At 72.7% G+C, this 115,343-nt stretch carries 91 protein-coding genes and 1 tRNA gene (2 of these 92 cut by a window edge); 43 read left to right on the top strand and 49 right to left on the bottom strand.

Going from position 1 to position 115,343, the window contains the following annotated elements:
* The 3 genes in view from uvrB to zapE are tightly spaced (at most 44 nt apart) and all read right to left on the bottom strand, a layout consistent with a single transcriptional unit that may run on beyond the window.
* Positions 1 to 383 carry the start of an excinuclease ABC subunit UvrB gene (uvrB, locus tag ACZ51D_RS16200; protein ID WP_360506108.1) on the bottom strand. 1,708 nt of this gene lie to the left of the window's left edge, so the window shows 383 of its 2,091 coding nt (coding positions 1-383); its start codon is at positions 381 to 383; the stop codon falls past the left edge of the window.
* Positions 384 to 427: 44 nt separating this feature from the next.
* Positions 428 to 904, bottom strand: a complete 477-nt coding sequence (locus ACZ51D_RS16195) for a hypothetical protein (protein WP_465620925.1) — start codon at positions 902 to 904, stop codon at positions 428 to 430.
* Positions 901 to 1,974, bottom strand: coding sequence for a cell division protein ZapE (zapE, locus tag ACZ51D_RS16190; RefSeq protein ID WP_360506225.1), 1,074 nt, complete (start codon positions 1,972 to 1,974; stop codon positions 901 to 903). Before zapE ends, ACZ51D_RS16195 begins: the two co-directional genes overlap by 4 nt.
* A 113-nt stretch (positions 1,975 to 2,087) precedes the next feature.
* On the opposite strand from zapE, the gene ACZ51D_RS16185 reads away from it, so the two are divergent.
* From ACZ51D_RS16185 to msrB, 4 genes are all read left to right on the top strand, one after another.
* Positions 2,088 to 2,858 (top strand): pyrimidine reductase family protein, encoded by a 771-nt coding sequence (locus tag ACZ51D_RS16185; protein WP_360506113.1) that lies wholly within the window; start codon positions 2,088 to 2,090, stop codon positions 2,856 to 2,858.
* Positions 2,859 to 2,931: 73 nt separating this feature from the next.
* A complete protein-coding gene (locus ACZ51D_RS16180; protein ID WP_360506116.1) occupies positions 2,932 to 3,393 on the top strand; it encodes an indole-3-glycerol phosphate synthase in 462 nt (153 codons plus the stop codon).
* 203 nt (positions 3,394 to 3,596) lie between these two features.
* Positions 3,597 to 4,985, top strand: coding sequence for a UDP-N-acetylmuramate--L-alanine ligase (gene murC, locus ACZ51D_RS16175; RefSeq protein WP_465621173.1), 1,389 nt, complete (start codon positions 3,597 to 3,599; stop codon positions 4,983 to 4,985).
* A gap of 28 nt (positions 4,986 to 5,013) precedes the next feature.
* Complete coding sequence (msrB, locus tag ACZ51D_RS16170) at positions 5,014 to 5,418, top strand: peptide-methionine (R)-S-oxide reductase MsrB (protein ID WP_465620923.1); 405 nt, start codon at positions 5,014 to 5,016, stop codon at positions 5,416 to 5,418.
* A gap of 108 nt (positions 5,419 to 5,526) precedes the next feature.
* Here the strand turns inward: msrB and ACZ51D_RS16165 are convergent, their stop codons facing one another.
* From ACZ51D_RS16165 to ACZ51D_RS16130, 8 genes are all read right to left on the bottom strand, one after another.
* On the bottom strand, positions 5,527 to 6,720 hold the full coding sequence (locus tag ACZ51D_RS16165) for a cytochrome P450 (protein ID WP_360506121.1): 1,194 nt from the start codon (positions 6,718 to 6,720) through the stop codon (positions 5,527 to 5,529).
* Positions 6,717 to 7,277, bottom strand: a complete 561-nt coding sequence (locus ACZ51D_RS16160) for a GTP-binding protein (protein WP_465621171.1) — start codon at positions 7,275 to 7,277, stop codon at positions 6,717 to 6,719. The genes ACZ51D_RS16165 and ACZ51D_RS16160 overlap by 4 nt, the downstream gene beginning before the upstream one ends.
* Before the next feature lie 115 nt (positions 7,278 to 7,392).
* Complete coding sequence (locus tag ACZ51D_RS16155) at positions 7,393 to 7,746, bottom strand: DUF742 domain-containing protein (protein WP_360506124.1); 354 nt, start codon at positions 7,744 to 7,746, stop codon at positions 7,393 to 7,395.
* Positions 7,743 to 8,174: a roadblock/LC7 domain-containing protein gene (locus tag ACZ51D_RS16150; protein WP_465620920.1), complete on the bottom strand. Its 432-nt coding sequence runs from the start codon at positions 8,172 to 8,174 to the stop codon at positions 7,743 to 7,745. Before ACZ51D_RS16150 ends, ACZ51D_RS16155 begins: the two co-directional genes overlap by 4 nt.
* A complete protein-coding gene (locus tag ACZ51D_RS16145; protein ID WP_465620918.1) occupies positions 8,171 to 10,138 on the bottom strand; it encodes an ATP-binding protein in 1,968 nt (655 codons plus the stop codon). The genes ACZ51D_RS16150 and ACZ51D_RS16145 overlap by 4 nt, the downstream gene beginning before the upstream one ends.
* A 139-nt stretch (positions 10,139 to 10,277) precedes the next feature.
* A complete protein-coding gene (locus tag ACZ51D_RS16140) occupies positions 10,278 to 11,291 on the bottom strand; it encodes an MBL fold metallo-hydrolase (RefSeq protein ID WP_360506132.1) in 1,014 nt (337 codons plus the stop codon).
* Between the two features lie 121 nt (positions 11,292 to 11,412).
* Complete coding sequence (locus ACZ51D_RS16135; RefSeq protein ID WP_360506135.1) at positions 11,413 to 12,216, bottom strand: hypothetical protein; 804 nt, start codon at positions 12,214 to 12,216, stop codon at positions 11,413 to 11,415.
* 115 nt (positions 12,217 to 12,331) lie between these two features.
* Complete coding sequence (locus ACZ51D_RS16130; RefSeq protein WP_465620915.1) at positions 12,332 to 13,270, bottom strand: GNAT family N-acetyltransferase; 939 nt, start codon at positions 13,268 to 13,270, stop codon at positions 12,332 to 12,334.
* Between the two features lie 269 nt (positions 13,271 to 13,539).
* On the opposite strand from ACZ51D_RS16130, the gene ACZ51D_RS16125 reads away from it, so the two are divergent.
* The 3 genes from ACZ51D_RS16125 (at position 13,540) to ACZ51D_RS16115 (ending at position 16,882) form a co-directional block, all read left to right on the top strand.
* The gene (locus tag ACZ51D_RS16125) at positions 13,540 to 14,880 is read left to right on the top strand and encodes an MbnB/TglH/ChrH family RiPP precursor modification enzyme (protein ID WP_465620913.1); all 1,341 of its coding nucleotides are present in this window, start codon (positions 13,540 to 13,542) and stop codon (positions 14,878 to 14,880) included.
* 30 nt (positions 14,881 to 14,910) lie between these two features.
* The gene (locus tag ACZ51D_RS16120; RefSeq protein WP_465620911.1) at positions 14,911 to 15,954 is read left to right on the top strand and encodes a TIGR04222 domain-containing membrane protein; all 1,044 of its coding nucleotides are present in this window, start codon (positions 14,911 to 14,913) and stop codon (positions 15,952 to 15,954) included.
* Between the two features lie 145 nt (positions 15,955 to 16,099).
* Entirely contained in the window at positions 16,100 to 16,882 is a 783-nt protein-coding gene (locus tag ACZ51D_RS16115; protein ID WP_360506145.1) for a TIGR04222 domain-containing membrane protein, read from the top strand.
* A 115-nt stretch (positions 16,883 to 16,997) separates the two neighbouring features.
* Here ACZ51D_RS16115 and hemQ read toward each other — a convergent pair whose 3' ends face one another.
* Genes hemQ through ACZ51D_RS16100 form a run of 3 tightly spaced genes read right to left on the bottom strand, consistent with a single transcriptional unit; the run spans position 16,998 to position 19,775 of the window.
* Positions 16,998 to 17,723, bottom strand: coding sequence for a hydrogen peroxide-dependent heme synthase (gene hemQ, locus ACZ51D_RS16110; RefSeq protein WP_465620909.1), 726 nt, complete (start codon positions 17,721 to 17,723; stop codon positions 16,998 to 17,000).
* On the bottom strand, positions 17,720 to 19,150 hold the full coding sequence (gene hemG / locus ACZ51D_RS16105; protein WP_465620908.1) for a protoporphyrinogen oxidase: 1,431 nt from the start codon (positions 19,148 to 19,150) through the stop codon (positions 17,720 to 17,722). The genes hemQ and hemG overlap by 4 nt, the downstream gene beginning before the upstream one ends.
* 34 nt (positions 19,151 to 19,184) lie before the next feature.
* On the bottom strand, positions 19,185 to 19,775 hold the full coding sequence (locus ACZ51D_RS16100) for a Uma2 family endonuclease (protein ID WP_465662605.1): 591 nt from the start codon (positions 19,773 to 19,775) through the stop codon (positions 19,185 to 19,187).
* Between the two features lie 55 nt (positions 19,776 to 19,830).
* Between ACZ51D_RS16100 and ACZ51D_RS16095 the strand changes: the two genes are divergently transcribed.
* Positions 19,831 to 20,271 (top strand): 2-thiouracil desulfurase family protein, encoded by a 441-nt coding sequence (locus ACZ51D_RS16095; protein WP_360506156.1) that lies wholly within the window; start codon positions 19,831 to 19,833, stop codon positions 20,269 to 20,271.
* Between the two features lie 39 nt (positions 20,272 to 20,310).
* On the opposite strand, the gene hemE is transcribed toward ACZ51D_RS16095, so the two are convergent.
* Entirely contained in the window at positions 20,311 to 21,324 is a 1,014-nt protein-coding gene (hemE, locus tag ACZ51D_RS16090) for a uroporphyrinogen decarboxylase (RefSeq protein ID WP_360506233.1), read from the bottom strand.
* Positions 21,325 to 21,560: 236 nt separating this feature from the next.
* On the opposite strand from hemE, the gene ACZ51D_RS16085 reads away from it, so the two are divergent.
* The 5 genes from ACZ51D_RS16085 (at position 21,561) to ACZ51D_RS16065 (ending at position 28,427) form a co-directional block, all read left to right on the top strand.
* Positions 21,561 to 22,223 (top strand): DUF3000 domain-containing protein, encoded by a 663-nt coding sequence (locus tag ACZ51D_RS16085; protein WP_465623108.1) that lies wholly within the window; start codon positions 21,561 to 21,563, stop codon positions 22,221 to 22,223.
* Between the two features lie 320 nt (positions 22,224 to 22,543).
* Positions 22,544 to 23,269 carry a response regulator transcription factor gene (locus ACZ51D_RS16080; protein WP_360506162.1) on the top strand — a complete coding sequence of 242 codons (726 nt, stop codon included), beginning with the start codon at positions 22,544 to 22,546 and terminating at the stop codon, positions 23,267 to 23,269.
* A 289-nt stretch (positions 23,270 to 23,558) separates the two neighbouring features.
* On the top strand, positions 23,559 to 24,821 hold the full coding sequence (locus tag ACZ51D_RS16075) for an HRDC domain-containing protein (protein ID WP_465662603.1): 1,263 nt from the start codon (positions 23,559 to 23,561) through the stop codon (positions 24,819 to 24,821).
* Positions 24,822 to 25,077: 256 nt separating this feature from the next.
* Positions 25,078 to 26,295, top strand: a complete 1,218-nt coding sequence (locus tag ACZ51D_RS16070) for a thiolase family protein (protein WP_360506168.1) — start codon at positions 25,078 to 25,080, stop codon at positions 26,293 to 26,295.
* 2 nt (positions 26,296 to 26,297) lie between these two features.
* The gene (locus ACZ51D_RS16065) at positions 26,298 to 28,427 is read left to right on the top strand and encodes a 3-hydroxyacyl-CoA dehydrogenase NAD-binding domain-containing protein (RefSeq protein ID WP_360506171.1); all 2,130 of its coding nucleotides are present in this window, start codon (positions 26,298 to 26,300) and stop codon (positions 28,425 to 28,427) included.
* 112 nt (positions 28,428 to 28,539) lie between these two features.
* Here ACZ51D_RS16065 and ACZ51D_RS16060 read toward each other — a convergent pair whose 3' ends face one another.
* The 3 genes from ACZ51D_RS16060 to ACZ51D_RS16050 all read right to left on the bottom strand — a co-directional run bounded on the left by ACZ51D_RS16060 (position 28,540) and on the right by ACZ51D_RS16050 (position 33,633).
* Positions 28,540 to 30,066, bottom strand: coding sequence for an ArnT family glycosyltransferase (locus tag ACZ51D_RS16060; protein ID WP_465662601.1), 1,527 nt, complete (start codon positions 30,064 to 30,066; stop codon positions 28,540 to 28,542).
* 170 nt (positions 30,067 to 30,236) lie between these two features.
* Positions 30,237 to 32,141 carry a 1-deoxy-D-xylulose-5-phosphate synthase gene (dxs, locus tag ACZ51D_RS16055; RefSeq protein ID WP_360506177.1) on the bottom strand — a complete coding sequence of 635 codons (1,905 nt, stop codon included), beginning with the start codon at positions 32,139 to 32,141 and terminating at the stop codon, positions 30,237 to 30,239.
* 313 nt (positions 32,142 to 32,454) lie between these two features.
* Positions 32,455 to 33,633, bottom strand: a complete 1,179-nt coding sequence (locus tag ACZ51D_RS16050; RefSeq protein ID WP_360506180.1) for an ROK family transcriptional regulator — start codon at positions 33,631 to 33,633, stop codon at positions 32,455 to 32,457.
* A gap of 586 nt (positions 33,634 to 34,219) precedes the next feature.
* Here ACZ51D_RS16050 and ACZ51D_RS16045 point away from each other — a divergent pair.
* Together ACZ51D_RS16045 and pepN are read left to right on the top strand one after the other, a co-directional pair.
* Positions 34,220 to 35,902 carry an outer membrane protein assembly factor BamB family protein gene (locus ACZ51D_RS16045; protein ID WP_465623103.1) on the top strand — a complete coding sequence of 561 codons (1,683 nt, stop codon included), beginning with the start codon at positions 34,220 to 34,222 and terminating at the stop codon, positions 35,900 to 35,902.
* Between the two features lie 226 nt (positions 35,903 to 36,128).
* A complete protein-coding gene (gene pepN, locus ACZ51D_RS16040; RefSeq protein WP_465662600.1) occupies positions 36,129 to 38,708 on the top strand; it encodes an aminopeptidase N in 2,580 nt (859 codons plus the stop codon).
* Positions 38,709 to 38,845: 137 nt separating this feature from the next.
* Here the strand turns inward: pepN and ACZ51D_RS16035 are convergent, their stop codons facing one another.
* From ACZ51D_RS16035 to ACZ51D_RS16020, 4 genes are all read right to left on the bottom strand, one after another.
* The gene (locus ACZ51D_RS16035) at positions 38,846 to 39,073 is read right to left on the bottom strand and encodes a hypothetical protein (protein ID WP_380653591.1); all 228 of its coding nucleotides are present in this window, start codon (positions 39,071 to 39,073) and stop codon (positions 38,846 to 38,848) included.
* 87 nt (positions 39,074 to 39,160) lie between these two features.
* Positions 39,161 to 41,248: a 4-alpha-glucanotransferase gene (gene malQ / locus ACZ51D_RS16030; RefSeq protein WP_465662685.1), complete on the bottom strand. Its 2,088-nt coding sequence runs from the start codon at positions 41,246 to 41,248 to the stop codon at positions 39,161 to 39,163.
* Positions 41,249 to 41,532: 284 nt separating this feature from the next.
* Complete coding sequence (locus ACZ51D_RS16025; protein ID WP_465623098.1) at positions 41,533 to 41,907, bottom strand: hypothetical protein; 375 nt, start codon at positions 41,905 to 41,907, stop codon at positions 41,533 to 41,535.
* Positions 41,907 to 48,815 carry a polymorphic toxin-type HINT domain-containing protein gene (locus ACZ51D_RS16020; RefSeq protein WP_465662599.1) on the bottom strand — a complete coding sequence of 2,303 codons (6,909 nt, stop codon included), beginning with the start codon at positions 48,813 to 48,815 and terminating at the stop codon, positions 41,907 to 41,909. The genes ACZ51D_RS16025 and ACZ51D_RS16020 overlap by 1 nt, the downstream gene beginning before the upstream one ends.
* Before the next feature lie 277 nt (positions 48,816 to 49,092).
* Between ACZ51D_RS16020 and ACZ51D_RS16015 the strand changes: the two genes are divergently transcribed.
* The 3 genes from ACZ51D_RS16015 (at position 49,093) to ACZ51D_RS16005 (ending at position 58,046) form a co-directional block, all read left to right on the top strand.
* A complete protein-coding gene (locus ACZ51D_RS16015; protein ID WP_465662598.1) occupies positions 49,093 to 49,284 on the top strand; it encodes a hypothetical protein in 192 nt (63 codons plus the stop codon).
* A 382-nt stretch (positions 49,285 to 49,666) separates the two neighbouring features.
* On the top strand, positions 49,667 to 53,914 hold the full coding sequence (locus ACZ51D_RS16010) for a ricin-type beta-trefoil lectin domain protein (protein ID WP_465662596.1): 4,248 nt from the start codon (positions 49,667 to 49,669) through the stop codon (positions 53,912 to 53,914).
* A 328-nt stretch (positions 53,915 to 54,242) separates the two neighbouring features.
* Positions 54,243 to 58,046, top strand: a complete 3,804-nt coding sequence (locus tag ACZ51D_RS16005; RefSeq protein ID WP_465662594.1) for a beta-N-acetylglucosaminidase domain-containing protein — start codon at positions 54,243 to 54,245, stop codon at positions 58,044 to 58,046.
* A gap of 145 nt (positions 58,047 to 58,191) precedes the next feature.
* Here the strand turns inward: ACZ51D_RS16005 and ACZ51D_RS16000 are convergent, their stop codons facing one another.
* Positions 58,192 to 58,836 (bottom strand): HNH endonuclease, encoded by a 645-nt coding sequence (locus ACZ51D_RS16000; protein WP_360506205.1) that lies wholly within the window; start codon positions 58,834 to 58,836, stop codon positions 58,192 to 58,194.
* A gap of 502 nt (positions 58,837 to 59,338) precedes the next feature.
* On the opposite strand from ACZ51D_RS16000, the gene ACZ51D_RS15995 reads away from it, so the two are divergent.
* Positions 59,339 to 60,523 (top strand): mechanosensitive ion channel family protein, encoded by a 1,185-nt coding sequence (locus ACZ51D_RS15995; protein ID WP_465623088.1) that lies wholly within the window; start codon positions 59,339 to 59,341, stop codon positions 60,521 to 60,523.
* A gap of 40 nt (positions 60,524 to 60,563) precedes the next feature.
* On the opposite strand, the gene ACZ51D_RS15990 is transcribed toward ACZ51D_RS15995, so the two are convergent.
* The 4 genes from ACZ51D_RS15990 to ACZ51D_RS15975 form a co-directional block, all read right to left on the bottom strand.
* Positions 60,564 to 61,808, bottom strand: coding sequence for a tetratricopeptide repeat protein (locus tag ACZ51D_RS15990; RefSeq protein ID WP_465623086.1), 1,245 nt, complete (start codon positions 61,806 to 61,808; stop codon positions 60,564 to 60,566).
* A gap of 39 nt (positions 61,809 to 61,847) precedes the next feature.
* Positions 61,848 to 62,588 (bottom strand): hypothetical protein, encoded by a 741-nt coding sequence (locus tag ACZ51D_RS15985; RefSeq protein ID WP_465623084.1) that lies wholly within the window; start codon positions 62,586 to 62,588, stop codon positions 61,848 to 61,850.
* A 442-nt stretch (positions 62,589 to 63,030) separates the two neighbouring features.
* On the bottom strand, positions 63,031 to 63,228 hold the full coding sequence (locus ACZ51D_RS15980; protein ID WP_465623082.1) for a DUF397 domain-containing protein: 198 nt from the start codon (positions 63,226 to 63,228) through the stop codon (positions 63,031 to 63,033).
* A gap of 13 nt (positions 63,229 to 63,241) precedes the next feature.
* Positions 63,242 to 64,093, bottom strand: a complete 852-nt coding sequence (locus tag ACZ51D_RS15975) for a helix-turn-helix domain-containing protein (RefSeq protein WP_465623080.1) — start codon at positions 64,091 to 64,093, stop codon at positions 63,242 to 63,244.
* Between the two features lie 188 nt (positions 64,094 to 64,281).
* Between ACZ51D_RS15975 and ACZ51D_RS15970 the strand changes: the two genes are divergently transcribed.
* The 8 genes from ACZ51D_RS15970 (at position 64,282) to ACZ51D_RS15935 (ending at position 74,119) form a co-directional block, all read left to right on the top strand.
* A complete protein-coding gene (locus ACZ51D_RS15970; protein WP_465623078.1) occupies positions 64,282 to 64,635 on the top strand; it encodes a hypothetical protein in 354 nt (117 codons plus the stop codon).
* A gap of 869 nt (positions 64,636 to 65,504) precedes the next feature.
* Positions 65,505 to 66,695 (top strand): ROK family transcriptional regulator, encoded by a 1,191-nt coding sequence (locus ACZ51D_RS15965; protein ID WP_360503355.1) that lies wholly within the window; start codon positions 65,505 to 65,507, stop codon positions 66,693 to 66,695.
* A 135-nt stretch (positions 66,696 to 66,830) separates the two neighbouring features.
* Positions 66,831 to 68,186, top strand: a complete 1,356-nt coding sequence (locus ACZ51D_RS15960) for an ABC transporter substrate-binding protein (RefSeq protein WP_465662591.1) — start codon at positions 66,831 to 66,833, stop codon at positions 68,184 to 68,186.
* 27 nt (positions 68,187 to 68,213) lie between these two features.
* The gene (locus ACZ51D_RS15955; protein WP_465662589.1) at positions 68,214 to 69,230 is read left to right on the top strand and encodes a carbohydrate ABC transporter permease; all 1,017 of its coding nucleotides are present in this window, start codon (positions 68,214 to 68,216) and stop codon (positions 69,228 to 69,230) included.
* Positions 69,231 to 69,251: 21 nt separating this feature from the next.
* Positions 69,252 to 70,169, top strand: coding sequence for a carbohydrate ABC transporter permease (locus tag ACZ51D_RS15950; RefSeq protein ID WP_465623071.1), 918 nt, complete (start codon positions 69,252 to 69,254; stop codon positions 70,167 to 70,169).
* The gene (locus tag ACZ51D_RS15945; protein ID WP_465623069.1) at positions 70,169 to 71,482 is read left to right on the top strand and encodes a 6-phospho-beta-glucosidase; all 1,314 of its coding nucleotides are present in this window, start codon (positions 70,169 to 70,171) and stop codon (positions 71,480 to 71,482) included. Before ACZ51D_RS15950 ends, ACZ51D_RS15945 begins: the two co-directional genes overlap by 1 nt.
* A gap of 98 nt (positions 71,483 to 71,580) precedes the next feature.
* Positions 71,581 to 72,600, top strand: coding sequence for an N-acetylglucosamine kinase (locus tag ACZ51D_RS15940; protein ID WP_465623067.1), 1,020 nt, complete (start codon positions 71,581 to 71,583; stop codon positions 72,598 to 72,600).
* 409 nt (positions 72,601 to 73,009) lie between these two features.
* A complete protein-coding gene (locus ACZ51D_RS15935; protein WP_360503369.1) occupies positions 73,010 to 74,119 on the top strand; it encodes a hypothetical protein in 1,110 nt (369 codons plus the stop codon).
* 102 nt (positions 74,120 to 74,221) lie between these two features.
* On the opposite strand, the gene ACZ51D_RS15930 is transcribed toward ACZ51D_RS15935, so the two are convergent.
* Both ACZ51D_RS15930 and ACZ51D_RS15925 read right to left on the bottom strand, forming a co-directional pair.
* Positions 74,222 to 74,884 (bottom strand): response regulator, encoded by a 663-nt coding sequence (locus ACZ51D_RS15930; RefSeq protein WP_465623064.1) that lies wholly within the window; start codon positions 74,882 to 74,884, stop codon positions 74,222 to 74,224.
* Complete coding sequence (locus ACZ51D_RS15925) at positions 74,881 to 76,059, bottom strand: sensor histidine kinase (protein WP_465662587.1); 1,179 nt, start codon at positions 76,057 to 76,059, stop codon at positions 74,881 to 74,883. Before ACZ51D_RS15925 ends, ACZ51D_RS15930 begins: the two co-directional genes overlap by 4 nt.
* Positions 76,060 to 76,193: 134 nt before the next feature.
* Here ACZ51D_RS15925 and ACZ51D_RS15920 point away from each other — a divergent pair, with 134 nt between their 5' ends.
* Together ACZ51D_RS15920 and ACZ51D_RS15915 are read left to right on the top strand one after the other, a co-directional pair.
* Complete coding sequence (locus ACZ51D_RS15920) at positions 76,194 to 77,105, top strand: ABC transporter ATP-binding protein (protein WP_465662585.1); 912 nt, start codon at positions 76,194 to 76,196, stop codon at positions 77,103 to 77,105.
* Positions 77,102 to 77,947 carry an ABC transporter permease gene (locus tag ACZ51D_RS15915; protein WP_465662583.1) on the top strand — a complete coding sequence of 282 codons (846 nt, stop codon included), beginning with the start codon at positions 77,102 to 77,104 and terminating at the stop codon, positions 77,945 to 77,947. The genes ACZ51D_RS15920 and ACZ51D_RS15915 overlap by 4 nt, the downstream gene beginning before the upstream one ends.
* A gap of 12 nt (positions 77,948 to 77,959) precedes the next feature.
* Here ACZ51D_RS15915 and ACZ51D_RS15910 read toward each other — a convergent pair whose 3' ends face one another.
* A complete protein-coding gene (locus ACZ51D_RS15910; protein ID WP_465623057.1) occupies positions 77,960 to 78,523 on the bottom strand; it encodes a DUF4291 domain-containing protein in 564 nt (187 codons plus the stop codon).
* 148 nt (positions 78,524 to 78,671) lie between these two features.
* Positions 78,672 to 79,433 carry a tyrosine-protein phosphatase gene (locus ACZ51D_RS15905; RefSeq protein WP_465623055.1) on the bottom strand — a complete coding sequence of 254 codons (762 nt, stop codon included), beginning with the start codon at positions 79,431 to 79,433 and terminating at the stop codon, positions 78,672 to 78,674.
* A 236-nt stretch (positions 79,434 to 79,669) separates the two neighbouring features.
* On the opposite strand from ACZ51D_RS15905, the gene ACZ51D_RS15900 reads away from it, so the two are divergent.
* The 9 genes from ACZ51D_RS15900 to ACZ51D_RS15860 all read left to right on the top strand — a co-directional run bounded on the left by ACZ51D_RS15900 (position 79,670) and on the right by ACZ51D_RS15860 (position 95,150).
* On the top strand, positions 79,670 to 80,500 hold the full coding sequence (locus ACZ51D_RS15900; protein WP_465662581.1) for a GntR family transcriptional regulator: 831 nt from the start codon (positions 79,670 to 79,672) through the stop codon (positions 80,498 to 80,500).
* A 123-nt stretch (positions 80,501 to 80,623) separates the two neighbouring features.
* On the top strand, positions 80,624 to 81,739 hold the full coding sequence (locus ACZ51D_RS15895) for a PucR family transcriptional regulator (RefSeq protein WP_465623051.1): 1,116 nt from the start codon (positions 80,624 to 80,626) through the stop codon (positions 81,737 to 81,739).
* 215 nt (positions 81,740 to 81,954) lie between these two features.
* Entirely contained in the window at positions 81,955 to 82,749 is a 795-nt protein-coding gene (locus ACZ51D_RS15890; protein WP_465662579.1) for a hypothetical protein, read from the top strand.
* Positions 82,750 to 82,846: 97 nt separating this feature from the next.
* Positions 82,847 to 84,865 (top strand): flotillin family protein, encoded by a 2,019-nt coding sequence (locus ACZ51D_RS15885; protein WP_360503397.1) that lies wholly within the window; start codon positions 82,847 to 82,849, stop codon positions 84,863 to 84,865.
* 99 nt (positions 84,866 to 84,964) lie between these two features.
* The gene (locus tag ACZ51D_RS15880; protein ID WP_465662577.1) at positions 84,965 to 89,701 is read left to right on the top strand and encodes a DNA repair ATPase; all 4,737 of its coding nucleotides are present in this window, start codon (positions 84,965 to 84,967) and stop codon (positions 89,699 to 89,701) included.
* Between the two features lie 90 nt (positions 89,702 to 89,791).
* The gene (locus ACZ51D_RS15875; RefSeq protein WP_465623046.1) at positions 89,792 to 90,547 is read left to right on the top strand and encodes an ABC transporter ATP-binding protein; all 756 of its coding nucleotides are present in this window, start codon (positions 89,792 to 89,794) and stop codon (positions 90,545 to 90,547) included.
* Positions 90,541 to 93,117: an FtsX-like permease family protein gene (locus ACZ51D_RS15870; RefSeq protein ID WP_465623045.1), complete on the top strand. Its 2,577-nt coding sequence runs from the start codon at positions 90,541 to 90,543 to the stop codon at positions 93,115 to 93,117. Before ACZ51D_RS15875 ends, ACZ51D_RS15870 begins: the two co-directional genes overlap by 7 nt.
* 210 nt (positions 93,118 to 93,327) lie before the next feature.
* Positions 93,328 to 94,182, top strand: coding sequence for a methyltransferase domain-containing protein (locus tag ACZ51D_RS15865; protein ID WP_465623043.1), 855 nt, complete (start codon positions 93,328 to 93,330; stop codon positions 94,180 to 94,182).
* Between the two features lie 8 nt (positions 94,183 to 94,190).
* Positions 94,191 to 95,150, top strand: a complete 960-nt coding sequence (locus ACZ51D_RS15860) for an aromatic ring-hydroxylating oxygenase subunit alpha (RefSeq protein ID WP_465623041.1) — start codon at positions 94,191 to 94,193, stop codon at positions 95,148 to 95,150.
* Between the two features lie 341 nt (positions 95,151 to 95,491).
* Here the strand turns inward: ACZ51D_RS15860 and ACZ51D_RS15855 are convergent, their stop codons facing one another.
* The 11 genes from ACZ51D_RS15855 to ACZ51D_RS15805 form a co-directional block, all read right to left on the bottom strand.
* Positions 95,492 to 97,189, bottom strand: coding sequence for an FAD-dependent oxidoreductase (locus ACZ51D_RS15855; RefSeq protein WP_465623040.1), 1,698 nt, complete (start codon positions 97,187 to 97,189; stop codon positions 95,492 to 95,494).
* Between the two features lie 63 nt (positions 97,190 to 97,252).
* Positions 97,253 to 98,164 (bottom strand): AurF N-oxygenase family protein, encoded by a 912-nt coding sequence (locus ACZ51D_RS15850; RefSeq protein WP_465662573.1) that lies wholly within the window; start codon positions 98,162 to 98,164, stop codon positions 97,253 to 97,255.
* Between the two features lie 215 nt (positions 98,165 to 98,379).
* Positions 98,380 to 99,435 (bottom strand): alpha/beta hydrolase, encoded by a 1,056-nt coding sequence (locus ACZ51D_RS15845; protein WP_465662572.1) that lies wholly within the window; start codon positions 99,433 to 99,435, stop codon positions 98,380 to 98,382.
* Positions 99,436 to 99,572: 137 nt separating this feature from the next.
* Positions 99,573 to 100,841 (bottom strand): RNA polymerase sigma factor, encoded by a 1,269-nt coding sequence (locus tag ACZ51D_RS15840; RefSeq protein ID WP_465662570.1) that lies wholly within the window; start codon positions 100,839 to 100,841, stop codon positions 99,573 to 99,575.
* Complete coding sequence (locus ACZ51D_RS15835; RefSeq protein WP_465662568.1) at positions 100,838 to 101,245, bottom strand: YciI family protein; 408 nt, start codon at positions 101,243 to 101,245, stop codon at positions 100,838 to 100,840. The genes ACZ51D_RS15840 and ACZ51D_RS15835 overlap by 4 nt, the downstream gene beginning before the upstream one ends.
* 205 nt (positions 101,246 to 101,450) lie before the next feature.
* Entirely contained in the window at positions 101,451 to 102,479 is a 1,029-nt protein-coding gene (locus tag ACZ51D_RS15830) for an RNA ligase family protein (RefSeq protein ID WP_465623032.1), read from the bottom strand.
* 67 nt (positions 102,480 to 102,546) lie between these two features.
* Positions 102,547 to 103,323 (bottom strand): MerR family transcriptional regulator, encoded by a 777-nt coding sequence (locus ACZ51D_RS15825; protein WP_465662566.1) that lies wholly within the window; start codon positions 103,321 to 103,323, stop codon positions 102,547 to 102,549.
* Between the two features lie 213 nt (positions 103,324 to 103,536).
* Positions 103,537 to 104,670, bottom strand: coding sequence for a serine hydrolase domain-containing protein (locus ACZ51D_RS15820; RefSeq protein WP_465662564.1), 1,134 nt, complete (start codon positions 104,668 to 104,670; stop codon positions 103,537 to 103,539).
* A 186-nt stretch (positions 104,671 to 104,856) separates the two neighbouring features.
* On the bottom strand, positions 104,857 to 106,104 hold the full coding sequence (aroA, locus tag ACZ51D_RS15815) for a 3-phosphoshikimate 1-carboxyvinyltransferase (RefSeq protein ID WP_465662562.1): 1,248 nt from the start codon (positions 106,102 to 106,104) through the stop codon (positions 104,857 to 104,859).
* A 223-nt stretch (positions 106,105 to 106,327) separates the two neighbouring features.
* On the bottom strand, positions 106,328 to 107,002 hold the full coding sequence (locus tag ACZ51D_RS15810; protein WP_465662560.1) for a response regulator transcription factor: 675 nt from the start codon (positions 107,000 to 107,002) through the stop codon (positions 106,328 to 106,330).
* The gene (locus ACZ51D_RS15805) at positions 106,999 to 108,258 is read right to left on the bottom strand and encodes a sensor histidine kinase (protein ID WP_465662558.1); all 1,260 of its coding nucleotides are present in this window, start codon (positions 108,256 to 108,258) and stop codon (positions 106,999 to 107,001) included. Before ACZ51D_RS15805 ends, ACZ51D_RS15810 begins: the two co-directional genes overlap by 4 nt.
* 178 nt (positions 108,259 to 108,436) lie before the next feature.
* Here ACZ51D_RS15805 and ACZ51D_RS15800 point away from each other — a divergent pair, with 178 nt between their 5' ends.
* A complete protein-coding gene (locus tag ACZ51D_RS15800) occupies positions 108,437 to 109,483 on the top strand; it encodes a DUF3048 domain-containing protein (protein ID WP_465662556.1) in 1,047 nt (348 codons plus the stop codon).
* Positions 109,484 to 109,601: 118 nt separating this feature from the next.
* Complete coding sequence (locus tag ACZ51D_RS15795; RefSeq protein WP_465662554.1) at positions 109,602 to 110,072, top strand: hypothetical protein; 471 nt, start codon at positions 109,602 to 109,604, stop codon at positions 110,070 to 110,072.
* 39 nt (positions 110,073 to 110,111) lie between these two features.
* Here the strand turns inward: ACZ51D_RS15795 and ACZ51D_RS15790 are convergent, their stop codons facing one another.
* Genes ACZ51D_RS15790 through ACZ51D_RS15780 form a run of 3 tightly spaced genes read right to left on the bottom strand, consistent with a single transcriptional unit; the run spans position 110,112 to position 112,595 of the window.
* On the bottom strand, positions 110,112 to 110,666 hold the full coding sequence (locus ACZ51D_RS15790) for a hypothetical protein (RefSeq protein WP_465623019.1): 555 nt from the start codon (positions 110,664 to 110,666) through the stop codon (positions 110,112 to 110,114).
* 2 nt (positions 110,667 to 110,668) lie between these two features.
* The gene (locus ACZ51D_RS15785) at positions 110,669 to 112,468 is read right to left on the bottom strand and encodes a DEAD/DEAH box helicase (RefSeq protein WP_465662552.1); all 1,800 of its coding nucleotides are present in this window, start codon (positions 112,466 to 112,468) and stop codon (positions 110,669 to 110,671) included.
* Positions 112,469 to 112,472: 4 nt separating this feature from the next.
* Positions 112,473 to 112,595: a hypothetical protein gene (locus tag ACZ51D_RS15780; RefSeq protein WP_465623016.1), complete on the bottom strand. Its 123-nt coding sequence runs from the start codon at positions 112,593 to 112,595 to the stop codon at positions 112,473 to 112,475.
* Between ACZ51D_RS15780 and ACZ51D_RS15775 the strand changes: the two genes are divergently transcribed.
* A complete protein-coding gene (locus ACZ51D_RS15775; RefSeq protein ID WP_465662550.1) occupies positions 112,588 to 112,872 on the top strand; it encodes a hypothetical protein in 285 nt (94 codons plus the stop codon). The genes ACZ51D_RS15780 and ACZ51D_RS15775 overlap by 8 nt on opposite strands.
* Positions 112,873 to 113,566: 694 nt before the next feature.
* Here the strand turns inward: ACZ51D_RS15775 and ACZ51D_RS15770 are convergent.
* The 4 genes from ACZ51D_RS15770 to ACZ51D_RS15755 all read right to left on the bottom strand — a co-directional run bounded on the left by ACZ51D_RS15770 (position 113,567) and on the right by ACZ51D_RS15755 (position 114,563).
* Positions 113,567 to 113,650 (bottom strand) — tRNA-Leu (locus ACZ51D_RS15770).
* A 142-nt stretch (positions 113,651 to 113,792) separates the two neighbouring features.
* The gene (locus ACZ51D_RS15765) at positions 113,793 to 113,987 is read right to left on the bottom strand and encodes a DUF397 domain-containing protein (RefSeq protein ID WP_465662548.1); all 195 of its coding nucleotides are present in this window, start codon (positions 113,985 to 113,987) and stop codon (positions 113,793 to 113,795) included.
* A gap of 20 nt (positions 113,988 to 114,007) precedes the next feature.
* The gene (locus ACZ51D_RS15760; RefSeq protein ID WP_465662683.1) at positions 114,008 to 114,145 is read right to left on the bottom strand and encodes a DUF397 domain-containing protein; all 138 of its coding nucleotides are present in this window, start codon (positions 114,143 to 114,145) and stop codon (positions 114,008 to 114,010) included.
* Positions 114,102 to 114,563: a DUF5753 domain-containing protein gene (locus ACZ51D_RS15755; protein ID WP_465662546.1), complete on the bottom strand. Its 462-nt coding sequence runs from the start codon at positions 114,561 to 114,563 to the stop codon at positions 114,102 to 114,104. The genes ACZ51D_RS15760 and ACZ51D_RS15755 overlap by 44 nt, the downstream gene beginning before the upstream one ends.
* Before the next feature lie 237 nt (positions 114,564 to 114,800).
* Between ACZ51D_RS15755 and ACZ51D_RS15750 the strand changes: the two genes are divergently transcribed.
* Both ACZ51D_RS15750 and ACZ51D_RS15745 read left to right on the top strand, forming a co-directional pair.
* The gene (locus tag ACZ51D_RS15750) at positions 114,801 to 115,229 is read left to right on the top strand and encodes an ATP-binding protein (protein WP_465623008.1); all 429 of its coding nucleotides are present in this window, start codon (positions 114,801 to 114,803) and stop codon (positions 115,227 to 115,229) included.
* 13 nt (positions 115,230 to 115,242) lie between these two features.
* Positions 115,243 to 115,343, top strand: partial view of a hypothetical protein gene (locus ACZ51D_RS15745; RefSeq protein ID WP_465623007.1) — the beginning only. The gene runs 466 nt beyond the window's last position; the window shows 101 of its 567 coding nt (coding positions 1-101); it begins with the start codon at positions 115,243 to 115,245; its stop codon lies off the right edge, out of view.

Here is a 115,343-nt window from a genome sequence, read left to right as displayed (position 1 = left end):
ACCTCCTCGTTGATCGAGGAGTCCTTCTCGATGTAGGTGTCCGTCTGCGGGACGTACGCCTCGGGCTGGTAGTAGTCGTAGTACGAGACGAAGTACTCGACCGCGTTGTTCGGCAGCAGCTCGCGGAACTCGTTCGCCAGCTGCGCGGCCAGCGTCTTGTTCGGCGCCATCACCAGGGTGGGCCGCTGCAGCTTCTCGATCATCCAGGCCGTGGTGGCCGACTTGCCGGTACCGGTGGCACCGAGCAGCACGACGTCCTTCTCCCCTCCCCTGATCCGCCGCTCCAGCTCGGCGATCGCCGCCGGCTGGTCGCCGTTCGGCTGGAAGGGGCTGACGACCTCGAAGGGCGCCACGGACCGCTCAATACTCGTGATGGGACGCACGAGTCCACCGTACGACCCGCCACTGACAAGCGGGACCGCTTCGCTCAGCCCCGGCCGCAGAACACGCAGGCCGGGTACCAGGCGAGCGGGGTGAGGACCCGGTGGCGGACGCAGCAGGCGGCGGTGACCTCGGCCGGGCCGGCCGCGGCTCCGGAGGCCGGCACGGCGGTGGGGCGGGTGTCCTCGACCATCCGGCGGAGGGTGCGCAGGTGGCCCTCGGTGTACGGGGGGTGGTAGCCGAGCTCGTCCCAGCGGTGCCGGGTGAGGGCCAGGTCGACGACGGCGAGGGCGAAGGCGCGGCCCTGTTCCGGGTCGGGGCCCCAGTCGAGGTCCTCCAGGCGCAGTCCCACCGTGCCGCGGCCCATCAGGTGCTGGTCCTGGCGGGCGAGCTCGGCGGCGAAGCCGTACTCCCAGCCCTGGCGGGCCAGGGCGGTGACCGCGAGCATCAGGACCTCGACCAGCACCTCGGTGGCGCCGTTGCGCAGGTCGAGCTCGTGGCCCCCGCCCTCGAAGAGGTTCACCCCCGGGTCAGCTGCTCGCTGTCGTTCAGCTTCTCGCTGTCGCGGGCGAGGGCGACCAGGCGGGAGACGGCGCGCAGGTACTTCTTGCGGTAGCCGCCGCGGAGCAGTTCCTCGGGGAAGACCTGGTCGAAGGGGATCCCGGAAGCGGTGATGGGCAGTTCGCGGTCGTACATGCGGTCGGCCAGGACGACCAGGCGCAGGGCGGTGGACTGGTCGTCGACCCGGTGCACGCCGCGCAGGCAGACGGCGGTGACGTCGTCCAGCAGCGCGCCGTAGCGGCTGGGGTGGACGGCGGAGAGGTGGGCGAGCAGGGCGTCGAAGCCGTCCAGGGAGGCGCCGGGGGTGCGGGCGGCGGTGGCCTCGACGGCCTCGTCGGAGTACGGCGGCGGGGCGTCGGGCAGGCCGCGGTGGCGGTAGTCCTGGCCGTCGATCCGCAGCGGGCGGAAGTGCGCGGACAGGCCCTGGATCTCGCGCAGGAAGTCGGCGGCGGCGAAGCGGCCCTCGCCGAGCTTCTCCGGCAGGGTGTTCGAGGTGGCGCACAGCTTGACGCCGTTGTCGACCAGGCGGCCGAGCAGGGTGGAGACCAGCACGGTGTCGCCCGGGTCGTCGAGCTCGAACTCGTCGATGCAGAGCAGCGTGTGCCCGGAGAGGGTCCGGACGGCCTGCTGGAAGCCGAGCGCGCCGACCAGGTTGGTCAGCTCGACGAAGGTGCCGAAGGCCTTGGGGCCGGGCGCGGCGTGCCACAGCGAGGCGAGCAGGTGGGTCTTGCCGACGCCGTAGCCGCCGTCGAGGTAGACCCCGGCCGGGCCGGTGGGCGCGGGGGCGGAGCGGCGGAACCAGCTGCGCTTGGGCGCGGAACCGTTTCCTCCCGCGAGGGTGGCCGCGAACTGCTCCAGGACCTGGACGGCCTCGTACTGGCTCGGCTGGCTCTGGTCCGGGATGTACGACCCGAAGCTCACGCCGGCGAACCGGGGCGGCGGAACCATCTCGGCGACCAGCCGCTCGGCGGGCACGACGGGGCGGCGGTCGGTGAGCGCGATCGGGGAGCCGGCCGCGCTCGCGGTGGCTATGGACTCGGTCGCGGTGTCGGGGCGGGAGGCTGCGGGCACGGTAGTAGAGGGTACGCCTGGTCCCGGCCGCCTCCGAACCGCCCGGGGACGGCCTGCGGTGGAACACTGAGGACATGCAACAGTTGATCAGCCCGCTGGGTCGGCCGGTCGCCGATCCGGCCGCTCTGGAGTCGCTCGCCGCCGTGTACGCGTACCCCGAACAGGTGAATCGGGGTCGCCCCTGGCTGCGCGCCAACATGGTGGCCGGCCTGGACGGCGGGGCACGGCTCGACGGCCTGTCCGAGGGGCTCTCCGGCGACGCCGACAAGCGGATCTTCGGGGTGCTGCGGGCGCTGTCGGACGTGGTGCTGGTGGGCGCGGAGACGGTCCGCGCCGAGGGCTACCGGCCGGCCCGGGCCCGCAAGGAGTTCGCGGCGGCCCGGACCGCGGCGGGGCAGGCGCCGGCCCCGGTGATCGCGGTCGTGACCCGCTCGCTGCAGCTGGACCTGACCGCGCCACTGTTCACGGAACCGCTGGTCAGAACGGTGGTGATCACCACCGAGGACGCCTCCGCGGAGCGTCGCCGGGCGGTCGCCGAGGTGGCCGACCTGGTGCTCGCCGGCACCGGTTCGGTGGACCTGCGGGCGGGCGTCGCGGCGCTGGCCGAGCGGGGCTGGACCCGGCTGCTGGCCGAGGGCGGCCCGCGCCTGCTGGGGCAGCTCGCGGCGGCGGACCTGGTGGACGAACTGTGCCTGTCGCTGGCCCCGCTGCTCACCGGCGGCGACGCGCCGCGCATCCTCCACGATGCGGAAATGCCTGACGTGCAGCGGATGCGGCTGGTCTCATTGATCGAGCAGAAAGGATTCCTCTTCACCCGTTACCTGCGTCACCTGGGTTCGGAATGACCCCGTGACCCCCCGATCGTGATCCCGTTATGCGATGCCGGGGCCCGGGGGCCGGCCACTGGAAGGGACTCACGTGTTCAAGACGGTACTGATGATCGAAAAGGCTCTCTCCGCCGCGGACGTGGAGCTCGTCACCACGCTCCACAGCGACGAGAAGGTCTCCTTCGTCGTCCTGATGCAGCCGCGCGGCAAGCAGGACGAACTGCTGCGGGCGCTGGACGACGTCGCCCTCGGCCACCTCGACAAGGTGGTGCGCGAGCACGACGAGTCCGAGAGCGGGCCCACCGTGGCCACCGAGTCGCTGGAGCACAGCCTGCGCCACCTGCGCTCGGCCGGAGCCGAGGCGGTGGGCGAGCTGGTCGAGGAGAAACCCCTGGAACGGCTGCGCGCGGTCGTCGAGGCGCACCGGGCGGACGAGGTGGTGGTGCTCACCTCCCCGCACTTCGTGGAGGAGTTCTTCCACCGCGACTGGGCCTCCCAGGCCCGGCACAAGGTGGGGGTGCCGGTGCTGAGGCTGTTCGCCAGCGACTCCTGACTCCGCGCGCCGGTGGTGCAGAATCGTCCTTGCGGTCCGCCCGCGAGGACGGTTCCGGCGCCTGTGACGTCCGCGACGTTTCCGACGTTTCCGATGTTTCCGACGTCGGTGACGTGGGTGACGTCGATACGCACCGACCCGTCCGCTTGACCTGTCTGCCCCCGCCCGTACGGAGCCACGCCTTGAACGACGCCGCGCACGACCTGCACGCCCCGCACTTCATCGGCATCGGCGGCGCCGGGATGTCCGGCCTGGCGAAGATCCTCGCAGTGCGCGGTGCCAGCGTCTCCGGCAGCGACTCCAAGGAGTCCGAGACCGTCCTCGCGCTGCGCGCCCTCGGTGCCACCGTGCACGTCGGCCACGCCGCCGAGCACGTGCCGGACGGCACCAGCAGCGTGGTCGTCTCCAGCGCGATCCGCACCGACAACCCGGAGCTGGCCGCCGCCCGCGAGCGCGGCATCCCGGTGGTGCACCGCTCCGACGCGCTGGCCGCGCTGATGGGCGGCCGCCGCGCGCTCGCGGTGGCCGGCACCCACGGCAAGACCACCACCACCAGCATGCTCGCCGTCGCCCTCGGCGAGCTGGGCGTCGACCCGTCCTACGCGATCGGCGGCGACCTCGACGCGCCCGGCTCCAACGCCCACCACGGCACCGGCGAGATCTTCGTCGCCGAGGCCGACGAGAGCGACCGCAGCTTCCACAAGTACGCGCCCGAGGTGGCGATCGTGCTCAACGTGGAGCTGGACCACCACGCCAACTACGCCTCGATCGACGAGATCTACGAGTCCTTCGAGACCTTCGTCGGCCGGATCGTCCCCGGCGGCACCCTGGTGGTCTCGGCCGACCACGACGGCGCCCGCGAGCTGACCTCCCGGGTGGCCGGCCGCGAGGGCCTGAACGTGGTCACCGTCGGCGCCGCCGAGGACGCCGACGTCCGGGTCCTCTCGGTGGTCGCCCACGGCATGACCAGCGAGGTCACCGTCGTCCTGGACGGCACCGAGCTGACCTTCACCGTCTCGGTGCCCGGCCGCCACTACGCCCACAACGCCGTCGCCGCGCTCGCCGCCGGCGTCGCGCTGGGCGTCCCGGCCGCCGACCTGGCCAAGGCGCTCGGCGCCTACACCGGCGTGCGCCGCCGCCTGCAGCTCAAGGGCGAGGCCGCCGGCGTCCAGGTGATCGACTCCTACGCCCACCACCCCACCGAGATGGCCGCCGACCTGGAGGCGATCCGCGAGGGCCTGGACGGCGCGGGCCGGGTGCTGGTGGTCTTCCAGCCGCACCTGTTCAGCCGCACCCAGCAGCTCGCCGAGGAGATGGGCCAGGCCCTGGCGCTGGCCGACGCCTCCGTGGTGCTGGACATCTACCCGGCCCGCGAGGACCCGATCCCGGGCGTGACCAGCGAGCTGATCATCGACGCGGCCCACCGGGCCGGCGCCGAGGTGACCGCCGAGCACTCCTTCGCCGCCGCCCCCGCCCTGCTGGCCGGCCTCGCCCGCCCCGGCGACCTGCTGCTCACCATGGGCGCGGGCGACGTCACCAACCTCGGGCCGGAAATTCTGGAGCAGCTCGCGAACGTTGCTTCCAACGTCTGACGTACGTCCACCGCGACCGGGAGCCGTGATGAGCTACGAGATCGAGAAGTCCGAGGCCGAGTGGCGCGCCCAGCTCAGCCCGGAGGAGTACCACGTGCTCCGCGAGGCGGGCACCGAGCGCCCGTTCGCCGGTGAGTACACCGACACCAAGACGGTCGGCGTGTACGGCTGCCGGGCCTGCGGCGCGGAGCTGTTCAGCTCCGAGACCAAGTTCGACAGCCACTGCGGCTGGCCGTCGTACTACGCGCCGCTGGCGGAGGACCGGGTCCAGTACATCGAGGACACCACGCTCGGCATGCGCCGGGTCGAGGTGCGGTGCGCGCGCTGCGGCGGGCACCTTGGGCACGTCTTCGACGGCGAGGGCTACGGCACGCCGACGGACCAGCGGTACTGCATCAACAGCATCTCGCTGACGCTCAGGCCCGCCGAGTAGGACGGGCGGCAGGAGGCCCGGACACCGCACGGTGTCCGGGCCTCCGTGCTGTCCGGGTCCGTGCCGTCCCGGCTTTCGTGCCGTCCCGGCTTTCGTGCCGTCCGGGCGCTACCCCGCCGTCGGCTCGAAGCGGACCGGGAGGTGCACCAGGGCGCGGTGGAACGGGCCCGGGCGCCAAAGCAACTCCTCGGCCGGGGTGGCCAGTTCGAGGTCGCTGAGGCGGCTGCCCAGCTGCTCGATCGCGGTGATCGCGATCAGCAGGGCCGGATCGCGGGCCGGGCAGGCGTGCGGGCCGGCCGCCCAGGCCAGGTGGGCGCTCTCACCGCTGCGCAGTTCGCCGCCGTCGGTGGGCGGCGCGGCCTGGGAGTTGGCGGCCGCGTAGGAGACCAGCAGGAGGGTGCCGGCCTTGATCTCGCGGCCGTGGAAGACGATGTCGTAGCGCGGGTAGTGGGCCGAGAGGTTGGCCAGCGGCGGTTCGTGCCAGAGCACCTCGTCGATCGCCTGGTAGGCGGTCATCGCGCCGCCGAACAGCGAGCCGGCGTAGCGGGCGTCGGTGAGCAGGCGCAGCAGGGCGTTGCCGATCAGGTTGGTGGTCGGCTCGTGCCCGGCGATCATGGTCAGGCTGATCTGCCGGATCGCCTCGTCGTCGTCCAGCCCGACCGGGTGGGTGACGAACCAGGAGGTGAGGTCGTGCCGGGGGCGTTCGCGGCGCTCGGCGACCATGGCGGTGACCACCGCGAGGAGCTTCCCGTACGCGGCGCCGGCCTGCGCGGTGGACTCGATCAGTCCGGTGATCGCGGCGACCACCTCGGCGTGCTGCTCCTCGGGCACCCCGAACCAGGTGGTGAGCACGAAGGCGGGCAGCTGGCGGGCGTACTCGGCGATCAGGTCGGCGCGGCCGACCGCGGCGAAGCGGTCGATCAGCCGGTGGGCGGTCTCGGCGACCTGGCGCTGCAGCCGGTGCGGTTCGAACAGCGCGAGGGCGTCGGTGATCGCCGCGCGGTAGCGCGCGTGCGTCTCGCCGTCGGTGAACAGGGCGGTCGGGCGGTAGCCGAGGACCGGCAGCAGCGGGGAGTCCGGCGGGACGGTCTGCTGCCAGGCGCGGGAGTCCTTGGAGAAGGTGTCGGAGTCGCGCAGCAGGTCCAGGGCGGCCTGGTAGTCGGTGACCAGCAGGGCCTCCACGCCGGGCGCGATCTCCACCGGGGCGACCGGGCCGTGCCGGCGCAGCCGCTCGTACACGAGTTGGGGGTCGGCGGCGAAGACCGGGCCGTGGATCGGGGTCGGGCGGGTCTCGACGGTCACGGGCGCTCCTGGGAGGCGGTGGAGGCGGCTGGCAGGGCCTCGAGCACGTGCTCGGCCAGCGCGATCAGCGCGTCCAGGCTGGCCTCGCGCTCGCGGGCGTCGCAGAGCAGCAGCGGGGTGGCGGGGTGCAGGTCCAGGTGGGCGCGGAGCACCGCGACCGGGTGGACCGGCGCGTCCGGGAAGCAGTTGACGGCGACGGCGTACGGCAGGCCCTGCTCCTCGACCATGTCCATGATCTCGAAGGAGTCGGACAGCCGACGGGTGTCGGCGAGCACCAGGGCGCCCAGGGCGCCGCGGGCGATGTCCTGCCAGAGCGGGAAGAAGCGGCGCTGGCCGGGGGTGCCGAACATGTAGAGCACGACGTTGCCGGGCAGGGTGAGCCGGCCGAAGTCCACGGCGACGGTGGTGGTGGTCTTCTCGGGCAGGCCGGCCAGGTCGTCCACCGGCCGTCCGGTCTCCGTCATCGCCTCCTCGGTGTGCAGGGTGGCGATCTCGGAGAGGGTGCGGATGAGGGTGGTCTTGCCGACCCCGAACGGGCCGGCGACCACCAGCTTCATCAGCGTCTGGTCCCGGTCGGGCAGGTAGCCCACCCCGGCCGGCCGACCGGCCGGCTGCCCGACCGGGTCACCGACGGCCCGGCCTACGGGGTCACCGGCCCAATCACCGGCCCGGTCACCGGAGCGCACGGAGTCCAACGAGGAGCCTCTCGACGATGGAGCGGTCGGTCTGCTGGGCGCGCGGGATCGGCGCGCGGGCGTGCAGACAGCCCGCCGCGACCAGATCGGCCGCGAGGAAGACGGTGGCGCTGACCGGCAGGCGCAGGTGCGCGGCGGCCTCCACCACGGTCAGCGCGCCGGGGCGCAGCAGTTCCCAGAGCCGGCGGTGTTCGGGTTCGAGCCCGGTCGGCGGGTCGGCACGGTCGGCGAACAGGACGGTGAGCCGCTCGAAGCCCTCGGTGCCGGGACGGCTGCGGCCGCCGGTGGCCAGGTAGGCGGGCACCATCCGCCTGCGGGGGGCGGCGGTCATGACCGGGCGGTGTCGTCCTGCCGCCGGGGCGGGCTCGCGAGCGCGCGGCCCAGGGCGGCGACCTGCACCTGCATCTGGTATGACACGTTGCCGAGTTGAGCGTCCGGGGCGGTGAACACGGCGAGCGAGGTGTTCTCCCCGGCCGGGACGACGATGGCGTAGCCGAGGTCGGACTCCACCACGGTCTGGGCCAGTCGCGGCCGCTCGGTGTCGGTGAACGCGGTGGTGAACGCGCGGGCGGCGGCGTGCACCGTGGCGGTCATCGCGGCGACCCGCTCGGCGGAGGCCCGCCCCAGGCCGCCCGAGGCGCCTTCGACCAGGCCGTCCCCGGTGGCGATGACCGCGTGCAGCACACCCGGCAGCTCCAGCAGCGGGGTCAGCACCCACGAGATCTCGTCGGTGGCGGTCGGGCTCGGCGAGCTGCTCACTGCTCGGCTCCTTCTAAGGTCGTCGGGCCGGTGGTGTGGTCACCGGTGGGGCGGGCGGCGACGGGGTCGCCGGGGGTGGCGGGGTTGCCGGCGGTGCTCGTGCTGTCCTCGGTCGGCGCGCTCTCGCGGGCGGCGCTCTCACGGGCGGCACGCTCCCCTGCGGCGCTCTCGCGGGCGGCCTGCGCCACGGCGGCGCGGCCGGAGTCGGTGCCCTGCTGCAGCGCCTGCCAGTGGGCGGCGGCCTGCTCGGGGGACCGGCCGGGGGCGGCGGTGGCGGTGGCGGTGGCGGTGGGCGTACCGGCCTCCTCGGCGGCCAGCGGACGGCGGCGGCGCCGGGTGGGCAGGCCGGTGCCGTCATCGGCCGGAGAGTCCGGAGAAGTCGGGAACTCCGGAGCGGCCGGAGAGTCCGGAGAAGTCGGGAACTCCGGAGCGGCCGGAGAGCCCTGGGAGGCCGGAGAGCCCTGGGAGGCCCCGGAGTCCGCAGCCGGCGCGTCCGCAGCCGGGCCGGCCACCGGGCCGTTCGCGCCCGGGTCGGGTACCACGTGGATGGCCGGTGCCGGGTGCGGCCCGGGCTGGTGGTGGCGGTCGGCGAGCTGCGGGCCGTCCTGCTCGTCGGCGGCGCGCATCGGCGGGACGGCGGCGACGGTGGGCGCGGGGGCGGGCCCGGCGCCGGCCCGCAGCGGCAGCGGGGTGAGCACCGACAGCGGCCGCCCGTCGTCGACGACGGTCACCAGCCCGGCCGGGATGCGCAGGATGGTCCGCATGCCGCCGTACGGCGAGGGCTCGATGTGGCAGGAGAAGCCGTACTGGCGGGCCAGTTTGCCGATCACCGCGAAGCCGGTCTTGGGCGGGTTGCCGAGTTCGGTGAGCAGGAGGTCCGGCGGGCCGGCGAGCAGTCGGCGGGCGCGGTGCAGCTGGTCCTCGTCCATGCCGATGCCGCTGTCGTCGATGATCACCAGCGCGCCGCGGCCGACCTGCTGGACGGTGACCGGGACGTCGGTCTCCGGGTGGGAGTAGGCGGTGGCGTTGGCGAGCAGTTCGGCGATGGTGACGGCGATCGGCTCGGCGGCCCGGGCGACCACCGCGAGCCGGTGCTCCCGCAGGTGGTTGGCGACCTTGATCCGGCCGTAGCCGGGCACCCGGGAGAGCGCGCCGACGACGACCTCGGCGAGCGGCGAGTCGGTGCGGGCCAGGCCCGGCCAGGCCTCGCAGAGCACGCCGACGGTCTGGATCCGGCGCAGCGCGATCTCGTTGCGGAAGTCGACCTCCAGCAGCCGGGGGTCGTCGTTGTCGTGCTGGAGGTGCTGGACCAGGCTCTGGATCTGGTAGAGCAGGGTCTGGATCCGGGAGGTGGCGCCGCGCATGGCGGCGCGGGCGGCGGCGTCCACCCGTTCGCGCTCGTCGGCGAGGGCGGCGGCGGTGGCGTCCAGGACGGACTGCAGGGCCCGGACGGCCTCCGGGCCGGCGGCCTGCGGGTCCAGCGGGCCGACCAGCGGGGCGTTGGCGTGGGTGAGCCGTACGGCGGTGGCGGCGACCCGTTCGCGGGCGAGGTGGCCGATCTCGGCGAGCAGCGCGGCGGCGCGGGCCTCGGCGGCGGCGCGGCGGTGGTCGGCCTCCTCGGCGCGGGTGGTCGCGGCGGCGCCCTGCTGGGCGGCGTCCCGGACGGCTTCCTGCGCTTCCCGGGCCGTGTCCTGCGCCTCGTGGACGGCGTCCTCGGCGGCGCGGGTGCGGCCCTCCGCCCGCCGGGCCTCCTCGGTGGCGCGCCGGGCGGTGTCCTGCGCCTCGCGCAGTTGCTGCTCGGCGCGGGCGAGCCGGCCCTCGGCGACGCGGGCGCGCTCCTCGGCCCGGGTGAGCGCGGTCTCGGCGGCCGCCGCGCGGGCGACGGCCCCCGCCCGGCCGCGGGCGAGCACGGCCGCGGCCACGGCGGCGACCAGCGCCAGGGCGATCAGCGCGATCTGCGTCATCGGAGTCCTCGGGGGTGCTTGCGGGTCGGGCCGGACGGGGCGGGGCGGGGCGGGCGGGTCAGGCCAGGAGGCCGGGGCGGGGCCGGTTTCCGAGCGGGGCCGGTTTCCGGGCGGGGCCGGACTTGGGCGGGCGGGGGGCTCAGCCCCGGTCGGAGCGCGGGCGCGAGATCCGGGCGACGGCGTCCTCGGCCAGCTCCCGGGCGACCAGGGCGACCTGTCCCATGGCGTCCAGCGCGCCCGGCGCCGCCGAGCCGTCCAGGTGCCGGTACTCGGCCGCGACGGTGAGCACCAGCCGCTCGGGCAGGCCGAGTTCGGGGTGGCGCTGCTCGGCGATCACCCGCCGGGCGGCGTCCAGCGCGGGTATGCCGGCGGCGTGCAGGGTGTGGGCGCGCTCGCGGACGTACGCGAGGTAGCCGATGTGCTCCCGGACGCCCTCGCGGTCGAGCACCGGGCCGTGGCCGGGGACGAAGATCTCCGCGCCGGTGGCCAGGGCCTGCTCGCAGGCGCCGACGATGTTCTCCAGTGGGCCGGCCCAGTGCGAGGGGTGGTCGCCGGGCTGCTCGGGCGTCGAGGCGAAGATCACGTCGCCGGTGAACACCGCGCGCTGGTGCGGGAGGTGGACCATCAGGTCGCCGCCGGTGTGGGCGGCGGGCAGGCTGGTGATCTGCACGGGGTAGCGGCCGACCCGCAGCTCCAGCTCGCCGGTGAAGACGGTGTCCGGGTGCACCGGGTCGGTGCCGGACCAGTCGAACCGCCCGAAGTGCTCCCTGAGGTAGCCGCCGAGCAGGGAGTCCGGGTCGCTGTTGGTGACGAGGGCGTGCTGCTGCTGCGGGGTGGGCTCCCAGTGGATGTGCTCCAGCGCCTCGCGGGTGGCGATCACCTCGGCGTCCGGTAGCACCCCGGCGCCCCACAGGTGGTCGCCGTTGGCGTGGGTGACGACCACCCGGTCGACCTCGACCCCGGCCGGCAGCAGCCGGCGGCTCGCGGCGAGGAACTCCCCGGCCATCGAGGGGTCGTAGGGGGTGTCGATCCAGAGCGCGGTCGTCTCGGAGGCCAGCAGGCCGCAGTTGGCCAGGCCCCAGCCCCGCTTCGGGGGGAGCCACACGTACAGGTCCTCGGCAATCGCGCTCACGTTCGCACGGTTGATCGTCATGTGCGCGATTATGCCCATGATGCGCCAGGAGTGGGGCAAAACCTGTACGTCCACCAGGAGTTCATGACCCGGTCTCGCCCGTGCTGTCCGGATTCGCACCACGTGGTCGAGACCAATTATCTCACTGTTCGGGACGACTGACGGGCACCTCGCCCCGGAAGCCCGACGGGACCTCCGACCGGGGCGCGGGCAGGACGCGGCAGACCTCGACCGTGACGTCCACGGTGTCCAGCCCGATCACCCGGCCCTCCACCGCGACGAATCCTTTCTCCCCCGAGCGGAAGAGCGCCGCCAGCGGGGAGGTCCGGCTCGCCGTGGTCAGCGCCTCCACCGCCATCGCCGAGCCGAACGCGAACACCCCGCAGAGCACCACGCAGGGCGCGTGCCGGGGCGTGCGGGTCACGAAGATGAAGCCGTGGTCGCGGATCAGCTCCCCGGTCGGGTTGAACAGCGCCTCGAAGGTCATTCCGCCCCACCGGGCGCGGGCCGCCTCCGGGTACTCGATCGCGAAGTCGGGGAACACCGCGTCCAGCACGCCGCCGGAGTAGGCGTTGACGCTCGGGCCACCGATCGAGAAGGTCGGCATCCGCGGGTCCTGCGCGCCCGCCACCACCAGCTCGATCGTCGCCTTCCGGTTGACCTTGCGCAGCAGGTCGGTGAGTTCCGCTATGGCCCTCGCCTCGGCCATCGGCATGAACAGCACGTTCTTAGGCCCGCGGCTGGTCAGCTGGCAGCCGTCCGTGGTGAAGGCGAACTCCGCGACCTCGATGCTCGGCGTGATGATCTGCACCCGGCTGTACGGCGCCAGCAGCGCCCGCAGGAAGCCGTAGCGCAGGAACAGTCTGGTCCGGGCGAGGGAGTGGGCCGCGAGGAAGCCGATCACGGCCGGAACCGATGCGACCAACACCTGGAGCAGAAGGTCCATATCATCCCCTCGGAGGAAGACTCGACCACGAACTGTGTGCCCTGGTTAAGTCCCCGCCCGTGGCCGAAATACCCCCTCGCGGCAATTCCGAGCGTCAGAATCACCGCACCGAGGGTCACTTCAGGCGCTTGATGCCCTTGCGCTCCCCCGCGCAGCGCTCGTACCCGAGCCATGCGTTGATCGCGAGCATCGGCGCGTTGGTCTCGTCGTTGGAGGTGTACGCGCGCCGGTAGCCCGCCGCGGCCGCCAGGCGCAGCGACTCCAGCTTGGCCAGCTTGACCAGGCCGCGCCCGCGGAAGGCCCGGCGGCTGGCGCTGAACGCGGACCAGTAGCGGTCCACGCCGTCGGTCTGCGCCATGGTGAACGCGGCCGGTTCGCCGTCCATCACGGCGACGACGGTCAGCGCCCGGTCCAGGTCCGGTCGGGCCCAGAAGCTGCGCAGCCAGTCCTCGTACTCCAGGGCGTCCATCGGCACCTCGCCGGGCTCGTCCCGGAGGGCGTCCGCATCGACCAGGAACAGCGGGCGCGGGTCGTCCGCCCAGTCGGTGGCCGGGCGCAGCTCGACGCCGGCCGGCCGTACGGGCGCCTGCGGCAGCGGCAGCGCCAGGTCCCGCCCGCCGAACTGGGCCGCGCGCCCGATCTCGTAGCCCCGGGCTGCGCCGAAGGCCAGCGAGGCGGGCTCGTCGTCCAGCCAGGTGTGCAGTTCGGTCACCCCGTGCTCGGCCAGGTGCCGTTCGGCCGCGGCCAGCAGCGCGGTGGCCGCGCCGCGCCGCCGGAACTCCGGCAGCACACTGCCGTTGGCGTACCCGACGCCGGCGGCCGTCGTCCCGAGCACCAGCGCGCAGCGCACCGCGCCGACCACCCGGCCGTCGCACTCGGCGACGAAGGTGCGGAAGTGCTCGTCGGGGTTGGGCTGGTCGTTCAGCCAGAGCAGGGCCTCGGCGGACATCACCAGGTGCTCGCGCCCGGCCCGGTGGGCGGCCGCCACCGCATCGGCGTCTTCGGGGCGGAATTCACGGATGGTCAGGGAAGTCGAAGAAGTCAAAGAAATCATGGGTTCCCACGCTAGCCGGGCACGCCCCCGCACCGCCTCCGATTTACCGCCGGAACGGCGCCTCACCTGCGGGGACGGCCTCGGCCGGGGATCGAAGTCCATTATCATCAGAACGGCAAGCTCAAATAATGCTCTGAGAAGACCGGGTGAGGCTTGGCAGCCACCCCGCTCGGGGACATCCTCAGCAACAACGGCCGCGTGGTCCTGCCGACGACGCCCGCACCACCCGACGGCCCTTCCCACCCCGGCCCTCAGAAGGGGGCGAACCGATGACTTCCCCTGCCCTGGCCCTGCCCGTACGGACCACCGGCGACCCCTCCGCCCCCACCCGCCTGGGCGTCGGCCTCGGCTGGCGCGGCGAGATCGACACCGTGGTCGAGCGCCAACCCGGCCTGGACTGGGTCGAGGTGGTCGCCGAGAACATCTGCGCCGACCACCTGCCCCACTCGCTGACGGTGCTGCGCGAACGCGGCGTCACCGTCGTCCCGCACGGCGTCGGCCTCGGCCTCGGCGGCGCCGACCTGCCCGATCCCGGCCGCCTCGCCCAACTCGCCGACACCGCCCTGGCACTCGGCTCCCCGCTGGTCACCGAGCACCTGGCCTTCGTCCGGGCCGGCGGCCTGGAGGCCGGCCACCTGCTGCCCGTACCCCGGACCCGGGACTCGCTGCGGGTGATCGCCGAGAACGTCCGGATCGCCCAGGACCAGCTCCCGGTGCCGCTCGCCCTGGAGAACATAGCCGCCCAGCTCGCCTGGCCGGACGACGAGTTCACCGAGGGTCAGTTCCTCGCCGAGCTGGTCGAGCGCACCGGCGTCCGGCTGCTGATCGACGTCGCCAACCTGCACACCAACCGGGTCAACCTCGGCGTCGACCCGGCCGCAGAACTCGACCGCCTGCCGCTGGAGGCGCTCGCCTACGTCCACGTCGCGGGCGGCACCCTGGTCGACGGGATCTGGCACGACACGCACGCCCACCCCGTCACCGAACCCGTGCTGGAGGTGCTGGCCGAGCTCTGCGCCCGGATCGCACCGCCCGGCGTCCTGCTGGAGCGGGACGCCAACTTCCCGCCGCCCAGCGAGCTGGCCGGTGAACTGGACGCCATCCGCCGGGTGCTGGAGGGGAGCACCCGGCGGATGGGCAACCTCACCACGGCCACCGGCCCCACCGGGGCGACCGATCCGACCACGACGGCCGGCCCGACCGCGCCCCGGGACGCCACCGCCGCCCGGGAGCGCCTGGCCCGGCGCCAGGAGGAGCTGCTGGCCGCCCTGGTGGCCGGCGGGCCCGTCCCGCCCGGCTTCGACCCGGCCCAGGTCGGCGCCCAGGCCACCGGCCTCGCCGCCAAGCGGCGCGACACCACCGCCAAGGTGGCCCCGGAGCTGCCCCGCCTGCTCGGGGAGCAGTACGGGCCGCTCTTCCTCCGCTACGCCCGCACCCACCCGCAGAACGGCGGCTACCGCGCCGACGCCCGGGCCTTCGCCCAGTGGGTGCTCACCGACGGCGGCCAGCCCGCCACCGACCACCGCCGGGCCCTGGAGCAGTGGCTCCACCCGGCACCCGTACGGCCGTCCGGCCCGCTCGCGCGTCTGCGCCGGGCCCTGCACGGCTAGCGACCCATCGTCATTCCGGGGGAACCGCCCATGTGGCACGACAGTTACTTCATCATCCCGGCCGCCCTGCTGGTGGCCGCCGCCCTGTACGCCGCCCACACCCGGCAGCGGATCGGCCACGTCCCGTACGCCAAGGGCCTGCCCGGCCGCGGTCTGCCGCTGCTCGACACCGCGTTCCTGTCCGGCGGACCGGGCCGGGTCTTCGACACCGCCCTCGTCCGGATGCACCTGGGCGAACAGGTCGTGATCAGCCGCTCCGGCCTGGTCACGCTCACCGGCGGCAAGCCGTACGACGCCGTCGACCAGGCGATCCAGGAGGCCGCCGGGCCCACCGGCAGCCGTGAACTCGCCCCGCTGCGCCGCATGGTGATGCGCTCCGCGGCCGTCCAGGAGATCGGCGACCGGCTCGCCGACCGCGGGTTGATGCGCCGCCCCGAACGGATGCACCGGGCCCGGACCGCCCGTCGGCTGCTCTGGCTCGCGATGCTCGTCGTCGTGGCCTTCGCCGTGGCCTCCGAGCTGATCGACGGCGTCTACGGGCCTGTCCACCCCAACCTCTGGATCCCGGGCTTCCTGCTGTTCGCGGGCGCCGTCTCGCTACTCGCCACGAGGCCGGTCAAGGGCCGGATCACCCCGGCCGGGACGCGCCAGCTGACCCTGATGGACGGCTCGCCGTGGACGCCCAGCTCCGGTGTGTCGCCCAAGCTGGTGGGCGGCGCGCTGCTGGGCGCGCTCGCGCTGGGCGGGCTGGCCGCCGCCGGGCTGGAGAACCAGGAGCTGGAGGCCGCGATGCTGGCCGCGACAGCCGAGGAGGAGGCGATGCGGCAGGCTTCCGCGAGCTCGTCCTGGTTCGCCTCGTCGTCCTCGTCCTCCTCCTCGTGTTCGTCGTCCTCCACCTCGTGCTCCTCGAGCTCCTGGTGTGGTTCCTCCGGCTCCGGGTCGTCCAGCTGCGGCTCGTCCAGCTGCAGCTCCGGCTCCAGCAGCTGCGGGTCGTCGTCCAGCTGCGGCTCCTCGTCCTCCAGCTGCGGATCCAGCTGCGGCTCGAGCTGCGGCGGCGGCTGCGGCGGCTCCTGACGCCCGCCCGGCCCGCGCCGAGGGGAAATCGCACGGTTTCGGCTCGTCGTACCGTCGCGGTTCGTCCCACGGCCGACGTCACAGTTCGGTATCGCGGACCGGGAAGGCGTTCCCCGCACCATCGGGCCAGGCATAGAACAAGGCCATGTGGTTGCTGTTCCTGATACCGGCCTGTGTCGCGGCGGTGCTCTCCTGCCTCCGGCTGGTCCGAATGACCGCCACCGCCGACGCCCTGGCCGAACAGGACGGGCTGCGCCCACCGGAAGCCGTCGGCATCGGGCTCTACGAGACCGCCTACCTGGCCGGCGGCCCGGACCGGGTGGTCGAACTGGCCCTCGTCCTGATGGCCGGCCGGGGCCGGCTGCACCTGGCGCACACCGGCTGGACCACCGTGGTCGACCCCAGGGGCCGCAGCCGCCTGGAACGGGCCGTCATCGCCACCGTCGGCCCCGAGGGCCAGTGCCGCACGGACGAGCTGCGCCGGGCGATGGCCGAGCACCCCACCGTGCTGGAGATCGGCGCCCGGCTCTCGCTGGCCGGCCTGGCCACCCCGGCCCTGGTGCAGCGCAACACCGTCGTGGTGGTCCGGCAGGTCCGGCACGCGCTGCTGCTGTCGCTGCTCCTGCTGGCCGTCTCGCTGGCCGTCAGCGGCTTCACCGGCGGTGACACCCTCGCCCCGCTCGCCTGGTTCTCGCTGCCGCTGGTGCTCACCTCGGGCACCCTGCTGATGGCCCGGGTCGACGTCTACCCCTACACCCGCTGGGCCTCCCCGATCGGCCAGGAGGTGCTGCGCGAGGTCCGCCCGGCCCGCCAGCGCGGCCTCGCCGACGACGAGGAGCGCGAACTGCTCACCGCCGTCGCCATGAACGGCCCGGCCGTCCTCCCCGACGCCCGCCTGCGCGCCGCCCTGCGCCCCCACCGCACCTGAGCCCGCCGCCCGGGCCCGCCCGGGCGTCACCACGGCGCGTCACAACGGGCGTCACAACGGCGGAGGCCGGTTCCCCGTACGTAGGGGAACCGGCCTCCGAAGGAACCGCGGTCGCTCAGACCAGGCCGTTCAGCAGCTCGCTGACCGGCTTGCGGCGGCCGGTGAAGAACGGCACCTCCTCGCGGACGTGCAGCCGGGCCCGGGACGGGCGCAGGTCGCGCATCAGGTCGACGATCCGGTGCAGCTCGTCCGCCTCGAAGGCGAGCAGCCACTCGTAGTCGCCGAGCGCGAACGAGGCGACCGTGTTGGCCCGCACGTCCGGGTAGCCGCGCGCCATCTTGCCGTGCTCGGCGAGCATCGCGCGCCGCTCCTCGTCCGGCAGCAGGTACCACTCGTAGGAGCGCACGAACGGGTACACGCAGACGTAGTCGCGCGCGCGCTCGTCGGCCAGGAAGGCCGGGATGTGCGACTTGTTGAACTCGGCCGGGCGGTGCAGCGCCATGTTCGACCAGACCGGCTCCAGGTGGCGGCCCAGGCCGGTGCGACGGAAGCGGTTGTACGCCTCCTGGAGGTCGTCCGAGTCCTCGGCGTGCCACCAGACCATGATGTCGGCGTCCGCGCGCAGAGCGGAGACGTCGTACGTGCCGCGCACGGTCACGTCCTTCGCGGCCAGCTGCTCGAACAGCTCGTCCACCTCGGCGGCCAGGGCGGCGCGGTCCTCGGGCAGGGCGCCCTTGAGCTTGAACACCGACCACATCGTGTAGCGGATGACCTGGTTCAGGTCGCGCGCCTTCTTCTTCTCGGGCCGCTGCTCCGGCTCCCGCTCAACGCTCTCAGTCATGCGCCCATTGTCCTCTCCGTGGAACCTTCCCCGGTCGCCGGGGTCAACAGTCTGTCGACGGCGGCCACCGCGGCGGCCGCCGATCCGATGCACGCCGGAATGCCCACCCCGTCGTACGCGGCGCCGCACAGCGCCAGCGCGCCCACCCGCTCGGCCGCCGCCCGGACCCTGGCCACCCGGTCCGGGTGACCCACCGGGTACTGCGGCAGGCCGGCCGTGAAGCGTGAGACGAAGGTGTCGTACGGCCGGGCGGTCAGCCCGATCGCCTCCCGCAGGTCCGCCAGCGAGCGGGCCACCAGCTCCTCGTCCGGCAGGCCCAGCGCCTCCTCCTCGCGGTGCCGGCCCAGCGAGGTGCGCAGCAGGAACGCGTCCGGCGCGGAGCGCTCCAGCCAGCCCCACTTGTTGGAGGAGAAGGTCGACGCCTTGATCCGCCGCCCGTCCACCGGCGGCACCAGGAACCCGCTGCCGCTGGGGAGTTCGGCCAGATCGGAACGCCGGAACGCCAGCGTCACCAGCGCCATGCCCGCGTACTCGACGGTGTCCAGCTCGACGGCGGCCGCCGGGGCGTCCGCGCGCAGCAGCCGGGCCGCGGCCGGGGCCGGGACCGCCAGCACCACGGCGTCCGCGTGCAGCACCTCGCCGCCGGTCACCACCCGCCAGCCGTCGGGGGTGCGGCGCAGCTCGTCCACCGGGGCGTCCGTGCGCAGGTCCACACCCGCCTTGACGCAGGCCGCGGCGACCGCCTCCGGCAGGGTGCCGAGGCCCCCGCGCAGACCGTTGAACACCGGGCTACCGACCACCTGCGGCCGGGACGCCAGCTCGTGCACCCCCTCGACCAGCGAACCACCGCCCCGGGCGATCGCCAGCAGCTGCGGTACGGCGGCGCGCAGCGAGATCTCGTCGGCGCGACCGGCGTAGACGCCGCCCAGCAGCGGCTCGACCAGCCGGTCCACCACCTCCCGGCCCAGCCGGTCGGCGACGTAGCGGCCGATCGCGACGTCCTCCCCCACCTCGGTCGGCTCCTCGTGCCGGGCCCGCTCCAGCCCCTCCGCGGTGAGCACCCCGGACGCCGCCAGCGCCTCCAGGTCGCCCGGCACCCCCATCACCTGCCCGCCCGGCAGCGGCCGCAGCGCCCCGCGCGTCCAGATCGCCGCCTTCGCGGTGGTCGGCGGCTCCAGCTCCTCCCCCAGCCCGACCGCCCGCGCCAGCTCCACCGCCTCCGGCCGCCGGGCCAGCACCGACTCGGCCCCGAGGTCCACCCGGACCCCGCCGACCTCCCCGCCCCACAGCTTCCCGCCGACCCGCCCCGACGCCTCCAGCACCGTCACCCGCGCCCGCGGCGCACCCCCGGCCGCTCCGCTCAGAAAAGCGGCCGCAGCCAGCCCCGCGATCCCACCACCGACGACGACGACCCGTGCATCCGACATGCCTCGCAGTCTCGCAGGTCCTTACACCGAACCCTCAATCCCCCGCTCGCTTCGACCGGGGCACAAGCCCAGCGAGATCGACGGCGACGGGGAACGGCACCGGCCGTTCCAGCGTGCCCCGGAAGATCCCGGCAGCCACGTACGTGGAGGTCGGGACGTCCAATTCATAGACGTGCACGACCGGCAAGCCGTCCTCCTCCTCGACGATCCAGTAGTGCGGGATACCCGCTTCGGCGTACTTGCGGACCTTTACAGTGCGGTCGCGATGGGCGGACTCAGGGGAGACGACCTCCACGACGAGCACCACGTCAGCGGGGGCGTACCAGGTCCGGTCCGGGTCGTACGCCGCGGTGGCTACCACCACGTCAGGCTCCGGCCGGTTGCGCGGGTCAAGCTTGATTGTCATCTCACGCTCGGCGACCGTTCCATCAGGAACCGAGTGCTCCAACACGGCGGTTAGCCGCGACACCACCTGACTGTGCCACGAGCGCTGCGGGGACATCATGAAGGCCAGGGCTCCATCGATCAGTTCGGTGTGCCGCGGCGCCTGCGGCAGGTGGTCGAGGTCGTCGGCGAACCAACCCTCGTCTCTGGGGGCGTACATCCAGTCCGGCAGCTCACTCATGACCCCAAGATAGCGAGTTCAAGGACACGAGGAACCGCCGCTTAGGGTGTGTGCTATGGAGCCGATCATGGTGAGTGCGTGTCTGGCCGGCGTGCCGTGCCGGTACGACGGGCGGGCGAAGACCTCCGAGGGTGCGCTGCGCCTGGTGGAGGAGGGGCGGGCCGTGGTGGTGTGCCCGGAGGGGGCGGGCGGGTTGCCGACGCCGCGGCCGCCGGCGGAGATCGTGGGCGGGGACGGCGCGGACGTGCTGGACGGGCGGGCGCGGGTGGTGGACGCGACCGGGGCGGACTGCACCGGGGAGTTCCTGGCCGGCGCCCGGGCGGCGCTCGCCGCCGCGGAGGCGGCGGGGGCGCGGCGGGCGGTGCTGATGGCGCGCAGCCCGTCGTGCGGCTGCGGGCAGGTGTACGACGGGACGTTCACCGGGGAGCTGCGCCCCGGAGACGGGGTGACGGCGGCGCTGCTGCGGCGCGCGGGGATCGAGGTCACCGCCGGGTAGCGGGCCCCCGGGATCCGGAGGCCCGCCACCGTGGAGGGGTCAGCGCGCGCTGGCCTCGTGGACGAAGGCAACGAGCCGGCTGAGCGCGTCCGGGTCCATGGACGGCATGACGCCGTGGCCGAGGTTGAAGATGTGGCCGCTGGTGCCGAGCGCCTCGGCGGCCTGCAGCACCTCGCGGGCCTTGGCCTCCACGACCTCGGTGGGCGCGAACAGCACCGCCGGGTCAAGGTTGCCCTGCAGGCCCTTGCCGGGGCCGACCCGCTCGGCGGCGACGTTCAGCGGCACCCGCCAGTCGACGCCGACGATGTCCGCGCCGGCCTGGCCCATCAGACCGAGCAGTTCGCCGGTGCCGACGCCGAAGTGGATGCGCGGCACGCCGTACCCGGCGACGGCGTCGAAGACCTTGGTGCTGGCCGGCATCACCGAGCGGCGGTAGTCCTCCGGCGCGAGCGAGCCGACCCAGGAGTCGAACAGCTGGACCGCCGAGGCGCCGGCCTCGATCTGCACCTTGAGGAAGGCCGAGGTGATGTCGGCGAGCCGGTCCACGAGGGCGGCCCACAGCTCGGGCTGCCCGTACATCATGGCCTTGGTGTTCTCGTGGTTCTTGGACGGGCCGCCCTCGACCAGGTAGCTGGCCAGCGTGTAGGGCGCGCCGGCGAAGCCGATCAGCGGGGTCTCGCCGAGTTCGTCCACCAGCAGGCCGATGGCCTCGGTGATGTAGGGGACGTCGTCCGGCTCGAGCGGGCGCAGCCGCTGGAGGTCGTCGAAGGTGCGGATCGGGTCGGCGATGACGGGGCCGATGCCGGGCTTGATGTCGACGTCGATGCCGACCGCCTTGAGCGGCACCACGATGTCGCTGAAGAAGATCGCGGCGTCCACCTTGTGCCGGCGCACCGGCTGCAGGGTGATCTCCTTGACCAGCTCGGGCCGCATGCAGGACTCCAGCATGGGGATGCCCTCGCGGACCTTCAGGTACTCGGGCAGCGAGCGGCCGGCCTGGCGCATGAACCAGACGGGCGTGTGCGGCACCGGCTCCTGCCGGCAGGCGCGCAGGAACGCGGAGTCGTACGCGGCGCCGCGGCGCGCGGGGGTGGTCCGGCCGTTGTTCGAGGCCGCCGTCGGGTCTGCCGTAGTCTCGCTCACGCGTCAAATCTTCGCACGCGTCCCGGGGACCCCTTCCCGGCCGGTCTCGTCGGTTCCTCCAAGATCTGCCCGGGTTTGCCGTTCCGGCACGCCGCTGGGAGAGAAGTTGCGGCGATAACCCGGGTTTTCGACCTAGTCTTCGGGTCATGGCAGCGGTCGGAGGGCACCCCGCACAGGGTGGCGGAGCAGGTGGCGGAACGGGTCGCGAGGGGGCGCCGAGCGAGTTCCGGGCTGCCGTGGCGGCCCTTGACGGGGCCCGGTTGCGGCCCGAGGTGCAGCTCTCCCCCGCGCCGGCGCCGCGTCGGCTGGCCCCGCACGCCTTCGCGGTGACCGCCGCGGTCGAGGTGGATGGCGAGGAGTTGGCGGACGGCCGTCTGGTGCTGCTGTACGACCCGGCCGGACAGGAGGCCTGGAACGGTGAGTTCCGGGTGGTCACGATGACCCGGGCCGAGCTGGAGCCGGAGATGGCCGGCGACCCGATGCTCTGCGAGGTCGGCTGGGCCTGGCTGCTGGACTCACTGCAGGCGCACGGCGCCGGGTACGCGGAGCCGTCCGGCACGGTGACCAGGTGCGCGTCCCAGTACTTCGGCGGTCTGGCGGACCGCCCGTCGTCGACCGAGATCGAGATCCGGGCGTCCTGGACCCCGGCCGACGGCCGTTTCGAGCGGCACCTGGCGGCCTGGGCGGACCTGCTCTGCATCAGCGCCGGCCTGCCGCCGGTCGCACCGGCGCCGCAGGGGCCCGCCGAGGTGCCGTCACTCGGTGGAGTGGTCCCGATGCCCGCCAGGCGACGCCCGCGGCCGCACTGACGGGTGGCGTCGGGGCTCGTCGACCGCGGGCGGCCGGACGCCACTCCCAGGACTGACGGAGTGTGACTTCGGACCCGCTCTGTGTCAATTAACCGGTCGATACCGACCGATCAGCATCGAATCTGATCGATTTTGTGCGAATACCAAGCATGTCGCATCAATCATTTGCGCGATTTGTCCGTATTGTTACTCACTAGATCGTGATCTTTTGCTAAAGCCGGGCACGGTTGCTGCCGAAGCAGACTGTGACCCTTTCCGAACGCGGAACACTCCGACCGCCCCCATCGGGGTTCCGTCCGCCACTCCCCGCAGGAGGCCTGGTGTCGGTCCTTCTTGAGCACCCCGCAAACGTGGTCGCCTACCGCCCGACCAAGCCCACCGCCATGGTGGTCATCGCCGATCCCCGCGTCCGAAACACCGTCACCCGTCACCTGTGGGCGCTCGGCGTCCGGGACGTGATCGAGGTGTCCTCGATCGCCGAGGCCCGCCCCCGGGTCTCCACCCCACGCGACATCTGCGTCGCCGACGTACACCTGCCCGACGGCTCCGGGCTGACCATCCTCGCCGAGACCCGCGCCGCGGGCTGGCCCAACGGCCTGGCACTGTCCGCCGCCGACGACATCGGCGCGGTCCGCAGCGCGCTGGCCGGCGGCGTCAAGGGCTACGTGGTCACCGGCACCCGGACGAACGTCGCGATGCCGGGCCGCCCGGGCATGCCGCTCGGCGCCGCCGGGCTGGCCGGCCGGATGCGCCGCCCCGGGATGCCGGGCATGCCGGGAGCCACCGGTGCACCGGGAGCCCCCGGAGCCCCCGGTGCGCCCGGTGCCCCGGGCCCCCAGCAGGCCGCCTACCGCGAACTGTCCGGCCGCGAGGTCGAGGTGCTGCGGCTGGTCGCCGAGGGGCAGTCGAACAAGGCGATCGGCGTGGCAATGGGCCTGTCGGCGCTCACGGTGAAGAGCCACCTCGCCCGGATCGCCCGCAAGCTGGGCACCGGCGACCGCGCCGGCATGGTCGCCGTCGCGCTGCGCACCGGGATCATCCACTGAGCCGAGCGCTCCGGACCGCCGCGGCGGCCGAGGAGGAACGTTTCCTCCTCGGCCGCCGCGCCGTTGCCTGGGCCCCCTCAGCAAGCGGGCGAGCACCCGACGCGAGCGGGTGAGTCCCCGCCCCGAGACACCCTTGAGGCGAGCGGGTGAGTCCCCGCCCCGAGACACCCTTGAGGCGAGCGGGTGAGTCACTGGGCGCCCCGGAGGCGAGCGGGCGACTAAGGGGTGAGTATCCGTCTGACCAGTCCGACAACACTCCCGGTCGCGAGGTCCGTCGTACCCTTGGGGGGTGACCGACGCCGTAGCAGCCATCCCAGAAGAAGCAGCCCCGGTCCCGCTCCTCGAGCCGAAGGAGGGGATCCCGCCCGTCGTGGCGGACGAGCAGGCGCTGGCCGCCACGATCGCGGCCTTCGCCGCGGGCACCGGGCCTGTCGCCGTCGACGCCGAGCGCGCCTCCGGCTACCGCTACGGGCAGCGCGCGTACCTCATCCAGCTGCGCCGCGCGGGCTCCGGCTCCGCCCTGATCGACCCGATCGCCTGCCCCGACCTCAGCGCGCTCAACGCCGCCCTCGAGGACGCCGAATGGGTGGTGCACGCCGCCACCCAGGACCTGCCCTGCCTGGCCGAGGTCGGCATGAGACCCCGGCGTCTCTTCGACACCGAGCTGGCCGGGCGGATCGCCGGCTTCGCCCGGGTCGGCCTCGGACCGATGACCGAGAACGTGCTCGGCCTGAGCCTGGCCAAGGAGCACTCGGCGGTCGACTGGTCCACCCGCCCGCTGCCCGAGCCGTGGCTTCGCTACGCCGCTCTGGACGTCGAGGTGCTGGTCGAGCTGCGCGACGCACTCGAACAGGAGCTGGACGCCCAGGGCAAGCTCGACTGGGCCCTGGAGGAGTTCGCGGCGATCGCCGCCGCGCCCCGCCCGGCCCCGCGCACCGACCCGTGGCGGCGCACCTCGCAGTTGCACAAGGTCCGGCGGCGCCGCCAGCTGGCCGTGGTGCGCGAGCTGTGGCTGGCGCGCGACCGGATGGCGCAGGAGCGCGACGTCTCCCCTGGCCGGGTGCTCTCGGACGCCGCGATCGTCAACGCCGCGCTGGCCATGCCGCTGAACATCGCCTCGCTGCAGGCTGTCCAGGGTTTCGGGCCGCGGGTGCACCGGCGCCAGCTGGAGCAGTGGCTGGCCGCCGTGCAGCGCGGCCGGGAGATCCCGGAGGGCCAGCTGCCGCCGGCCGCCGCGCCGCACGACGGACCGCCGCCGCCGCGCGCCTGGGCGGAGAAGGACCCGGTGGCCGCCGCCCGGCTCTCCGGTGCGCGCAGCGCGGTCAGCGAGCTGGCCGAGCGGCACCACCTGCCGGCCGAGAACCTGATCACCCCGGACCTGGTCCGGCGGGTCTCCTGGGAGCCGCCGGCCGACCGCGGCCCCGAGGGTGTGGCCGCCGCGCTGCGCCGGCTCGGTGCCCGGCAGTGGCAGGTGGACCTGGTGGCGCCCGCGATGGCCGCTGCGTTCGCCTCGGCCGCGACCCCGGCGGCGACCTCGGCGGCCGAGGCCTGACCCCGGCAGGACCCCGGAGGGGATGCCGTCCGTACGGGCGGCATCCCCTTCGTCGTCCCCGCTCGCGCGCCCGCTCGTTGTACCCGGGGCAGCGTTCCTGGTCGGACGTGTCGCGGGACACACGGTCAGAACCGTCCGAGGGGCCTGGGCAGGTTGGTTACCGACGGGTAGCATGACCGTGAAGCGGCGCCGCTCGGGTCTTTCGCCGGCGGCAGCCTGCCCACCTCAAATGTTGGTCCCTGGGAGGAGAGCCCCCGTGCCTCGTACCGCGAGGGACGTCGTCTTCGTCGATGGCGTCCGCACCCCGTTCGGCAAGGCCGGCCCGAAGGGCATCTACCACGAGACGCGCGCCGACGACCTCGTCGTCAAGTGCATCCGGGAGCTCGTGCGCCGTAACCCGAACCTGCCCGTCGAGCGCATCGACGAGGTCGCCGTGGCGGCCACCACGCAGATCGGCGACCAGGGTCTGACCATCGGGCGCACCGCCGCCCTGCTGGCCGGCCTGCCGAAGTCCGTCCCGGGCTACTCGATCGACCGCATGTGCGCCGGCGCGCTGACCGCGGTGACCGCCACGGCCGGCGGCATCGCCTTCGGCGCCTACGACGTGGTCGTGGCCGGCGGCGTCGAGCACATGGGCCGCCACCCGATGGGCGAGGGCGTCGACCCGAACCCGCGCTTCGTCTCCGAGAAGCTGGTCGACGAGTCCGCCCTGTTCATGGGCATGACCGCGGAGAACCTGCACGACCGCTTCCCGCACATCACCAAGGAGCGCTGCGACGCCTACGCCGTGCGCTCCCAGGAGAAGGCCGCCAAGGCGTACGCCAACGGCGACATCCAGCCGGACCTGGTGCCGATCTCGATCCGCAACACCAACCCCGAGGTCGGCGAGACCGGCTGGGGCCTGGCCACCGTGGACGAGCCGATGCGCCCGGGCACCACGATGGAGTCGCTGGCGAACCTCAAGACCCCGTTCCGCCCGCACGGCAACATCACCGCGGGCAACTCGGCCGGTCTGAACGACGGCGCCACCGCCTCGCTGCTGGCCGCCGAGGACGTCGCCGAGGAGCTCGGCCTCCCGGTCAAGATGCGCATGGTCTCCTACGCCTTCGCCGGCGTCGAGCCCGAGGTCATGGGCATCGGCCCGGTCCCGGCCACCGAGAAGGCCCTGGCCAAGGCCGGTCTGACCATCGACGACATCCAGGCCTTCGAGGTCAACGAGGCCTTCGCCGTCCAGGTGCTGTCCTTCCTCGACCACTACGGCATCGCGGACGACGACGAGCGGGTCAACCCGTTCGGCGGCGCGATCGCCTTCGGCCACCCCCTGGCCTCCTCCGGCGTGCGCCTGATGAACCAGCTGGCCCGCCGCTTCGAGCAGCGCCCGGACGTCCGCTACGGCCTCACCACGATGTGCATCGGGTTCGGCATGGGCGGCACCATCATCTGGGAGAACCCCCACTTCGAGGGTGGTAAGTGAGCATGAGCAACACCACTGAGCTGCTCCAGCACGGCGCCGAGCTGTTCCCGGGCGAGGTCGTCACGACCGCCCACGTGCGCCACCTGGACCTGCCGCTGCAGGCCGGCAAGCTGGCCCTGATCACCCTGGACAACGGCTTCGACCACACCAAGCCGACCACCTTCGGCCCGGGCTCGCTGCTCAAGCTGTCCGCCGCGCTGGACCAGGTCGAGGCCGAGGCCGCCGAGGGCAAGATCGTCGGCGCCGCGATCACCGGCAAGCCGTTCATCTTCGCGGTCGGCGCCGACCTCAAGGGCGTCGAGCTGCTCAAGGAGCACGCGGACGCGCTGGCCATCGGCAAGGGCGGCCACGAGGTCTTCAAGCGGATCGCCGCGCTGCCCGTCCCCACCTTCGCCTTCTACAACGGCGCGGCGATGGGCGGCGGCGTCGAGGTCGGCCTGCACGCCACCTACCGCACGGTCAGCGCGGGCGTCCCGGCGTTCTCGCTGCCGGAGGTCTTCCTGGGCCTCGTCCCGGGCTGGGGCGGCTGCAGCATCCTGCCGAACCTGATCGGCCCCTCGAAGGCGATCAAGGTCATCATCGAGAACTCGATGAACCAGAACAAGCAGCTCAAGGGCAAGGACGTGTTCGAGCTGGGGATCGCCGACGCGATCTTCGAGCCGGCCGACTTCCTGGAGCAGTCGCTGCTGTGGGCCGCCAAGGTCCTCAAGGGCGAGGTCGTCGTCGCCCGCGAGGAGATCGACCGCGGCAAGGCCTGGGACGACGCCGTCGCCTGGGGCCGTCTGGTCGCCGACGCCAAGGTGCACGGCGCCGCGCCGGCCGCCTACAAGGCGCTGGACATCATCGCCCAGGTCAAGGACGCCGACCTGCAGGCGGGCTTCGACGCCGAGGACGCGGCCCTGGCCGACCTCATCATGAGCGGCGAGCTGCGCAGCGGCATCTACGCCTTCAACCTGGTGCAGCGCCGGGCCAAGCGCCCGGTCGGCGCGCCGGACAAGTCGCTGGCCCGCCCGGTCTCCAAGGTGGGCGTCGTCGGCGCCGGCCTGATGGCCTCGCAGCTGGCGCTGCTGTTCGCCCGTCGTCTGGAGGTGCCGGTGGTCCTCACCGACATCGACCAGGAGCGCGTCGACAAGGGCGTCGGCTACGTCCACGCCGAGATCGACAAGCTGCTCTCCAAGGGCCGCATCGGCCAGGACAAGGCCAACCGTCTCAAGGGCCTGGTCTCCGGCTCGCTCGACAAGGCCGCCGCCTTCGGCGACGCGGACTTCGTCATCGAGGCCGTGTTCGAGGAGATGGGCGTCAAGCAGACCGTCTTCGCGGACCTGGAGAACGTGGTCTCGCCGACCTGCGTGCTGGCGACCAACACCTCCTCGCTGTCGGTCACCGAGATGGCCTCGAAGCTGAAGCACCCCGAGCGGGTCGTCGGCTTCCACTTCTTCAACCCGGTCGCGATCCTGCCGCTGCTGGAGATCGTCCGCGGCGACAACACCGACGACGCGTCGCTGGCCACCGCCTTCGCCGTGTCGAAGAAGCTGAAGAAGACCTCGGTGCTGTGCAAGGACGCCCCGGCGTTCGTGGTGAACCGGATCCTCACCCGCTTCATGGGCGAGATCCAGAGCATCATCGACGAGGGCACCCCGATCGCCGACGTCGAGAAGGCCGTCGAGCCGCTCGGCCTGCCGATGTCCCCGATCGTGCTGCTGGAGCTGGTCGGCCCGGCCATCGCCCTGCACGTCTCGGAGACCCTGCGCGGGGCCTTCCCGGAGCGGTTCACCGTCTCCGAGAACCTCGCCAAGGTCGTCAAGGCCGGCAAGCGCGGCTTCTACACCTGGACGGACGGCCAGCAGGTCCTCGACCCCGAGGTGCTGGAGCTGCTGACCTTCGGCGACTCGGTGCTCACCGAGGAGCAGGTCCGCGCCCGCGCCCTGGAGGCCGTGGCCCAGGAGATCGGCCTGATGCTGGAGGAGGGTGTCGTCGCCGAGGCGCAGGACATCGACCTCTGCATGATCACCGGTGCCGGCTGGCCCTTCCACCTGGGCGGGATCACCCCGTACCTGGACCGTGAGGGCATCTCGGAGCGCGTGAACGGCAAGCCGTTCCTGGCCCCCGGCGTGGCCTCGGTGCCCGCGTAAGGCCCGGCGATACGACGGAGCCCCGGTGACCTGGTGGTCACCGGGGCTCCGTCGTCGTGTGCGACTCCGTCGTCGCGTGCGGGCTCAGCCGTTGTGTGCGGGGGCTGCGGGCTCAGTGCTTGAGGCGGTAGACCACGGTGTCGGCGAAGACGCCGACCATCTCGTAGTGGGTGTCCAGCAGGTTCTCGATCCGCGGGACCATGACCGGCTGGTACGGGGCGACGCCGGAGTCGTCGACCACGACCTCGGGCAGGCCGTTGGCCAGCTCCTTGTCGAAGGTCTGCCAGGCGTTGGAGACGCTGAACTGCTCGCCGACGTTGGCGCTGCCGTCCTTGCCGCCGCTGTAGTTGGTGAGGAAGCCGGCCGTCAGGTAGCGGCTGGCGGGCTTGCGGTCGGCCAGCCAGTACAGCTCGGGGTGCATGCCCCAGACCAGCACGGTGTCCTTGGGGGTGGTCTGGGCGGCGACGGCGGTGGCGACCTCGGTGGTGCGGTTGAGCCGCTCCCCGGGCCAGGCCAGCGCGAGGCCCCAGAACACCGTGGCGGCGACCGTGGTGTACAGCAGGACGGGCTTCCAGCGGATCGCCGAGGTGGCGACCGCCCCGGTGCCCAGCAGCACCAGCGGCGGGATCAGCTGCAGGTAGTAGTGGCCGAAGAAGTGGAAGCCCACGCTGACCGCGACGACCGAGGAGACCAGCCAGACCCACAGGTCGGTGGTCGAGCCGTGCTCCTCGCCGGCCACCGGCAGCGGGCGGTGGCGGTACTTGAGCCAGAGCCGGCGCCCGACCGGGAGCAGGAAGCCCAGGCCGGCCACGGCCAGGATGGCCGAGTTGCCGAGCGCGCGGCCGGCCATCTGCAGCCAGGCGCCCCCGAAGGAGGCGTAGTCGCCGCTGCCGGTGACCACCCAGAAGAGGAAGCCCTTGGGCTTGGTGAGGATCACCGCGACCAGCGCTATCGGCAGGATGAAACCGAACCCGATCTTGAACAGCGCGGGCGGCCAGCGCACCCCGCGCCGACGGGTGTCCTGGAAGAGCATCCAGAGCACCGGCAGCAGCACCGCGCCGCCGGTCTGCTTGGTCAGCGAGCAGAGCGCCACCGCGATGCCCGCGGCCAGCCAGCGGCGCCGCTCGGCGTACCGGAAGGCGGCCACCATGGCCGGCAGCATGAAGACCTCGAAGGTCGCCGCCTGGGTGTCCTCCGGGGAGAGCCCGATGGAGACCAGCAGGTAGAGCAGGCCCGCGCCGGCGCCGGCCCGGTTGCCCCAGCGGCCGCGGGCGATCGAGGCCAGCAGGATCGCGGTGACCAGGTGGGCCACCACGGCCAGGGTGCGCTGCGGCCAGAGCGAGGCGGAGCCGAAGACCGCGAAGCAGGCCTGGTAGAGCCAGGGCAGCAGCGGGGGCTTGCGGTCCACCACGGTGTCGTACAGCACTCCGCCGTCCGCCAGCATCCGGGCCTGGGTGGCCAGGAAGCCCTCGTCCGGGCTCCAGACGGGCCGGGCGAAGGAGGGGATGTGGGTGACCAGCGCGACCAGCGCGAGAACCGGCACCAGCCTGGTCCAGTACCCGGTTCGGACGTGGGTACGGACGCGCTCGGGCAGGCGCTCGGCCAGTCCGGCGGGGCGGATGCGGGTGGGGGTCGGCACGGTTGACAACCTACCGGGCGGGATCGGCGCGGGCGGCGCCGGTCCCGCCTTTCAGTACGATTGTCAGCTTGTTCCGTGACGAACTGTTACAGAGTTAGGACGAACGGTCGTCGCCGGAACGGCCCATCACCTGTCGGAATCAGGCGGTCGTTCCTTGTGACGACCTCCGGTCAGGCGTCGACCGGCGCCGCGTCCAGGCTGGCGACCAGGGCCGTCACCTTGCGGGCGATGTCCGGGGCATTCAGGCCGATCTCGGCCAGGATCTCGTTCCGGCTCGCGTGGTCCAGGAACTCCTGCGGAATGCCGAAGTCGCGCACCGGCAGATCCACGTCCGCGTCCCGCAGCGCCTGCGACACGGCGGCGCCGACGCCGCCGACCCGGCCGTTGTCCTCGATTGTGACGACCACCCGGTGCTCGGCGGCCAGGCCCGGCAGGGCCCGGTCCACCGGCTTGACCCAGCGCGGGTCCACCACGGTGGCGGTGACGCCCTGGGCGGCCAGCAGGTCGGCGACCTCCAGGCTGGTGGGGGCCATCGCGCCGACCGAGACGATCAGCACGTCGGCGCGGTGGGTGCCCGAGGGCTCCTCGGCGGCGCGCAGCACGTCCATGCCGCCGATCCGGCCGACCGCGGCGACGGGCGCACCGACCGTGCCCTTGGAGTACCGGACGACCGTCGGGGCGTCCTTGACCTCGACGGCCTCGCGCAGCTGGGCGCGCAGCTGGTCGGCGTCGCGCGGGGCTGCCATCCGCAGGGTCGGGATGACCTGCAGGATCGACATGTCCCACATGCCGTTGTGCGAGGCGCCGTCGGTGCCGGTGACCCCGGCCCGGTCCAGCACGAAGGTGACGCCCAGCTTGTGCAGGGCGACGTCCATCAGGACCTGGTCGAAGGCCCGGTTCAGGAAGGTCGCGTAGACCGCGAAGACCGGGTGCAGCCCGTTGGTGGCCAGGCCGGCCGCGCTCGTCACGGCGTGCTGCTCGGCGATGCCGACGTCGAAGGTCCGGTCCGGGAAGGCCTCCGCGAACGGGGCCAGGCCCACCGGGTGCAGCATGGCGGCGGTGATGCCGACGATGTCCTCGCGCTCGTGGCCGAGCGCGACCATCTCCTCGCCGAAGACCGAGGTCCAGTCCTTGCCCGAGTTCTTGACCGGCAGGCCGGTGTCCGGGTGGATCACGCCGACGGCGTGGAAGCGGTCCTCGTCGTTGTTCTCGGCGGCGTGGTAGCCGCGGCCCTTCTCGGTGAGGCAGTGCACGATGACCGGGCCGCCGAAGCCGCGCGCCTTGGTCAGCGCGGACTCCAGGGCGGTCAGGTCGTGGCCGTCGATCGGGCCGATGTACTTGAGGCCGAGGTCCTCGAACATGCCCTGCGGGGCGATGAAGTCCTTGAGGCCCTTCTTGGCGCCGTGCAGCGTCTCGAAGAGCTGCTGGCCGACCACCGGGGTGCGCTGCAGGGCGTCCTTGCCCCAGGAGAGGAAGCGCTCGTAGCCCTGGGTGGTGCGCAGCGTGGCGAGGTGGTTGGCGAGGCCGCCGATGGTCGGCGAGTACGAGCGCTCGTTGTCGTTGACGACGATGACGACCGGCAGGTCCTTGGCGTCGGCGATGTTGTTGAGCGCCTCCCAGGCCATGCCGCCGGTGAGCGCGCCGTCACCGATGACGGCGACGACCGGGTCCGCCTTGCCCTGGATCTTGTTGGCCTTGGCCAGGCCGTCGGCGTACGAGAGGACCGTGGAGGCGTGCGAGTTCTCGATCACGTCGTGCTCGGACTCGGCGCGCGAGGGGTAGCCGGACAGGCCGCCGCTCATCTTCAGCCGGGAGAAGTCCTGGCGGCCGGTGAGCAGCTTGTGCACGTAGCTCTGGTGGCCGGTGTCGAAGAGGATGCGGTCGCGCGGCGAGTCGAAGACCCGGTGCAGCGCGATGGTGAGCTCCACCACGCCGAGGTTGGGCCCGAGGTGTCCGCCCGTCTTGGAGACCTCGGTCACCAGGAAGGTCCGGATCTCCTGGGCCAGTGCGGCCAGCTGTCCGGGCGTGAGCCGGTCGAGATCGCGCGGTCCCCGAATGCGGGTCAGCAGGGCCACCCGTTCCTCCTCGTTCAGTGTTCGCGGACCGCGGGCGGTCCGACGGGCGTCGCTGCCCGGTCCGGCGGCAGGCCGGCGGTCGCGGCCGGTACCGACCGGTCGAGTCTAATGTCCGCTTGCCGGACACCGAGCGGCGCGCCCGGTGCCACCGTTCGGTTATCGCCATTCCGGGAGGTCGGCCGGGGGGTGCGGGTCACGCCGCATTGACGGACAGGCGTTCGATCGCCTTTATGTCGGTCGCCTTCGGGTCGGTTTCGGGGCGGTCGCCTTCGGGTCCGCCTTCAGGTCGGTTTCGGGGCGGTGACCGGCAGCGCTAGGCGCGGCCCAGGGCTCCGGACTCGCCCATCTCGCTCATCACCAGCGCCAGCGCGCCAAGCACCTCGGCCCGGCCGCCGAGGGTGCCGGGGACCACCGACAGCTGCCGGGCGGCGCTGGGGATGGCGTAGCGGGCCACCGAGTCCCGGATCGGGGCGAGCACCAGCTCACCGGCCTCGGCGAGGTCGCCGCCGAGGATCACCCGGCGCGGGTTGAGCAGGTTGCACAGGGTCGCGACGCCGGTACCGATCTGCCGGCCGGCGTCGGCGATCACCCGGCGGCAGCCGAGGTCGCCCTGGTGGGCCAGCTCGACCACCCGGGGGAGCGAGAGGTCCGGGCCGAGGGTGGAGGCGAGCAGGGAGAGCAGGTAGCGGGAGCCGACGAAGGTCTCCAGGCAGCCCCGGTTGCCGCAGCGGCAGACCGGCCCGGCCTCGTCCAGGGTGATGTGCCCGATCTCACCCGCCGTACCGCCCGGGCCGCGGTAGATCTGGCCGTTCACCACCAGGCCGGCGCCGACACCGCTGGCGATCTTGATGTAGGCGAGGTCGCTCAGCCCGCGGCCGGCCCCCCAGACCAGCTCGCCGAGCGCACCGAGGTTGGCGTCGTTGTCCACGTGCACCGGCATGCCGAGCCGCTCGCCCAGCTCCCGGCCGGGGGCGATGCCCGTCCAGCCGGGCAGGATCGCGGTGGAGCCGAGCGCGCCGGTCTCCACGTCGATCGGGCCGGGCACGCCGAGGCCGACACCGATCACCTTGTCCGGACGGAACCCGGCCTGCGCCAGCAGCCGCTCGACCATCGCCTCGGCCCGGTCGAAGCCCTGCTGGGCGGAGACGTCCACGTCGATCGGGGCGCTCTCCTCGGCCAGCACCCGGTGCGCCAGGTTGCCGACCGCGACCCGCAGGTGGGTGTGGCCGAAGTCGATGCCGACCACGATGCCGGCGTCGCCGCTGAGCGAGACACTGCGGGCCCGGCGGCCGCCGGAGGAGGTGTCGGCGACCACGACGGTGCCGCTCGCCTTCAGTTCCCGCACGATGTTGGACACGGTGGCCGCGGAGAGGCCGGTGCTGCGGGCGATCTCGGCCTGGGTCAGCGAGCCGGCCATCCGCACCGCGCGCAGCACCCGCTCCAGGTTCGCCCGGTGCAGGGATGACTGCGAGCCCGGTGTGTCCGTCGACATGATCCACCCTCCCAGGGCGGGGAACCCTCCGCCGGGTGTCCCCTTCAACTCCTGAAGGGTACGGCCCAGGGGCGGGGGTGGGGGTGTCGACGGGGACGGTCGGGTGCGGGAAGTGACAGCCCGGGGAGCCGGGTGGGGGCGGGGTGGGGACGGACGTTCGGCCGGGTGGGGGCGGGGAGTGGGGTGGGGCGCCGGGCGTTCGGCCGGGTGGTGCCGGGGTGTGGGGGGGGCCGGGCCGTGGGGGGAGGGGCCCGGGGTCACGCCGCGGTGTCGGGGGTGGGGGCCGGGTGATCGGGGGGTGAAGGTGTTGCACGGCCGGGACCTGCGAGGACGGGGTTCGGCGGTCCTGGCGGCGGCCGAAAACCACACACCACTAGCATGGTGCCCAATTCTCACCCGTCCCACCGGAACCGGGAACGGTACCGGCGCGGGGACGCTTCCAGACATGACGGGGAATCAGATGGCAGGGGATCACCCTACGCCGGGGGCAGGCGAAACGCCCGGCAACGGTCCGCAGGACAACCGGGGCGTCTCGTTCGGACGGCCGCCAGGCGGTGGCGTCGATCCGGCCGCCGTCGCGGACCAGATGACTCAGCTCGACGGCTCGGCCATCCCGGGCCCGGCCGCGCCCGCCGGGCCGCCGCCCGCACAGCCGCCGGCACCGCCCGCGCAGCCGCCCGTCGGTGGCGCCGACTACGCGGCGTACGCGCCGACCGCGGCCGGCGGCTTCCCCGCGCAGGCCCCGCCGCCGGCCGGTGCGCCGGTCGGTCCGTACGACCCGCCGGTCGGTCCGTACGACCCGGTGGCCGGTGCCCCGTACGGCCAGGACGGCGGGCAGGGCTACACCACCGGCGGCTACGCCTTCCCGCAGCAGCAGCCCGGGTACACCTACCCCGGCGCTCCCGCCGCTCCCACCGCGCCCAAGCAGCGCAACCCCGTGATGCTGTGGGGCGGGATCATCGGCGGTGTGCTGGCGATCGCGATCGTGGCCGCCCTGGTCGTCCTGCTCAAGGACGACCCCACCCCCACGCCGGGCCCGAACCCGGGCCCCGTCGCCGACGGCGGCACCACCGACGGCGGCTCCGGTGGCACCAGCCCCGGTCCCGTCGTCAAGGGCGCCACCTTCAACGTCGCCTGGAGCGCCCCCAAGGGCGCCAACACGGACAGCTCGAACCAGATGCTCGGCGTCTGGGGCACCGACAAGCTCGCCATCCGCGTCGACAGCAGCGGCGTCAAGGCCTACAACCTGACGGACGGCAAGGAGGCCTGGACCATCCCCGTCCCGGCCGGCAGCAAGGAGATCTGCACCGCCTCGTACGGGGCCAACTCCAAGGGCATCGCCGCCATCGCCTTCAACACCGGTGACAGCGACTGCTCCACCATCGGCGCCGTCGACCTCAACCAGGGCAAGCTGCTCTGGAGCGTCAAGGCCTCGGCCGACCGGATGTCCTCGCCGACCCTGAGCGTCACCGACAACGTCGTCGCCATCGGCGGCAGCACGGTCGGCGCCCTGAACATCGCCAACGGCCTGGCGGCCTGGCAGTTCCAGCCGCGCGACAAGGACTGCAGCCTGCACGGCCGGGCGGCCGGCGCCCAGATCGCGGTCAGCGACCGCTGCTACGGCGGCAGCGGCCCGAAGTCCCAGCTCGTCATCGTGAACGCCGAGACGGGCAAGGCGGCCAGCACGCCGATCACCCTGACCGGCAGCATCGAAGAGGTCGACCAGGTCGTCCAGGACAAGCCGCTCGTCCTGCTGATGTCCAGCGGCCCGCAGGGCGACTACATCCTGCCGTTCGACAAGGACAACAAGCCGGGCAACCAGATGTCCGTCAAGGAGCCCGGCTCGGACAGCCTGCGCCTGTCCGGCCAGGGCGAGGCCCTCACCCGGAACGTGGTCAGCGGTTCCACGCTGTACGTCCAGGTCAGCGGAACCAAGCCGGGCATCAACGCCTACGACCTGAACACCGGCAAGCGCCTGTGGGCGGCCGCCGCCACCTCGGCCAGCAACGACATGCGCCTGGTCTCCGGCACCGACAAGGACGGCAAGGTCCGCGCCGTCGTCGAGCAGGGCTACGACAAGCCGGCCCGCCTGGTGACGCTCTCCCCGACCGACGGCTCGATGACCGACATCGGCACCATCGCGATGCCGAACGGCCTGGACATCGGCACCAGCACCTCCGAGTACCTCATCTCGGACGACGGCAGCGCGGTGTACGCCTTCCGTCGCTACAGCGCCACCGACGGTCCGCTGACCAAGTGGAAGAAGTGACGCCGGGGGCATGACCCCTCGTCGCGGCCCACGCGGGCGCGACGGACGCGGACGTGGCCGACGCGGGCGCGGCCGATGACGTAGTGACCGATGAGGCCGCGACCGCACACGGGCGGGGCGGGCACGGGCGAACAGCCCGGGCCCGTCCCGCCCGTGAATTTTCGGCGGTCCGATGCGTTGGACATGCGAGGATTCGGACCATCAGCCTGACAAAGGAGTGCAGCGAGTGCCCGGCACAAACCTGACCCGCGACGAGGCCCGCACCCGGGCCGATCTGCTCCGCGTGGACGCGTACGACATCGAGCTCGACCTGGGCTCGGCCCGCGACGGTGGCACCTTCCGGTCCACCACCGTGGTCCGGTTCACCGCCACCACGCCCGGCGCGGACACCTTCATCGACCTCGTCGCCCCGAGCGTCGAGGAGATCACCCTCAACGGCGTCTCGCTCGACCCGGCGAGCTTCGCCGACAGCCGCATCCCGCTGCCGAACCTGGCCGCCGAGAACGAGCTGCGGATCGTCGCCGACTGCGCGTACACCAACACCGGTGAGGGCCTGCACCGGTTCGTCGACCCGGTCGACGGCGAGACCTACCTGTACACCCAGTTCGAGGTGCCGGACGCCCGCCGGGTCTTCGCCACCTTCGAACAGCCCGACCTGAAGGCCACGTTCGCGTTCACCGTGACCGCTCCCAAGGGCTGGGTCGTGGTCTCCAACTCGCCGACCCCGACCCCGGTCGGCGACGGCGACACCCAGGTCTGGACGTTCGAGCCCACCGGCCGGATCTCCAGCTACATCACCGCACTGGTCGCCGGCCCGTACGTCGGCGTCTTCGACAGCTACGAGAACGGTGAGCAGAAGGTGCCGCTGGGCATCTACTGCCGGCCCTCGCTGCGCGAGTTCCTCGACCCGGAGGCCATCTTCGAGGTCACCAAGCAGGGCTTCGACTACTTCCAGGAGAAGTTCGACTTCCCGTACCCGTTCGCGAAGTACGACCAGCTGTTCGTCCCGGAGTTCAACGCCGGCGCGATGGAGAACGCGGGCGCCGTCACCCTCCGCGACCAGTACGTGTTCCGCTCCAAGGTCACCGACGCCGCGTACGAGTCCCGCGCCGCGACGATCCTGCACGAGCTCGCCCACATGTGGTTCGGCAACCTCGTCACCATGGAGTGGTGGAACGACCTCTGGCTGAACGAGTCCTTCGCCACCTTCGCCGAGGCCGTCTGCCAGGCCGAGGCCCCCGGCTCCAAGTGGCCGAACTCCTGGACCACCTTCGCCAACCAGATGAAGACCTGGGCCTACCGGCAGGACCAGCTGCCGTCCACCCACCCGATCATGGCCGACATCAACGACCTGGAGGACGTCCAGGTCAACTTCGACGGCATCACCTACGCCAAGGGCGCCTCGGTGCTCAAGCAGCTGGTGGCCTACGTCGGCCAGGACGCCTTCTTCCAGGGCGTGCAGGCCTACTTCAAGCGCCACGCCTGGGGCAACACCCGGCTCAGCGACCTGCTCGGCGCCCTCGAGGAGGCCAGCGGCCGCGACCTCAAGGCCTGGTCCAACTCCTGGCTGGAGACCGCCGGCATCAACGTGCTGCGCCCCGCCATCACGCTGAACACCGACGGCGAGATCGAGTCCTTCGCCGTGCTGCAGGAAGCCCCCGCGCTGCCCGCCGGCGCCAAGGGCGAGGCCGTGCTGCGGCCGCACCGCATCGCGGTCGGCCTGTACGAGCTGAACGGCGACGCGCTGGTGCGCACCGACCGGATCGAGCTGGACGTCGACGGCCCGCGCACCGAGGTGCCCGAGCTGGTCGGGCGTCACCGCCCGGCCGTCGTCCTGCTGAACGACGACGACCTCTCGTACGCCAAGATCCGGCTCGACGAGGACTCGCTGGCCGTCGTCACCGAGCACCTCGGCGGCTTCACCGACTCGCTCCCCCGCGCGCTGTGCTGGGCCTCCGCCTGGGACATGACCCGCGACGGCGAACTCGCCGCCCGCGACTACCTGGCGCTCGCGCTGTCCGGCATCGGCCGCGAGTCCGACATCGGCGTCGTGCAGTCCGTGCACCGCCAGGTCAAGCTCGCCCTCGACGGGTACACCGACCCGGACTGGCGCGAGGAAGGCCTCTCCCGCTGGGCCGCCGCCGCCGAGGAACACCTGCGCGCCGCCGAGCCCGGCAGCGACCACCAGCTGGCCTGGGCCCGCGCCCTCGCCTCGGTCGCCCGCACGGACGGTCAGCTCGAGCTGCTCGCCGGGCTGCTGGACGGCTCCGTCGAGATCAAGGGCCTCGCGGTCGACACCGAGCTGCGCTGGACGCTGCTCACCCGCCTCGCGGCCACCGGCCGCGCGGACGAGGCCCTCATCGCCGCCGAGCTGGAGCGCGACAACACCGCGGCCGGCCAGGAGCACGCGGCCACCTGCCGCGCCGCCCGGCCGACCGCCGAGGCCAAGGCGCAGGCCTGGGCGTCGGTGGTGGAGTCCGACACGCTGACCAACTACGTGCAGGAGGCCGTCATCGCCGGCTTCCAGCAGTCCGACCAGCGCGAACTGCTCGCGCCGTACGCGGAGAAGTACTTCGCGGCGGTGAAGGGCATCTGGGAGACCCGCAGCCACGAGATCTCGCAGCAGATCATCGTCGGGCTGTACCCGGCGCTGCAGGTCACGACCGCGACGCTGGAGACCACCGACGCCTGGCTGGCCTCGGCCGAGCCGGCGCCGGCGCTGCGACGCCAGGTCGTCGAGTCGCGGGCCGGGGTCGAGCGCGCGCTCAAGGCCCAGGCGGCGGACCGGGCGGCCGGGAGCCGCTGACCGGCTCTGCGCCTCTCGACTGAGGCTGGAACCGCCGAAGGGGCGCCGGACGGATCGTCCGGCGCCCCTTCGGGGTCGTGCGGGTCGTGCGGGTCGCGCGGGCCGTGCGGGTCCTGGTGGACCTTCGGGCGCGGTGGTTACTTCTTCTTGCCCTTGCCGTACGGCAGACCGGCCAGCGCCGCGATGACCACGAAGGCGACGATCGGGAGAAACACGTACAGGCCGAGGGTCTGGCCGACGCTCAGGCCGGAACCGGGGTCGTCACCGTCATCCCTGGTGAAGGCCATGGCGGGCGACGACAGCAGCATCATCAGCGTGACCGTTGCGGAGACCGCGCCGGCTCGCAAAGCGTTCCTCTTGTCCACGTTTCCAACTTACCCGCCGCTTATGGGAGGGCGCGCGTCGGGGTCGGCCTGGTGGGGTGGGGGCCGACCGGCGTCGGGCTCCGGCGGTCAACGGGACGGGTCGTGGGGCCTGGGCGGGGCGAGGAGGTGGGCGAGGAGGCGGGCCGTGGGGGTGGTGGCGAGGCGGTCGAGGGTGACCGGGTCGCCCGCGGCGTCCGCGACCGGGAGGCGCCAGTTCGGGTACTGGTCCCAGGTGCCCGGCAGGTTCTGCGGGCGCGGGTCCCCGACCAGGTCCGGCAGCCAGACGCCGACCAGCTCCGCCGGAGTCGCCCGCAGGAAGCGGTACAGCACGGGCATCGACAGCGGCTCGCCCGGGGTGATCAGCCCCAGCTCGGCCAGTTCCGCCCGCCAGTCCGCCAGCTCCCCGGCCGCCTCTTCCTGTTCCTCCCCCAGCGGGCGGGCCAGCAGGCCCAGCCGGTGACGCAGCTCGACGTGCTCACCGGAGAGCCGGGCCGCGGTACTCGGCAGGTCATGGGTGGTGAGAGTGGCCAGACAGCCCGGCCGCCAGCGCTCCGGGGCCAGGATGCCGCCGCCGGCCTGCCAGTCCCGCTCGAACCAGAGGACCGAGGTGCCGAGCACACCGCGCGCCGCCAGCTCCTCCCGTACACCCGGCTCGACCGTCCCCAGGTCCTCGCCGATCACCGCCGTCCCGGCCCGGTGCGCCTCCAGGGCCAGCACCCCGAGCATCGCCTCCGCGTCGTAGCGGACGTAGGCGCCCTCGGTGGGCGGGTGCCCGGCCGGTACCCACCAGAGGCGGAAGAAGCCCATGACGTGGTCGATGCGCAGCGCCCCGGCGTGCCGTGTCGTCGCTCGCAGCAGCTCCGCGTACGGGGCGTAGCCGGCCTCGGCGAGCGCGTCCGGGCGCCAGGGCGGCAGGCCCCAGTCCTGGCCGTGCGCGTTGAAGGCGTCCGGCGGGGCGCCCACCGAGATGCCCCCGGCGAGGACGTCCTGCAGCGCCCAGGCGTCCGCGCCGTCCGGGTGCACGCCGACCGCGAGGTCGTGGATCAGGCCGACCGGCATCCCGGCCTCGCGCGCGGCGCGCTGGGCGTCGGCGAGCTGCTGGTCGACCTGCCAGGCGAGCCATCCGTGGAACTCCACCCGCTCCTGGAGTTCCTTCTCCACCTGCTCGATCTGTGGGCCGTCCGGGTGACGCAGGCCCTTCGGCCAGTGGTGCCAGTCCGCGCCGTGCACCTCGGCCAGGGCACTCCACAGCGCGTGCCGGCGCAGCCACTCGTCCTCGCGACGCCGGAACGCCTCGTACGCGGCCTGCCGGCCGGGCCCACGCGGCACCTCGTGCAGCAGCTCCAGGGCCTCGCGCTTGAGCGCCCAGACGGCGTCGCGGTCGATCAGGCCGTCGTGCCCGAGGACCTCCTCACGCAGGCGGACGGCCCGGCGGGTCAGCTCCTCGGCCCTTTGTCGTTGCTCCGCAGTCAGGTACGCGTACTCGGGGACGGCCTCGATCCGCAGGTGCACCGGGTCGGCGAAGCGGCGGGAGGACGGGCGGTAGGGGGACGGATCGGACGGGGCGCCGGGAAGTCCCTGATGCAGCGGGTTGATCTGCACGAAGCCCGCACCGAGGTCCGCACCCGCCCACTGCGCCAACTCGGCGAGATCGCCGAGGTCACCCATGCCCCAGGAACGGTCGGACAGGACGGAGTACAGCTGGGCGAGGAAACCCCAGCTACGGCCCGGGAGTTGGGGGACCTGCTGCGGGGCGACGATCAGCCGTGCCTGGGCCTTTCCTTCACCAGTCTCCACCTTGAGCGTGTGCCGCCCGAGGGGCAGATCGGCGGGCAGCCAGTGCGAGTGCCCGCGCGGCAGCTCCCAACTCCCCCCGCCCTCCAGCTCCACCCGCAGCCGGGCGTCCGCCGGCACGTCCAGGGCGGTGCGCCGGCCCTGCCGGACCACCACGCATGGCGGCAGCAACCGCGCCTGCTGCTCCGCCCGGTGACGCTCCAGCGCCTTCCGCACCTCCCCCGGCGTCCCGGCCGCCACCCCCAACGCCGCGAGCACCGCCACCAGCGTCCGCGCCCCCACCCCCTGCCCGCCAGGCCCCGGATACCGGGCATCCACCCCGTACGCCTGCGCCAACGCCACCAGTTCGGCAGGCGGCGGCGGAGCATCCTGCGCCGGCACCTGCTCGGCTCCGTCACTGTCGTGGTAAGCGGCCACTCGCGGCTCCTGCGATGTCTCGGCAACGCCCGGTCAGGACTCCCCAAGTCCTACCCGGGTGACACCTCGATCACCCAGCGCGACACGAGGGCCAAGACCCCTGCGTCGAGCTGCGACCCTGTCGGCCGGGGATCGATCGAGAACTCCGGCCTCTCACCTCCGGAATTCGTCCGGAACAACGAACAGCAACAGCCTCATCCGCTGGGACGTGGGGTCCGGTACGCAGGGCTGAACTGGACCCCGCAGGCCTACGTCCGAGGGCCATCGAAACCGTAGAGTTGCACCGCGACACCCTGCTGACGGGCGAAATCCGCGATGCCCTCCACTGCCGCCGCCAGCGCAGTCACGAGCTTCTGGAGCTCCGAATTGCGCTGCTCCCTGCTGGACGCGGCCTCCACCGCCCGCCAGGTGGTCCGGTAGGCGTCTTCCAGTGGACCGATCATCTCGTCGTACTCGATGAGGCTGTCCAGCTCGCAACCAGGCCGACGGCCTTGTGCGGCCATGTCCAGCTGAGCGGTGACTGAAATGAGATCACCCACTAGCTTCACGTGCCTCGGACCGATCCTCCGACTCACCAGAATTCCAGCCAGCACGGCGTTCCAGTTCTCTTCCTCGTCCAGCATCAGTTCCCCATTTCCCTCAGCATCCGAGCGAGTCTCGCAGCTCCGGCCCTACCGGCAGGTATGTCGACCCCACCCGCTCTCAGAATGGCCACGCAGTAGGTAGCGCAACTGTTGGTTCCGTAGCTGTACGCGCCCAGGTCCGCGCCAACCGACTTGAGCTGCTTCCGGACCGCAGCCCCGACGTTGGGAACCCGGAACGTCAACTGCTGAGTGTTCGGTCCCAGCGGCTCGGTGGCTACCTGGGCCGACGTGGGGTAGCCGGTGAAATCCTCCGTACCCGGCGGGGCGTCGACCACCTGCTCCGTCTCAAGCGGGCGGCGGGCGCCATCCGGTTTCACCGAGATGGTCGCATGTCCTCGCGCCCCGATGTCAGGATCCCAGTTGACCGTCGCCGTTCCGTCCCCGTCGCCGCAGTTGTGAACGAGAACCGGGGAGGCTCCTGCCAGCACATAGTACGTGTGGAGCAGGTTGACGGTGAGGTTGTGGGTGGTGACGGCGTAGGGGTAATTGCGGACGGACTGGATGGTGAGGGTGGTGCCGTCGGGCTGGCGGAGGTGTTCGCCAGGGGTGAGTTCGCCGGCGTCTACCCACTGCTGGCGGGTCTCGCTCCAGTAGGGGTGGTGGTGGGTGGAGGTGATCTCCGCCTGGTCGGCGGTCGGCGGGCCGCGGGGGCTGGCGTCGTCGGTGAGGGTGAGGTCGGTGAAGTCCTTGTCGTCGGGGGTGGTGATGGTCGCGGTGACGGGTTCGGGGTGGGTCTCGCCGGTCTGGGGGTCGGTCGCCATGACGACATCGCCCTCGTGGATGTCCTCAATGGACTTGAGAGTGCCGTCCCCCATCAGCACCTTGGTACCGGTCGGGAAGCTGTTGCGGACGAGTGAGCAGCTGGAGCCGGCCGCGTCGTCGGCTTCCTGAGCCGCCGCCTTACTCTCTGTCCCTGCCGCGTCGGTTGCTGTTTCTTTTGCTGCCTTTTCTTCCGCTGCCTTGGCTGCTGCTGCTTCAGCTGCACGAGCCTCTGATGCGGCTGTCTTGGCGGTGATGTAGGCGGCGTCGGCTTCCTTGGCTACGCGTTCGCCGGCCCGGATTGCGTCGTAGGCCTTGTTGATCTCCTTGTAGATCTTGAGGGCCTGGATGCCGACCTTGATGGCCTTGAAGATCTTGCCCCAGGGCACCGCGTTGAGTGCGGTGTTGACGCATGCCATCACGTCGCCCTTGGTGAAGCAGTCGCGGGCGTCGTTGAAGCCAATCAGATCGCCGACGACGTCGATCACCTTGTGCACGAGCTCGTCGCGCTTGTGCTTCGCCTCGTTTACGACCTTGTCGGCAGCATCCTTACGGTTCCCTGCATCCTGCTCCTCCGGCGTCTTCTTCGGCACCGAAGCCAGGGTCGGGGAGTTCCCGCCCGCCGGGGTGATGTAGGAGTAGCCGTGACCGTTGTCCCTTTCAGTCGCGAGGCCATCGCACTCGGCCGTGGTGTCGCAGGTGGGCCTCAGGCCGTTGGCGTCGGACTTGTTGATCGGGCTGTTGTTGGCGTACGCATACGCGTTCCACTGCTGGGGGTCGCCGGGATCGGTGATGGGGTCGGGGCTGATGAAGCGGCCCGTTGTGGAGTCGTACTCGCGGGCGCCGAGGAGGGTGAAGCCGGTTGACTTCTCCTTGGTGCCGCCGACGAAGCCCTTGTCACCGGCCCAGACACCCGCCTCGGGCTGGGTGCCGCGCTCGTTGCCGAAGGGGTCGGTGGGGCGACGGACGTGAGTGAGCGTCGCGGCGTCGAACTGGACGCCGTTGGTGCCGTGCGGGTCCCCGCCCTGGTAGGCGAGCGTGGAGGTGCCGTTGGTGGTGGTGCGGGTGATGGAGAGGCCGGTGGACGCCGCGTAGGAGCGGACGTCGGTGACGGCCTTGGTGTTGGTGTCCAAGGTGATCTGGTCGGCACCCAGGTTGAGGGTGACCTTGCCGGGGTCACGGCGGATCAGCTGGTTGCCGGACAGGTCGTACAGGTAGCTGGTGGCGCCGCTCTGGCCGGTACCGGTGATCTGGTCGAGCTTGCCCTGGGCGTTCCAGGTCAGTGTCCTGGTGCCCGGGGTGTCGGTGATCGAGGTGGTGTTGCCCGTGGCGTCGTAGGTGTAGGAGGTCACCGCGGTGCCGGCCGGGCCGGTCTGGGTGGACTTCATCAGCGCGTGCGGACCGCCGGTGCCGCCGCCCGTCTTCGGGTCGGTGGACGGGGTGTTGGGGCCGGTGCCGAAGGTCTGGGTGGTGGTGACGTCCTTGGTGGTGTCGCCGTTGACGTCCTTCTGGACCAGCTTGGTGCGGTTGCCGACGAGGTCGTACTCGTACTGCTGCCAGTACGGGGCCGGTCCGCCGACGCTCGGCTTGTCGGCGTCCATCGACGGTCCGTCGGTGTTGGCGCAGGCACCGACGCCGGGGACGCTGGGCTGGGGCCTGGTGGTCTGGGTCCCGGTGTCGGTCCAGGCCTGCGTAAGGCGCCCGAGGTAGTCGTGGGTGAAGCACTGCAGGTCGGCGATCTCGCCGTCCTGCGCGTTGCGGGCCGACGTGACCTGGCCGAGGGGATTGTAGGTGTAGTCGACCGAGTCGACGTGGGCGGTCTCGGCGGTCTGCTTGTCCAGGATCGAGCGCGCGACCCGGCCGGTGGCGTTGTCGATGTCCAGCGTGGCGACCACCTGAGCGCCTGCGCCGCCCACGGTGGTGCGGTACGGCCGACCGTACGGGTCGTAGCGGACATCGGCCACGTAGGTCGTAGACGGGTCGTACCCGAAGACGCTGCCCAGGCCAACGAATTGGCCGCCTGAGTCGGTGGTGAAGCTGAGCCTCTCCCGACCCATGCCGGCCACGTCCGGCAGGGTCGAGGTCTCCAGACGGCCGCCCGCGTCATAGGTGTTGTCGGTCTGGTAGACGCCGGCGAGTCCGCCCTCGACGGCCGGGATGGTCGTCCTCGCGCCGGTCTCGCGGTACCCGATGTCGTAACCCGTGACCTCCGACTTGTACGCGTCCCCGCTCGCCCCGCCCACGTAGCGGGTCGAGGCGGTCGGCTTGCCCTTGGCGAGGGTGTCGAAGGTCCAGGCGGCGACCTGCTTGGCCGGGTCGACCGTCGTGCCCTCGTAGGCCGCGACGGTACGGCCGAGGAGGTCGGTGACGCTGGTCGCGCTCTTGCCGCGCGAATCCGTGGCTGTGACGAGGTTCTTGCTGTCGTCGTACGACGTCGTTCCGATGCCCGAATCCGGGTCGGTGGTCTTCACCGGGCGGCCGAGCAGGTCGTATTCGTACGTCCACTGGTTGCCCGCCGCGTCCTTGCGCCAGACCTCCTTGCCGTCCGGCGTGTAGCCGTAGGTGGTCTCGTCGTACGCACCGGTCGGGGTGTTGTCCTTGTACTGGCGCAGGGCGATGGTGTTTCCGCGGGCATCGGTGATGGTCGCGGAGGCGTAGCCACCGGCCGGCGGAGTGGTGCGGACCTCATCGGCACCGACGAAGTCGGTGTGGGTGCGCCACTGTTCGATGCCATAGGACTGGAAGATCGAGTCGACGACCCGGCCCATCCCGTCGAGCTTCTGAACGGTCTGGGAGGGGATCTTGCTGTCCGGCTCCACGCCGCCGTTGGGCAGGAAGAGCTGGCCGCTGGGCTGCGCCTCGTCGTTGTAGTAGGCGGCGCTGGTCTTGGTCTGCCAGCCGTGCGAGTCGAACAGCGCGTCGGTGACCATACGGCCGATGGCGCCCGAGGGCGTGCTGGCCTGGGTCTGCCGGACGCGGCCGAGGCCGTCGTAGATGGTGAAGCTGGAGGTGTACCTCAGGCCCCCCATCAACGCCTGGCTGAGCACCTGCGAGGGCGCGTTGGTGCCGTTGACCGAGTAGGAGATCTTGCGGTTCGGCCGGTTCGGGTTCTTGGCCCGGTCGTTGCCCGGACTCCAGCTGGCCAGCGCGCGCCCGAGGGCGTCGAAGTCCTGCTCGCTGATCCGGCCGTTCTCGTCCTTGATCTTGAGCGGTGAGCCGCGGCCGACGTCCAGGGTGCTGACGGTCTGCCAACCCACCGGGTTGGTGTGGGTGACCTCCGTAGGCAGCTGGCCGGCGGCCGGGGAGTACGCGGTCTTGGTCTCGGCGCCGGTCGGGTGGGTGGCGTCGGTGCGGGTCGGGTCGATGGTGCTGACGACTCGACCGTAAGCGTCGAAGCTCGCCCTGGCGGTGGCCCGGTAGACCGGCTTGCCGTTGGTGTCGTAGCGCTCCAGGACCTCGGTCGAGGTCTGCTCGGCCTTGGCGCCGGACTGGCCGAGAGGCAGGCCGTCGAAGTACGCCCGGGTGTCGGCGACCGTGTTGTCCTTGGTCGCGGTCTGGCCGCAGGCGCCCTTGAGGACCAGCGTGCGCGAGGCCAACTGCGTGGGTGCGCCACCGGGGCCGGCGGCGTACTCGAACGAGGTGCAGAGCAGTTGCTCCGGGTGGGTCGGGTCGCCGTTGTCGTAGACAGTCAGCGGACGGGCGAACGGCGTCGAGTCGTACGAGGTGGAACGCTCGCGGGTGCGCCAGCCGTTGGCCAGCTTGTCGTGGTTGGTCACCTTGAGGACGTTGACGGCTCGGGCCGTGATCGCCGGCATGCCGCCGGACTGGCCGCGAGTCGCCGTGACCGGGCCGATCCACGGGTCGGAGACCACGGTGGAGAGGAGCTCGCCGTTCTCGCCGTTGTAGTTGGCGGAGTCCCGGATGAAACCGACCAGGGCGTTCTCGTCCTTGATGGCGCCGCCGTGGACGTCGGTCACGGTCACCTGGCGGGTGGTTCCGTTGGCGAGGACGTCGCCGTCCATGCCGCGCAGGAACGTGGCGACCGACTTGGTGCGCGGCGCCTCGACATCGTTGCCGCTGCCGGTGAGGGTCGTGACCGTCGCGTAGCCGCGGAACTGGTCCCAGGTCCGGCTCTTGGAGTCGGCCATCTCGGAGTCGTTGCGGTGCCAGGCCGCGCCGCCGCCGTACACGTAGTTGGTGACGACCGCGGGCTGGCCACCGGCGACCGAGTCCTCCTGGGTGACGGACTGCACGATGATCTTGTTGAACCAGTCGTTCACCGGATCCGGCGCGCTCTGCCCGGGCAGGTACCACTTGACCGGCATGCAGGCCATCGTGTTGCTGTCCTCGGACGCCGGCATCGTCCCGCCGGCCTCGCGCGAGCACTCTGCCGGCCGGTAGACGACGTTGATCAGGCCGCCGGTCTCGGTGGTGATCTTCTGGATGCGCGGGCGATTGTACGGCTCGATCGAGGCCGAGGTGCCGTCCGGCGCGACGATCTGGCCCTGGACGCGGTTGGCGATCTGAAGCGGCTGGAAGGACACCGCCGGCAGGGTGATCGGCGTGCGGTTGTTGCTGCCGGTGTGCTGGACCGAGTCCAGCCACAGTGACGGCGAGGTGCCGTCACCCGGGTCCTGGAACGACTGGTTGAGGGCTAAGGAGTCGACCGGGCGGTACGTGGCGCCGTCCCACACCTCGGTGTCGATCTTCGTGAGGCGCTTGGTGGTCCAGAAGGTCGGCGAGTAGACGGTGCAGTCGCCGGTCGCGTCGCAGTTCTGGTCGACCGGGGTGTCCGGCCAGCGCTTGGCGTTGGCCTTGGTCCGCTGGGACGGGTCACAGGTGAAAGCACTGTCCGGCAGGCACCGTTCGGCGGTACGGAACCACACCTGGGCGGCCGGGTTGGCCTTGCCCTTGGCGGCGATCTGGTCGGGCAGGCGCTGGCCGTAGCCCACCCAGGTCGGGTAGCTGGCGCGCTGGTACTGGGTCCGGGGGCCGTTGCCGTTGTTCTGGCCGCCGCCCTGGACGTAGCGGTTCTGCTCCTGCTCGTACCGGTAGGTGATCAGGTTCTGGTGCGGGTCGACGACGTAGTCCAGCGACCACTGCCAGCCCATCTGGTTCCAGGTGTTGGTGGCCGGGGAGCCGCTCTTCAGGCACGGGTCCTGGCCGCCGGGCCAGTAGACCGGGAGGGTGGAGACCGAGTTGGCGGCCTGGTCGGTGCCGTCGCCTCCGGGCAGGTGGTTGGCACCGAAGTAGAACTGCGTGCCGTCGACGGTGGTGATCCGCCAGGCCTCGCCGTTCCAGGCACCGTTGTTCTGGCCGGTCAGCCGCTCGACCTTGGTGCCGTCCTCGCCCTGCAGGTGCCACTCACAGGACTTGTCGTCCTTGACGAGCTGGCCCGCGTGGCCGGCGAGCGAGAGCTGGAGCAGGTCGCCGCCCCAGCACTGGTCGCCCGACTTGTCGATGCCGGCGTCCTTGCAGCCCTTGTAGCCGCGGACGATGGAGCCCGGCTGCCACTCCCAGCCCTCGCCGACCCAGGACGGCTGGGCGTTGGTGGAGGCGGTCTTGCCGTCCACGGCGGAGGAGTCGTAGCCGAGCGATACGTCGGGGGCGGGTCCGGCCAGCGCGGAGGGCAGCTCGACGGTGTAGCCGTAGGTGAAGTTGCCTGCGTTGGCGCCGGCCTGCCAGGAGGCGGACGGGGTGATCGGGGAAGCGGTGAAGTCACCGCTGCTGCCCTTGGCGTCGGCCTCGACGGCGAGCGCCACCGTGGGGGCGGCGGCCGCCGGGCTCGCGAAGGCGCCCGAGGTGAAGGACTTGGCGGCGGCGGAGGTCGGCTGCGGAACGTCGACCTCGGCCACCAGCCGGCCGGTGGAAGCGTCCCGGTGGGACGGCACCGGGGTGCGAGCCGTGCAGCCTGCGGCGCCAGGCGTCGTCAGCGCGCAACCGGGCAACTGGACGATCCTCGCCCTCGAGGCCCAGTTGGCGCCGGCGTTCTTCGCCCAGGGCTCGACGTCGATCCCGACCTGGACCCGACCGGCCTGGTTGCCCGCACCGGTGTCGGTGAGAGCGACCAGGGCACCGTTCACTCCGGCGGCCTTCGCTTTCCCCTGATCGGCCAGGTCGACCTGCAAGGCCGAGGAGTCGTCCTTGGCTGACGGGGTCGCCGGTGCGGTTCGAGCGGCCGATTTCCCACCCGGGGCCGGGGCGATCCAGACCGGCAACGAGCCGGCCTGAACCGGCTGCGAGGGCGTGGCTGCCGGTGCCGCGTCGGATGCGGTCGGCGCCGGCGCCGCCTTGGCGCCAGCGCCGCCGAGGACCGCGGTGGCCCTGCCGGACGGTGGACTGGAATCGGTCGGTGGCGACCACTTCTTTCCGGGATCGGGGTGGTAACCGGCAGCCTTGCCGTTCGTGCCCTTCACCGGATGGGTTTCCGGCACCGGCGTGTTCGGCGGCACCCAGACCTTCGGCGGAGTGGCCGCGTGGGCGACCGCCTCGACCGAGGGGATCGTCACCACCGACATACAGACGGCCAGCGCGGCCGCGACAGCCACCTTCAGGCTGCGCGGACGTGTGAACACGCGGACACGACGAGACAACTGATTCCCCCACAGATCACCAAAGCTCGAATCGGGCCGACCCCACCAGCCCAGGCTTCCGGCACCTTAGGGGCACACGACCTATCCGGAACAGGAAGACTTCATGATCACGCAGTGTGAGGAATGTCACCCGGAGAGCAATGTGCCACCACCCGAGACAACTCGGACACCCTGTCGACAAAACGCTTTGACAGCGAAGCAATTGTGAAGGCAGCGTGCCGCTGACTTCTGCTCACATCACCTTTGACGACGGGGTCTTCATGTCGAGGGCAAAACCTCCATCTCTTCCAACTCCCGGACGGAGCACGAGAAGCCGGACATTCGGCGCGGCGCGCCTGCCACTCGCCTGCACGGCCGTCCTCTCCCTCGGCGCGTGCCTGTTGGCGGTGCCCGGCATCGCCGCGGCGGCTCCCGCCGACCGCAACCACGGCCCTGCCGACACCTCCTGGCCGGCACCTCCACCGCCTCCGGCCAAGGGACGGTCCGACGCCCGCTCGGCGCAGACCGAGGCGATTCGCGCCGCCCAGGCGAAGGCCAAGAGCACCGGAAAGCCCGTCGTCGTCGATGCCTTGACCACGGGGAACAGCCGGACCACGGCCAATCCGGACGGCACGGTGACCAACGACTCCACACCGGTGGCGGAGCGGGTCAAGAACGCCGACGGCACCTGGCGCGCCGTGGACGCGACCCTCCGGACCAACCCTGACGGCACGATCACGCCGACCGCCGTCCCGTCCGCGCTCACGTTCTCCGGCGGGGGCAGCGGGCCACTGGCCACCATGGCGACGGCGGACGGCAAGAAGCTGTCGATCAAGGCGCCGTTCGACCTGCCGAAGCCCGAACTCACCGGCAGCTGCGCGCTCTACCGGTCCGTCCTGCCCGGCGTCGACCTGGAGCTGAGCTCCACCACCGCGGGCGGCTGGCGCCAAGTCCTGATCGTCCGCACCGCACAGGCCGCCGCGGACCCGAAGATCAAGAATCTGCACCTCGACACCGTCGCCGATGGGCTGACCGTCAAAGCGGACGCCAACGGCAACCTGACGGCCGAGGACACGGCCGGCAAGGCCCGATTCACCGCTCCGGCCCCGGTCATGTGGGACTCCGCCCCGGCCGGATCCCAGCCCAAGTCGGTGGCCAACGCCGCCGCAGCCGCCCCGACGGACGGCACCCCGACCTCGGTCGGCTCCGACAGCAAAGCCCCCGGCCCTGGCGCCAGGACCGCTCCGATCACCACCACCGTCAGCGCCAGTGGCATCGACCTGGTGCCGGACCCCTCGTTGCTCGCGCAGGGCACCGGCCCCTGGTACATCGACCCGGGTTGGAACCCCAGCGTCGACAACGGCACCCAGGCCTGGGCGCAGGTCCAGTCGGCCTACCCCGCCACCCCGGAGTACAACGGCACCCAGTACGGCCAGGACAAGCCGGGTTCCGGCTACTGCGGCTACATCGACACCAACAGCCGCTGCCAGAAGGAAGGGAAGGAGCGCGCCTACTTCCAGGTCGGTCTGAACCCGACCTTCTGGGACTCGGCCGTGCTGAGCGCCAAGCTCTACGCCACCATCGCGGAGTCGTCCAGCCCCTCGACGTCCACGCCGATGGGCCTCTACTCGACCGGTGCGGGCAACAGCAACCCGATCAACCAGTGGACGCGCTGGGAAGCCCAGCCCTGCCCGGAGCTCTCGAGCTGCGCCAAGGTCGGCACGAACTGGATCATGGGAGCGGGCGGCAAGGAGTTCGACGTCCTCCCCCAGATGACCTGGGCGGCGCACGAGCACTGGGGCGGGTGGACCTTCCTGTTCGCCCCCGAGGACGAGACCAACAAGTACTACCACCAGCGGTTCGCGAACAACCCGCACATCGTCGTCACCTACGACTTCGCACCCGCCATCGGCAGCCCCGCCACCAGCCCGACGCCCGGCTTCGCCCGTGACGCCGCCTACAGCCCCTGCCAGACCCCCGGAACCGGCAACCCGTGGGACAACCCGGGCTGGGTCGGGATCAACACCGACGTCAACCTGAGCGTCGACACCTGGTCACCGACCGGTGAGCAGCTCTGGACCACGTTCAAGATCTGGGACGACGACGACAACGGCTCCTCGAAGGTCTCCGACACCAACTGGGCCGCCAGTTCGGGCCGCAAGAACGTCAGCGTCGGCCCGCTGATCGACGGACACCAGTACGGCTGGTACGCCGTCACCGACGACGGCACGCTCCACAGCGGGAACTCCCCGATGTGCTACCTGCGTATCGACCGCACCCCGCCGACCGCCCGCATCACCTCTCCGGACTTCCCTGAGTCGGGCACCCTGGGCGGACACCCGAAGCTCGTCGGCCAGGAGGGCGTCTTCACCCTGACCGGCACCGACCCGGCTCCGGCCACGGGCGGCCGCTCCTCGGGTCTGGCCTGCGCCCGATGGACCACGGACCCCGTCCAGGCCGCCGCCACCGGATGGAACTGCACCGACGGCGGCAACATCGTCAAGATGGACGGTGACGGCAGCTTCCAGCTGAAGTACACCCCCTGGCACTGGGGGACCAACTTCCTCTACCTGCAGACCCAGGACAACGCCGGCAACATGTCGCAGCCGGTCGCGTACACCTACTTCGTGCCGAGCAACCCCGCCGCCGGCGACCCGGTCATGGGCGACATCGACGGCGACCGGAGGAGCGACGTCCTCCTGCCGGACGGCACCGGCTCACTGCGCCTGGTGGGCGGCGGCGCCGACCCGTACGCGGCCCCGAACACCAGGCCGGCCTCGGCGCCCGGTGCGGCGAACAACCAGGACTGGAGCACGGCCCAGATCACCCACCGGGGTTCGTTCACCGAGCGGAACGTCGATGACCTGATCGCTCACGCTCCCGGCGCCGCCGAGTTGTTCCTCTACGCCAACGACGCGATCGCCGCCCACCTCGACGGTCAGACCTCCGTATCGCTGTCCAAGTCCGGTAGCTGTGGGCTGCCCGACGGCACACCGATCTCGTGCTCGGACCACGGAAACGGCAGCGATTGGGCGTCTGTGACCCAGATCGCAGCGTTCGGATCTCCCACGGGCGATACCCCCAGGAACCCGGGCACGACCACCACCGGCCTGCCGCGTTCCTCCCTGCTCTACGTCGAGAAGGGCCGACTCTGGCTCGCGCTGTCCTCGATCGTGGGGAAGCTCGACGGGCCGAACATTCTGCTCTCGCAGGACCAGGCCTGGGACTTCTACGACCTGATCACCCCCGGGCCGACCAAGGGCACCAACATCCCCACCGTCTGGGGCCGGTCCAAGGGTGACGGAACCATCCACGCCTACCAGTTGGCCAAGGGCAGCGCCCCCGGGACCTTCGACGCCTCCGGCTTCGCCGACCCCACCAAGGGCTGGCTGGCCAACGGCGTCGATGCCAAGCTCTACCCGAAGGTCGGCTCCAACGGCGACGTCACCGGTGACGGTGTCCCGGACCTCTGGGCGGTCGACACCGACAATCAGCTGGTCGCCTGGGCCGGCGTCGGCACCAAGGCGGCCGATGTCAACAGCGGCCCGGCGGTGACCGGCCTGGAGCAGAGCCCGGTCGCGCTCGGCAACCTCAACCGGCCGATCGACAACTGGCTGGCCGCGCCCGACGGCGGCAACGCCGTCGGCGACGGGCAGAAGCGCGCCAACGGTACGGCCTCGGGCGTGAGCTGGGTCGGGGACACCGTGGACGGCCGGGCGGTCACCGTGGGCGCCTTCAGTCCCGACGCGGGCTCGAACATCACCATGTCGGGTCCGGTGGTGGACACCCGCAAGAGCTTCACCCTCTCCACCTGGGCCAAGTCCGGACCGGGCGGCGGCGTGGTCGCCAGTCAGGAGACCGGGCACGGCAGCACCTTCATGCTGTACACCGACGGCCCCGGGCGGAACTGGAGCTTCGCCCTGGCGTACGCGGACGACGACAACTGGTCGTACGACTTCACCCGCGTGGTGAACGCCAGTGCCCAGACCCACCCCGGCGTCTGGACCCGGCTGACCGCCTCCTACGACGCGAACACCGGCATGATGGCACTGTACGTCGACGGTGTCCTCGCCGGTACCGCGATCCACAGGGCGAGCAGCGGCCCGCCGTCGTCGGGGCCGTTCGAACTCGGCCGCTACCGGTACCAGTCGAAGCCGAGCCCGAGCTTCGACGGCGGCATCAGCAGCACCGCCGTCTACCCCTTCGCGGTGGCACCCACCGCACCGAGCGTCACCGGGGTGGTCCGCTCGGCCGTCAACGGCGACATGTGCGTCGACGACACCGGCGCCGGTACCGCCGACGGCACCGCGGTCCAGCTCTACGAGTGCCACGGCGGGCCCTCGCAGCAGCTGTCGCTCGGCAACGACGGCACGCTGCGCGTCCTCGGCGGGTGCATCGCTCCGGTGAGCGCGGGTGCGGGCAACGGCACGCCGCTGGAGTACCGCACCTGCGACGGCACCGCGGCGCAGCAGTGGGTGCCGTTCGCGAACAATGTGCTGTACCACCCGGCTTCGGGCCGGTGCCTCGACCTTCCGGAGTGGAAGGCGGTCGACGGCGCCCGGCTCGACTTGTGGGATTGCAACTACGCGGCGAACGAGCAGTGGAGCGTCCCGGTGCTGCGGACGGCCGTGCTGCCTGCGCCGCCGCGTTCCTGACGTCCATGTCCTGAGCTGGGCACACGGGCCCGCTTCGCCGGTCGGCGGGGCGGGCCCGGCGTGGTATCGGGGGCGGGGTCGGGGAGGGGATGAAAAGGGGCAAGACAGGCATAGCCGTCGGTGGCGTTGACACCGGGTTGGGTAGCTGGTGGGGTTGCGGGCGATGTGGTTCCGGCCTGGCGAGGAGGCTCCTGTGCAAGCCCGAGTGTCAGTTGTGGCCGGGCGGCGGCTGCGGTCGCAGCTGGAGCAGAGTCCGGCGTTGCGGGACGTGTTGCAGCATCCGGCGGCGTTGGTGGCGCGGCGTGCGACGGCGCGGACGTGCCGTCAGTTGGCGCCCCGGACGGCGGACCGGCTGATCGCCGACCTCAAGGGCACGGAGCCGCTGTTGGCGTCCGTGCGGGCGGAGCGTGCGGCGGGGCGGCCGGGGCGGCGGGCGATGCAGATCGCGGCCGGCGTGGCGGCCGCGGCGGTGGTCGGCGGGCTGTTGGCCGGGCCGTTGCCGTCGGCGTACGCCGCGACGCCGGGGCCGGACGTGGTGAGCACCGCGCCGCAGACGCCGCTGGGGAGCGTGACCGATCCTCAGGTGTTCCCGCGGCCGCAGGAGCAGGCGGTGGCGGGCAGGGCGGTCGTGGTGCCGGGTGCCGTGACGCTGGTGACCACGCCGAAGGCGGACCCCGGTGCGGTGCTGGCCGTCCGTGAGGTGCTGGACATCGCCGGGGCGACCGACGTGACGTCGCGGTCGGACGGCGGGACGCCGGTGGCCGGGTCGCTGGTGGTGTACGTCGGCGGACCCGCGGAGGGTGCCGGCGGCGAGGTGGACCGGGTGCTGCGGCAGCTGACCGCCGCGGCGGGTGGCAAGGAGGGCACCGCGCCCTCGACCGCGAACCTGCCGGCCGGCGGGTACGTGCTGTCGGCCGGTCAGTTGCCCGCCCAGGGCGGCGGGACGTACGGCGCGGTGGTGCTGGCGGGCGTGGACGCCACCGGGACGTTCTACGCCGCGCAGAGCCTGCGCCAGCTGCTGGCCGCCGTGCCGGCCGGGCAGGGGCAGGCGGCGGGCGCGAACGGGCTCGGCCTGCCGGGGATCACGCTGCGGGACTGGCCGAGCGGCGCGCCGGTGCGCGGCACCGCGGAGGCGTTCTACGGCACCCCGTGGACCGCGCAGCAACGGCTGGACCAGATCGACTTCCTGGGCCGCTCCAAGCAGAACTTCTACCTCTTCGCCCCCGGTGACGACCCGTACCGGCTGTCCCGCTGGCGCAACGCCTATCCGGCCGCGCAGGCGGACGAGCTGCGCGAGCTGGCCGCCCGGGCGCGGCGCAACCACGTCACGCTCGGCTACGCGATCGACCCGGGGCAGTCCCTCTGCTTCAGCTCCGGCAAGGACGTGGACGCGCTGGTGGCCAAGCTGGACGGGCTGCGGGCGCTCGGCTTCACCGCCTTCCAGCTGCAGTTCCTGGACGTCAGCTACGACGAGTGGCACTGCGGAGCCGACCGCGACGAGTACGGCACCGGGCCCGCCGCGGCCGCCAAGGCGCAGGCCGAGCTGGTGAAGAAGGTCAACGACCGGCTGATCGCCAAGAACCCGGGCCTGGCGCCACTGTCCGTCGTCCCGACCGAGTACCACCAGCAGGGCGCCACGCCGTACCGCAAGGCGCTGGCCGCGGCGCTGCCGACGGGCGTGCAGGTGGCGTGGAGCGGGGTCGGGGTGATCCCGGAGAAGATCACCACCGCGCAGGCCTCCGACACCACCGACCTGTACGGGCACCCGCTGGTCACCATGGACAACTACCCGGTCAACGACGCCAGCCCGGACCGGCTCTTCCTCGGCGCCTACACCGGGCGCGACCCGGGCGTGGCCACCCGCTCAGCAGTGATGCTGACCGGCGCCATGCAGCAGCCGGTGGCCTCCCGGATAGCCCTCGCCACGGCCGGCGACTACGCCTGGAACCCGGTCGGCTACAAGCCGGACGAGTCCTGGCAGGCCGCCCTGCGCTCGCTGGCCGGGCCGACCGGCGCCGCCGCGACGCCCGCCGGGACGGCGCTGCCCGCGGTCACCGCCCTGGCCGGCAACAGCACCTCCTCGCCGCTGTCCAAGCAGGAGTCCGGCTACCTGACGCCGCTGCTCGACCGCTTCTGGGCCGCCGCCGAGCCGACCTCGGGCACGGCGCCCGACCTCGCCAAGCTGATAGAGGCCGCCGGCCCGCTGCGGGAGGCCTTCGCCGCGATGGCCACCGCCCAGCAGACCCTGGCGGGCACCCCGGCCACCGCCCAGCTGGCCGGCGAGGCCGCGCCCTGGCTGGGCCCGCTGCGCGACTACGGGCTGGCCGGGCAGGCCGCGCTGAACATGCTGCTGGCCCAGCACGGCGGCGACGGCGCGGCGGCCTGGAAGGCCCGGGTGGAGCTCAACCGGCTCCGCGAGCAGCTCGACCGGGCCCCGGCCACCATCGGCGCCGGGGTGCTCGGCCCGTTCCTGGACCGCGCCGTCCGGGCCGCCGACAACTGGGCGGGCGTGGTCGGCGGCGGGGTCACCGCGACCACCACCCTGGGCACCGCGCAGGACCACCTGCCCGGGCTGATGACCGACGGCGTGGCGAACACCTTCTACTGGAGCTCCGCTCCCCCGCAGCCGGGCGACGCGGTCGGCCTCGACCTCGGCGCGGGACGCCCGGTCAGCGGCGTGACCGTGCTGATGGGCAGCTGGGGCAACGGCGCGGACGCCGCGACCGCCGTGGACGACTACATCCGCGACGGCGTACTGGAGTACTCCACCGGCGAGGGCGGCTGGAAGCAGCTCGCCGTCGTCAGGAACCAGAAGACGGTCAGCGCCCAGCTCCCGCCGGGCACCGTCGTCCGGGCGGTGCGGCTGCGGGCCACCGCGGCGCAGAAGACCGCCGTCGCGGTGCGCGAGTTCACCGTCACCGCCCCGGACGAGTCCCCGGCGAGCGTCACCGGCGGGCCCGACGCGCTGCCCGGCTCCTCCGCCGCCGCCGTGCTGGACGGCAACCCGGACACCGCGTACCGGGCCGCCAAGGCGCCGACCGCGCAGGACGACCCGCTCATCGTCGAGCTCGGCGCCGCCCGTCCGCTGGACCGGCTCACCGTGCTGACCGACCCGGGCGTGCGCGCCACCGCCACCGTCGCGGTGCGCCGGGCCGACGGCACCTGGGCGGACATCGGCACCGTGCAGCCCGGCTACAACGAGCTGCCGGCCGGCGGGCAGGTGGCGGACGCGTTCCGGCTGACCTGGAAGCCCGGCGGCGACCCGCCGGTCGTCAACCAGGTCATCCCCTGGTACGCGGACGCCCCGGCGGCCCGGCTCACCCTGTCCGACCCGGCCCTGGACGTGGTCACCGGCGCGGCCTCGGCCGCCCAGACCCGGGCCACCGTGGAGGCCGGGCGCCCCGAGGGCACCACCGGCGAGCTGCGCGCCGAGGTGCCGGCCGCCGCCAAGGGCCTGACCGTGACCCCGGCCGGCCCGGTGACCGTGCCGCGCGGCGGCCGGGTGGGCGTGCCGCTGCTGGTCGCCGCCGCGCCGGGCACGCCGTCCGGGACGTACCGGGTGCCGGTGCGGTTCGTGGCCGGGGCGACCACCGTCCAGCAGGTCCTCCAGGTGCACGTGGTCCCGCCGACCGGCGGGCCGGACCTCGCGCTCGGCGCGAAGGCCACCTCCTCGGGCGACGAGACGGCGAACTTCCCGGCCTCGGCGGTCGCCGACGGCGATCCGAAGAGCCGCTGGTCCTCGCCGGCCAAGGACGACGCCTGGGTGCGGCTGGAGCTGCCGCAGGCGACCCGGCTGGGCTCGGCGGTACTGCACTGGCAGGCCGCGTACGCGAGCTCGTACAAGATCCAGGTCTCGGCGGACGGGAACTCCTGGACGGACGCGGCCACGGTGGACAACGGCAAGGGCGGCGACGAGACGGTGCGCTTCGACGCGCCCGGGGTCCGGTTCGTCCGGGTCCAGGGCGTGGCGCGGGCGACCAAGTACGGCTACTCGCTGTACGGGGTCGAGCTGTACGCGGTGACCCCGCCGGCCGCGCCGCAGCCGCCGGCCGGCCAGCCGGGCCAGCCCGGGCAACCGGGCGGTGCGCCGAGCGCCCCCGCGACTCCTCCGGCGGCGCCGCCGAAGCCGTAGCCATAGCCCGGCGCGCCCCGTCGGCTCGCCGGGCCCCGAAAAAAGGGACCAACGCGGCGGGCCGCCGTGCTCCCCGGTGCGGGGGCGCGGCGGCCCATGAGGCGCGTACCGACGGTGTGACGGGCGAGCCCTTGTGTCGCTTCGGTCAGGCGGAGAGCGGTTCGGGCTGCTCGCCGCGGCGGATGGGGGTGGGGTGGGCGCCGTGCACCCGGCCGATCGGGACCGAGTGGTTCGGCTCGGTATGGTCGAGGTGCTCGTACTCGCCCCACTGCGGGGCGCGCAGTTGGTCCGCGCCGCCGTAGGGCTCCAGGTAGGGGCGCCAGCGCGGGTCCTTGATGCCGGTGCCGATGATCCGCCAGGCGAGTCCGCTGGGCGGTGCGGGTGGGCGCTTCATCCGCCACCCGAGTTCGGTGAGGTGGCGGTCGGCCTTGGTGTGGTTGCAGCGGCGGCAGGCTGCCACCACGTTGTCCCACCGGTGCTGGCCGCCCCGGCTTCGCGGGATGACGTGGTCGACGCTGGTGGCGGCGGCCCCGCAGTAGACGCAGCGACCGTGGTCGCGGGCGAACAGCGCCCGGCGGGTGAGCGGGACGGGCCCGCAGAACGGGACCCTGACGAAGCGGGTCAGACGGACGACGGACGGCGCCGGAAGGGCGCTGGTGGCGCTGTGCAGAGTGACTTCCGAGTCCTCCAGGCTGACCGCCTTGTGGTTGAGGACCAGGATGAGTGCGCGGCGCATCGATACGACGCCGAGTGGCTCGTAGGACGCGTTGAGGACCAGGACATGCGGCACGGATGCCTCCTTGGACGCCTGCGGCGCGTGGCTCGCGCCGGGACGAGCGGTTGGATCGCGCAACGAGTACGCGATCTCCCCCAGTGTCGCCTTACGCCTTTGTACGGCGCCACCACTCCTGTGTAACGGAGCTGACGTGAACTCCGGGTGTGGTCTCTGTCATAGCCGGTATGCCCGGGGAAGGTCGGGTTGCACCCGGGTGCCGGCCGAGCACCGCGCGGGGGCCGCCCGGTGGCCCTCCCGGGGGACGACTCGGCCGGTCGGAGCAGTGTCCGGCCGGGTCGGGGCGGCGTCCGGGGCGGGGTGCGGGGGGAGCGCACCGGGGCGTTGACGGGGCGTCCGGGCCGTTCCGTACGCCCTTCGGCGGCTTCCCGCGAGGCGGCGGACGATCTTCGGCGTGTCCGGGCGGGCGTTCGGCGCCGGATAGGGTGAGGCGCACGGTCCGCGGGCCGCTTGCCGGCGGTGCGGACCCGACACGCCACCCAGCAAGGAAGGTCCGCACGTGTTCAGCTCCGGTGCCACCGGTCTGTCCGACGCGTCCTCGACGCCCTCCGCTCCGACGCCGGCCCCCAGCCCCACCGCGCAGCTGCCGAACCTGGACCTGCGGATCCCGACCAGCGCGCAGGAGGTCTCGGACACCACCAAGCAGGCCGCCAGCTGGTTCGACACCCACTGGCAGAGCTGGCTGGCCTCGGGCCTGCGGATCGTCTTCATCGTGCTGCTGGCGCTGGTGCTGCGGGCCATGCTGCGCAAGCTGATCACCCAGCTCATAGGGCGGATGGCGCGCACCCCGGAGCACCAGGAGGAGAGCCGGCTGGGCGGACTGCTGGCCAACACCGGGGTCGTGAACCCGGAGCGGCGCCAGCAGCGATCGGAGGCGATCGGCTCGGTGCTGCGCAGCGTGGCCTCCTTCACCATCCTGGGCACGGCGGCACTGATGGTGCTCTCCGCACTGGGCGTGAACCTGGCGCCACTGCTGGCGAGCGCCGGTGTGGCCGGTGTGGCGATCGGTTTCGGCGCCCGCAACCTGGTCACGGACTTCCTCTCCGGGGTCTTCATGATCATGGAGGACCAGTACGGCGTCGGCGACGAGATCGACACCGGGGTGGCCAGCGGCACAGTGCTGGAGGTCGGCCTGCGGGTGACCAAGCTGCGCGGCGCGAACGGCGAGATCTGGTACATCCGCAACGGCGAGGTGAAGCGGATCGCCAACATGAGCCAGGGCTGGGCGACCGCCTCGGTGGACGTCCAGATCGGCTACAAGGAGGACCTGCTGCGGGTCGAGGACCTCATCCTGCGGACCGCCGAGGAGCTGGCCAAGGAGGCACCGTACGACGAGCTGGTCTGGGCGCCGGTGTCGATCCTGGGCCTCGAATCGGTCGCGGCGGACTCGGTGATGGTGCGGGTCGAGGCGCGGACCGCGCCCGGCAAGGCCCCGGCGGTCTCCCGGGCGCTGCGGCAGCGGCTGAAGGTGGCCTTCGACAGGGCCGGTATCAAGGTCAAGGAGGAGACCCCGACGGCGGCCGGCGCGGCGGCGGCGAGCGCGGCTGGGGCGGCGACCGGAGTGGTGATCGCGCCGGCGCCGGCGCCGGCGGCCGAGCAGACGGCGCCGTCCGCGCTCAGCGACCCCAACTCGGCTCGCTTCAAGGCCAGCGAGCCGATCCCGGCCCCGAAGCCGGAGCCGTAGGGACACCCTCCCCTCGTAGAACCGACTGCTCCCGCCTTCCCTAACGAGGGACCGGCGGGAGGTTCGTAAGCGTGCGCAGAGCCTGATCACGCGCGCGGAAGCCGAAGCTGACGAGGGTGACGCTCTCTCCGGCACTGAGGGGCGTCCGGCCGTGCGGCGTGAGCGCGCCGTCGAAGACGACGCAGTCACCCGGGGCCAGGTCGCATTCGAGGTGGCCGTCGGCGTTGATGAAGACGGTGGTACTGGCCCGGGGCGCCCTGGCAGGGCGCTCGTGCTTGAGGCAGAGGATCAGGTTGGCCTCGCCGAAGCCGGACTCGTCCACGTGGAAGTCGAGGAACTGCCCTTCCTCCAGGTACGCGATGTAGACGGCGGTGTGCGGCTGCTCGACGTCCAGGCCGGTGGACCGCGCTACGACTGCGGCCAGATCGACTTGTGCGGCGAAGCGGTTCGCGGTCTCGCCGACTGCCGCGTTCCACTTGCCGTTGTGGAGGTATCCGTCAGCGGCTACGGCCTTCTCGGCCTCCTCCGCCATGGCGGCGACCAGCTCGGCGGGGAACGGCTGACCAGGCAGGTGGCGCGGGTGAACACGCTGGTGTGCAGTGAGGCCGCGCACGGCGTCCCGGAGAGCGGGGAAGTCCTCTGCCCACCGGGCCGGCGTCCGGGCCGTGGTGCGGGATTGGAGCCATGAGGTCCACTGACCGCTCCACCGGCGCGGCACCGCGTCGTCGGCCGCCGATGCTTCGGCCTGGCCGATCAGCAGCTCCACCCGGGCGAGCGCGGCCTGGGTGGACTCGATCAGCTCGGCGTCCCCCTTGGCGATCCGTAGCCGCAGCGCTTGTTGCAGATGGTCCCGGGCACCCGCGAGGTCGCCGCGCTCCATGAGGTGCTTGCCGGTGTGCTGGAGCGCGAAGTCGACGAGTTCCGGGTGCCGGCTTCGCGCAGTGTTCAGCGCGCTGCGGTAGAGCGCGTCCGCGGTCTGCACGTCACCGGCATAGCGGTGCGCGTCGGCGAGATTGAGCCCGGTGGCTACGACGGCTCGGGTGTTGCCGATCGCTGCGGCCAAGTCGAGCGACTGCCGGAGGAACACACGGGCCTCCTCGTGGTCGCCCAGGCACATCTGGCCGATGCCGATCCATCTCGTCAGGACCCGAGTACGCGCGGGATCGGTGCCCTCGTACAAGCCCTGCAGTTCCTGGTGGAGTCGGCCGACCGCAGTGGTCAGCTCGTTCCGGTCGGTGGGGACCATCCGCAGGTTGTCGTCGTGGGTGATGAGGTGCTCAAGCACTCGACCCCTCCGTCGTTCGATTCCATTCAGCGTGGCGCACTACAGCTGGTCGGTCTGATGGCGCAGGTCGGCCAACAGCTCCACCCCGTGGGGGGAGAAGTGCTCACGCAGGAGTTCGAGTTCGCGCATGAGGTAGCGGACGGCCGGCAGCGCCTCGCCGTAGGCGCTCTGGAAGCTGGCGCGCTCGTTGGGCGACAGGTCGTCGCGGCGCAGTTCGGTCTGGCGGAAGCGCAGCAGCTCGTTGTACACGCAGGTCGCGTGGAAGGCCCTGTCGATCTCCCAGTACTGGTTGCGGTCCTCTCCCTGCCCGGCCCGCCACCTGATCTCGATCCTGGGGGATGTCCTGGAGGAGTACCCGTCGGCGAAGACCTGGTTCTGGAGGACGTGGAAGCTGATCGACTGATGGGTGCCCTCGTGCAGGATGTTCTCCGCCAGGAAGAGGTGGGACGGCTCCTCGCTGACGGTGTTCGGCGGGATGTGGCGCCGGGCCTTCTCGGAGAACACGATGACGTACGGGAGTGCCGGGTCGCTGGAGCTGGTCAGCGAGGACGAGTGGACGCCCGGCTTGAGGCCCACCCACAGCAGCCCCCGAACGAATTCGCGCACGCGGGCGAACCCCTCAGGGTGGATCAGCGACAGGCGGTCCAGGGCCTGCGTCAGCGCCACGCGGCGCTCTTCGGTGTGCTGGACGATCTCGTAGTCCGTCAGGTTGATCTCGTCGGCGATCTCACCGGGAAGCTCGGCGTCGAACCAGCCGAAGGCGGCCCCGGCTACGGTCACGGGTTCACTGCGAAGAGAACGGGCGTGCTCCGCGTAGGGGGTGCCCGACTTCACCAGGCGCTGTGCAGTGCCATGATGGGCCTCCTGAGCGGGTCGGAGTCGATCGCCTTGAACGATCTTGCGGCACAGGTCGCCACTCGCACCATGAACTTGCTCGAACTTGCTCTGGCATTCCGCTACGACGACCGCTTGCTCGTCAACCCGCTGCCCTGCCACAGGCGAGTGGACACCAGCAGCTGGTTCTACAACTACGCTCACAGCTTCGAATCCATGGCGGTCTTGCGGTCCAGAGCTCCTTCGAGGGGCCCGCACAGCCTGCGACGCCTTGAGTGTGCGCCCAGAGCGGCGGGGCAGCGGCCCGGCATGCTCGTTCTCCGCCAGCGCTCTGGCCCGACAGGTCGGCTGGTCGCTTGTACGTCGATGCTTCCCCCGTCGACTCTCCTTACATTGTCAGATGGTCGAACTCTCCCGCCTTGACGCCGCGCAGGAACGCACGGAGTCCGTCAGGCGATGTGGTGATGACGACGTCGGGGTCATCGCTCTCGCGGATTTTGATGCTGCGGTCAGGGGCTGTGGCGAGATAGATGCAGTTGGCGGTGTCGCCGCTGAATGACGACTTCTGCCAGCCCTGAACGGCCATGATTACTCCCCTCTCAAATGCTCTGGGCGATACGGCGGATGAGGTCGCGGGACGTGTCGGGCTTGAGCGCGCTCGCCTCCAGCCGGTCCAACACGGCCCGATACTTGATCAGTTGCGGCTCGGTGTCAATGAAGTCGTACCGGTCCCCATCGACCTGCACGCTGTCCAACCGGGCGACCTCGGCGGCGAAGTACACGATCCCGGCGCCGGAGCTGGGGTAGCTACCGGTGCCGAACGGGATCACCCGCAGGTCGATGTGCGGGTACTCGCTCATGTTCAGCAGGTATTCCAGCTGATCGCGGGCAACTTCTGGACCACCAAAGCCCATACGCAAGGCGGCCTCGTGGACGACGGCCGACAGCGGGGTCTGTTGCTCGCCGTACAGCACCGCCTGTCGCTTGATGCGATGAGAAACAAGGTGTTCCACTTCGGGTGGAGACAAGGGCGGCACCACATCCCGGAAGAGCGCGCGAGCGTGCTCGGGGGTCTGGAGAAGGCCGGGGATATGGATCACCGTGGCGATCCGCATCGATTGCGCATGGTGCTCGATCTCCGCCAGGTCGAGCGCTCCGGCCGGCAGGATCTCGCGGTACTCCTCCCACCAGCCCCGGGTGCGACCACCGGTCATGTGGGTGAGCGCCTCGATCAACGCGTCATCCACGCAGCCGTAGAGGCGGGCCAGGGTCCGTACCCGGTCCGCGCTCACCGGATATCCGCCGGATTCGATGTTGCTGATCCGGGACTGCGGGATGCCATGCAGTTCCCCGGCTCGCGTGACCGACAATCCTGCCTGCTCGCGCAACCGGCGCAACTCCGTGCCGAGCCGCCGCTGCCGGATGGTCGGCGGATTCTTGCTGGGCGGCATCCACTGCCTCCTTACTCTCAACCGCCGTCGTCGATGCCGTCACCCTCCAGGGTGACGGTGATATGAATTTCTCGAAGGCGGTGGACTACATACTACCGAGTGGCTACTTTTGACTCTGCGTCAGGGATTGTCGCTGCCCGTGGTGGTGGCAGCGCGGCGCCCAACTCCCGTTTACGTAGGAGACTTCCATGACCGCTACGCCCTCGCCAAACCCCCACCCAGCCACACCCAGGCTGGCGGCCGAGCCGACCTTCGCCCAGGAGCTGTGCGAACTTGTGCTCGACACCGCACCCCAGCTCTTCGCCGTCGTCCAGGTGTGCGGCGAGGGCCCTGCGGACGCCGACGGATGGGTCGTCGCCTGGGGGCTCGTCGACAATGACGGGCCGACACACGTGATCGACATCAACGGGCGGGCGCGGATGACCCTCGCATCTCCCGAACGGGCCTTGCGCCACTTCGCCGGGCGACCGGGGATCACCTCGCGGCTGGTCTGGCTCGCGCAACCGGGAGCTGCCGGGCTGGACCGACCCGAAGCTGCCTGACCCCCAGCCTGATGACGCGCCTGTCGGCGGAGGAACCGACATGTCGGAATCGCAAGGGATGCGGCGGCTTCGCGTCTTGGGCGCAGGCTCGCCCGGTTTGCGTTGGTCACTCGCTTTCCCCTGGTTTCGGGCGCCCCGGCCGCTTCCGGCCGGGCCGCCGACCGATCACTGTGATTGCAGGTCGAACCAGACGGGAACGCCCTTGGCAGCGGGGCGGGTAGGCGGGGCGCCCATTGTTCTGGGCGGGCCCGCGTCCGAGGACGCGGGCCCGCCTTTCTCATCCGTTCCCTGCTCGCCCGCATTGCGCCCCGTTCCGCCGCGATCACGATCGCGGCGGAACGGGGAAGGAGCTGTGATTGACCACAACTTTCCCGCCCTCTGTGCAGGAAGTCGGTCTGGCCGACTTCCTGCACAGAGGGCCGGGCACTGCCGTCGCCGCTTCGGCCGTGCCGAAGCGTCCTCGGTGTGCCAGGACTTGTGTTGCCTGCCTCGCCACCCGGGCGAGGCAGGCAACACAAGTAGAGCCATATTTCATTCAGTCCGCACTTGAGCGTTTTCTGAGGCGTGGCCCCCTCGGCGCACCGAGGAGGCCACGCCAGAATTCTTACCTGCTTTAATTGTTTCACCCATCGGCACGCCACACACACTCAGGGGGATGGCAGAATTTATTCTTTCTTTATATTTATTTTCTTTTTTGAAGACCGAGAGAGCATTGGCCCCGCCCCCACCACAGCGGAGGTAACGCTTCGGCATCCTCCGGTCACCCGGCCATTGACACCCCGCTGACGCGGCCCTTACGGTCCTACCCAAGCGACTGGAAAGTTTCCTAACAGTTCTCTCGGGCGAGCCGAAGGAGGAGGATTCCGGGCATGACCAGGAGCACCGCCAGAGTCCCCCTCGCCGGCACGCCGAGCCTGCTGCGGGCCATCAACGACCGCGCCGCCCTCGAACTGCTGCTGGAGAACGGCCCGCTCTCCCGCACCCAGATCGGCACGCTGACCGGGCTGTCCAAGCCCACCGCCTCCCAGCTGCTGGCCCGGCTGGAGGCGGCCGGGCTGGTCCTGCCGGTCGGCACCACGGCGGGTGGTCCGGGGCCCAACGCGCAGCTGTACCAGGTGAATCCGGCCGCCGGGTACGTCGCCGGGCTGGACGTCACCAACAGCGGGATCCGGGTCGCGGTCGCCGACATCACCGGCACCACGCTGGCCGAACACACCGTCACCACCAAGGGCGTGCCGGCCGCCGAGACCGTTCCCCGGGTCGCGGCGGCGGTGGCCGAGGCGGTCCGGGCCGCCGGGCTCGCCGAGGGCAGCCTGCGCACCGTGGCGATCGGCGTCGGCGGCGCCCCCGACCCGGTCACCGGCAAGCTGCGCTACGCCTCCCACCTGCCCGGGTGGCACTCGCCGCGACTGGTCGAGGAGTTGTCCGAGGCGATCGGCGCGCCGGTGTCGATCGAGAACGACGTGAACCTGGCCGCCGTCGCCGAGCAGGCCTCCGGCGCGGCGGCGGGCTTCGAGGACTTCGTGCTGCTCTGGGCCGAGGCGGGCGTCGGCGCCGCGATCGTGATCGCCGGTCGGCTGCACCGCGGCTTCACCGGCGGCGCCGGGGAGGTCGGCTACATGCCGGTGCCCGACTCACCCGTCGAGTGGGACTCCCGCCGCCGCAAGTTCGGCGGGTTCCAGGCCCTGGTCGGCGCACCCGCCGTCCGGGCGCTGGCCCGCGAGCACGGGCTCGGCGCGCCCACCGCCGAGGAGTCGATCGCCAAGGCGCTGGCCACCCCGGGCGCCGGCGACGTCTTCCTCGCCGAACTGGCCGGGCGGCTCGCCGTCGGGCTGACCGTGATCGTCGCCGTGGTCGACCCCCAGCTGGTGGTCCTCTCCGGCGCGGTGCCGACCGCGGGCGGCGAACGCCTGCGCGCCCTGGTCGAGGACGAACTGGCCAAGCTCTCCATCGCCCGGCCGGAGGTGCGGAGCAGCGCCCTGCCCGGCTCCCCGGTGCTGCTCGGCGCCCTGCAACGCGCCCTGTCGGACGCCCGCGAGGCGGTCTTCTCCACCCACTGACGCCGCCGCCCACCGACACCGCCACCCACCGAGGCTCCCACCCACCGACGCTCCCCGCACCCACCTCTCCCCACCCCCCGAACGCGGGACCCGAGGCGACGCCGCCTGCCCGCGCACTCCCAGGAGGACCTCGTAGTGCACGCCACCACCTCCCGCCGAGGCCGCCGCACGATCGTCGCCGTCGCCGGCAGCGCCGTCCTGGCCCTGCTCGCCACCGCCTGCACCGGTTCCAGCGACTCGGGCGGCAGCGACGACTCGGCCAGCGGCAAGGACGTCACCATCACCTTCTGGCACGGCTGGAGCCAGGACAACGAGACCAAGGCGATCAACGACAACATCGCCGCCTTCGAGAAGACCCACCCCAACATCCACGTCAAGGCCGTGGGCAACATCCCGGACGACAAGGTCAACCAGGCCCTGCGGGCCGGCGGCGACGACGCGCCCGACGTGGTCTCCTCCTTCACCACCAACAACGTCGGCATGTTCTGCTCGACCAAGGCCTTCATCGACCTCAAGCCGCTGCTCCAGAAGAGCGGCATCGACGCGGCCAAGACCTTCCCGGCCGCGATGCTCAACTACACCCAGTTCCAGGGCGACCAGTGCTCGCTGCCGCTGCTCGGCGACGCGTACGGCCTGTTCTACAACAAGAAGGCCTTCGCCGACGCGGGCATCGCCAACCCGCCGAAGACCTTCAGCGAGTTCGCCGCGGACGCCGCCAGGCTGACCGTCCCCGACGGCGACTCGTACAAGCAGCTCGGCTTCATGCCGCTGTACCACGGCTACGAGTCCACCACCGAGCACTTCCTCGGCCAGTACGGCCCGACCTACTTCGGCGCCGACGGCAAGTCGAACATCGCCACCGACCCGAAGGTCGCCGCGATGCTCAAGTGGCAGAAGGGCCTGGTCGACCAGCTCGGCGGCTACGCCAAACTGGAGAAGTTCCGCTCGACCTTCGGCGAGGAGTTCAGCGCCAAGAACCCCTTCCTCACCGGCCAGGTCGCGATGGCCATGGACGGCGAGTGGCGCACCGCCGCGCTCGCCGACAACAAGCCCGACTTCGAGTGGGGCACCGCCGCTTTCCCCGTCCCGGACGACCAGGCCGACACCTACGGCCGCGGCTACCAGACCGGCACCATCGTCGGCATCGCCGGCACCAGCAAGAAGCAGGCCGCCGCCTGGGAGTTCGTCAAGTACCTGACCACCGACACCGACGCGGTCGTCGGCTTCGCCAACGCGATCCACAACGTGCCCAGCACCTTCGAGGCGCTCGACTCGCCGAAGCTGGTGAGCGACGACAACGTCAGGACCTTCCTGGACATCGCCAAGAACGCGCACTCCGGCACCACCCCGCCGGCCGTCAACGGCAGCGCCTACATCGTGTCCCTGCAGAACCTGGGCTACGACTACGAGTCCGGCAAGCAGACCGACCTCCAGGCCGGCCTGAGCGCCACCGCCAAGCAGATCGACACCGACATCGCCCAGGCCAAGTAAGCGCCGCGAACGGCCCACGGAGCTCCCATGTCACTCGCGTTCGGCACCCGCAAGGGAAGCGGCGGCAAGGCCGGCGCCGGACCGACCGACCCGGCGGCGCCCTCCACGCAGCACCTGCTGCGCCGGAAGCGCCGCCGGGAGGCGGCCCGCACCCTCGCCTTCCTCTCCCCCTGGCTGATCGGGTTCAGCGTCTTCTTCGTCTACCCGCTGGTCTCCACCGCCTACTTCTCCTTCACCCAGTACAACGGCTTCGGCCAGCCGACCTTCAACGGCCTCAAGAACTGGGACTACGTCTTCAACCAGCTGCCGACCTTCTGGCAGGGCCTGCGCAACACCCTGTGGCTGGTCGCCGTCATGGTGAGCCTGCGGGTCGCCTTCGGCCTCGGTGTCGGGATGCTCATCACCAAGGTCAAGACCGGCGCCGGCTTCTTCCGCACCGTCTTCTACCTGCCGTACCTGGCCCCGCCGGTGGCCGCGACCGTCGCCTTCGCCTTCCTGTTCAACCCCGGCACCGGGCCGGTCAACCACCTGCTCGGCGAGCTCGGCCTGCCGCAGCCCGGCTGGTTCGCCGACCCGGACTGGTCCAAGCCCGCGCTCACCCTGCTCGCCATGTGGGGCGTCGGCGACCTGATGGTCATCTTCATGGCCTCACTGCTGGACGTCCCCAAGGAGCAGTACGAGGCGGCCGCGCTGGACGGCGCCGGACCGTTCCAGCGGTTCCGGTACGTCACCCTGCCGAACATCTCGCCGATCATCATGTTCGCAGTGGTCACCGGGGTGATCCAGACCATGCAGTACTACACCCAGGCGATCGTCGCCGGGAAGGTCGCCAGCGGCATCGCGGGCAACTCCGGCCAGCAGTTCGAGCCCGGCTACCCGGGCGGCTCCACCTGGACCCTGCCGCAGATGGTCTACAACCTCGGCTTCCAGCACTTCAACTACGGCGCGGCCTGCGTCGTCGCCCTGGTGCTGTTCGCCATCTCGATGGCCGTCACCTCGATCCTGCTCCGCCGCAAGTCCGGCTTCATGGCGAGCGACGACTAGCGGGCCAGTGAGGACCTGATCATGACTCTTGGCAACACACTCACCGAGGCGCCGGCCACGGCCGGCTCCACCCGTCCCCGCGGCCCCGGCAGTCCCGCCGCCCGGGCCGCCCGGCGCCGCGCGCTGCTCAACTGGGTGGCCGTCCACTCGTTGGCCATCGCCGCCGCGCTGTTCTTCCTGCTGCCCTTCGTCTTCGTCTTCCTCACCTCGGTGATGGACGACCGGCAGGCACTCACCACCGACTACTGGCCCACCCACTGGGAGTGGGGCAACTACAGCAAGGTGTGGGACACCCCCGGCTTCCTCACCTGGTGGCGCAACACCCTGCTGTACGCCGGCGCGGGCACGCTGCTGACCATCGTCTCCAGCCTGCCGGTCGCCTACGCGCTCGCCAAGTTCCGCTTCCGCGGCCGCAACCTGGCGCTGATGGCGGTCATCGCGATGATGATGCTGCCGCCGCAGGTCACGGTCATCCCGATGTACCTGTTCTGGGCCAAGCAGATGGGCCTGAGCGGCTCGCTCTGGCCGCTGATCATCCCGATGGCCTTCGGCGACGCGTTCTCCATCTTCCTGCTGCGCCAGTTCCTGATGACCATCCCCAACGAGTACATCGAGGCGGCCCGGATCGACGGCTGCGGCGACCTGCGCACCCTGCTGCGGGTGGTCCTGCCGATGGCCAGGCCCGCCATCGCGGCGGTCGCGCTGTTCCAGTTCTTCTACTGCTGGAACGACTACTTCGGCCCGCAGATCTACGCCAGCAACGAGCGCGAGGCCTGGACCCTCAGTTACGGACTGGAGTCCTTCAAGGCCGCCCACCACACCAACTGGAACCTCACCATGGCCGCCACGCTGCTGGTGATGGCGCCGGTGATCATCCTCTTCTTCTTCGCTCAGAAGGCCTTCATCGAAGGCGTGACACTGACAGGGGTCAAGGGCTGATGTCCGCACCGAAGACGTCCGGAGCTTCCTCGCTCAAGCTGGCCATCGTCGGCGGTGGTTCCACGTACACCCCGGAACTGATCGACGGCTTCGCCCGGCTGCGCGACACCCTGCCGGTCGGCGAGCTGGTGCTGATCGACCCGGCCGCCGAGCGGCTGGAGCTGATCGGCGGGCTCGCCCGGCGGATCTTCGCCAAGCAGGGGCACGCCGCGGTCGTCACGGTGACCACGGACCTGGCGGCGGGCGTCGCGGACGCCGACGCCGTCCTACTGCAGCTGCGCGTCGGCGGGCAGGCGGCGCGCAACCAGGACGAGACCTGGCCGCTGGAGTGCGGCTGCGTCGGGCAGGAGACCACCGGCGCCGGCGGGCTCGCCAAGGCGCTGCGCACCGTCCCGGTGGTGCTGGACATCGCCGAGCAGGTGCGCCGGACCAACCCGGACGCCTGGATCGTCGACTTCACCAACCCGGTCGGCATCGTCACCCGGGCGCTGCAGACCGCCGGTCACAAGGCCGTCGGGCTGTGCAACGTCGCCATCGGCTTCCAGCGCAAGTTCGCCGGGCACCTCGGGGTGGACCCGGGGCTGATCCGGCTCGACCACGTCGGGCTCAACCACCTCACCTGGGAGCGCGGGGTGACCCTGCTGGACGCGCCGGGCGCCTCCGGCGGGCGGGAGGTGCTGCCCACGCTGCTCGGCGACTTCGGCAAGGAGATCGCCGAGGACCTGCACCTGCCGCAGGCCGTCATCGCGCGGCTCGGCGTCGTACCGTCCTACTACCTGCGGTACTTCTACCAGCACGACGCGGTGGTCGCCGAGCTGAAGGAACAGGGCTCGCGGGCCGCGCAGGTCGCCGAGATCGAGCGGCAGCTGCTGGAAATGTACGCCGACCCCACCCTGGACACCAAGCCCGAACTGCTCGGCAAGCGCGGCGGCGCCTTCTACTCGGAGGCCGCCGTCCAGCTGATCGCCGCGCTGCTCGGCACCGGCGGCGGGACCTCCGTCCAGGTGGTCAACACCCGCAACGACGGCGTCCTGCCCTTCCTGCCGGACGACGCCGTCATCGAGGTGCCGGCCGAGGTCGACGCGGCGGGCGTGCGCCCGCTGCCGCAGCGCCCGCTGGAGCCGCTGTACGCCGGCCTCGTCGCCGCCGTCACCGCGTACGAGCACCTCGCCCTCGACGCCGCCCTGCGCGGCGGGCGCGACCGGGTCTTCGACGCGCTGCTCGCCCACCCGCTGGTCGGCCAGATCGAACAGGCCGACCGGCTCACGGACCGGCTGCTCGCCCACAACCGCGAGCACCTCGCCTGGGCCTGACCCGGCGAAACCGTCCACCCCCGGCCGACGACACCCCCGGCCGGGCACCCCCGGCCGACGACTTCCCGGCCGGGCCACGTACGAGCCGCGGGGACTTGATGACCCACCAGCCCGAACCACTCCTGCCCGGCGTCCTCGCCATCGACGCGGGGAACTCCAAGACCGACGTCGCCCTGATCGGCGCCGACGGCAGCATCCTCGGCACCGCCCGCGGCGGCGGCTTCGAACCCCAGAAGATCGGCGGCGCCGCAGCCGTCGCCGGCCTCACCCCGCTCGTCGAACAGGCCGCGGCCCAGGCCGGCCACCCGGGCTGGCGCGGCGTGCTCACCAGCCACGTCAGTGCCTGCCTCGCCAACGCCGACCTGCCGGTCGAGGAGCAGGGCCTGCGCGACGCCCTCGAATCCCACCCGTGGGGCGTCAGCAACACCGTCGTCAACGACACCTTCGGCCTGCTCCGGGCCGGCACCGACGGCCCGCGTGGCGTCGCCGTCGTCTGCGGTGCCGGGATCAACTGCGTCGGCCTGCTGCCGGACGGCCGCACCGCCCGCTTCCCCGCCCTCGGCGAACTCACCGGCGACTGGGGCGGCGGCTCCGGCCTCGCCATCACCAGCATGTGGCACGCCGTACGGTCCGAGGACGGCCGCGGCGGGCCCACCGCGCTCGCCCGCGCCATCGCCGAGCACTTCGGCCTGCCCAGCGCCGGCGCCGTCGCCGAGGCCGTCCACCTCGGGCACCTGCCGAGCGCGCGGCTGCACGAGATCGCGCGGGTGCTGTTCGCGGTCGCGGGCGACGGGGACGCCATCGCCCTGGAGCTGATCGACCGCCAGGCCGACGAGATCGTCCGGCTCGCGGTGGTCGCGCTCGGACGCCTCGAACTGCTGGACACCCCCACGCCGGTCGTGCTGGGCGGTGGCGTGCTCGCCTCCGAACACCCGCTGCTGCTCGACAACCTGAAGGCGCGCCTCGCGCAGGCCGCGCCGCTGGCCGAGCCCCGGGTGGTCGTCGCGCCGCCGGTGCTGGGCGCGGCACTGCTCGGGCTCGACCACCTGGAGGCCGGCGCGCAGGCGCAGACCCGGCTGCGCGAGGCCTACGAGGGGCCGCGGCGGGCCGCGGCCTGACGCCCGCTCGACGACTTCCCTCCCCCGCCGGATCCGCACGTCCGGCGGGGGAGGGAACCGCGCTCCCGGACGGGGGTGAGCTGCCCGGCCCATACGGTGTAGAGGCTCCCCTCAACTGTTGATAGTCCGCTGCGCTACGCGCATCAACGCCCTGCCACCTGCGGGCTTTTGATGTTCGAGGCGGTACGTGTGGGTTTTCTTTGCGCTCGCCGTCGTTGACCCGGTTTCAGCGGCTCTGCTTTGCTTCGGGCCGTCGACGGCGGAACGGTCCCCCATCCCCACTTCGCCGACTGCTCGTGACGAGCGGTCCGCCGTTCCGTGCTGCCGTCGTCGTACTCCCCTTCGTCCCCCCACGGTGCCGCCGCGCCCTACCGGCGTGCGGTCGGCACATGAGAGAGGAACCCTCACGATGGGCATGTCCCCCACCTCCCGCCGGACGCGGACCCGGGCCCTGACCGGGCTCAGCGCGCTGGCGCTCGCCGCCGCCGGCTTCGCCGCCGCCCCGGCCGCCCAGGCCGACCAGCCGACCAGTGAGTTCGCCGGGAACAGCCACCCGTACCGGCACGGCGCCGTCCCCACCAAGGAGGGTGCCGAGCACGCCAACGCCTCCTCCGCGGCCGCGGCCCGCACCTCCAACCTGAAGTTCGGCGGCAGTGTCAGCGGCGTCGGTGTCACCACCGGCGCGCCGCAGGTGTACCTGATCTTCTGGGGCTCCCAGTGGGGCACCCAGGGCACCGACTCCAACGGGTACACCACCCTCTCCGGTGACCCGTCGGGCGAGGCCGTCCGCGCGCAGCAGCTGTTCAAGGGTCTGGGCACCAACAACGAGACCTGGTCCGGCGTCATGACCCAGTACTGCGAGGGCGTCGCCAAGGGCGCCACCAGCTGCCCGTCGACCGCCGCGCACGTCGGCTACCCGACCGGCGGCGCGCTGGCCGGCGTCTGGGTGGACTCGTCGGCCGCCGCCCCAGGCCAGGCCACCGGCAACCAGATCGCCAAGGAGGCCATCGCGGGCGCCGCGCACTTCGGCAACACCACGGCGGCCTCCAACCGCAACGTGCAGTACGTGGTGCTCTCCCCCACCGGCACCCACCCGGACGGCTTCAACACCTCCACGGGCCAGTTCTGCGCCTGGCACGACTGGAACGGCGACACCACGCTTAGCGGCGGCGCCGCCTCCTCCCCGTACGGCAACCTGGCGTTCACCAACGACCCGTACGTGACCGACATGGGCAGCTCCTGCGGCCAGAACTACGTCAACAGCGGCAGCGCGGGCCTGCTGGACGGCGTGACCATGGTGTACGGCCACGAGTACTCGGAGACCGTCACCGACCAGTTCCCGGCCGGCGGCTGGACGGACTCGTCCGGCGCCGAGAACGCCGACAAGTGCGCCTGGAAGGGCGTCGGCGGCACCGGCGGCTCGCAGAACGTGAACTTCGCGACGGGCTCGTTCGCCATGCAGGGCACCTGGTCGAACGCGGTCAGCGGCTGCCAGATCTCGCACGCGATCGTCCCGTGACGATCGGACGCCCCGTGACGGTCTGACGCGGGGAACGGCGCCGGGGTGGGCTGTGCGGGCCCACCCCGGCGCTCTCGCGTTCCCGGGCCGGCTCGGCGCTCCCTACGGGCTGACCAGTCCGAACTCGTAGGCCTGGATGACCAGGTGGACCCGGTCGCGGGCGTCGAGCTTGGTGAAGAGCCGGGCGACGTGGGCCTTGGCGGTGGCCACGCTGATGGTGAGCTCCTGCGCTATCTCGGTGTTGGACAGACCGCGCCCGACCAGGGTGAGCACCTCGCGTTCGCGCTCGGTGACGCCCCCGGTGACGGCCCGCCTGGGCTGCCGTCCGGCGGCGGCGTCCGGGCGGGCGGCGAACTCGCCGATCAGCCGGCGGGTGATGCCGGGGGCGATCAGCGCGTCCCCGGCGGCGACGACCCGGACGCCGTCCAGGATGGTCTCCAGGGCGAGGTCCTTGACCAGGAAGCCGCTCGCGCCGGCCCGCAGCGCGCCGTACACGTAGTCGTCGTCGTCGAAGGTGGTGAGGACGAGGACGTGGGTGGGCAGGTCCGGGTCGGCGGTGATCCGGCGGGTGGCCTCGATGCCGTCCGTGCCGGGCATCCGGATGTCCATCACCGCGACGTCGGGGCGCAGCCGGGCCACCAGGTCGACGGCCTCGGCGCCGTCACCGGCCTCGCCGACCACCTCCAGGTCCGGGGCGTCGGCGATGAGCACGCGCAGGCCGGTGCGGATGAGCGGCTGGTCGTCCACCAGAACGACACGGATCACGGTCCCACCTCCAGGGGGATCGGCAGTCGGGCGGCGACCCGGAAGCCGCCTTCGGGGCGCGGGCCGGCACTGAACTCGCCGTGCAGCAGGGCGACCCGCTCGCGCATGCCGGCGATGCCGTAGCCGGCGCCGGGGGTGGCCGTCGCCGCTCCGGCACCCAGGTCGACGACGGCGACGGTCAGTTCGTCCGGCCGGTAGTCGACGGTGACGTGGCAGTCGCGGGTGCCGGAGTGCTTGACCACGTTGGTCACCGCTTCCTGGACGATCCGGAACGCGGCGAGGTCGACGTCGGCGGGCAGTGCGCGCGGCTCGCCGCCGCGGGTCACCGCGACCCGGACGCCGGCGCCCGCGCCCTTCTCCACCAGCCGGTCCAACTCGGCCAGCCCCGGGGCGACTTCGAGCGGCGCGGACTCGTTCTCGCCGGCCCGGAGCGCGCCGAGCATCCGGCGCAGCCCGGCCAGGGTCTCCCGACTGGTGACCTCGATCGCATTCAGCGCGTTGCGGGTCTCGGCGGGCTGGGTGTCCATGACCCGGCTGCCCATGCCGGCCTGGATCGCGATGATGCCGATGTTGTGCGCGACCATGTCGTGCAACTCGCGGGCGATCCGCAGCCGTTCGGCGGTGACGGCCTGCTCGGTGGCGCGGCCGCGCAGGGCCTCGGTGTGGGTACGGCCCTGGTGGACGGTGTTCCCGACCAGCCAGGCGATCAGCGCGGTCGCGGCGAGGCCGCCGAAGGCGAACGGGTTGACGGGGAAGCCGGCGGCCAGACCCCGGACGAACAACCCGGCGAGCGTGGCGAGCGGCAGTCCCAGGGAGCTCAGCGAGACGCGGCGGGAGCGGGTGGCCGCGCAGTAGCCGACCACCGCGTCGGCGATCAGGAACTGGAGCACGGGGGTCTCCGGGACCTTCCACATCCCGAGCGAGTAGACGCTGCCCGCCAGTGCCCCCGCGACGGCGGCCAACGGCATCCTGACGAGCAGCGTCGCGACCAGGGTGGTGACGACCGCGGTGACCACCAGCGGCATGTCCTCCGGGTTGCCCTGATAGTCGAAGAGGTGGTGCAGCTCGCCCTCGCGGGTGAAGAAGCGGAACACGACCAGGGCAGCCCAGAACGCCCCCACCCACACCCCGGCGGGCAGGCGCCTGAGCAGCGGCGGACGGGCTTCGATGATCATGACGCGATGGTAGCCGCGGCCCGTCCGGCGGCACATCGGCCCGGGGGCGTAATCCCCGGGGCCAGTGCGGCGGCGGCCGGTTGTGGCCCGCCGCCCGATGCCGCACCCGGGCGCCGACCGGCAGCGTTGTCCCCGTGATCGAGATCGAGCGACTGACCAAGCGGTACGGCGCCACCACGGCCGTCGACCAGTTGACCTTCACCGTCCGGCCGGGCACCGTCACCGGCTTCCTCGGCCCCAACGGCGCCGGCAAGTCCACCACGCTGCGGATGATCCTGGGCCTCAACACCCCCACCGAGGGCACCGTCACCGTGGCGGGCGTGCCCTTCGCGAGCCGGCCGCGCGGGCTGCGGCACATCGGCGCGCTGCTGGACGCGGGCGACGTGCACGGCGGGCGCACCGCCCGGGCGCACCTGTCGGCCCTGGCCCGCAGCAACCGCGTCCCGCTCGGGCGGGTGGACGAGGTGCTGGCGGAGGTCGGGCTCGGCAAGGCCGCCGGGCGGCGGATCGGCGGCTACTCGCTGGGCATGAAGCAGCGGCTCGGCATCGCGGGCGCGCTGCTCGGCGACCCGCCGGTGCTGCTCTTCGACGAGCCGCTGAACGGGCTGGACCCGGAGGGCGTGCTGTGGGTGCGCGGGCTGTTCCGGCGGCTCGCGGACGAGGGGCGGACGGTGTTCGTCTCCAGCCACATGATGGCGGAGATGGAGCACACCGCCGACCGCCTGGTGGTGATCGGACGCGGACGGCTGATCGCCGACGAGAGCCTGGCGGAGTTCTCGGCCCGCAACGCGGCGACCTCGGTGGCCGTGCGCACGCCCGAACTCTCGCTGCTGGCGCCGTCCTTGCGCGCGGAGGGGGCCGAAGTACGGGAGATCGAGCCGCAGTTCGGAATCGTCACCGGCATGCCCGCCGAGCGGATCGGCGAACTCGCCCTGCGGGACGGCGTGGTGCTGGCCGAGCTCGCCACCCGCACGTCCTCCCTGGAATCCGCGTTCATGTCCCTGACCGCCGACAGCGTCGAATACCTGGCTGGAGAGGCCCGATGAGTACCGTCCTTGCCCTGGGCCTCGCCGAACCGGCACCCCGGTTCACCGACCTGCTCGCCGCCGAGTGGATCAAACTGCGCTCGCTGCGGTCGACGTACTGGGTGCTGGCGCTCGCCTCGCTGGTGGCGATCGTGATCAACATCAACGCCGTGCACAGCGACCTGACGTACATCGACCACCCGCCGGCGCCGATACCCGGCCTGCCACCGTACAAGTACGACCCGCTGTACCACGGCCTGAGCAACATCGCCGGCTACGTGATGGCGATCGCCGCCGGCAGCCTCGGGGCGATCACCGTGTTCGGCGAGTACACCACCGGCATGATCCGCACCACCTTCGCCGCCGTGCCCGAGCGGCGTGGGGTGATCGCCGCCAAGGTGCTGCTGATCGGCGGGATCACCGCGCTGGCGGGAGCCGTGGTGTCGACGGTGTCCTTCTTCACCACCAACGCCATGCTGGCCTCCCGGCACGTCGGGCTCTCCATCACCGAAGGCGTCAGCCTGCAGGCCGTCCTCGCCTACGCGGCGATCGTGCCGGTCTGCGCGCTGATCGGGATGGCGCTGGGCGCGGTGCTGCGGCACGCCACCGCCTCGATCGTGTCGCTGGTGCTGCTGATGTTCATCCTGCCGCTGATGTTCGCCGGGGACCGCTACCGGTGGTTGCACGAGATCGGCAGCCACCTGCCGCTATCCACCGTCAACCGGCTCACCTACAACCCCGACTCCTTGACCACGATCAGCAAGTGGGCGCCGAGCGTGCTGGACTCCTGGACCACCATGGGCGTGTGGGCCGCCGTCGCGGTGGCGGTGACGATGGTCGTGGTGCGGCGGCGGGACGTGTGAAGTCCCGCACGATCACCGGATGTCGAGACGCCGCGCGGTCGCGGCGGGCAGCGGGTACGGGCGCTCCGGCGGCAGCAGCCGCTGCGCCTTCGCCGCCTGCCCGCCCCGCACCAGCGCGGCGATCCGCTGTACCTGCGGGGTGAGGTCGGTGAGCCCGGCGACCCACTCCTCGGCGAAGGTCCGGACCAGTGACCGGCCGACGCCCACCTGGATGCTGTAGTGGTTCAGCGCCGCCCCGCGCAGCGTCCGCTCGGGATCCCACTGCACATGGACCTCCGCCCGGGCCACCTCGTCCGGGTGCGCCGTGGTCAGCACGGCGCGACCGAGCGCCTCCTCCCAGCCGGCCCGGGTGATCCGCACCGCCAGCACCCGGGTCTGCCCCGGCTTCTGCGCCCAGTTGCTGCGGTGCATCAGCCAGCGGAACGAGGGCTTGATCCAGGTCATCCGGCCGAAGCTGAACGGCGGCACGAACCGGCCCGCCGCCAGCGCGGCGTCCGCGACGGCGGGCGGGTAGGCCTGGTAGAGCACGACCGTCCGGTCGTCGTGGTCGGCGCGGATCTCGCGCAGCGCGGTCATCGCACACCCCCTGGTCTCCGTACCCCCGGCCGCCGGAAACCGTGGTCTCCGTACCCCCTGGCCCGGCACGCTGCCAGGCCGGGCGGGCCGGCGCAACGGGATTCCGCCGCGACCGCGGAACGGGGCCGGGCGCCGGCCGCCGGGCGGGTCAGGCCGTCGCCGCGCCGGCCTTGCCGCGGAAGGCGGCGAGGGTGGCGGCCGGGACGCCGCAGGTGGGGAGGAAGGAGGCGGCGCCGCCGTGGTGGGTGCGGACGCGGTCGAGGAAGACGGACATGGCCTCGGCCGGGGCTTCCAGGAGGGGCGCGGGGATGGTGAGGTGGCGGCCCTGGGAGTCGGTGACGCGGGAGGTGGAGCGGTCGTTGAGGGCCGTGCGGTGGCGTTCGGCGAGGCCGGCGAAGATCTGCGGGAGGGCGTCGGTGGTGCGGGCGTAGTCGGCGACGATGCGGTCGGCGGGGACGCCGAGGAGGTCGAGGAGGAGCGCGGTCAGCAGGCCGGTGCGGTCCTTGCCAGCCGCGCAGTGCAGCAGCACGGCGCCGGGACGGACGGTGGCCTCGACGGCGGCGGCGACCGCCCCGGGGGCGGACTCGGCCAGCAGCACGTAGAAGTCGCCGAGGTCGGCGGGCGTGACCATGGTGCTCATCCGCGCGGTGAGCGCGTCGGTGGCGGGGTTCACCGGGGCCGCGACGACGGCTATCCCGGCGGCCTCGGCGGCGGCCCAGTCGGCGGGGTCGGTCTCGCGCGGGTCGCGTAGGTCCACGATGGTGCGGATGTCGCAGGCGCGCAGCTGGGCGACGGTGGCCTCGTCGGCGGCCGGGAACGGCTGGGCGGAGCGGTACAGCACGCCGGGGCGGACCCGACGGCCCTCGGGGTCGCCGAGGACGGCGGCGTCGCGGAAGTTGACCAGGGACATGCGGGAGGCCTTTCGGTGGAGCCGCGCTCGGGAGGGGTGGGACGTCCAGGCGAACATCCAGACGTCTAGATGTCTAATTAGCCCCTCCGGGGGTCGCCGGGCAAGCGGCGGCCGACGGGCGCTCCCTCCATCCCACTCCCGTCCGAGGGCCGGGGCGAGCCGAGCGGGGCGAGCCGAGCGGGGCGAGCCGAGCGGGGCGAGCCGAGCGGGGCGGCGGGCTTCGTAGGATCGAGCATGTGGCAACGAACCCTCCGAACCCTCCTGGCACCCCGAGCACCCCGAGCACCCCGCTGTACCGCCGCCTGGCGCGCCGGCTCCAGGAGCGCATCGACGCCGGCGCGTACCCGGCGGGCGCCCGGCTGCCGAGCGAGCTGGAGCTGAGCGCCGAGTTCGGTGTGAACCGGCTGACCGTGCGGCAGGCGGTGGCGGAGCTGGAGCGGGCGGCCGTGGTGGAGATCCGCCGGGGCGTGGGCACCTTCGTCCGCCCGCCCGCCGTCCGCGTGTCGATCGCCGTCGACCCGCGCAGCCAGCGCTTCGACCTCGGCAGCGTGCACGCCGCACTGCCCTACGGCGGCCCGGACGGTTCGGACGGTTCGGGCGGCGGTCGGGGCGACGGCGGTCGGGGCGACGGCGAGTTCGTCGTCGCCGCACCGCCCGTGACCGGCTCGGCGGACGACGCGGAAGCGGCCCGCCAGCTGGGCCGTGAGCTCCGGGAGCTGTCCCGGGTGGACTCGGTGATCCGGCTGGGCGGGCGGGCCCGGGCGGCCTGCAGCTACTGGGTGCCGTTCGGCCCGCTGCCCGCCGAGCTCGTCCGGCCGGGCCGTCCCGGGAACCTGGTGCTGGATCTGGCGCGGGCCGCCGGGGTGGAGCTGGAGTACGACTGGCGGGCGTTCGGCGCGGTCGGCGCGGATCTCGCGGACGCCGAGCTGCTGGGCGTCCCGCCGGGCACCGCGCTGCTGGTCCGCGAGGGGGTCAGCTGCACGCCGGACGGCGCACCGACGCTGTACGTGCGGCGGCGGATCGACGGCAGCAGCGCGCGGTTCGTCCTGCACTTCCGCGACCGGTAGCGCCCGGGCTCCGCGACCGGTGGCGCCGGGTGTCCGGGACCGGTCGCGCCGGTCCCGGGCCGTATCGATCCTGCTAATGTTCAGCGCCGAAATACCAGGTCGTACGGGGGATGGCAGGACACGGTGACCGAGGGGATCGAGCACGACATACCCACCGAGCTGGCCGAGGCGTACCTCGACCTGCTCGCCGACGTCTCCCGCACCGGCCGGCTGCTGCGCCGCGACGAGCTGGAGGGTCTGCGCAAGCTCGGCGAGCACTGCGCGGAGGCCGGGTACGGGCTGCGCGAGGTGGTGGCGCACTGTCTGGCGGCGGCCCGCCGGGCCTGGCAGACGCTGCCCGGGACGACCGCCGCGAGCAGCGTCAACGAGCTGCGCCGGATGGGCGACGCCGTCCTCGCCGCCACCGACACCGCACTGGCGGCACTCGGCGAGGGGCACGAGCGCGCGCAGCGCCTGGCGGTCCGTCAGGAGGAGGCGGCCAGGCGGGAGTTCATCGACGACCTGCTGTTCGGCCGCAGCGACCTCGGTCTGCTCGCCGAGCGCGCGGAGCGGTTCGGGCTGCGGCTGGCGGGCGCGTACACGGTGGCGGTCGCGGTGGGCGACGAGGCGTTCGCGGACGTGCATCCGCTGGTGCACCGGGTGGAGCGGGAGCTGGCCGGGCGGTTCGGCGAGCGGGACGTGCTGCTGGCCAGCAAGGACGGCCGGCTGGTCTGCATCGCCCCGGACTCCGAGCGGGCGGTGCTGGAGGCCTTCGCCGACCTGACGCTGCGCCCCGGCTCGGGGTACCGCCCGGTGCTGCGGGTGGCCACCGGCCGCCGGCACTCGGGGCCGAGCGGGGTGCTGCGCAGTTACGAGGAGGCACTGGACGCGCTGGACTACGCGCAGCGCCTGCGGCTGCCGGCCCAGCAACTGAAGGCGGAGGAGTTGCTGGTCTTCCCGGTGCTGATGCGCGACCGGGCGGCCATGGCGGACCTGGTGCGCAGCGTGCTCGGCCCGCTGAGCGAGGCGCGCGGCGGCGCCCGTCCACTGCTGGACACCATCGCGGTGCAGGCGGAGGCCGCGTACGTGAACGCGGAGGCGGCGCGCCGGCTGGGGCTGAGCGTGCGCACGCTGGGCTACCGGCTGGAGCGGATCAGGGCGCTCACGGGGTACGACCCGTCGGACGCGCTGCAGCGCTTCACGCTGGAGACGGCGGCGATGGGCGCGCGGCTGCTGAACTGGCCGGAGCAGCCCCTCTAGCCCCGTCGCCGCAAACCGGCGGGAGCCCGTTACGACAGCCCGGCAACCATCCTGTTGCCGGGCTGTTGCAGTGTCACGTGGGTCGCGCGTACCAGGGTGTCAAAGAGCCGTAAAGATTGCCGGATCCTGGCAATGTGCGGCGGGCGCCCCCACTGCCATGATCTCCCCGGCGCCGAAGCGCGGTGCCGTGGGGAGGGCGGGGGAGCGTGGCCGGGATGGGGGGATTCTTCGCGGCCGCGCTGGCCTTTCCGACCGCGCTGTTCAGCTTCGCGCTGGTGGTGGTCGTCGGGTACTGGCTGCTGATGCTGCTCGGCGGACTGGGGTTCGGCGCCGTGCACGGGGGGCACGGCGGCGGGCACCACCTGGAAGCCGGGCACGCCGGCCATGTCGGGCACGGCGGTCATGTGGGTCACGTCGGGCGCGGTGCCGGGGGGCACGGTGCCGGGGGGCACGTGGCGCACGGGACGCCCGGCGGGCACGGCACCGGCGGCCACGACGTGGCCGACGGGGGGAACGGGGGCAAGGGCGCCCGCACGGGGGCCGACCACCACGGGGGCGTGCTGGACGCGCTGGGGCTGGGCGGGGTGCCCGTGACGGTGGCGGTGTCGCTGCTGGTCGCGCTCGCCTGGTTCGTCAGCCTGGCCGGCACCGTGCTCACCTCGGGGGCGCCGGCGCGCGGCGGAGTGTTCGCCGTCGCGCTGGTCGCCTCCTGGGCGGGCACCCGGGTGCTCGTCAAGCCGCTGAGGCGGCTCTTCCCGCAGGACCGGCCGACCACCCGGGGGGACTTCGTCGGCCGGGTCTGCGTGATCCGGACCGGCCGGGTGACGGCCGACTTCGGGCAGGCCAAGGTCACCGCCGAGGACGGCTCCACCGCGACCGTCCAGGTCCGCACGGCCACCCCGGAGCCCGGGCTGACGGTCGGGCGGACCGCCCTGATCTTCGACTACGACGCCGAGGGCGAGCACTTCCTGGTGGCGCCCTTCGACCCGTCGCCGCCGGGCCTCACCTGAGACCCCGCACCCGGGGCCTCACAGCTGACGCCCCGCCACTCCACTTCCATCGCTTTCCTCTTCGCACCAACTCGCCATCTCGTCAAAGGACTCCGTGATGGACACCATCGCCGTGGGTTTCGGCGTGCTCGTCGCCGTCGTGCTGCTCATCGTGCTCGCCATGCTGCTGTTCGTGGGCCGCCTGTTCCAGAAGGTCGAGCAGGGCAAGGCCCTGATCGTCTCCCGGACGAAGAAGGTGGACGTCACCTTCACCGGCGCGATCGTCCTGCCGGTCCTGCACAAGGCCGAGCTGATGGACATCACCGCGAAGACGGTGGAGATCCACCGGGCCGGCCGGGACGGACTGATCTGCCGCGACAACATCCGCGCGGACATCCGGATCTCCTTCTTCGTCCGGGTGAACAAGACCGTCGAGGACGTCGTCAAGGTGGCGCAGTCGATCGGCACCGTCCGGGCCAGCGACCCGCAGGCGATCCAGGACTTCTTCGCCGCGAAGTTCGCCGAGGCGCTCAAGACCGTCGGCAAGCAGCTGGACTTCACCGACCTGTACACCCACCGGCACGAGTTCCGGGACCAGATCATCGCGGTCATCGGCACCGACCTCAACGGCTACACGCTCGAGGACGCGGCCATCGACCACCTCGAACAGACTCCGATGAGCCAGCTGGACGGCGACAACATCCTGGACGCCCAGGGCATCCGCAAGATCACCGAGCTGACCGCGATCGAGCACGTGCGCACCAACGAGTACCAGCGCACCGAGGAGAAGGAGATCACCCGGCAGAACGTGGACGCCCGGGAGACCGTCCTGGAGCTCGAGCGCCGCCAGGCCGACGCCGAGATCCGCCAGCGCCGCGAGATCGAGACCCTGCGGGCCAAGGAGGACGCGGTGATCGCCCGGGTGCAGGAGGAGGAGCGGCTCAACGCGCAGACCGCCTTCCTGCGCACCGAGGAGGTGCTCGGGGTGCAGCGGGAGAACCAGGCCCGTGAGGTCGCGGTGGCGCAGAAGAACCGCGAGCGGGTGATCGCGGTGGAGAACGAGCGGATCGAGAAGGACCGCCTGCTGGAGGTCGTCGGCCGCGAGCGGGAGACCGAACTCGCCACGATCGCCAAGGTGAAGGAGGTCGAGTCGGCCAAGCGGGACGTCGCCGACGTGGTCCGCGAGCGGGTCGCGGTGGACCGGACCGTCGCCGAGCAGGAGGAGGCCGTCAAGACGCTGCGCGCCGTCGAGGAGGCCGAGCGCGTCCGCAAGGCCGTCGTCATCCAGGCCGAGGCGGAGGCGCAGGAGAAGCTCGTCAAGGACATCAAGGCCGCCGAGGCCGCCGAGCAGGCCGCCGCACACAAGGCCCGCGAGGCGCTGGTGCTGGCCGAGGCCCGGCAGCGGGCCGCCGAGCTGGACGCGGCCGCCAAGATCCGGATGGCCGAGGGCGTCCGGGCGGAGGCCGCCGCCGAGGGCCTGGCCCGCGTCCAGGTGCGGGAGCAGGAGGCCGCGGCGGTGGAGAAGGTGGGTCGCGCCGAGGCCGTCGTCCAGACGGAGAAGGCCAAGGCCGCCGCGCTGGAGGTCGGTGCCAAGCTGAAGGCCGAGGCCGAGGGCCTGACCGAGAAGGCCGCGGCGATGGCCAAGCTGGACGAGGCCTCGCGCGGGCACGAGGAGTACCGGCTGCGGCTGGCCGCCGAGAAGGACGTCCGGCTGGCCGGGCTGGACACGCAGCGGCAGATCGCCGAGGCGCAGGCCGCGCTGGTCGCCGCCGGGCTGGAGAAGGCCAAGATCGACATCGTCGGCGGGGACTCGGTCTTCTTCGACAAGCTGGTGCAGTCGGTGACGGCCGGCAAGAGCGTGGACGCCTTCGTCGGCCACTCGCAGACCGCCCAGGCCCTGGCCGGCCCCTGGCTGGACGGACGGGCCAGCTTCACCGAGGACCTCACCCGGGTGCTGTCCTCCGTCTCCACGGCCGACGTGCAGAACCTGACGGTGTCCGCGCTGCTGATGAACCTGATCGGCTCGGGGGCCGGCGAGCAGTCCGGACAGCTGCGCCAACTGCTGGAGTCGGCGCGGAAGCTGGGCGTCGCCGAGACCCCGATCGGGGCGCTGGCCTCGATGAACGGCTCCAGGTAGCCACCCGGCAGTCCGTCGTCACCCGGCGGTCGGACCCACCCGGCGGTCGGACCCGCCCAGCAGTCAGCAGTCACCCACTGAGCACCCGAGGAACTGACCGTGGACGTCCTCGACGCCCGGCTCGACGCCGGCACCTACGAGGTCCTGCGCGACCGGCTCGCCCGGTCCGCCGCCGAACTCGCCGACCGAGCCCGGGCGTTGAACGCCCGCCGGGTCGAGGAGTTCGGCGGCGGGGAGCTGCGGCTGGCCGGCACCGGGCGGCTCACCACCGCCCGGGCCTGCCTCCCGCAGGACCTCACCGCCGTCGGCGGGCTGCTGCTGCTCGGCACCCGCCCGACCGACGCCGAGGACGGCGCCGAGGACTTCGCCGACGTCCTCGGCCTCCACGGCCCCGACCTCTCCGCCGCCCCCGCCGGGGGCAGCCTGCTGGACGACCCCCGGCTGCGCCAGGACCTCACCGACCTGCGGCGCTACTTCCGCGACGCCCGCCTGGAGCGGCTGCGCCCGGTGGAGGGCCGGCTGCTCGCCGTCTTCCGCACCGGCCCGGCCGCCACCGACGTCCGGGTGCTGCGCTGGCGCCTCGACGACAGCGCCGACGACGCCCTGCCCGCCTACCTGGACGGGCGCGGCGAGCGCGACCACACCCCCGCCGACGGGCAGCAGCTCGCCTGGACCGCGCTGACCCGCGACGACCAGCTGCCGGCCGGCCCCGGCCGCCCGCCCCGCGCCGACCTGGCCGGCGAACTCCACCTCGGCGTCGACGGCGGCCGGCTGACCCTCGCCACCCCGGACGGCCGCGAGCTGCACCGCGAACCGCTGGCCGAGGCCCTGCAGACCCTCGCCGACGCCCAGATCGGCCACGCCCGGCTCGGCACCCTGCTGCTGGTGCGCGTGCGCCCGTACCAGGAGGAGACCGTCCGGCACCTGGTGGTGCACCTGCCCACCGGCAAGGTCACCCGGATCGACGCGCTCGGCCAGGCCTGCCTGCGGCTGCCCGCCGACCAGGGCGTGGCCTTCCCCGGCGGCTGCCACCTGGTGGACGGCACCGTGCGCACCTTCGACCAGCCGGTGGCCGGCCTGGCGTACGAGCGCACCGTCGTCTCGCCCAACGGCGAGGACGTGCTGTACGAGTTCCGCTCCCCCGCCGACGGCCGCGCCCTGCTGCAGCCCTACAACAGCGTCCGCCAGGAGGCCGCCGCCCCGCTGCCCTGCCAGGGCTACGCGCTGCTCGCCGACGGCACCCTGATCGCCCTGCGCCCGGCCGAGGACGGACCCACCCGGCTGCACCCCGTCCAGCTCTGGCAGACCCCGTTCACCAGCGAGCGTTTCGCCGCGCAACAACCCCCCGGCAGCGGGCCGCTGGCCCGGATCGGCAACGCCGACCTGGTCCGCGGCCTGGCCGACTGCCTCGCGCTCGCCCGGCTCGCCGCGGCCGGCGCCGACACCCCGGCCGGCCACCGGGCCGTCCTCGCCGCCTGCACCCGCACCGCCGACCGGCACCACTGGCTCGGCCAGAGCGGCCTCGGCGACCTCGCCGCGCCGCTCGCCGAGATCCGCGACACCGCCCGGCAGGTCATCGCCGAGTACGACGCGATCGCCCAGCTCACCGCGCACGCCGCCCGGCAGACCGACGAGGCGGCCGAGCACGTCGAGGGCCTGCTGCGCACCGCCCGCGGCGAGACCCTCGCCGACGCCGCCGAATGGGTCGACCGGCTCGCCGGGTTGCGCCGCGCCCAGGGCCGGGTCGAGGCACTGCGCGACCTGCCGCGGGCGGACCCGGAGCGGATCGACACGCTCGCCGCGCACCTCGCCGAGGGCCTGGCCGAGGCCGCCGACCGCGCCGTCGTCCAGCTCGCCGAACCCTCGGCCTTCGAACCGCACCGGCAGCGGGCCACCGAACTGGCCGAGCAGTGCGCCGCCATCGCCACCGCCGCCGAGGCCGAGCCGCTGGGCCTCGAACTGAGCACCCAGAGCGAGGCGCTGCAGACCGTCTCCGAGCTGGTCGGCACCCTCGACCTGGCCGACGCCACCACCCGCACCGCGATCCTGGACCGGCTCGCCGACGTCCTCGGACTGCTCAACCGGGCCCGGACCGCGCTCACCGTGCGCCGCCGGGAGCTGCGCACCCACGAGGCCGCCGCCGAGTTCGCCGCCGAGACCGCCCTGCTCGCCCAGGCCACCACCGCCGCGCTCGCCGCCGCCGACACCCCCGAGGCCTGCGACGACCGGCTCGGCCGGCTCCTGCTGCGGATCGAGCAGCTCGAGACCCGCTTCGCCGACGCCGACCCGGCCCTCGGCGAGCAGCTCACCGGCCGGCGCACCGAGATCCACGACGCGCTCACCGCCCGCCGCCAGCACCTGCTGGAGGAGCGGGCCCGCCGCGCCGACCGGCTCGCCGCCTCCGCCGAACGCATCCTCGACACCCTGCACCGGCGCCTGGCCGCTCTGGACACCGCCGCCGAGATCGACGCCGCGCTCGCCGCCGACCCGACGGCCGTCAAACTCCGCGACCTGGCCGGCCAGTTGACCACTCTCGGCGACCGGGTCCGGGCCGAGGAACTGACCGGACGGCTGCGCGCCGCCCGGGGCCGCGCCCAGCGCGCCCTGCGCGACCGCGCCGAACTCGCCGGGGACGGCCCCGGCACCCTGCGGCTGGGCCGGCACCTGTTCGCCGTCACCACCCAGCGGCCCGAACTCGCCCTCGTGCCCTGGCGCGGCCGCCCCGCCTTCACCCTCACCGGCACCGACTACCGCTCCCCCGTCACCGACCCGGCCTTCGCCGCCACCGAACGCTACTGGGACCGCCCGCTGCCCTCGGAGACCCCGCAGCTGTACCGCGCCGAGTACCTCGCCGCGAGCCTGCTGCCGGCCGCCGAATCGGGCTCGCTCGCCGACTCGCTCGCTGCGGACGCGGACCTGCTGGAGTACGTCCGGCGGGCCGCCGAGCAGCGGCCGGACGAGGGCTACCAGCGCGGCGTGCACGACCACGACGCGGCGCTGCTGCTCCGCGCCCTGCTCGAACTCGGCGCCGACGCCGGACTGTTGCGGCACCCGGCGGGCGCCCGGGCCGCCGCGCAGCTGTACTGGGCGTACGGCGCGGACGAGCGGCAGCGGCTGCTCTGGCACACCCGGGCCCGCTCGCTCGGCCTCGCCCGGCAGGCCTTCGGCGGCGTGCCCGCGCTGGACGCGCTGGCCGCCGAACTCTCCGCCGCCGTCGCCAGGTTCACCCACGGAGCGGACACCCCCGGCGCGGCCGCCGCCGGACCGTACCTGGTGGCCGAACTCGCCGCCGACTCACCCACGTTCGTCTACTCGGCGGGCGCGGCCGCGCTGCTCGACAAGTTCCGCGCCGCCCCCGAGTCGGCCGGCCTCACCGAGGCGCTGGCCGCACTGCCCGACGAGCCCGGGCTGCTGCCCGTACGGCGCCAGCTCGCCGCGGCCTGGCTGGAGGCGGGCGCCGCCGACGCCGACCCGGCCGACCTCGCCGAGGCGGCGGCCGTGCTGCTCTGCCCGTCGCTGCCGCGCCGGCCGGTCGAGGGCGCGGTCGGCACCCGGCTGACCGGTCTGCTCGGCGACCACCCGCGGCTCGCGGGCGGCGCGCTCGACCTGCGGCTGGACGAACTGCTCGCCCAGGTCCGCGCGTTCGAGGAGGTCGAGGTGCCCGGCTACCGGGCCTACCAGAAGCTGCGCGGCGAGCTGCTGGCCGCCGAGCACGCCCGGCTGCGGCTCGACCAGTACCGGCCCGCCCCGCTCAACGGCTTCGTCCGCAACCGGCTGATCGACCAGGTGTACCTGCCGCTGATCGGCGACAACCTCGCCAAGCAGCTCGGCACGGCGCAGTCCGGCGGACCGGTCGACCGCAGCGGCCTGCTGCTGCTGGTCTCCCCGCCCGGCTACGGCAAGACCACCCTGGTCGAGTACCTCGCCGAGCGGCTCGGCCTGCTGCTGGTCTCCGTCAGCGGCCCCGCACTCGGCCACCGGGTCACCTCGCTGGACCCGGCCGAGGCCCCCGACGCCACCTCCCGGCGCGAGGTCGAGAAGCTCAACTTCGCCCTGCACGCGGGCGACAACGTGCTGCTCTACCTGGACGACGTCCAGCACACCTCGCCCGAGTTCCTGCAGCGCTTCATCCCGCTGTGCGACGCGCAGCGCCGGATCGACGGCGTCTGGGACGGAGAGGCCCGCGAGTGGGACCTGCGCGGCAAGCGCTTCGCCGTCGTGATGGCCGCCAACCCGTACACCGAGTCGGGCCGGCTCTTCCGGCTGCCCGACATGCTCGCCAACCGCGCCGACGTGTGGAACCTCGGCGACGCCGTCGCCGGGCGCGACGACCTCTTCGCGCTCAGCTTCGTCGAGAACGCCCTGCCCGCCAACCCCCACCTGGCCCCGCTCGCCACCGCCGAGCGCGCCGACCTGGACACCCTGCTCGCCCGCGCGGCGGGCGTCCCCGGCGGCACCCTGACCGGCGCCTGGCCCGCCGCCGAGGTCGAGCGGATGACCGCCGTCCTCGCCGGCCTGCTCCACCTGCGTACCACCGTCCTGGCCGTCAACCGCGCCTACCTGCACTCCGCCGCCCAGGACGACCGCACCCGCACCGAGCCCCCGTTCCTGCTCCAGGGCTCGTACCGCAACATGGCCAAGCTCGCCCAGCGCCTCGACCCCGCCCTCACCCGGCCCGAACTCGACACCCTCCTCGCCGACCACTACCGCGCCGAGGCCCAGCCGCTGGGCGCCGACGCGGAGGCGCAGTTGCTGAAGCTGGCGCAGCTGCGGGGGGTGCTGACGGAGGCGCAGGCGCAGCGCTGGGACGAGCTGAAGCGCGTCTGGCGGGGCTGACCGGCGTCCCCGGGGGTGTAGCCAGGTACACCCCCAGGACTGAACCCCTGACCATGGGAACCCACCGGTCGCGGGTGATGGAATGTGATCATGAACGTCACGGACTTTGCCGTCGAACTCCGATCGGTTCGCCGGACCTACCGGCGCGGGCCCGAGCCGGTCGTCGGCCTGGACGAGGTGAGTGTCGGGTTCCCCTTCGGCACCTTCACCGCCGTCATGGGCCCCTCCGGTTCCGGCAAGTCGACCCTGCTGCGCTCGGCCGCCGGGCTGGAGCCGGTCGACGGCGGCGAGGTGCGGGTCGACGGCACCGTCCTGGGCGGACTTCGGGACAAGCAGCTGACGGTGCTGCGCCGGGAGCGGATCGGCTTCGTCTTCCAGTCCTTCAACCTGATGCCCGCCCTGACCGCGGCGCAGAACGTGGCGCTCCCGGCCCGGCTGGCGGGCCGGCGCCCCGCGCCGTCCGAGGTGACCGCCGCGCTGGCCGAGGTCGGCCTCGCCGACCGGGCCGGGCACCGGCCGGGCGAGCTCTCCGGCGGCCAGCAGCAGCGCGTCGCCATCGCCCGGGCACTGCTCACCCGCCCGGCGGTGCTGCTGGCGGACGAGCCGACCGGCGCGCTGGACAGCCGCAGCGGCCGCGAGGTCCTCGCCCTGCTGCGCGGCGCGGCCGACGACCCCGGCCGGGCGGTGGTCATGGTCACCCACGACCCGGTCGCCGCCTCGTACGCGGACCGGGTGCTGTTCCTCCGGGACGGCCGGCTGGCCGGCACGCTGGAGCGGCCCACGGCCGAGCAGATCGCCGCCCGGATGACCACGCTGGAGACGGCGCTGGAGGCCGTGGCGTGCTGAGCCTCGCCCTCGCCACCGTCCGGCTCCGCTGGGCCTCGTTCGTCGGCAGCTTCGTCGCCCTGGCCTGCGGTGTCGCCCTGATGGCCACGTCGATCCTGGTCATCGCCGCCACCTCCGGCGTCCCCGACCAGGGCCGCCGGCGCTTCTCCGACGCCCCGGTGCTGGTGACCGCCGACCTGAGCGTCGACTACGCCGCCGCCGGCGGCGAGACCGTGCCGACCCCGGTCGCCGTCCAGCCGGGCCTGTCGGCCGGGCTGATCGCCGCCGTGGCCGGGACCGGGCGCACCGTCGAGGACCGCACCTTCTACGCCCAGCTCGCGGACGGGCCGCGCACGGCGACCGGCCCGAGCGACCAGGTCGGACGGGCCTGGTCCGGCGCGGAGCTGGGCGGCTACCGGCTGGCCGCCGGTTCGGCGCCGTCCGCCGACGACGAGGTCGTCATCGGCGGGGGCCGCCCGGACCAGGTCGGTCAGCGCGTCCGGTTCGTCACCGCCGACGGCCCGCACACCGCGACGGTCTCCGGCGTGACGGAGGCCGAGCCGTTCGAGCAGGCCGTCTTCTTCACCGACGCGCAGGCCGCCCGGTTCTGCCCCGCCGTCGGCGTCCTGGCCGCCTTCGGCGACGCCGACGCGGTGCGCCGGGCGGTGGCCGCCGCCGGCGGCGAGAGCGTCGCCCGGGTGCTCACCGGCGCCGAGCGCCGCCAGGCTGACCCGCACTACGCCGAGGTCAGCAGCCGCTTGGAGGGCGTGCAGACCCCGCTCGGCCTCTCCGCCGCGGTCTCCGGCGGCACCGCCGTGTTCGTGGTGGCCGGCACCTTCGCGCTGTCGATCGCCCAGCGGCGCCGCGAGCTCGCGCTGCTGCGGCTGATCGGCGCCACCCGCCGCCAGCTGCGCACCCTGGTCAACCGGGAGGCCCTGGTGGTCGGCGTGCTGGCCTCCGCGGCCGGGTGCGCGCTCGGCGCGGCCGCGGCGGCGCCGGCCGGCCGCTGGCTGGTCGAGCGCGACCTGGTGCCGGCCGGTTTCACCGTGCCGGTCTCCTGGTGGGGGCTGCTCGTCGCGGCCCTGATCGGCCTGCTGATCGCGATCGGCGGTGTGCTGATCTCCTCGCTGAAGGCCGGTCTGATCAGCCCGGGCGAGGCGCTGGCGGAGGCGGACGTCGACCGGCCCTCGCGCGCCGCGCTGGCGTTCCGCTGGGGCGGCGGCCTGCTGGTGCTCGGCGGCGCCGTCGCGGCCGTCGCGATCACGGCCCGGAGCTGGCCCGACGCCGCGGCGAACGTCGCGGACTCGCTCGGCCTGCTGCTGGCGGTCGTGGCCGGCTGCGTGCTGCTGGCGGGGGTGCTGGCCGGGCCGGTGATCCGGCTGCTGACGGTGCTGCCCGGCCTCCCGGCCCGGCTGCGCGGGCGCCCCGTCGAGGAGGCAGGCGGCATCGCCTGGTCCACCGCCCGGCTGGGCGCGCTGACCGCCTTCCGGCGCACCGCCGCGACCGTCACCCCGGTGGTGCTGATCATCGCCTTCGCGGGCTGCCTGCTCGGCAGCGTGCGGACCATCGACCGCTCGCTGGTCACCGAGGTCCGCAACCAGCTGTCCGCCACCGACTACGTCGTCACGCCGGCCGGCACGCCCGGGCTGAACCGGGCCGTGGTGGACCGCGTCCGCGCCGTCCCCGGCGTGCAGGCCCTGGCGATCACCCCGACCTCGGTGATGGCGGACCGGGACGGCGAGTCCCTGGTCGCGTTCCGGGCCGCCGAGGCGGACCCGGCCGCGCTGGCAGCGGTCGACCGGCTGCCGGTCGTCGCGGGCTCGGTCGCCGATCTGGGCCCCGACTCGATCGTGCTCAGCCGCACCTGGCCCGGCTCGCCCCGGGTCGGACAGCGGGTCCCGGTCCGGCTGGCCGACGGCACCCCCAGGACCCTGCGGGTCGCCGCCGTCCTCGGCACCGGCGCCGAGACCACCCAGGCCTGGGTGACCGGGGCCAACGCCGTCACCACCGGCGTCGGCGGCCCGACCCTGCCGAGCCAGTTGCACCTGCGGCTGCTGCCCGGCGCCGACCCGCAGCAGACCGTCGCCGCCCTGCGGACCGCCGTCGACGGGCTGGGCGCCCGGCTCGCCACCCCGGAGGAGATCGGGGCGGCGAACGCCGACGGCGACGAGAAGGCCACCTGGAACGCCCTGCTGATGATCCTCGGCCTGGCGATCTGCTACGCGGCCGTCGCGCTGGCCAACTCGCTGGTGATGACGGTCACCGACCGCAAGCGGGAGCTGTCCCTGCTGCGCCTGGCGGGCGCCACCAAGGCCCAGGTGCTGCGCGCCGTCGCCGTCGAGACGCTGATCTGCGTGGCGGCGGGCACCGTGCTCGGCGCGCTCGGCACGGCCGTCAGCGTCGGCGGCTCCTGGGCCGCCCTGACCAACCTGGTCGGCCCGACCCCTGCGGTCGTGCCCTGGGGGGCGCTGGGCACGCTCGCCGGCTGCTGCGCGGCCATCGCCCTCACGGCGGCGGTGCTCCCGGCCGCGCTGGCGCTGCGGGGGCAGGACGGCCGGGACATCCTGAGCGGGGCCGGCGGGGCGGGCTGAGGCCTCGGGTCGCATCAGGGGGCATCCGGGGGCACCGTGGGCGGCTTCGGGGGCATCGGGGGTGGCTTCGGGCGCCTGCGGGAGGTGCTGTTCAGCTGATCACTCATGTCATTCAGTCACTCAAGTCCGATGACCGTACAACCCCTCCCGGCGGGGCAACCGCCCGTGGCGCCGCCGGGAGGAGGCCGGGCCCGCGGTTAGCGTGTCCACATGGGCGCTGAGCAACTCGATCTGGCCGGGCTGCGCCGGGTGTACGGACGGGCCGGCAGCCGGTGGTTCTACACCCGGGTGGCACGCAACGCCCGGCACTGGGGGTGGACGGAGCCGGGGCAGTCGAAGTGGCGGCTGTGGCGGGCACAACGGCAGCTCGAGGACGTGCTGGGACGCAAGCTGGCACTGCGGGCGGGGGCCCGGGTGCTGGACGCCGGGTGCGGGGCGGGCGTGGTGGCGCGGGCGATGGCGGCGCGGTTCGGGCTGACGGTGACCGGCGTCGACGTCCTGGACTTCCACCTCGCGCAGGCCCGCCGGCTCAGCACCCGCGCCGCGCTGGACGGACGGACCGCCTTCTCCTGGGGCGACTACCACCGACTCCCGTTCGGCGACGACGAGTTCGACGGCGCGTACTCGATGGAGACGCTCGTCCACTCCTACGATCCGCCCCGGGCCCTGGCCGAGTTCCACCGGGTGCTGCGCCCGGGCGGCCGGCTGGTCCTGCTCGGCCCGATGAGCACCGTCCCGCTGGACGAACTGGAGCCGCACGCACGGGCGTTGCTCGAACCGTACCTGGACGCGATGGCGATGACCGGCGCGAGGCTCTACCACGCCCGCAACCTGCCGCGGCTGCTCACCGAGGCCGGTTTCGAGGTCGAGGAGGCGCTGGACGCGACGCCGTACTACACGCCCACCTCGGAGGCGGTGTACGCGTACTTCCGGCTGCCGTGGGAGGTCCTGCGACGCTTCGGCGATCCGGCGAAGTGGCTCAACCTCCGTTCCACGGTGGAGATGTACGCCGTCCGCGAGTACGTCGCCTGGTACGTTCACACCGCCGTCAAGCCCTCGAGGTGACCTCCGTCATGGACGAACGCCGCGCGCCGCTGCCGTACCCGAGCGGCTGGTTCTGTGTCGGCCGGGTCCGGGACCTGCCGCCCGGGCGGGTGCGGACGGCCCGGCTGATGGGCGAGGACGTGGTGCTGTACCGGACCCGTCGGGGCGCGGTGCGTGCGGTGGGGCCGCACTGTCCGCACCTGGGCGCGCACTTCGGGGCGGGCGGGACGGTCCGGGGCGAGGAACTGGTCTGCCCGTTCCACGGTTTCGCCTTCGGCCCGGACGGCTCGTGCACCGGAGCGCCGGACGGCACCCGGTTCCGGGCGTCGCTGACGACGCGTCGGCTCTGCGAGCGGGACGGCGCGTTGTTCGTCTGGCGGGGGGCGGACGGCGAGGCTCCCGGGTGGGAGCTGCCGCCGGCGGTCGGGGTGCGGCCGCTCGCCTGGTGGAGCGGGGAGGTGCTGTCCCACCCGCAGGAGGTGATGGAGAACAGCGTCGACTTCCGGCACGTGAGCGTGCTGCACGGCCTGGACACCCGGGAGACCGCCCCGCCGGAGGTGGACGGCCCGCTGTTCACCGTCCACCAGCGCACCACGACCCGTTTCCCGGGGCTGGGCGCGGTCCGTCTGGAGCAGCCGGTGACGCTGGCCGGGCTCGGGATGATGCGCCTGGTGGCCGACCTGCCGGAACTGCGCAGCACGTTGCGGGTCTGGTTGCTGGCGACGCCGGTCGCGCCGTGGCGGACCAGGATCCGGTTCGCGGTGAGCAGCACGGTGCCGGTGCCGGGGGTCGGGTCGGCGAGGGCCCTCGACCGGGCGGCGTCCTGGCTGGCGCTGCAGGCTTCGGTGCGGATCATCAAGCAGGACCGGCCGGTGCTGGCCCACAAGCGCTACCTGGAGCAGCCGCGGCTCGTCCCCGGGGAGCGCTCGCTCGGGCTGTTCCGACGCTGGGCCCGGCAGTTCTACCCGGAGGCGTATCCCGTGGGCTGACCCCCGCCGCCGGGCGCGGCCAGGGTCTCCCACACCGGGTCGGGCAGTCCGGGCACGGACCGCCCCTCGGCCTGCCACCGCCGGGCCAGCTCGGCATAGATGGGCGCCTCCGGATCGGGTTCCCCGGGTGGCTCCAGCCCATGCAGGATCGTTTCTTCGACCGGCCGCCGACGCGGTACCGGCATCACCCCGAATCCACTCACACCGGCCCAACGCACCCCACCCGCGCCGGGACACGGTCGCGTCAACCCGGAGGCCCGCACATCAACCCCTCGCGGGGCCCGGCCCGGGGTTGATGTGCAGGAAGTCGGCCCGGTCGACTTCCTGCACATGTCCCGCGCCTACCGCCGCCGGCCCGCCGCCAGCAGCTCGGGCACGGTGGCGAGCTTCACCCGGGGCCGCCCCTCGGCCTCGCCCCGCTCCCGCTCGGCCCGGTCCACCGCCCGCAGTTCCCTCAGCCCGACGGCGTCCGGCCGCCGACGCCGCACCAGCCGGTCGAAGTCCTTGCGCCCCGCCCCCGGTACGGGCAGCGCGCGGGCGGCCGCGTCGTCCAGCAGCGCGTCCACGGTCTCGCGCGCGCAGGCCCGGTTGGCGCCGATCCCGCCGGACGGCCCGCGCTTGGCCCACCCCACGACGTACGTCCCCGGCAGCGGCTGCCCGGTCGCCGGGTCGACGACCCGGCCGCCCCGGTGCGCGACCGTCCCCGTCTGCTCGTCGAACGGCAGCCCCGGCACCGGCACACCGCGGTGCCCGATGGAGCGCACGACCAGCCCGGCCCGCAGCACCTCGTTCTCCCCGGTGGCCTCGGCCCGCTCCCCGTCCACCAGCGTGGTCCGCTCGACGGTCAGGGCCTCGACCCGCCCGTCCCCGGACAGCTCGACCGGCGCCGACAGGAACCGCAGCACGATCCGCCGCCCCGCGGCCGGGCCCGGCTCGGCGGCCCCGTCGCACGGGACCAGCGGCAGCCCGGCGAGCAGCGCGGCCTGCGAGTCCGGCGCGGTCCGCGAGTCCGGTGCGGTCTGCGGATCCGCCACCGCCGCCTCGATCGCCGCCCGCACCTCCGGGTGGTCCTCGACCACCACCTCGACGCCCGGCAGCTGCCGCAGCGCCAGGAACTCCGCCCTCGTCCAGGCCGCCTGCTCGGGACCGCGCCGGGCGAGCAGCACGACCTCCCGCACCCGGCTGCGGCGCAGCGCGGCGAGGGCGTGGTCGGCGATGTCGGTGGCGGCGAGCCGGTCGGGGTCGGTGAGCAGGATGCGGGCGATGTCCACGGCCACGTTGCCGTTGCCGACCACGACCACCCGCTCCGCCGACAGTTCCACGGCGTCGGCCGGCACGGTCGGATCGGCGTTGTACCAGCCGACGAACGCGGTCGCGGGCAGGCTGCCGGGCAGGTCCTCGCCGGGGATGCCGAGCCGGCGGTCGGCGGCCGCGCCGACCGCGTACACCACCGCGTGGTGGTGCGCGGCGAGTTCCCGGTGGGTGACGTCGGTGCCGATGTCCACGTTGAGGTGCATCCGCAGCCGCGGGTCGCGGAAGACGCTCGCGAAGCTCTCCGCGATCCGCTTGGTGGACTGGTGGTCGGGCGCGACGCCGTGCCGCAGCAGACCGCCGGTGACCGGCAGCCGGTCGATCATGGTGATCTCGGCGCTGGTGCTGCGCAGCAGTTCCTGCGCGGTGTACCCGGCGGACGGCCCGGTGCCGACCACGGCGATGCGCAGCGCGCCGAGTTCGCCCGGCAGGCTGCGCGGGAAGCTGGGCCGGCCCCAGGCGTGGTCGCTGGGGTGGTCGCGGAACCAGTCGCGGTTGAGGTCGCCGAACACGGTGTCCGGACCGCGCAGCCGGTCGACCGGGAACACCGCGTCCACCGGGCAGGCGTCGGCGCAGGCGCCGCAGTCGATGCACGCCTGCGGGTCGATGTAGAGCATGTCGGTGGTGCCGAACTCCGGCTCGTCCGGGGTCGGGTGGATGCAGTTGACCGGGCAGACGGACACGCACGAGGCGTCGTTGCAGCAGGTCTGGGTGATCGCGTAGGCCATGGCCGGAGTGGGGTCCTCGCTGTGTGCGATGGGCGGAAGTGACCTGACGTGCCTGACGGTCAGTCAGAGCATGTGCACGCGGCGGTAGATGGCCGCCGATCGACTGGTGAGCAGCCCGGCCTCGGCGAGGAAGGCCATCAGGTGCCGGGAGCTGGTGCGCATCATCGCCTTGCGGTGCTCGTTGGCCCGCGCCTCGGCGATCGCCCGCGGCACGTCGAGCCCGGCGGCCTTGTACACGCCCGGGTGGACCATGCTGGTGACGATGACGTACGCGCCCACGGCGATGCCGGTGGCCGAGGCGCGCCGCCGGGCCGGGCTCGCGTGGCGCATCCGCTCGCGGACCTCCTGCCGGGCGAACTTCATGTGCCGCGACTCCTCGACCACGTGGATCCGGGAGGTGCCGCGGACGATCTCCAGCACGTTCTCGCCGCGCATCCAGTCGCGCTGCATGACGTCGAGCACCTCTTCGGCCACCAGGATGCCGCCGTAGGCGAGTTCCCCCTTGGCGAGCGACTTGAACGCGCGGCCGGCCTGGGCGATCAGCTTGTTCGGCCGGTAGGCGGGAACGCCCATCTTCTCGCAGGCCCGGGCGAACATGATCGAGTGGCGGCACTCGTCGGCGATCTCGGTGAGCGCGAACTGGAACGCGGCGCCGGCGGGGTTCTTGAGGTACTGGTCGCGCAGCACCATCTGCTGGAGGATCATCTCGAACCAGATGCCGGTGTTCATGATCGAGCAGACCTCGTGCCGGGTCAGGGTGACCCGCTGCCGCTCGGCCATCTCGTCCCACAGCCGGGTGCCGTAGAGCGTGCTCCACTCGGGGTTGAGGCCGTAGTGCTCCTCGGGGAGCGGGGCGTCCCAGTCGATCTCGGTCGAGGGGTCGAAGGAGAGGGTGGCGGCCGACTCCAGCAGCCGCTTCGAGACGTCGTCGTCGGCGGCGGTGTGGCCGCGCTCCGTCTGCCGGGTGAGAGCCATGGCTGCCTCCAGGTGCCTGCGCCGCGGGTTCCCGCTGACCCGCTTATTAGACGGACAGTACAATAAGAGCCCACTGCCGAGAACCCCCTGTGCGGCGGTGAACTGGTGCACGGTCGGCGGCGGACGCGCGAAGGGCGGGGCCCGCCGAGGCCCCGCCCTTCACTCCGCTCCCGTCGGCCCCTGTTCGGCCCGCCGACCCTTGTTCGGCCCGCCGGCTACGCCGCGCCGCCCAGCGCCTTCCGCAGCGCCTCGGCCGCCTCGGCCGTCGCCTCCCGGAAACGGTGACCGACGCCGAGGTAGCTGGCGTAGCCGTGGATGAGGTCCGGCTGCCGGCTCAACCGCACCGCCACTCCCGCCTCCTGCAACGCCCGCGCGTACGCCTCGCCCTCGTCGCGCAGCGGGTCGAAGCCCGCGGTGCCGACGTACGCGGGCGGCAGGCCGGACAGGTCCCCGGCGAGCAGCGGCGACAGGCGCCGGTCGGTGCGGTCGGCGTGGTCGGGCGCATACCGGTCGGCGAACCAGTCCATGTCGGCGCTGGTCAGGAAGAACCCGTCGGCGAACAGCTCGCGCGACGGGCGGCGGACCGAGGCGTCCGCCGCCGGGTACAGCAGCAGCTGGAACACCGGCGCGGGACCACCCCGCCGCACGGCCTCCTGGGTCGCGACGGCGGCCAGGTTGCCGCCCGCGCTGTCCCCGCCGATCGCGATCCGCTCCGGGTCCGCGCCCAGGTCGGCCGCCTTGGCGTGCGCGTAGTCGAACGCGGCCAGCGCGTCCTCGGCCGCCGCCGGGAACACGTGCTCGGGCGCCAGCCGGTACTCCACCGACAGCACCCGCACCTGCGCCCGCTGCGCCAGGAACCGGGCGACGTGGTCGTGACTGGCCCGGCTGCCGACCACCCAGCCCCCGCCGTGCAGGTACACCAGCAGGCCGGAACCCTCCGCCAGACCGTCCGGCGTGTACAGCGTCGCCGCCAACTCCCCCTGCTCCTGCGGGATCCCGACGGCCCGCGCGGCCACCGAACGCAGCGTCGGCCCGCCCACCAGGTGCCGCGCGTACTCCATCGCGGCCCGCGACGGCCCGACCCCGCCCGGCATCACCAGGGCCGCCTTCGACAGCCGCTGCAGCGTGAGGATCAACTGCGCGTCCAGCGCGAGCGTCTGCCCGTCCCGCACCACCAGCTTGCCGGCGATCGCCCGCCGCAGCCCCTCCGGCAGGGCGTACGCGCCCCGGACGACGGCGGCCTGGATCCGGACGGGGAGTGGGATCGTCATCTCTTCTGCCTCCTGGGGACGGTTCTGCCCGAACGGGAGCCCATGATGGGGCCGCCCCGGCAGCGTGGGAAGCCCCCTCGACGCCCCCTGAACCCACCCTCGACCCGCCGGGCCGGCCTGGCCGGCTGGCCCCCGCCTCAGCCCACGCCCCCTCCACCGGCCTCGAGCCGCTGGGCCCGGGCCGCCAGGTGGCGGCGTTCCGGGGCGCTGGAGGTCCGGGCGGCGGCTTCGCGGTAGGTACGGGCGGCGGCGGCCGGGTCGGTGCCGAGGCGCTCGAGGAGGTGGGCGCGGGCGGCGAGGAGGCGGTGGTGGCGGGCGAGGCGCTTGTCGGCGGCGAGCCCGTCGAGGAGGGCGAGCCCGGCCGCCGGGTCGTGCACCATCGCCACCGCGACGGCCCGGTTGAGGGCGACCATCGGGTTGGCGTCGAAGCACAGCAGCAGGTCGTACAGCGCCAGGATCTGCGGCCAGTCGGTGTCCTCGGCGGTCGCCGCCTCGCTGTGCACCGCGGCGATCGCCGCCTGCACCTGGTACGGCCCGGGCTGCCCGCCCGGGAGCGCGGCGGCGATCAACTCCAGCCCTTCGCCGAGCAGTTCGCGGTCCCAGCAGACACGGTCCTGTTCGTCCAGCGGCACCAGCCCGCCGTACGGACCGGTGCGGGCGGGCCGGCGGGCGTCGGTGAGGAGCATCAGGGCGAGCAGTCCCGCCGTCTCGGCGTCGTCCGGGGTGAGGCGCAGCAGCAGCCGGGTCAGCCGGATCGCCTCGGCGGCGAGCCGCGGCACGGTCAACTCCTCGCCGCCGCTGGCCGTGTAGCCCTCGTTGAAGATCAGGTACAGCACGTGCCGGACCTCGCCGAGCCGCGCGGCCCCGCTCTCGCCGTCGGGCAGCGCCAGCCGTCCGCCCGCCGCTTTCAGGGCCTGCTTGGCCCGGCTGATCCGCTGCGCCATGGTCGCCTCGGGCACCAGGAACGCGGCGGCGATCTGCGCGGTGGTCAGGCCGCCGACGGCACGCAGGGTCAGCGCGATCCGGCTCGGCACGGACAGTGCCGGATGGCAGCAGAGGAACAGCAGCGCGAGCGAGTCGTCGGCCGCCGGGTCGGGCGCGTCGGCGGCGGGGGCGAGCAGCGCCGCCTGCGGGGTGGCCGGCGCCAGTGACTCCTCCCGGCGGCGGCGTGCCGACTCGCTGCGCACCTGGTCGATCAACCGACGGTCGGCGACGGTCACCAGCCAGCCGCGCGGGTTCGCCGGCATCCCGTCCGCCGGCCATTGCAGCGCGGCGGCCAGCAGCGCCTCCTGCACCGCGTCCTCGCACGCGTCGAACGCCCCGCCGTGCCGCCGCACCAGCACGCCGAGGACCTGCGGCGCCAGTTCGCGCAGCAGGCCCTCGACGGAGACGTTGCCGATGCTCACTCACTCACCGGGAGGTCGCCCACCGGGAGGTCGCCCACCGGGAGGTCGTTCACCGGCGACTCGTGCAGGATCGGCCACAGCTCCACCGGCTCCACGTCCGCGAACGGCATGTCGGCGGCGATCCGCTGGGCGCGCTCCAGGCTCTCGCAGTCCAGGAGGTAGAAGCTGGCCAGGTACTCCTTGGTCTCCAGGTACGGCCCGTCGGTGACCACCGGCACCCCCTCCGCCCGCCGCACCAGCTGCGCGGCGGCCGCGTCCGCCAGCCCGTACGCGCCGACCAGTTCGCCGCTCTCGCGGTACCTGGCGTTGAACGCCTCCTGCTTGGCGATCGCCTCCGGCCAGGCCTCGGCCGGGAAGGCGTCCCACTTGGCCTGGTTGCCGTAGATCATCGCGAGGTACTTCATCTCGGGTGTCCCCTCCGGTCCCACGCGCCCCTCCGGCGCGCTGTCACCTCTCGGTCGGAGCGGCGGGGCGGGCCCTCGACATCGGTCGAGAAATTTCTCCGAAGATTTTTTCCGCGCCCCCGAAGCCCCCCGGGAGGTTCCGATGATCACGGTACGGCAGGCCCCCTGAGCAGTCGCGTCGCCCGGGCGCCCGTTCCGGCATCGCTCAGGTGCCGCGCCGCTCGTCCGCGTCGAAGGCCGCGAGGGCCAGCGCCCCCGGTTCCAGCGACCGCCGCAGCGCCGCCCTGGCGGACGTCTCCAACCCGCCCAGGGCTTCGGCGAGTTCGTCCGTCACGTCCTGCGCGATCTCCTCCGCCACCGCCTCCGTGGCTGTTCGCGGCCCCAGTTTGCTGACGGCGGCGGCCGCCCGGGCGGGGGTGAGCAGCGCCGATGCCTGGACCAGCAGCCACGCCGGCACTCCGGCCGCGCCTTCCGGCGGGGGCAGATAGGGGCGGGCGCCGCCGTAGCGCTCGTCTTCGGCGAAGGCCCGCTGTTTCACCTTCACCAGCGGCCGCACCACCGCCCCCTCCGTGCCCGACTCCTGCCATTGCCCGGCCGGTTTGAGGACGTACCCTTCCGCGAGGTTGTCCGCCAGTTCGGGCAGCCCGTTCAGCGCGGGCACCCGGCTCGGGAACAGCACGGGCAGGTCGTGCAGCGCGTTCAGCGGGCCGTGTGCGAGGAGCGGTACGCAGGTGAGCCCGGCGGTGGCCGCGATCGTGCGCAGGGCACGGTCGGCGATCCACCAGCGGCCCTCGGGTGTCTGCACGGTGGCGTCGAAGGGCAGCCAGCGCAGGCCGGGGTCGTACCAGATACCGGTCTGCACCGGGTCGACCCCGGCGACGGCAGGCACCTCGGGGTGGGGGTAGCGTCCGCCGGCCAGTTCGCCGTAGATCGTCACCACCGCCGAGGGGCCCCAGGTCTCGCGCACCGCACGGGCGAACCGGGCCGCGGCGACGGCGAGTCGGGGCCAGATGCGGCTCACCCCGAAGAAGTCGTCCAGGGCCTCGTCGTCCAGCAGTTCGCGCCGTTTCGCGGCCCGCACGGAGTCGCCTTCGCAGACGATCGCGAAGTGCGCGCCGTGCACCTTCTCCGCCGCGGTCCACTCGCGGCTGCCGGGTCCGCCGGAGCGGCCGCGCGCGGGGATCTTGGGGTAGGGCCGCAGCTCGGCCCCGTCGAACGCCGTCGTCTCGGACACGAACGGGATCCTCGCCGCTGGGCCCGCTCCCCGGCAACCGGGATTCCGAAGGAGCTCGGGTCTCCCGTCAGCGGCGGGGGGCGGGTACGCCGGCGGAGCGGAGTCTGGCCTCGGTGAGCGCGGTCAGCCGGGCCGCGACGGGTGCCTGGTTGCCGCGGTGGTTGTCGATCAACCGGTACTGGGCGGAGGCCCTGCTCCAGGCCCGCAGGCTGGCGGGGTCGCCCAGGAGGGCGGGGTTGGCGAGGTAGTGGTCGGCCATGGCGGTGGCGAGCTCCTCGATCCTGGGGTCGTCCGGTTCCCAGCTCTCGGCTTCCTGGCCGCGCTTGGCCAGGTCGACGTACGCGGGGTCGTCGAGGCGGTGTTCGAGCTGGGCCAGGAAGCCGTCGAAGCCCTCCGGCACGAGCACCCGGGCCAGCACCAGGGCCTCGCGTTGCGCGGCCACGTAGTCGGGGCCGAAGCCGAGGCCGGGCATCCGGTCCAGGATCGCGCAGGCGCGTTCGGGCAGCAGGGCCCGGTCGCCGTCGGCGAGCCGGTGCAGCGTGTCACGGCGTGCGCTCAGCTCCTCGATCCGTTCGGTCAGCCGCCGTCCGACATCGGCGACGGCAACGGCGAACTCCTCGGTGCCGGCATCGAGGAGGGGCCGGATCTCGGCGAGCGGCACTCCGGCGGCAGCCAGCGTGCGGACTTGCACGAGCCGTAGCAGTTCGGCCGATCCGTACCGCCGGTAGCCGGAGGCGTCGCGCGGCGGTTCGTCGACGAGCCCGAGCTGGTGGTAGTGCCGCACGGTCTTCACCGTGACGCCGACGTAGGACGCCGCCTGCCCGATCGTGACTCCGTTCGCCATCTACTCTGCCTGCCTCGTGCTCGGGCCCGGCGGCTGCGCGCACTGCCGCCGGCCGGGTGGATGGGGACCGCCGGGTGGATGGGGACCGCCGGGTGGATGGGGACCGCCGGGTGGATGGGGACCGCCGGGGACCGCCGGGGACCGCCGGGGACCGCCGGGGACCGCCGGGGACCGCCGGGAACGATCCCCCCGAAGCGTACGGGGCGCGGGTGTTCAGCCCGTCGGCCGTGCCGGGTCGGCCTGCCCGCCGCGGAACACCTCGTCGACGAGGCGCTGTTGGACGTTCTGGAACCCGGCCGCGAGGGTCATGTCGGCGTCGTCCACGTAGCTCAGCCCGGCGGTCAGGGTCGTGCGGCCGTCGGGGGTGGCGTACATCAGCGTCGCCGAGCCGATGGTGGCGCCGTGGTGGTGGTAGAGGGTGCCGACGCCCGGGCCCAGGTCCTGCGCGAACACGCCCAGGCCGTAGCCGACCGTCGCCTCCGGGGTGCGCATCTCGGCGAGCAGATCGACCGGCTGCCCGGTCGGCAGGAGCCTGCCGCCCATCAGCGCGGAGAAGTACGTGTGCAGGTCCCGGGTGGTGGAGATCATGTCGCCGCCGGCCGCGACCCAGGTGGGGTTGTGGCGGGTGATGTCGACCGTCTTCTCCTGCCCGTCCTCCTCGTAGCGGTAGTAGCCGTGGTTGTGGGGCTCGGGGATCTCGGGCGAGGTGCCGGGTGCGACGGTGCCGGTCATTCCCAGCGGCCCCAGGATCAGCCGCTGCAGTTCCTCGGCGAACGTGCGGCCGGTGACCGCCTCGATCACCAGCCGGGCCAGCACGTAGTTGGTGTTGGAGTAGCTCCAGCCCGTGCCCGGCGCGAACCGGGCCGGCTTGGACAGCGACAGTCGGACCAGCTCCTCGGGCGGGTAAACGCGGAACCGCTGGTCCACCCATTCCCTGCCGCGCCAGGCGACGCCCGGCACGACCGTCCCGTCCTCGAGGAGTTCACCGGTGTGGCTGAAGATCCCGCTGGCGTGCTGCAGCAGCATCCGTACGGTGATCCGCCGGTCGAGCCCGAACGCGGGCAGGTGGTCGGCGGCCGGAGCGTCCAGGGCGATCCTGCCCTCGGCCACCAGCATGAGCACCGTGGTCGCGATGAAGCTCTTGGTGGAGCTGCCGATGCGGAAGTGCCCATCGGCCAACGCCTCCGCGTCCCGGCCCAGTTCGCGCACCCCGGCACTGCCGGCCCACTCGCCGTGTTCGTCGTTCACCCGCAGCTGCACCCCGACGAAGCCGGACGCGGCGATCTCCTCGATCGTCTTCCGCAGCTCCGGACGGTCCTGGCCCTGGTGGGAAGAGGTGGTGGACATGGCGCTCTCCTTCGCATCCGTGGTGCCCGGCTCGGTGCCGGGCCCGCTGCGATGAGCCTCCACCCCGCCCCAGGGTCAACCTCAAGCGTGATCCGGGTCACATCCGTGGACCCGCCCGAGCCCCCTCGTCTCTCCGCCCCTCCGCCCCGTCGGCGCCCGGTCAGACCGCCCGGTCAGGCCGCCCGCTCAGACCGCCCACTCCGTCCGCAGCCGCGCGAAGGCCTCGTGGAACCCCGGGAAGGTCTTCCGCACGCACCCCGGGTCGTCGAACGTGATCCCGGGCGTGCGCAGCGAGGTGACGGCGAAGGACATCACGATCCGGTGGTCGGCGTGCGTGGCGATCTCGACCGGGCGGGGCGTGCCGGGGTGGATCTCGATCCAGTCGTCCCCGGTCGCCACCGTGATGCCCATCGCGCGCAGGTTGGCGGCGCAGGCCTCGAGCCGGTCGCACTCCTTGACCCGGGTGTTGTGGACGTCCTCGATCCGCACCGACCCGGACGCGAAGGGCGCGATTGCCGCGAGGGTGGGCATGGTGTCGGAGATGTCCCGCATGTTGACGGTGAGGCCGTCGAGCGTGCCGTCGCCGGTCACCGTCGTCCGGTCGCTCCCGATGTCCACCCGGACGCCCATCCGCCGCAGCACGTCCACGAAGCGCAGGTCGCCCTGGAGGGCGCCTCGGCCGAGGCCGGGGACGGTGATCTCCCGGCCGGCGAGGGCCGCGGCGGCGAAGAAGTAGCTCGCGGTGGAGGCGTCCGGCTCGACGGCGTACCCGGTGGCCCGGTAGCCCCCGGACGGCACGTCGAACACCTCGCCGCGCGGCGTCCGCTCCCGCTTCACCTCGACCCCGAACTCCCGCATCATCGCGAGGGTGATGCCGATGTACGGGGCCGAGACCAGCCGGGTGACGGTGATCCGCAGCCCGTCCCGGGTGAGCGGGCCGAGCAGCAGCAGTGCGGTCAGGTACTGCGAGGACTCCCCGGCGTCCAGGGTGAGTTCGCCGCCGCGGACGCCGTCGGCGACGACGGTGAGCGGGTGGTGCCCCTCGGCTTCCTCGTGCCGCAGGTCGACGCCCAGCTCGCGCAGCGCCCGGGTCAGCGGGGCGACCGGGCGGCGGCGCATCTGGGCGGAGGCGTCGAAGCGGTAGGTGCCGTGGCCGGCGGCGGCGAGGGCGGGCAGGAAGCGCGCGGTGGTGGCGCCGTCCCGGCAGTACACCTCGGCCGCCTCGGCGGCGGGCCCGGCCGGCCGTCCCGTGACCCGCCACCGGTCCGCCGCCCGCTCGACCTCGTAGCCGAGCGCGGCCAGTCCCTGCGCGAAGCCTTCGGTGTCGTCCGAGGCCAGTGGCCGGTGCAGGGTGGTCACGCCGTCGGCGGCGGCGGCCAGGAACAGCGCCCGGGCGGTGATGGACTTGGACCCCGGGATCTCTACGGCAGTCACGGCAGGCTCTCCCCACACAGGTGTTGTCCGGACCGAGGTGCGTCCGGCGGCGTCGGCCCCGATCCTGCCCCACCGACCCCCTGCCGTTCCCGACCATCCACGGACCGGACGACGACGGGGAGGACGACCGGACGACGATGCCCGGACGACGACGACCGGACGACACGGCCGGACGACGACGGCCGGACGCCGTGGGCTCGGCAGCGCCCCCAGAGCCCGAGCCTCACGCGCCCTGCAGGCCGGGCACGACCAGCCCGGACTCGTACGCGATCACCACCGCATGGGTCCGGTTCTGCGCGCCGAGCTTGGTCAGCACGTTCCCGACGTGCGTCTTCGCCGTCTCCAGGCTCACCGCCAGCGACTCCGCGATCTCCGGGTTCGACAACCCGGTCGCCATCAGCCGCAGCACCTCCTCCTCCCGCCCGGTCAGCGCCGCCCTGGGCAGCGCCTCGGCCGAGTTCAGCGGGCGGGCGGCCACCATCCGGCGCAGCGCGGCCGGGAAGAGAATCGCCTCCCCGGCCGCCGTGACCCGCACCGCCTCGGCGATCTGCGGGACGGGCCGCCGCTTCAGCACGAAGCCGCTCGCTCCGGCGCTGAGCGCGGCGGTCACGTAGTCGTCGTTCTCGAAGGTGGTGATCACGACGACCTTCGGCGGGTCGGCGCTGTCGTCGAGCAGTGCGCGGGTCGCCTCGATCCCGTTGCGGCGCGGCATCCGCACGTCCATCAGCACCACGTCCGGCCGCAGCCGCCGCACCTGCTCGACGACCTCGACCCCGTCCGCCGCCTGCCCGACCACCGCGAGGCCCGGCTGAGCCCCCAACAGGGTGCTCAGCCCGCTGCGGGTCACGGGGTCGTCGTCGGCGATCAGAACGGTGACGGGGGCTTGCGGGCTGCTCACGCCGCCAACCGTAGCGGCAGCCGAACGGCCAGCCGCCAGCGCCGCGGGGCGTCGCCGTCGCCGTCGCCGTCGCCGTTGCCGTTGCCGTTGCCGTTGCCGTCCGGGCCGGCCTCGAACTCGCCGTGCAGCAGGCGGACGCGCTCGGCGAGGCCGGTCAGGCCGTGGCCGGAGGTCGGGAAGCCGCTCGGCCCGGCCTTGATCCCGTTGACGACGCTCAACTCCAGCCCGTCCGCCGCCACCGCCACCCGGAGCCGGATCGGCCCGCCCGCCCCGTGCCGCAGCGCGTTGGTCAGGCCCTCCTGGACAATCCGGTACGCGGCGCGGGAGAGCGTGCCGTGCACGGCGGCCGGGTCGCCGACGGTCTGCGTCTCCACAACCGCGCCCGCGTGGCGCAGCCGGTCCAGCAGCTCGGGCAGGTCGGCGAGGGTCCGGGTCGGCGCGGTGCCCGAGTCTTCCTCCCTCAGCACCCCCAGCACGTAGTCCAGATCCTCCAGCGCCGCGCGGGTCGACTCCTCGATGCTGCGCATGGCGGCCCGGGCGGCCACCGGGTCGGCGGCGAGCACCTCGCCCGCGACGGCGGCCTGGATGGTGGCGGCGGTCAGGGTGTGCCCGATCGAGTCGTGCAACTCGTGGGCCAGCCGGTTGCGTTCGGCCAGCGCCCGCTCCCGCTCGGCGGCCAGCGCCAGCCGCTCCGCCGGCGACGGCCCGAGCAGCCGCGGCGCCAGCCACCGCAGCGCCCCCGACACCGCCACGAACAGCACCAGCGCCAGCGCCAGGAAGATCGCCGCCGCCACCCAACGCCAGCCGGCCGTCAGGTCCTTGGACCACCCGAACAGGCTCAGCTGCGCCTTGCCCTCCGCGTACCGGCCGGGCAGGAACAGCGCCATCACCAGCAGCACACCGCCGCCGAACAGCACCACCCACCCCGACACCACGTGCAGCACCAGGAACACCGGCGTCCGCCACCGCTCCCCCGGCGGCCCCTTCACCGGCTCCGGCACCGCCACCCGGAGCAGCCGCCGTGCCACCCGGACCAGCACCCGCCGCGTGCCCCCGGCCAGCCCGGTCACCCCGATCAGCACGGCCCAGAGCAGCAGCGCCGACCCCGCCTGCACCACGTAGGGAGCCGACCGCATCCCGGCAGCGGGTACCAGCGCGACGAGCGCCAGGGGCAACCCCGCCAACGCCCCGAGAACGGCGAACAGCACACCCGTGTAGGTGGAGCCGCGCAGCAGCGGCCGAATTCCGTTGATCATGGTCGCCAGTATTGCCGTGCCCACCGGCGCCGACCTCCCCCGATCGAGGGAGCACCCGAACTCGTACACCTGCTCGGGCAACTCCGGTTGAGCGATCCGGAACTGCGGTACGTAACGGTAAGTGACGGCTTCGGGGAGCGGGCTCGCAGTCCGCCCCGCCCACGGGAAGGAAGCCCCCGTGAAGATCCGCACCACGACCCGGGCACCGGCGAACGCCCCACGTGCCCGAGCGAAGGTCACGCTGGCGCTCGCGGTGGCGGGGACGGCCGCCGGGCTCGCCGCCCTCCAGGGCTGCGGCAGCCCGGGACACAAACCCGTACAGTCCGCGCCCACCCAGCCCGCGCCCGCACAACCCACGCCATCGCCCACACCGCCCTCACCCACGCAGCCGCCGAACCCGCCGCCGTCGAACCCGCTGGACAACGTCGGCACGGCGGGCAACACCCTCGCCGTGAAGATCGACAACGTCGGCGCCCGGGTACAGGCGATCCACCAGGGGCTCGCCGCGGCCGACATCGTGTACTGGATCGAGGTCGAGGGCGGCCAGTCCCGGTTCCTCGCCGTGTACGACGCGAACCACCTGCCCGCCCTGGTCGGCCCGGTGCGTTCCGCCCGGCAGACCGACATCCCGCTGCTCCAGCAGTACGGGCACCTCGACTTCGCCTACAGCGGCGCCATCAGCGGGCTCATCCCGCTCCTCGGCGCGGCCGACCTGCGCAACGTCACCCCGTTCACCGACCCGGCCGTGTTCACCGACCGCGCCGTCGACCCCACCTTCATCGACCCGCACCGGATCCTCACCGCGCACCCGTCGGTGCCCGCCCGCTCCCCCGGCTTCACGTTCGGTGCCGCGCCCGCCGGGGGCAGCCAACTCGCCGCCATGACCTGGCACCTGCCCGCCGCGTCGATCGGCGTGCGCTTCGACGGCGGCGCGTACGACGTCGCCGTGGACGGCCGCCCGGCCTGGTCCGGCACCGCGACCGTCGTCGCCCAGCACGTCGGCATCGTTCCCGGCCTGTTCACCGACTTCAACGCCGGGCACCCCGACAACGAGGTGTTCACCCGCACCACCGGCTCCGGGACGGCCGAGGTGCTGCGCGACGGCCGGGTGTGGAGCGTGCGGTGGAGCCGGCCGGACCCTGCGGCGGGCACGTCGTTCACCCTGCCCGACGGCGCCGCCGTGCCCTTCGCCACCGGGCCCGTGCTGGTGGTGCTGGTGCCGTGACCGTGCACACGGCGGCACTCCCCGCCCGCCGCCACACCGAGCAGCACGCCGAGCAGCCGACCGAGCAGCACAGGAGCAGCCCACCGAGCAGCCGACCGAGCAGTAACAGGAGCCGACCATGGCCATCTCCCCGCTCCCCCGCCGCACCGCCCTCAGCCCCCGGGTGCTGACCGTCTGGCTGCTCAAGGCCCTGGCGGTCGCGGCGCTCGCCGTCGACGCCGCCATCCACGCCGAGCTCGCCCCCGACTACGACCCGTACGGCGCGGACATCTCCCAGGGCACGCTGTTCCGGGCCGAAGCCGCCGTGGCCTGCCTGGCCGCGCTGCTCCTCCTGCTCGCCGCCCGCCGGCGCGCGGTGTGGGCGTTCGCCTTCCTCGTGTCGGCCTCCGCGCTCGGCGCCGTCCTCCTGTACAGCCACGTCGACGTGGGCACGCTCGGCCCGCTGCCGAACATGTACGAGCCGGCCTGGTACCCGAAGAAGACCGCCACCGCGATCGCCGAAGCCGTCGGCACCGCGGCCGCCCTCGCCGGCTTCCTGGCCATCCGCCCGGGACTCCTCACCAGACTCCGGCGCCCACCCTGGCGCTGAACGCCGGCTCACCGGCAGGTCGCCCTCAGGCCGGCCGGGTCAATCGGCCGCCGTGAAGTAGGCGGCCGGATCAAGGGAGTTGAGCGCGATCCAGCGCTGCGCTTCGGTGGGCGCCCGGCCGCCGCCCGCCGAAGCGCGGAAGAAGCCCTGCACGTCTAGAGCGATGCGGGGATCGTCGTCGATGCGCCGCGCCATGTCGTAGTAGACGGACAGCTCATGGACGCACCGCGGGGTGGCGGACGGGCAGGAGCAGTCGACGCTGTCGAGGGCCGGCGCGGGCGGATGGCCCGCGTCGGCGAGCGCGCGGTACAGGTCGTCGGTGAGCAGGGGCTGGATGCCGCTCAGCTGACGGGAGATCTCGGCCGCCGCCTCCGGGGACATCGGCGCGACCTCGATCGTGACCACCGAGGTGCCGCGACCTCGGTGCACGACGGCACGCACGGTCCGGTCGTCGAACGTGATCCGGACCTTCCCGTCGCGTGCCGTGCGGCGTGCGCTCGGCAGCTGGGGATCAGGACGGGTCTGGCGCAACGACTCGGCGAACCGGACCCAGTCCTTGCCCCACTTCGTGTAACCGTAGTCGTGGTCGGCCATGGTCAGTTGACTCGCTTCCGGCGCAGGACCTCGATGAGACGGTCGTCGTCAAGTCGGGCCAGCTCGGCGACGCCGGACGTGTCGGCGATGTCCGACAGCGCGGACTTGCGGTCGTGCATGGCCGCGATGTGCTCCTCGACAGTGGTACCGGTGGTCAGGGTGGTGACGGTGACCGGGCGGGTCTGACCGATCCGGTGGACCCGGTCGGACGCCTGGGCCTCCACGGCCGGGTTCCACCACCGGTCGAAGTGGATGACGTCGGCCGCGCGCGTAAGCGTGAGCCCGGTGCCCCCTGCTTTCAGGCTGAGGACGAGCACCTTCGGACCGTCGTCCGACTGGAACCGGCGGACGATGTCGGCCCGCTGCTCCTGGTTCAGGCCACCGTGGAAGAACGGCGCACTCACCCCGAACTGTTCGGCGAAGTGCCGGACCAGCAGCTCACCGGTCTGCCGGTACTGGGTGAAGACGAGGGTCGGCGAGTCGCTCTCCAGGTTGTTGGCCACGATGTCGGCGCACAGGTCGAGCTTGCCCGACCTGCCCGACAGCTCACCGAGGTCGTCCGTGATCAGGCCCGGATGGTTGCAGACCTGCTTGAGCGACGTCAGGACCGCGAGCACCCGGGTCTGCCGCTGGGCGCCGCTGCCGAATCCGTCGTCGATGACCTGGTCCAGCAACCGGTCGTACAACTGCTCCTGCTCCTCGCTGAGGTCGCAGATGAGATCGGCGTGGATCTTGGCTGGGAGTGACCCTGCGACCTGGGACTTCTTCCGCATCAGCACGACCGGCTCGACGGCCCCGCGCAACCGGGCCGAAGCGGCCGGGGAGCCGTCCGCGATCGGCCGCACGAAGCGACGGCGGAACTGCGTCCGGTTCGCGAACAGCTGCGGTGCGACCAGATTGAGCAGCGCCCACAGCTCGTCGAGGTGATTCTCGACGGGCGTTCCGGTCAGGGCGATCCGTGCGTCGGCCGCGATGGTGCGCGCGGCCTTCGACACCTGCGTACGGGGGTTCTTCAGGACCTGCGCCTCGTCGAAGACCGCGGTGCTCCACTGGATCCCCGCCAGGGCCGGGCCGTGCGTGCGCAGCGTGGGGTAGCCGGTGAGCACCACCGTGCCGCTGTCCACCTCGGGCAGCGGCCCGCCGCGCCAGGTCGTGGTCCGCAGTCCGGGTGCGAACCGCGCGATCTCGTGCGCCCAGTTCCCCACCAACGACGTGGGGCAGACCACCAGTTGCGGCGCCCTCTCGGCGCGTCCGGCGATACAACCGATGGCCTGCAGGGTCTTACCCAGTCCCATCTCGTCGGCCAGCACCGCGCCGCCGTGCGTCTCGATGGTCTCGCGCAGCCAGCTCACCCCGCGCACCTGGTAGGGCCTCAGCTCGGCGGTGAGCGCCGTGCGCATCTCGGCCCCCACCGAGGTGGTGCGGCGGAAGACGCCGCCCGCGTGCTCTGCCGTCGTCACCGCGACGCCTGTGGTGTCGGGGACCGCGTGCGCGGCGACCGGAAGGGCCGACTCGCCGCCCGCGATCCACGACCGCCAGGCCTTCACCGACCGGCCTGGCGAGTCGAGGGGCACGGTCAGGAGCCGGTCCGGCTCGATCAGCACGCAGTCGACGTCGGACACCTTGAGCCTGCCGAGGTCCGGCGTCGGCACAGCCAGGGGAACGGTCTCGACGTCGCCGACCGGCGGGGCCGCCCCCACGGCGCCGTCGGCCCAGGTCCACAGGGCGAACATGTGCCGGTCGGGCAGGTAGGTGGCCTGGCTGTCCGACCGCGTCTCGGGGAGTTTCTGCCTGGTTCCCATGGCGTCAGCGGGTGCCCACGTCGTGGCCCTCGCGGACGGGCCGGGCATCGGCCCCGGCAGCCGCGGGCTTGCGCTCCGGGCGCAGGGCCGGCATCAGGCCAGCCGCGCCGAGGAGCGCGATGAGCATGTTCCAGTTCGCACCGACGAACTTCGGCAACGCGGATGCAGTCATGAATACCTTCGGATGCGGTTCGGAAAACCTGACGAGCGGAACCGTAAACAACCGTCAGGCGGGTGTCAATTCCCTGTCGACCGATAACAGTCGGCGATTTTCCGGCGCGGTCGAGGGCATGCCGCCCAGCGTTCTGTCAATTTTTGCAGGTGTGGCCGGGCCGATGATTCATTACGGTCCGGGGGAAGGCATGCCGCCAAGTGCCCTGTCAATTCCTGAACCCGGTGTTTGACCTCGCGGGAATTCCGTGCCACGGAGGCGGGACACGGGGGCCGGCCGCCCCCGCCGGTGCGCCTGCTCCCGGAACCCGTCCTGGCGGGTGGCCTGGCGGGTGAGTGGCCTGGTGCGCGTCGGGAGCGGCAGAGCACCCCGCTGGCCACCCCGTGCAGGCGGCTCTTTCGGCCTGCCGATTCAGCGACCTGAACGCCCTTCCCGCATATCTTCCGAATGGGAGGAGAAGAATTCACCCGGGTCAGTGGGGCGGAATTCGGCGAGTTTGCACGGAGAGGCAGAGAAGAGTGACCCTACAGGGCCAATGGTTACGTCCCGGACAATCCCTCGGCGTACCCATCGGATTCTTGCCGCTCGGGATATTCCATGCGCTGCGTCACAACAGCATACGGAAAGCGGATGTCGTAGCCGTTCTGCCCGTGACGGTGCTGCTGATCGCCTGCTCCGCCGGTCGCCGCCTCGACACGTGATCACCGCCGGCTCGGACTCGCCCTCCCCACGGAACTGGCCGACATGGCCGCCCGCCCGGCGTCCCGTCACGCAGGAAGCACGAGATCACGACCTCGAAGTGCATGCTCACGACCGCGAACGCCGACCCGCACCGCTGACGAACCAGCAGCAACCCAACGAGAAAAGGTGCCTCCCTCAGCAACTTTCGTCGCTGTGAGAAGCACCTTTTCGTCGGTGTTTCATTGTGCGCGAGGGGGGAGTTGAACCCCCACGCCCTTTCGGGCACTGGAACCTGAATCCAGCGCGTCTGCCTATTCCGCCACCCGCGCATCTGGGTGATGGGTTAAGCATAGACCATCTCAAGGGGTGCTTCTGACCACCTCCGGGCGACGCCTGCTCGCCCGCCGTCCGGCCTTGCCCGCCGGACGCGAGCGGTGCGGCGATCCGGGCCGGCGCCGCTTGGAGTCCGGGTCAGCAGTCGACCGGGAAGTCGCCTGCCTGAACCGCCTCGATGAAGGCCCCCCAGGAGGAGTCAGGGAAGGTAAGGACCGGGCCGTGCGGGTCCTTGGAGTCACGGACGGGGACGAGGCCTTGGAATCCGGGGGCTACCTCGATGCAGTTGCCGCCGTTGGTGCCGCTGTAGCTGCTCTTCCGCCAGACCAGCATTGCCAACTCCTTGGTGAGCCTTACGCCGGAAAGTCGCCCTCACGGACGGCCGCCACGAAGGCTTCCCAAGCAGCGGCCGGGAAGACGAGGGCCGGACCATGCGGGTCCTTGGAGTCACGGACAGGGACGAGGCCGGGGAATCCGGGGGCTACCTCGATGCAGTCCCCGCCGTTGTTTCCGCTGAAGCTGCTCTTCCGCCAGGCGGCCGCGGCGAGCTCGTTGCTCATCATCTCTGAAACCCTCCAGCGCCTCGGCGATCAGCCGAAGCGAGTCGCTCTCTGACAGACATTCGGCCCGGAGCTGATCATATCGACGCTGGTACTTGGCCACGGTGGCAGGAGCATCGCTCAGATGCCCTCGATCGAGACTCTCCGAGTAGACGGAGTACTGTCCGTCCGGCAGCTCCAGCAACACCATAGCCGTGTTGATGAGCGTCCGCCGATTCGCAAACGGCGCCACGTGAATGACGATGTTCGGGAGCTGGGCCACCCGCAGCAGGTGCTCCATCTGACGCCGCATCACGCTCGGCCCGCCCACGACCGTACGGATGGCGCTCTCATCGAGAACGACCAGCAACAACGGAGCGGAAGCCGTCGGTCGAGGAACATGATCGCGGAGCTCGCCGTCGTCCCTCGCTTGGTTTTCCGCTGTGCCATGACTGCCCCCAGTTGTGCTCCGCACGTCCCGCACGTCGATCTGGCGTCACCGTACCTCTGCAGCCTCGATGATTGTCACCGGAACGCAATCATGTGCACGCATAGCGTGATTGCGCGCCTTTCGTACGCCCCCATTCCGCCCCCGAGGTGCTTCGCCATGCTCGCTACCCGCCGCCCCCGCACGTTCGCTGTGCGTCTGGACTCCCGCACGGACTCGACCCCGGTCGCCCGCCATCTCCTGCGGGCCTACCTCGCCGCGCTCCCCGCCGGCGACCGCTACTGCGATGTCGCCGAACTCCTCCTCGGCGAACTGTTCGCGAACGCCGTCCAGCACTCCGACGCGCCCGCCGACCGTCTCATCGAGGTCCGCTTCGCCCTCGTCGGCAGCCGCCTGCGCATCGAGGTCCACGACGCCGGCACCGGACGCCCCGCCCTCAACTCCCCCACCCTCGACGACGAGCACGGACGCGGCCTGTTCCTCGTCAACGAGCTGGCCGAGCGCTGGGGTTGCTGCCCGCGTTCGGGCGGCATCGGCAAGTTCGTCTGGGCGCTGGTCGCGCCCTCCTTCTCCTTCGCCACCGTCTGAAGGAGTGCCGCCGATGCAGCCGCCCCTCGCCTCGCTCGCCCGGCACGCCCTCGCCCAGGGCACCGCCCCCGCCGAGGTCTACGCCCTCCTCGCCCGCCGCAGCAACGAACCTCT

Source organism: Kitasatospora sp. NPDC033851, assembly GCF_055576085.1.
Note: the sequence above shows the minus strand (reverse complement) of the source record. Positions and strands in the feature narration are given on the sequence as shown.

Excerpts from the sequence above, each read along its gene's own strand:
- ACZ51D_RS16185 (WP_360506113.1), top strand. The coding sequence starts at position 2,088 with ATGCAACAGTTGATCAGCCCGCTGGGTCGGCCGGTCGCCGATCCGGCC.
- msrB (WP_465620923.1), top strand. The coding sequence starts at position 5,014 with ATGAGCTACGAGATCGAGAAGTCCGAGGCCGAGTGGCGCGCCCAGCTC.
- ACZ51D_RS16160 (WP_465621171.1), bottom strand. The coding sequence starts at position 7,277 with ATGAAGCTGGTGGTCGCCGGCCCGTTCGGGGTCGGCAAGACCACCCTC.
- ACZ51D_RS16155 (WP_360506124.1), bottom strand. The coding sequence starts at position 7,746 with ATGACCGCCGCCCCCCGCAGGCGGATGGTGCCCGCCTACCTGGCCACC.
- ACZ51D_RS16145 (WP_465620918.1), bottom strand. The coding sequence starts at position 10,138 with ATGACGCAGATCGCGCTGATCGCCCTGGCGCTGGTCGCCGCCGTGGCC.
- ACZ51D_RS16140 (WP_360506132.1), bottom strand. The coding sequence starts at position 11,291 with ATGACGATCAACCGTGCGAACGTGAGCGCGATTGCCGAGGACCTGTAC.
- ACZ51D_RS16135 (WP_360506135.1), bottom strand. The coding sequence starts at position 12,216 with ATGGACCTTCTGCTCCAGGTGTTGGTCGCATCGGTTCCGGCCGTGATC.
- ACZ51D_RS16130 (WP_465620915.1), bottom strand. The coding sequence starts at position 13,270 with ATGATTTCTTTGACTTCTTCGACTTCCCTGACCATCCGTGAATTCCGC.
- ACZ51D_RS16125 (WP_465620913.1), top strand. The coding sequence starts at position 13,540 with ATGACTTCCCCTGCCCTGGCCCTGCCCGTACGGACCACCGGCGACCCC.
- ACZ51D_RS16120 (WP_465620911.1), top strand. The coding sequence starts at position 14,911 with ATGTGGCACGACAGTTACTTCATCATCCCGGCCGCCCTGCTGGTGGCC.
- ACZ51D_RS16115 (WP_360506145.1), top strand. The coding sequence starts at position 16,100 with ATGTGGTTGCTGTTCCTGATACCGGCCTGTGTCGCGGCGGTGCTCTCC.
- hemQ (WP_465620909.1), bottom strand. The coding sequence starts at position 17,723 with ATGACTGAGAGCGTTGAGCGGGAGCCGGAGCAGCGGCCCGAGAAGAAG.
- hemG (WP_465620908.1), bottom strand. The coding sequence starts at position 19,150 with ATGTCGGATGCACGGGTCGTCGTCGTCGGTGGTGGGATCGCGGGGCTG.
- ACZ51D_RS16100 (WP_465662605.1), bottom strand. The coding sequence starts at position 19,775 with ATGAGTGAGCTGCCGGACTGGATGTACGCCCCCAGAGACGAGGGTTGG.
- ACZ51D_RS16095 (WP_360506156.1), top strand. The coding sequence starts at position 19,831 with ATGGAGCCGATCATGGTGAGTGCGTGTCTGGCCGGCGTGCCGTGCCGG.
- ACZ51D_RS16085 (WP_465623108.1), top strand. The coding sequence starts at position 21,561 with ATGGCAGCGGTCGGAGGGCACCCCGCACAGGGTGGCGGAGCAGGTGGC.
- ACZ51D_RS16065 (WP_360506171.1), top strand. The coding sequence starts at position 26,298 with ATGAGCAACACCACTGAGCTGCTCCAGCACGGCGCCGAGCTGTTCCCG.
- ACZ51D_RS16050 (WP_360506180.1), bottom strand. The coding sequence starts at position 33,633 with ATGTCGACGGACACACCGGGCTCGCAGTCATCCCTGCACCGGGCGAAC.
- ACZ51D_RS16045 (WP_465623103.1), top strand. The coding sequence starts at position 34,220 with ATGACTCAGCTCGACGGCTCGGCCATCCCGGGCCCGGCCGCGCCCGCC.
- ACZ51D_RS16025 (WP_465623098.1), bottom strand. The coding sequence starts at position 41,907 with ATGCTGGACGAGGAAGAGAACTGGAACGCCGTGCTGGCTGGAATTCTG.
- ACZ51D_RS15980 (WP_465623082.1), bottom strand. The coding sequence starts at position 63,228 with ATGGCCGTTCAGGGCTGGCAGAAGTCGTCATTCAGCGGCGACACCGCC.
- ACZ51D_RS15975 (WP_465623080.1), bottom strand. The coding sequence starts at position 64,093 with ATGCCGCCCAGCAAGAATCCGCCGACCATCCGGCAGCGGCGGCTCGGC.
- ACZ51D_RS15970 (WP_465623078.1), top strand. The coding sequence starts at position 64,282 with ATGACCGCTACGCCCTCGCCAAACCCCCACCCAGCCACACCCAGGCTG.
- ACZ51D_RS15965 (WP_360503355.1), top strand. The coding sequence starts at position 65,505 with ATGACCAGGAGCACCGCCAGAGTCCCCCTCGCCGGCACGCCGAGCCTG.
- ACZ51D_RS15955 (WP_465662589.1), top strand. The coding sequence starts at position 68,214 with ATGTCACTCGCGTTCGGCACCCGCAAGGGAAGCGGCGGCAAGGCCGGC.
- ACZ51D_RS15950 (WP_465623071.1), top strand. The coding sequence starts at position 69,252 with ATGACTCTTGGCAACACACTCACCGAGGCGCCGGCCACGGCCGGCTCC.
- ACZ51D_RS15945 (WP_465623069.1), top strand. The coding sequence starts at position 70,169 with ATGTCCGCACCGAAGACGTCCGGAGCTTCCTCGCTCAAGCTGGCCATC.
- ACZ51D_RS15940 (WP_465623067.1), top strand. The coding sequence starts at position 71,581 with ATGACCCACCAGCCCGAACCACTCCTGCCCGGCGTCCTCGCCATCGAC.
- ACZ51D_RS15935 (WP_360503369.1), top strand. The coding sequence starts at position 73,010 with ATGGGCATGTCCCCCACCTCCCGCCGGACGCGGACCCGGGCCCTGACC.
- ACZ51D_RS15925 (WP_465662587.1), bottom strand. The coding sequence starts at position 76,059 with ATGATCATCGAAGCCCGTCCGCCGCTGCTCAGGCGCCTGCCCGCCGGG.
- ACZ51D_RS15915 (WP_465662583.1), top strand. The coding sequence starts at position 77,102 with ATGAGTACCGTCCTTGCCCTGGGCCTCGCCGAACCGGCACCCCGGTTC.
- ACZ51D_RS15910 (WP_465623057.1), bottom strand. The coding sequence starts at position 78,523 with ATGACCGCGCTGCGCGAGATCCGCGCCGACCACGACGACCGGACGGTC.
- ACZ51D_RS15905 (WP_465623055.1), bottom strand. The coding sequence starts at position 79,433 with ATGTCCCTGGTCAACTTCCGCGACGCCGCCGTCCTCGGCGACCCCGAG.
- ACZ51D_RS15890 (WP_465662579.1), top strand. The coding sequence starts at position 81,955 with ATGGGGGGATTCTTCGCGGCCGCGCTGGCCTTTCCGACCGCGCTGTTC.
- ACZ51D_RS15885 (WP_360503397.1), top strand. The coding sequence starts at position 82,847 with ATGGACACCATCGCCGTGGGTTTCGGCGTGCTCGTCGCCGTCGTGCTG.
- ACZ51D_RS15875 (WP_465623046.1), top strand. The coding sequence starts at position 89,792 with ATGAACGTCACGGACTTTGCCGTCGAACTCCGATCGGTTCGCCGGACC.
- ACZ51D_RS15865 (WP_465623043.1), top strand. The coding sequence starts at position 93,328 with ATGGGCGCTGAGCAACTCGATCTGGCCGGGCTGCGCCGGGTGTACGGA.
- ACZ51D_RS15860 (WP_465623041.1), top strand. The coding sequence starts at position 94,191 with ATGGACGAACGCCGCGCGCCGCTGCCGTACCCGAGCGGCTGGTTCTGT.
- ACZ51D_RS15855 (WP_465623040.1), bottom strand. The coding sequence starts at position 97,189 with ATGGCCTACGCGATCACCCAGACCTGCTGCAACGACGCCTCGTGCGTG.
- ACZ51D_RS15850 (WP_465662573.1), bottom strand. The coding sequence starts at position 98,164 with ATGGCTCTCACCCGGCAGACGGAGCGCGGCCACACCGCCGCCGACGAC.
- ACZ51D_RS15845 (WP_465662572.1), bottom strand. The coding sequence starts at position 99,435 with ATGACGATCCCACTCCCCGTCCGGATCCAGGCCGCCGTCGTCCGGGGC.
- ACZ51D_RS15835 (WP_465662568.1), bottom strand. The coding sequence starts at position 101,245 with ATGAAGTACCTCGCGATGATCTACGGCAACCAGGCCAAGTGGGACGCC.
- ACZ51D_RS15825 (WP_465662566.1), bottom strand. The coding sequence starts at position 103,323 with ATGGCGAACGGAGTCACGATCGGGCAGGCGGCGTCCTACGTCGGCGTC.
- ACZ51D_RS15820 (WP_465662564.1), bottom strand. The coding sequence starts at position 104,670 with ATGTCCACCACCTCTTCCCACCAGGGCCAGGACCGTCCGGAGCTGCGG.
- ACZ51D_RS15805 (WP_465662558.1), bottom strand. The coding sequence starts at position 108,258 with ATGATCAACGGAATTCGGCCGCTGCTGCGCGGCTCCACCTACACGGGT.
- ACZ51D_RS15795 (WP_465662554.1), top strand. The coding sequence starts at position 109,602 with ATGGCCATCTCCCCGCTCCCCCGCCGCACCGCCCTCAGCCCCCGGGTG.
- ACZ51D_RS15790 (WP_465623019.1), bottom strand. The coding sequence starts at position 110,666 with ATGGCCGACCACGACTACGGTTACACGAAGTGGGGCAAGGACTGGGTC.
- ACZ51D_RS15785 (WP_465662552.1), bottom strand. The coding sequence starts at position 112,468 with ATGGGAACCAGGCAGAAACTCCCCGAGACGCGGTCGGACAGCCAGGCC.
- ACZ51D_RS15775 (WP_465662550.1), top strand. The coding sequence starts at position 112,588 with ATGAGCATGTTCCAGTTCGCACCGACGAACTTCGGCAACGCGGATGCA.
- ACZ51D_RS15780 (WP_465623016.1), bottom strand. The coding sequence starts at position 112,595 with ATGCTCATCGCGCTCCTCGGCGCGGCTGGCCTGATGCCGGCCCTGCGC.
- ACZ51D_RS15765 (WP_465662548.1), bottom strand. The coding sequence starts at position 113,987 with ATGCTGGTCTGGCGGAAGAGCAGCTACAGCGGCACCAACGGCGGCAAC.
- ACZ51D_RS15750 (WP_465623008.1), top strand. The coding sequence starts at position 114,801 with ATGCTCGCTACCCGCCGCCCCCGCACGTTCGCTGTGCGTCTGGACTCC.